At 44.2% G+C, this 115,343-nt stretch carries 96 protein-coding genes (2 of these 96 running past the window's edge); 55 read left to right on the top strand and 41 right to left on the bottom strand.

All coding sequences use genetic code 11. The features are described from left to right. The 9 genes from PQ469_RS20265 to PQ469_RS20225 form a co-directional block, all read left to right on the top strand. A protein-coding gene (locus PQ469_RS20265; RefSeq protein ID WP_274209308.1) for a winged helix-turn-helix transcriptional regulator crosses the window boundary here: on the top strand, positions 1-305 show its 3' portion. Its footprint begins 112 nt before the window's first position; the window shows 305 of its 417 coding nt (coding positions 113-417); its start codon lies beyond the left edge, outside the window; its stop codon occupies positions 303-305. A gap of 157 nt (positions 306-462) precedes the next feature. Then, positions 463-852 (top strand): transposase, encoded by a 390-nt coding sequence (locus PQ469_RS20260; RefSeq protein WP_274209199.1) that lies wholly within the window; start codon positions 463-465, stop codon positions 850-852. After that, positions 783-1,661 carry an IS3 family transposase gene (locus PQ469_RS20255; protein ID WP_337993766.1) on the top strand — a complete coding sequence of 293 codons (879 nt, stop codon included), beginning with the start codon at positions 783-785 and terminating at the stop codon, positions 1,659-1,661. Before PQ469_RS20260 ends, PQ469_RS20255 begins: the two co-directional genes overlap by 70 nt. A 186-nt stretch (positions 1,662-1,847) precedes the next feature. Next, complete coding sequence (locus PQ469_RS20250) at positions 1,848-3,182, top strand: dihydroorotase (protein ID WP_274209307.1); 1,335 nt, start codon at positions 1,848-1,850, stop codon at positions 3,180-3,182. A gap of 430 nt (positions 3,183-3,612) precedes the next feature. After that, on the top strand, positions 3,613-3,744 hold the full coding sequence (locus PQ469_RS20245) for a hypothetical protein (RefSeq protein ID WP_274209306.1): 132 nt from the start codon (positions 3,613-3,615) through the stop codon (positions 3,742-3,744). Positions 3,745-3,761: 17 nt separating this feature from the next. Continuing rightward, positions 3,762-4,016 (top strand): hypothetical protein, encoded by a 255-nt coding sequence (locus PQ469_RS20240; protein WP_274209305.1) that lies wholly within the window; start codon positions 3,762-3,764, stop codon positions 4,014-4,016. A 353-nt stretch (positions 4,017-4,369) separates the two neighbouring features. Next, complete coding sequence (gene hscA, locus PQ469_RS20235; protein WP_274209304.1) at positions 4,370-6,226, top strand: Fe-S protein assembly chaperone HscA; 1,857 nt, start codon at positions 4,370-4,372, stop codon at positions 6,224-6,226. A gap of 22 nt (positions 6,227-6,248) precedes the next feature. Beyond that, positions 6,249-7,262 carry a hypothetical protein gene (locus PQ469_RS20230; protein WP_274209303.1) on the top strand — a complete coding sequence of 338 codons (1,014 nt, stop codon included), beginning with the start codon at positions 6,249-6,251 and terminating at the stop codon, positions 7,260-7,262. A gap of 319 nt (positions 7,263-7,581) precedes the next feature. After that, positions 7,582-8,259, top strand: a complete 678-nt coding sequence (locus PQ469_RS20225) for a hypothetical protein (RefSeq protein WP_274209302.1) — start codon at positions 7,582-7,584, stop codon at positions 8,257-8,259. 84 nt (positions 8,260-8,343) lie between these two features. On the opposite strand, the gene PQ469_RS20220 is transcribed toward PQ469_RS20225, so the two are convergent. Next, positions 8,344-8,634, bottom strand: coding sequence for a hypothetical protein (locus PQ469_RS20220; protein ID WP_090653013.1), 291 nt, complete (start codon positions 8,632-8,634; stop codon positions 8,344-8,346). Between the two features lie 118 nt (positions 8,635-8,752). Here PQ469_RS20220 and PQ469_RS20215 point away from each other — a divergent pair, with 118 nt between their 5' ends. Beyond that, positions 8,753-9,898, top strand: coding sequence for a tetratricopeptide repeat protein (locus tag PQ469_RS20215; RefSeq protein WP_274209300.1), 1,146 nt, complete (start codon positions 8,753-8,755; stop codon positions 9,896-9,898). Between the two features lie 197 nt (positions 9,899-10,095). On the opposite strand, the gene PQ469_RS20210 is transcribed toward PQ469_RS20215, so the two are convergent. Then, positions 10,096-10,680: a riboflavin synthase gene (locus PQ469_RS20210; RefSeq protein ID WP_274209299.1), complete on the bottom strand. Its 585-nt coding sequence runs from the start codon at positions 10,678-10,680 to the stop codon at positions 10,096-10,098. A gap of 91 nt (positions 10,681-10,771) precedes the next feature. Further along, positions 10,772-11,269 carry an SRPBCC family protein gene (locus PQ469_RS20205; RefSeq protein WP_090653010.1) on the bottom strand — a complete coding sequence of 166 codons (498 nt, stop codon included), beginning with the start codon at positions 11,267-11,269 and terminating at the stop codon, positions 10,772-10,774. 117 nt (positions 11,270-11,386) lie between these two features. On the opposite strand from PQ469_RS20205, the gene PQ469_RS20200 reads away from it, so the two are divergent. From PQ469_RS20200 to PQ469_RS20175, 6 genes are all read left to right on the top strand, one after another. After that, entirely contained in the window at positions 11,387-11,848 is a 462-nt protein-coding gene (locus PQ469_RS20200; RefSeq protein ID WP_274209298.1) for an NUDIX hydrolase, read from the top strand. 282 nt (positions 11,849-12,130) lie between these two features. Further along, positions 12,131-13,105, top strand: coding sequence for an ABC transporter substrate-binding protein (locus PQ469_RS20195; protein ID WP_274209297.1), 975 nt, complete (start codon positions 12,131-12,133; stop codon positions 13,103-13,105). Positions 13,106-13,161: 56 nt separating this feature from the next. Further along, the gene (locus PQ469_RS20190; protein ID WP_274209296.1) at positions 13,162-14,031 is read left to right on the top strand and encodes an ABC transporter permease; all 870 of its coding nucleotides are present in this window, start codon (positions 13,162-13,164) and stop codon (positions 14,029-14,031) included. Continuing rightward, on the top strand, positions 14,028-14,777 hold the full coding sequence (locus PQ469_RS20185) for an ABC transporter ATP-binding protein (protein WP_274209295.1): 750 nt from the start codon (positions 14,028-14,030) through the stop codon (positions 14,775-14,777). The genes PQ469_RS20190 and PQ469_RS20185 overlap by 4 nt, the downstream gene beginning before the upstream one ends. 34 nt (positions 14,778-14,811) lie before the next feature. Continuing rightward, the gene (locus tag PQ469_RS20180) at positions 14,812-15,060 is read left to right on the top strand and encodes a hypothetical protein (RefSeq protein WP_274209294.1); all 249 of its coding nucleotides are present in this window, start codon (positions 14,812-14,814) and stop codon (positions 15,058-15,060) included. Positions 15,061-15,649: 589 nt separating this feature from the next. Then, positions 15,650-16,171, top strand: coding sequence for a tetratricopeptide repeat protein (locus PQ469_RS20175; protein WP_090653004.1), 522 nt, complete (start codon positions 15,650-15,652; stop codon positions 16,169-16,171). Between the two features lie 143 nt (positions 16,172-16,314). On the opposite strand, the gene PQ469_RS20170 is transcribed toward PQ469_RS20175, so the two are convergent. Both PQ469_RS20170 and PQ469_RS20165 read right to left on the bottom strand, forming a co-directional pair. After that, complete coding sequence (locus tag PQ469_RS20170; protein WP_274209293.1) at positions 16,315-16,773, bottom strand: c-type cytochrome; 459 nt, start codon at positions 16,771-16,773, stop codon at positions 16,315-16,317. A gap of 2 nt (positions 16,774-16,775) precedes the next feature. After that, positions 16,776-18,080 carry a PQQ-dependent sugar dehydrogenase gene (locus PQ469_RS20165; protein ID WP_274209292.1) on the bottom strand — a complete coding sequence of 435 codons (1,305 nt, stop codon included), beginning with the start codon at positions 18,078-18,080 and terminating at the stop codon, positions 16,776-16,778. A 265-nt stretch (positions 18,081-18,345) separates the two neighbouring features. Between PQ469_RS20165 and PQ469_RS20160 the strand changes: the two genes are divergently transcribed. The 3 genes from PQ469_RS20160 to PQ469_RS20150 all read left to right on the top strand — a co-directional run bounded on the left by PQ469_RS20160 (position 18,346) and on the right by PQ469_RS20150 (position 21,895). Further along, positions 18,346-19,128 (top strand): hypothetical protein, encoded by a 783-nt coding sequence (locus PQ469_RS20160; RefSeq protein WP_090653001.1) that lies wholly within the window; start codon positions 18,346-18,348, stop codon positions 19,126-19,128. A 215-nt stretch (positions 19,129-19,343) separates the two neighbouring features. Beyond that, positions 19,344-20,624 carry a serine hydrolase domain-containing protein gene (locus PQ469_RS20155; protein WP_274209291.1) on the top strand — a complete coding sequence of 427 codons (1,281 nt, stop codon included), beginning with the start codon at positions 19,344-19,346 and terminating at the stop codon, positions 20,622-20,624. Between the two features lie 173 nt (positions 20,625-20,797). Then, a complete protein-coding gene (locus PQ469_RS20150) occupies positions 20,798-21,895 on the top strand; it encodes a hypothetical protein (protein ID WP_274209290.1) in 1,098 nt (365 codons plus the stop codon). 55 nt (positions 21,896-21,950) lie between these two features. Here PQ469_RS20150 and PQ469_RS20145 read toward each other — a convergent pair whose 3' ends face one another. The 9 genes from PQ469_RS20145 to PQ469_RS20105 form a co-directional block, all read right to left on the bottom strand. After that, positions 21,951-22,655, bottom strand: coding sequence for an arylesterase (locus tag PQ469_RS20145; RefSeq protein WP_274209289.1), 705 nt, complete (start codon positions 22,653-22,655; stop codon positions 21,951-21,953). Positions 22,656-22,674: 19 nt separating this feature from the next. Beyond that, positions 22,675-25,230: an ABC transporter permease gene (locus PQ469_RS20140; protein WP_274209288.1), complete on the bottom strand. Its 2,556-nt coding sequence runs from the start codon at positions 25,228-25,230 to the stop codon at positions 22,675-22,677. Between the two features lie 6 nt (positions 25,231-25,236). Next, positions 25,237-25,926 (bottom strand): ABC transporter ATP-binding protein, encoded by a 690-nt coding sequence (locus PQ469_RS20135; protein WP_274209287.1) that lies wholly within the window; start codon positions 25,924-25,926, stop codon positions 25,237-25,239. Between the two features lie 326 nt (positions 25,927-26,252). Further along, positions 26,253-26,744 carry a 5-(carboxyamino)imidazole ribonucleotide mutase gene (gene purE, locus PQ469_RS20130; protein WP_274209286.1) on the bottom strand — a complete coding sequence of 164 codons (492 nt, stop codon included), beginning with the start codon at positions 26,742-26,744 and terminating at the stop codon, positions 26,253-26,255. 112 nt (positions 26,745-26,856) lie between these two features. After that, complete coding sequence (locus PQ469_RS20125) at positions 26,857-27,516, bottom strand: hypothetical protein (protein WP_274209285.1); 660 nt, start codon at positions 27,514-27,516, stop codon at positions 26,857-26,859. Between the two features lie 101 nt (positions 27,517-27,617). Next, positions 27,618-28,280: a hypothetical protein gene (locus PQ469_RS20120; protein WP_274209284.1), complete on the bottom strand. Its 663-nt coding sequence runs from the start codon at positions 28,278-28,280 to the stop codon at positions 27,618-27,620. A 327-nt stretch (positions 28,281-28,607) separates the two neighbouring features. Next, on the bottom strand, positions 28,608-29,747 hold the full coding sequence (locus tag PQ469_RS20115; protein ID WP_274209283.1) for a 5-(carboxyamino)imidazole ribonucleotide synthase: 1,140 nt from the start codon (positions 29,745-29,747) through the stop codon (positions 28,608-28,610). A 63-nt stretch (positions 29,748-29,810) separates the two neighbouring features. Continuing rightward, the gene (locus PQ469_RS20110; protein WP_274209282.1) at positions 29,811-30,191 is read right to left on the bottom strand and encodes a hypothetical protein; all 381 of its coding nucleotides are present in this window, start codon (positions 30,189-30,191) and stop codon (positions 29,811-29,813) included. Positions 30,192-30,308: 117 nt separating this feature from the next. Next, a complete protein-coding gene (locus PQ469_RS20105) occupies positions 30,309-30,704 on the bottom strand; it encodes a hypothetical protein (RefSeq protein WP_274209281.1) in 396 nt (131 codons plus the stop codon). 431 nt (positions 30,705-31,135) lie between these two features. On the opposite strand from PQ469_RS20105, the gene PQ469_RS20100 reads away from it, so the two are divergent. After that, positions 31,136-31,714 (top strand): fasciclin domain-containing protein, encoded by a 579-nt coding sequence (locus PQ469_RS20100; protein WP_274209280.1) that lies wholly within the window; start codon positions 31,136-31,138, stop codon positions 31,712-31,714. A gap of 115 nt (positions 31,715-31,829) precedes the next feature. Here the strand turns inward: PQ469_RS20100 and PQ469_RS20095 are convergent, their stop codons facing one another. Together PQ469_RS20095 and PQ469_RS20090 are read right to left on the bottom strand one after the other, a co-directional pair. Then, complete coding sequence (locus tag PQ469_RS20095; RefSeq protein ID WP_274209279.1) at positions 31,830-32,363, bottom strand: GNAT family N-acetyltransferase; 534 nt, start codon at positions 32,361-32,363, stop codon at positions 31,830-31,832. After that, positions 32,363-32,869: a hypothetical protein gene (locus tag PQ469_RS20090; RefSeq protein ID WP_274209278.1), complete on the bottom strand. Its 507-nt coding sequence runs from the start codon at positions 32,867-32,869 to the stop codon at positions 32,363-32,365. The genes PQ469_RS20095 and PQ469_RS20090 overlap by 1 nt, the downstream gene beginning before the upstream one ends. 93 nt (positions 32,870-32,962) lie before the next feature. Between PQ469_RS20090 and PQ469_RS20085 the strand changes: the two genes are divergently transcribed. Beyond that, on the top strand, positions 32,963-33,592 hold the full coding sequence (locus PQ469_RS20085; RefSeq protein WP_274209277.1) for a hypothetical protein: 630 nt from the start codon (positions 32,963-32,965) through the stop codon (positions 33,590-33,592). A 121-nt stretch (positions 33,593-33,713) separates the two neighbouring features. Here the strand turns inward: PQ469_RS20085 and PQ469_RS20080 are convergent, their stop codons facing one another. The 3 genes from PQ469_RS20080 to PQ469_RS20070 all read right to left on the bottom strand — a co-directional run bounded on the left by PQ469_RS20080 (position 33,714) and on the right by PQ469_RS20070 (position 36,052). Next, positions 33,714-34,607: an alpha/beta hydrolase gene (locus PQ469_RS20080; protein ID WP_274209276.1), complete on the bottom strand. Its 894-nt coding sequence runs from the start codon at positions 34,605-34,607 to the stop codon at positions 33,714-33,716. A 358-nt stretch (positions 34,608-34,965) separates the two neighbouring features. Next, positions 34,966-35,448, bottom strand: coding sequence for an NADH-quinone oxidoreductase subunit B (locus PQ469_RS20075; protein WP_090653327.1), 483 nt, complete (start codon positions 35,446-35,448; stop codon positions 34,966-34,968). After that, positions 35,441-36,052, bottom strand: a complete 612-nt coding sequence (locus tag PQ469_RS20070) for an NADH-quinone oxidoreductase subunit A (RefSeq protein WP_274209275.1) — start codon at positions 36,050-36,052, stop codon at positions 35,441-35,443. Before PQ469_RS20070 ends, PQ469_RS20075 begins: the two co-directional genes overlap by 8 nt. Here PQ469_RS20070 and PQ469_RS20065 point away from each other — a divergent pair. Then, positions 36,051-37,265, top strand: coding sequence for a BaiN/RdsA family NAD(P)/FAD-dependent oxidoreductase (locus PQ469_RS20065; RefSeq protein ID WP_274209274.1), 1,215 nt, complete (start codon positions 36,051-36,053; stop codon positions 37,263-37,265). The genes PQ469_RS20070 and PQ469_RS20065 overlap by 2 nt on opposite strands. 323 nt (positions 37,266-37,588) lie before the next feature. Here the strand turns inward: PQ469_RS20065 and PQ469_RS20060 are convergent, their stop codons facing one another. Together PQ469_RS20060 and PQ469_RS20055 are read right to left on the bottom strand one after the other, a co-directional pair. Continuing rightward, positions 37,589-38,470 carry a glycosyltransferase family protein gene (locus PQ469_RS20060; RefSeq protein ID WP_090653324.1) on the bottom strand — a complete coding sequence of 294 codons (882 nt, stop codon included), beginning with the start codon at positions 38,468-38,470 and terminating at the stop codon, positions 37,589-37,591. 202 nt (positions 38,471-38,672) lie between these two features. After that, on the bottom strand, positions 38,673-39,236 hold the full coding sequence (locus tag PQ469_RS20055; protein WP_090653323.1) for a YqgE/AlgH family protein: 564 nt from the start codon (positions 39,234-39,236) through the stop codon (positions 38,673-38,675). Positions 39,237-39,343: 107 nt separating this feature from the next. Here PQ469_RS20055 and pdxH point away from each other — a divergent pair, with 107 nt between their 5' ends. The 4 genes from pdxH (at position 39,344) to PQ469_RS20035 (ending at position 43,422) form a co-directional block, all read left to right on the top strand. Beyond that, positions 39,344-39,991 carry a pyridoxamine 5'-phosphate oxidase gene (gene pdxH / locus PQ469_RS20050; protein WP_090653322.1) on the top strand — a complete coding sequence of 216 codons (648 nt, stop codon included), beginning with the start codon at positions 39,344-39,346 and terminating at the stop codon, positions 39,989-39,991. Then, positions 39,988-40,485 carry an NADH-quinone oxidoreductase subunit C gene (locus PQ469_RS20045; RefSeq protein ID WP_274209273.1) on the top strand — a complete coding sequence of 166 codons (498 nt, stop codon included), beginning with the start codon at positions 39,988-39,990 and terminating at the stop codon, positions 40,483-40,485. The genes pdxH and PQ469_RS20045 overlap by 4 nt, the downstream gene beginning before the upstream one ends. Positions 40,486-40,687: 202 nt before the next feature. Further along, positions 40,688-41,044, top strand: coding sequence for a BlaI/MecI/CopY family transcriptional regulator (locus PQ469_RS20040; RefSeq protein WP_090653318.1), 357 nt, complete (start codon positions 40,688-40,690; stop codon positions 41,042-41,044). Between the two features lie 11 nt (positions 41,045-41,055). Next, positions 41,056-43,422: a M56 family metallopeptidase gene (locus tag PQ469_RS20035; protein ID WP_274209272.1), complete on the top strand. Its 2,367-nt coding sequence runs from the start codon at positions 41,056-41,058 to the stop codon at positions 43,420-43,422. Between the two features lie 312 nt (positions 43,423-43,734). Here the strand turns inward: PQ469_RS20035 and PQ469_RS20030 are convergent, their stop codons facing one another. Continuing rightward, positions 43,735-44,820, bottom strand: a complete 1,086-nt coding sequence (locus tag PQ469_RS20030; RefSeq protein ID WP_274209271.1) for a DNA topoisomerase IB — start codon at positions 44,818-44,820, stop codon at positions 43,735-43,737. Positions 44,821-44,984: 164 nt separating this feature from the next. On the opposite strand from PQ469_RS20030, the gene PQ469_RS20025 reads away from it, so the two are divergent. From PQ469_RS20025 to PQ469_RS20015, 3 genes are all read left to right on the top strand, one after another. After that, positions 44,985-46,220, top strand: a complete 1,236-nt coding sequence (locus PQ469_RS20025) for a PQQ-dependent sugar dehydrogenase (protein ID WP_274209270.1) — start codon at positions 44,985-44,987, stop codon at positions 46,218-46,220. 360 nt (positions 46,221-46,580) lie between these two features. Beyond that, on the top strand, positions 46,581-47,657 hold the full coding sequence (locus PQ469_RS20020; RefSeq protein ID WP_274209269.1) for an acyltransferase family protein: 1,077 nt from the start codon (positions 46,581-46,583) through the stop codon (positions 47,655-47,657). A 74-nt stretch (positions 47,658-47,731) separates the two neighbouring features. After that, positions 47,732-48,664 carry an RpnC/YadD family protein gene (locus tag PQ469_RS20015; RefSeq protein WP_274209268.1) on the top strand — a complete coding sequence of 311 codons (933 nt, stop codon included), beginning with the start codon at positions 47,732-47,734 and terminating at the stop codon, positions 48,662-48,664. Between the two features lie 166 nt (positions 48,665-48,830). Here the strand turns inward: PQ469_RS20015 and PQ469_RS20010 are convergent, their stop codons facing one another. Then, positions 48,831-49,844 carry a threonine aldolase family protein gene (locus PQ469_RS20010; RefSeq protein WP_443192797.1) on the bottom strand — a complete coding sequence of 338 codons (1,014 nt, stop codon included), beginning with the start codon at positions 49,842-49,844 and terminating at the stop codon, positions 48,831-48,833. 73 nt (positions 49,845-49,917) lie between these two features. Here PQ469_RS20010 and PQ469_RS20005 point away from each other — a divergent pair, with 73 nt between their 5' ends. The 7 genes from PQ469_RS20005 (at position 49,918) to accC (ending at position 58,926) form a co-directional block, all read left to right on the top strand. Further along, positions 49,918-50,592: a hypothetical protein gene (locus PQ469_RS20005; protein WP_274209267.1), complete on the top strand. Its 675-nt coding sequence runs from the start codon at positions 49,918-49,920 to the stop codon at positions 50,590-50,592. Positions 50,593-50,792: 200 nt separating this feature from the next. Further along, positions 50,793-52,376, top strand: coding sequence for a flavin monoamine oxidase family protein (locus PQ469_RS20000; RefSeq protein ID WP_274209266.1), 1,584 nt, complete (start codon positions 50,793-50,795; stop codon positions 52,374-52,376). 166 nt (positions 52,377-52,542) lie between these two features. Continuing rightward, a complete protein-coding gene (locus tag PQ469_RS19995) occupies positions 52,543-53,712 on the top strand; it encodes a pyridoxal phosphate-dependent aminotransferase (RefSeq protein WP_274209265.1) in 1,170 nt (389 codons plus the stop codon). Between the two features lie 196 nt (positions 53,713-53,908). Then, on the top strand, positions 53,909-54,910 hold the full coding sequence (locus PQ469_RS19990; RefSeq protein ID WP_274209264.1) for a Hint domain-containing protein: 1,002 nt from the start codon (positions 53,909-53,911) through the stop codon (positions 54,908-54,910). A gap of 215 nt (positions 54,911-55,125) precedes the next feature. After that, entirely contained in the window at positions 55,126-55,956 is an 831-nt protein-coding gene (locus PQ469_RS19985; RefSeq protein ID WP_274209263.1) for an SDR family oxidoreductase, read from the top strand. Between the two features lie 274 nt (positions 55,957-56,230). Then, the gene (locus tag PQ469_RS19980) at positions 56,231-56,767 is read left to right on the top strand and encodes a c-type cytochrome (RefSeq protein ID WP_274209262.1); all 537 of its coding nucleotides are present in this window, start codon (positions 56,231-56,233) and stop codon (positions 56,765-56,767) included. A 677-nt stretch (positions 56,768-57,444) separates the two neighbouring features. Continuing rightward, positions 57,445-58,926: an acetyl-CoA carboxylase biotin carboxylase subunit gene (accC, locus tag PQ469_RS19975; RefSeq protein ID WP_274209261.1), complete on the top strand. Its 1,482-nt coding sequence runs from the start codon at positions 57,445-57,447 to the stop codon at positions 58,924-58,926. On the opposite strand, the gene PQ469_RS19970 is transcribed toward accC, so the two are convergent. Next, positions 58,927-59,571, bottom strand: a complete 645-nt coding sequence (locus tag PQ469_RS19970) for an HAD family hydrolase (protein WP_274209260.1) — start codon at positions 59,569-59,571, stop codon at positions 58,927-58,929. Between the two features lie 77 nt (positions 59,572-59,648). Between PQ469_RS19970 and PQ469_RS19965 the strand changes: the two genes are divergently transcribed. The 3 genes from PQ469_RS19965 (at position 59,649) to PQ469_RS19955 (ending at position 62,847) form a co-directional block, all read left to right on the top strand. Further along, on the top strand, positions 59,649-60,122 hold the full coding sequence (locus PQ469_RS19965; protein WP_274209259.1) for a hypothetical protein: 474 nt from the start codon (positions 59,649-59,651) through the stop codon (positions 60,120-60,122). Positions 60,123-60,227: 105 nt separating this feature from the next. Further along, positions 60,228-62,066, top strand: a complete 1,839-nt coding sequence (locus tag PQ469_RS19960; protein ID WP_274209258.1) for an ABC transporter ATP-binding protein — start codon at positions 60,228-60,230, stop codon at positions 62,064-62,066. 451 nt (positions 62,067-62,517) lie between these two features. Further along, on the top strand, positions 62,518-62,847 hold the full coding sequence (locus tag PQ469_RS19955) for a hypothetical protein (RefSeq protein ID WP_090648089.1): 330 nt from the start codon (positions 62,518-62,520) through the stop codon (positions 62,845-62,847). A gap of 106 nt (positions 62,848-62,953) precedes the next feature. Here PQ469_RS19955 and PQ469_RS19950 read toward each other — a convergent pair whose 3' ends face one another. From PQ469_RS19950 to PQ469_RS19930, 5 genes are all read right to left on the bottom strand, one after another. Then, positions 62,954-63,103: a hypothetical protein gene (locus PQ469_RS19950; RefSeq protein WP_177183799.1), complete on the bottom strand. Its 150-nt coding sequence runs from the start codon at positions 63,101-63,103 to the stop codon at positions 62,954-62,956. Positions 63,104-63,171: 68 nt separating this feature from the next. After that, positions 63,172-63,585 carry a DUF983 domain-containing protein gene (locus PQ469_RS19945; protein ID WP_274209257.1) on the bottom strand — a complete coding sequence of 138 codons (414 nt, stop codon included), beginning with the start codon at positions 63,583-63,585 and terminating at the stop codon, positions 63,172-63,174. A gap of 13 nt (positions 63,586-63,598) precedes the next feature. Further along, positions 63,599-64,474 carry an AraC family transcriptional regulator gene (locus tag PQ469_RS19940; RefSeq protein WP_090648101.1) on the bottom strand — a complete coding sequence of 292 codons (876 nt, stop codon included), beginning with the start codon at positions 64,472-64,474 and terminating at the stop codon, positions 63,599-63,601. Between the two features lie 88 nt (positions 64,475-64,562). Beyond that, positions 64,563-66,326 (bottom strand): ATP-binding protein, encoded by a 1,764-nt coding sequence (locus PQ469_RS19935; protein ID WP_274209256.1) that lies wholly within the window; start codon positions 66,324-66,326, stop codon positions 64,563-64,565. A 364-nt stretch (positions 66,327-66,690) separates the two neighbouring features. Beyond that, the gene (locus PQ469_RS19930; RefSeq protein ID WP_274209254.1) at positions 66,691-68,835 is read right to left on the bottom strand and encodes an FUSC family membrane protein; all 2,145 of its coding nucleotides are present in this window, start codon (positions 68,833-68,835) and stop codon (positions 66,691-66,693) included. A gap of 283 nt (positions 68,836-69,118) precedes the next feature. Here PQ469_RS19930 and PQ469_RS19925 point away from each other — a divergent pair, with 283 nt between their 5' ends. Beyond that, complete coding sequence (locus PQ469_RS19925) at positions 69,119-71,692, top strand: phosphoenolpyruvate carboxylase (protein ID WP_274209253.1); 2,574 nt, start codon at positions 69,119-69,121, stop codon at positions 71,690-71,692. A gap of 133 nt (positions 71,693-71,825) precedes the next feature. Here PQ469_RS19925 and PQ469_RS19920 read toward each other — a convergent pair whose 3' ends face one another. The 4 genes from PQ469_RS19920 to PQ469_RS19905 form a co-directional block, all read right to left on the bottom strand. Beyond that, entirely contained in the window at positions 71,826-72,266 is a 441-nt protein-coding gene (locus PQ469_RS19920) for a carboxymuconolactone decarboxylase family protein (RefSeq protein WP_274209252.1), read from the bottom strand. An 85-nt stretch (positions 72,267-72,351) separates the two neighbouring features. Next, positions 72,352-72,924, bottom strand: a complete 573-nt coding sequence (locus PQ469_RS19915) for a Crp/Fnr family transcriptional regulator (protein WP_274209251.1) — start codon at positions 72,922-72,924, stop codon at positions 72,352-72,354. A 307-nt stretch (positions 72,925-73,231) separates the two neighbouring features. After that, entirely contained in the window at positions 73,232-73,654 is a 423-nt protein-coding gene (locus PQ469_RS19910) for an SRPBCC family protein (RefSeq protein WP_274209250.1), read from the bottom strand. Between the two features lie 18 nt (positions 73,655-73,672). Then, the gene (locus tag PQ469_RS19905) at positions 73,673-73,996 is read right to left on the bottom strand and encodes an ArsR/SmtB family transcription factor (protein WP_090648125.1); all 324 of its coding nucleotides are present in this window, start codon (positions 73,994-73,996) and stop codon (positions 73,673-73,675) included. A gap of 535 nt (positions 73,997-74,531) precedes the next feature. On the opposite strand from PQ469_RS19905, the gene PQ469_RS19900 reads away from it, so the two are divergent. The 4 genes from PQ469_RS19900 (at position 74,532) to PQ469_RS19885 (ending at position 90,768) form a co-directional block, all read left to right on the top strand. Continuing rightward, positions 74,532-81,467, top strand: coding sequence for a cellulose binding domain-containing protein (locus PQ469_RS19900; protein ID WP_274209249.1), 6,936 nt, complete (start codon positions 74,532-74,534; stop codon positions 81,465-81,467). A 247-nt stretch (positions 81,468-81,714) separates the two neighbouring features. Then, a complete protein-coding gene (locus PQ469_RS19895; RefSeq protein WP_274209248.1) occupies positions 81,715-85,842 on the top strand; it encodes a two-component regulator propeller domain-containing protein in 4,128 nt (1,375 codons plus the stop codon). Positions 85,843-86,152: 310 nt separating this feature from the next. Then, complete coding sequence (locus PQ469_RS19890; protein WP_274209247.1) at positions 86,153-89,197, top strand: SusC/RagA family TonB-linked outer membrane protein; 3,045 nt, start codon at positions 86,153-86,155, stop codon at positions 89,195-89,197. 20 nt (positions 89,198-89,217) lie between these two features. Then, on the top strand, positions 89,218-90,768 hold the full coding sequence (locus PQ469_RS19885) for a RagB/SusD family nutrient uptake outer membrane protein (protein WP_274209246.1): 1,551 nt from the start codon (positions 89,218-89,220) through the stop codon (positions 90,766-90,768). A gap of 354 nt (positions 90,769-91,122) precedes the next feature. Here PQ469_RS19885 and PQ469_RS19880 read toward each other — a convergent pair whose 3' ends face one another. After that, positions 91,123-91,548 (bottom strand): hypothetical protein, encoded by a 426-nt coding sequence (locus PQ469_RS19880; protein WP_090648145.1) that lies wholly within the window; start codon positions 91,546-91,548, stop codon positions 91,123-91,125. Between the two features lie 792 nt (positions 91,549-92,340). Here PQ469_RS19880 and PQ469_RS19875 point away from each other — a divergent pair. From PQ469_RS19875 to PQ469_RS19835, 9 genes are all read left to right on the top strand, one after another. After that, positions 92,341-95,661 carry a SusC/RagA family TonB-linked outer membrane protein gene (locus PQ469_RS19875; protein WP_274209245.1) on the top strand — a complete coding sequence of 1,107 codons (3,321 nt, stop codon included), beginning with the start codon at positions 92,341-92,343 and terminating at the stop codon, positions 95,659-95,661. A gap of 18 nt (positions 95,662-95,679) precedes the next feature. Beyond that, entirely contained in the window at positions 95,680-97,512 is a 1,833-nt protein-coding gene (locus tag PQ469_RS19870) for a RagB/SusD family nutrient uptake outer membrane protein (protein WP_274209244.1), read from the top strand. A 235-nt stretch (positions 97,513-97,747) separates the two neighbouring features. Continuing rightward, the gene (locus tag PQ469_RS19865) at positions 97,748-97,897 is read left to right on the top strand and encodes a hypothetical protein (RefSeq protein WP_274209243.1); all 150 of its coding nucleotides are present in this window, start codon (positions 97,748-97,750) and stop codon (positions 97,895-97,897) included. Positions 97,898-98,273: 376 nt separating this feature from the next. Beyond that, positions 98,274-98,855, top strand: a complete 582-nt coding sequence (locus PQ469_RS19860; RefSeq protein ID WP_090648160.1) for an RNA polymerase sigma factor — start codon at positions 98,274-98,276, stop codon at positions 98,853-98,855. Positions 98,856-99,355: 500 nt separating this feature from the next. Continuing rightward, positions 99,356-101,029 (top strand): RICIN domain-containing protein, encoded by a 1,674-nt coding sequence (locus PQ469_RS19855; protein WP_274209242.1) that lies wholly within the window; start codon positions 99,356-99,358, stop codon positions 101,027-101,029. A 242-nt stretch (positions 101,030-101,271) separates the two neighbouring features. Beyond that, positions 101,272-102,303 (top strand): LacI family DNA-binding transcriptional regulator, encoded by a 1,032-nt coding sequence (locus tag PQ469_RS19850; RefSeq protein ID WP_274209241.1) that lies wholly within the window; start codon positions 101,272-101,274, stop codon positions 102,301-102,303. Positions 102,304-102,399: 96 nt separating this feature from the next. After that, complete coding sequence (locus PQ469_RS19845; RefSeq protein WP_274209240.1) at positions 102,400-102,534, top strand: hypothetical protein; 135 nt, start codon at positions 102,400-102,402, stop codon at positions 102,532-102,534. 149 nt (positions 102,535-102,683) lie between these two features. Continuing rightward, positions 102,684-103,127, top strand: coding sequence for a hypothetical protein (locus PQ469_RS19840; protein WP_274209239.1), 444 nt, complete (start codon positions 102,684-102,686; stop codon positions 103,125-103,127). Between the two features lie 201 nt (positions 103,128-103,328). Beyond that, entirely contained in the window at positions 103,329-104,114 is a 786-nt protein-coding gene (locus tag PQ469_RS19835; protein WP_274209238.1) for a M15 family metallopeptidase, read from the top strand. 159 nt (positions 104,115-104,273) lie between these two features. On the opposite strand, the gene PQ469_RS19830 is transcribed toward PQ469_RS19835, so the two are convergent. The 6 genes from PQ469_RS19830 to PQ469_RS19805 all read right to left on the bottom strand — a co-directional run bounded on the left by PQ469_RS19830 (position 104,274) and on the right by PQ469_RS19805 (position 113,637). Next, positions 104,274-105,095: an alpha/beta fold hydrolase gene (locus PQ469_RS19830; RefSeq protein WP_274209237.1), complete on the bottom strand. Its 822-nt coding sequence runs from the start codon at positions 105,093-105,095 to the stop codon at positions 104,274-104,276. A gap of 295 nt (positions 105,096-105,390) precedes the next feature. After that, positions 105,391-106,920 carry a RagB/SusD family nutrient uptake outer membrane protein gene (locus PQ469_RS19825; protein WP_274209236.1) on the bottom strand — a complete coding sequence of 510 codons (1,530 nt, stop codon included), beginning with the start codon at positions 106,918-106,920 and terminating at the stop codon, positions 105,391-105,393. A gap of 23 nt (positions 106,921-106,943) precedes the next feature. After that, entirely contained in the window at positions 106,944-110,222 is a 3,279-nt protein-coding gene (locus PQ469_RS19820) for a SusC/RagA family TonB-linked outer membrane protein (RefSeq protein WP_274209235.1), read from the bottom strand. A gap of 378 nt (positions 110,223-110,600) precedes the next feature. Further along, positions 110,601-111,476 carry a hypothetical protein gene (locus PQ469_RS19815; RefSeq protein ID WP_274209234.1) on the bottom strand — a complete coding sequence of 292 codons (876 nt, stop codon included), beginning with the start codon at positions 111,474-111,476 and terminating at the stop codon, positions 110,601-110,603. A gap of 11 nt (positions 111,477-111,487) precedes the next feature. Further along, positions 111,488-112,735 (bottom strand): YdcF family protein, encoded by a 1,248-nt coding sequence (locus tag PQ469_RS19810; RefSeq protein ID WP_274209233.1) that lies wholly within the window; start codon positions 112,733-112,735, stop codon positions 111,488-111,490. A 167-nt stretch (positions 112,736-112,902) separates the two neighbouring features. Then, positions 112,903-113,637 (bottom strand): hypothetical protein, encoded by a 735-nt coding sequence (locus PQ469_RS19805; protein ID WP_274209232.1) that lies wholly within the window; start codon positions 113,635-113,637, stop codon positions 112,903-112,905. Between the two features lie 149 nt (positions 113,638-113,786). Between PQ469_RS19805 and PQ469_RS19800 the strand changes: the two genes are divergently transcribed. Together PQ469_RS19800 and PQ469_RS19795 are read left to right on the top strand one after the other, a co-directional pair. Further along, a complete protein-coding gene (locus tag PQ469_RS19800) occupies positions 113,787-114,575 on the top strand; it encodes a hypothetical protein (protein ID WP_274209231.1) in 789 nt (262 codons plus the stop codon). 162 nt (positions 114,576-114,737) lie between these two features. Then, on the top strand, positions 114,738-115,028 hold the full coding sequence (locus tag PQ469_RS19795; protein ID WP_274209230.1) for a helix-turn-helix domain-containing protein: 291 nt from the start codon (positions 114,738-114,740) through the stop codon (positions 115,026-115,028). Between the two features lie 178 nt (positions 115,029-115,206). Here PQ469_RS19795 and PQ469_RS19790 read toward each other — a convergent pair whose 3' ends face one another. Then, positions 115,207-115,343 carry the final stretch of a hypothetical protein gene (locus PQ469_RS19790; RefSeq protein ID WP_274209229.1) on the bottom strand. Its footprint extends 142 nt past the window's final position, so only the last 137 of its 279 coding nucleotides appear in the window; the start codon falls outside the window, past its right edge — the gene reads right to left on this strand; it ends in the stop codon at positions 115,207-115,209.

The following is a 115,343-nucleotide window of genomic DNA, read 5'->3' as shown; positions in this document are numbered from 1 at the left end:
TTTTATTTCACCTGCTAACCGGCGGCAAGCGCTACAGCGAGTTAAAAAAAGCAATACCTACCATAACCGAAAAGGTATTGATACAGCATTTGAAACAATTGGAAGCCGATAAAATCATCGTCAGGGAGGCCAGGCCGGTGGTGCCACCGTATGTAACCTACAGCCTTAGTCCGTCGGGTCAGGGCCTGAGACCGGTAATGTATGCCATGGCAACCTGGGCGGTTGAAGACAGCGAAGCTAACGGTACTGCTATTTATAAAAATATGGGCACTTTTCCGGGTATAGCAGAATTTGTTGAGGGGTAGATCATCTTTTGCGGTAAACAAGACACCCTGCATTTCCCAAATTTAATCCTTGATTTTGCTCTTGCCTTATTATGTCGTCATAAATTCTAAATTTGCCCATCAATTGTCTTGTCCTGAAATAGGTTGACAGTATAGTTAACTTAAATAATCAGGAAAAATGACAAAAAGTAAGCGAAAAGTAATTCGGTACAGTATTAGCTTTAAACAAAAAGTAGTCAATGAGATTGAACAGGAGGGTCTGCAGATCTCAGAAGCAAATCGTCGTTATGGCATAGGTGGGGCAGAGACGATAAACAAATGGCTTAAAGAATTAGGGAAACAACATTTATTAAATACGGTAATTAGAGTGGAAACGAAAGATGAGAAAGACCGGCTGTTGGAGTTAGAGAAAGAGGTCAAGAAGTTAAAATTAGCTTTGGCAGATGCCTATTTGTCAAGAGATTGCGCAGAGGAAGTGATCAGGCAGGCAGGTAAACTATACGGGACAGATTTAAAAAAAAAGTTTGGCACAGCAGCATCGGATTCCTCCGGAAGCGATACGCGCTAAGTGAGCTATGTAGCTATTTCGAAGTAAGCAGGAGTGGTTATTATAAAGCCGTAGAGTCAGCGGATAAGAAACTGTTAAATGAGCAGTTGGTATTGTCGCTTATACATGATGTACGTAGGCGTCACCCGCGTATAGGAGGCAAGAAGTTGTACTCCGTTTTAAAGGGTGATCTGAAGCAAGCGGGAATAAAGCTTGGCCGGGATAAGTTCTTTGAGTTGTTGGCGCGGAACGGTTTATTGGTAAAGAGGCGTCGTAAATATATCTCAACGACAGATTCTTACCATCGTTTTAGGGTATACAGGAACTTGTTGAAAGATAAACTGCTGCATAAGGCGCACCAGGGTTGGGTTTCGGATATTACCTATATCCGAACAAAGGATGACTTTGTGTATCTGTTCCTGATCACAGATGCCTACTCACGGAAGATCGTGGGCTGGCATTTATCGGATAGTTTAAAGATAAAAGGAGCTATTAATGCTTTGAAAATGGCCATCAGGCAATGCCCGGATACCAAAGACCTGATTCATCATTCAGATCGCGGAATTCAGTATTGCAGTAAGGATTATGTAAAGCTGCTGAAGAAGGCCAAAATAAAGATCAGCATGACTGAGGCGAACCATTGTTATGAAAATGCTACAGCCGAGCGGATAAACGGCATTCTAAAGCAGGAATATGGCTTAGATGAAGCTTTTACATCTGAGGGCAATGCGGTAAAGGCAGTAAAAGAAGCGATATGGTCGTATAATACGGACCGGCCACACTGGTCACTGAATTTAGCAACCCCGCAGCAGGTGCATATTGCTGCTTAAGTTATTAACAAGCAACAGGAAATTTTAAAAGAAAAAAAGAAGCAAAAAAAGAAAAGGGTGTTAATAAGTCGAAAACTCTACGAGTTTCCGACTTATTAACACCTCAAGTAACAAACAATAAAGTGTCTACTTTTTTCAGGACATGACAAATAAATCCGACATCGAACATCCGAATTCTCAAATCATATGAAAACTATCCTCATTAAAGCAGCAACAATAGTTAACGAAAACAGGCAATTTGTAGCCGACTTGTTGGTGAAAGATGGCTTGATTGACCGGATAGCCCCACAAATTGATGCCCATGCAGATGAAGTTATAAATGCCGAAGGCCTTTACCTTTTCCCCGGCTGCATTGACGACCAGGTACATTTTCGCGAACCTGGGCTTACCTACAAGGCCGATATTCATTCCGAATCCCGGGCAGCTGTAGCGGGCGGCATCACATCGTTTATGGAAATGCCCAATACGGTACCCAACACATTAACACAAGAGCTACTGCAAGATAAATACGATATAGCATCGCGTAACTCACTGGCTAACTACTCATTTTTCATGGGTGCATCTAACGACAACCTGGAACAGGTACTGCGCACCGATGTAGCCAACGTTTGCGGTGTTAAAGTTTTCATGGGCTCGTCAACGGGCAATATGCTGGTAGATAATCCGCAAACTTTGGATAACCTTTTTGCTAACTCGCCTATGCTGATAGCGGTGCATTGCGAGGATGAGGCTACTATTAAAAGCAACCTTAACCACTACAAACAGCTGCTGGGCGATAATATACCTGTTACACTTCATCCGAAGATCCGTAGCGCCGAGGCTTGTTACCTGTCGTCGTCGCTGGCGGTGGAGCTGGCTAAAAAGCATAACACACGCCTGCATATATTGCATATTTCAACCGGGCTTGAAACTCATCTTTTTGACAACACCATTCCGCTAAAAGATAAACGCATTACTGCCGAGGCCTGTGTGCATCACCTATGGTTCACCGATGCCGACTACGAAACAAAAGGCAACCTGATTAAGTGGAACCCGGCTGTAAAAAAAGAAAGCGACAGGGACGCTATTTTGCAGGCTGTTTTAGATGGCCGTATTGACGTAATTGCCACCGACCACGCCCCGCATACCATCGAAGAAAAAGCGCAGCCCTATTTGCAGGCCCCATCGGGTGGCCCCTTGGTGCAACACGCCTTGCCTGCTATGCTGGAACTTTACCATCACGGCAAAATTAAGCTTGAACAAATAGCCGAAAAAATGGCCCATAACGTTGCTGCCTGCTTCCAGATTGACAGGCGCGGCTTTATCCGCGAAGGCTACTGGGCCGACCTGGTTTTAGCCGACCTGAATAATCCCTGGAACGTGAACAAGGCCAATATCTTATATAAATGTGGCTGGAGCCCGTTTGAAGGCACTACTTTCCGCTCGCGGATAGCTTACACCTTGGTGTCTGGCAATGTTGTATATGCTAACGGGACCCTCGCGGAAGGTGAAACCGGTAAACGGCTGAATTTTAACAGGTAGTCTGAATCAGAATTTACAGAATTAGAGAATTAACAGGATAAAAGCTGCCATGGTAAATTCTGGACATTCTTAAATTCTAAAAATTTTGATTCAGATAGACAAAAAACGAATCACGCAGAATTTTTGTTGGGGGATAAAAAAGTATTCTTTGTAATGTAAAATCGGATCAGTGGGATTTCAGTATTTTTAGGGAGAGGGCTCTGAAAGCAAAAAATCGATAATTTTACTGATTTACAGGGTTTTGATACTGATTGATATCGCTTTAGTCGCTCTGCCTGTACAAATTTCGAACCTTTTTCTGCCTGATCTGAAGCTAATGGCAAAATTTGGTTCTATAATCCATCCTTCAATATTTTTGATTTAGTATGCAAAAAATGAAAGTCAATTAGAGTGTATTCACTGATATTGGATTTTTAATTAAATTTAACTAATGGATAAGCGATTGAAAAACCTGGAAATTAAGTTACCCGATAACTGGAATGATATATCTGAAGACAATCCTAACGGCCCTCCAACCTTTATCGATGATACAATTGATAATTCAGGGGTGTTGCAAATTTAATTGAGCTGTCAAAGAATATGGGAGTAAAAAATGATTTTGGAGAATTACAAAACGAAATATCCGGAAAATGTGGTTACGGTATCTTTGACTATGCACAATTTTCTAATCCCCAATTTCCTTACGCTTCAATCGGGCATATATCCGATGGGCAGAATTTCATCTTTGCTACATTTATTTGTTCAATAGCTCCAGATCGAAAGCATGTAGACAATGTAGTTAATATTTTGATTTCTATTAAAAAAAAATATTGGCTGGCATCCTTGTTTGGATGACAGTGGCTCAAATCCTGTTAATCCTATAAAATCCATAAATCGTGTTCAACAAATAAGCCCGATGAATTACTTCAACGGGCTTCCTCACTATAACTATTTCCCCCCCAGAAAATGATGTGATAAGGTCGTATATTTTCTAATTACTCAGCGTTTATAGTTTACAACAGGTTTTGTTGAACAAACATAACTTATATATAAGGTTTATGAAATACCCCGAAATAGGTATTTATGAGAAATAATACCCGGCTAATTGAGGTTCGGGAGGTCTGTTTGCCTGATTTTGATAATTAGAGATTGAAAAGACACAGCATCTGCCAAAACTGAGTACATTTGCGGTTTGTTAAGTAAAAGTAATGGCTAAAGTTTCTATCAACCTGGCAACAGGCTCGCTGCAAAAAGAGGATATCATAGTGGGTATCGATCTGGGTACTACCAATTCGCTGGTGGCTTTTATTAATCCCGATAAGCAACCGCATGTTATAAATGATACGGGTAAAGGCGTTTTGGTACCCTCAGTTGTCCATTTTGGCTCCACGGGAGATGTTTTGGTAGGTAATGAGGCTAAAGAATATTTGATAACCGACCCGCAAAATACCGTTTTTTCGGTAAAACGCTTATTGGGGCGCAGCTATCATGATATCGAAAATTATAAAGATTTTTTCTCGTACAAGGTTATTGATGATGATACCGAGAGCCTGGTTAAAATAAAGGTTGGCGATAAATTTTATACGCCTATTGAACTATCGGCCCTGATACTAAAAGAGTTGAAAGCCCGTGCCGAACATGCCCTTAAAACCCCGGTTAACCGTGCGGTAATAACAGTACCCGCTTATTTTAACGATTCGCAGCGCCAGGCCACCCGCGATGCAGGTAAACTGGCCGGGCTGGATGTTTTACGCATTGTAAACGAGCCAACGGCAGCAAGTTTAGCTTACGGGATTGGCCTTGACCCTGAAGAAGTAAAGACCATAGCCGTGTATGACCTGGGCGGCGGTACGTTTGATGTATCGATACTGCAAATCCAAAACGGGATTTTTGAGGTATTGGCTACCAACGGCGATACCTTTTTAGGCGGCGACGATTTTGACCGCATTATTGTTGATTACTGGATTGAAAAAAACAATCTGGATAAAGCCGAAATAATAGCCAATAATGAGCTTGCCCAGCAATTGCGCCTTAAAGCAGAGGAAGCCAAGAAAGCATTTGCTCATCAAAGCCTGTTTAACGAAAAAATAGGCGAAATATGGTGTACGCTGGATAGGAACACGTTTGAGGAACTGATTATGCCCAAAGTACAGCAAACCATTACCAGTTGCCAAAACGCGCTTAAAGATGCCAAACTGACCATAGCAGAAATTGATGAAGTGATCATGGTAGGCGGATCAACCCGTACGGCGTTGGTTAAAAAAATGGTGGCGGAGTTTTTTAACCGCCCTGTACATGATGATGTTAACCCCGATGAGGTGGTTGCATTAGGCGCGGCCATACAGGCCGATATACTGGCCGGTAACCGTAAAGATATTTTATTGCTTGATGTTACCCCATTATCCCTCGGTATCGAAACAATGGGCGGTTTGATGGATGTAATTATCCCCCGCAACAGCAAGGTGCCTACCAAAGGCGGCCGGCAATACACCACATCGATAGACGGGCAGGTGAATATGAAAATTGCCGTTTACCAGGGCGAGCGCGACCTGATCAAAGAAAATCGCAAGCTGGCCGAGTTTAACCTGAAAGGCATCCCAAGTATGCCCGCCGGTTTCCCAAAAGTAGATATCAACTTTCTGCTGAATGCCGATGGCATCCTGACGATACAGGCTATTGAATTGCGCAGCGGGGTTAAACAGGAAGTAGAGGTAAAACCCACCTACGGCATTACCGACGAACAGGTAGAGCAAATGCTGATGGATAGCATTACCCACGCCAAAGAAGATGTGGCCGAGCGTATGCTGATAGAAGCCCGTACCGAAGGCGAACAGATGGTTTACACCGTGGAGCGGTTTTTGCAAAAGAACGGCAGCTATGTATCGGCAGAGGAAACTGAACAAACAATCAGTTATATAACCGCTTTGAAAAATGCCATTGCTACCGGAGATAAAGACCTCATTTTGAAAAGTATAGACGAAGTAAATGAGTTTACCCGGCCATTTGCCGAACGTCTGATGGATCAGGCAATTAGCACTGCGATGCGTGGCAAGAGTATTGAATAATATACAGAACGACACTTTATAGATGAGAAGAATTACAGCAGTACTTACATTTTTGGCCCTGGCGGCTGTTTTTTTACAAGGTTCATTTAATAAAGTTTATGCCGCCGGTTTTATAATCCGGAACACAAAAGACACCATAAAAAATATTGCCGCACTTGATACCGCACGTTACGATTCATTGATGAAGCGGATGGCCAATGGCGACAAAACGGGGCGCTGGCCTGTAAAAAACGCACCATTGCCATTGCCTGGCGCTATTTTGCCTTTTAATAGGGTAGTAGCTTATTACGGCAATATGTACTCCAAAAATATGGGTGTTTTAGGCGAGTACGAGCCTAAAGTTATGATGGATAAACTAAAGGCCGAGTGCAAGGTTTGGGAAAAGGCCGATACCCTTACCCCCGTAATACCCGCCCTGCATTACATTTGCGTAACTGCCCAGGCCGATGCCGGCCGTAATGGCTTGCATAACCTGCGAATGCCTTTTAGCCAGATAGATAAAGTAATAGCCATGGCAAAAACCATGAACGCCCTTGTTTTTCTTGATCTGCAGGTTGGTTTCAGCACCGTACAAACCGAGATTCCCAAACTTGAAAAATATTTGCTGATGCCCAATGTACATTTAGGCATCGATCCGGAGTTTAGTATGAAAGAGGGGAGTGTGCCCGGCAAGCGCATTGGCACATTTGATGCCGACGATATTAACTATGTATCCAAATACCTTGCCGGGCTGGTAAATAAAAACAACCTGCCGCCTAAAATTTTTATCATACACCGCTTTACCAAACGCATGGTAACCAATTACAAAGACATCAAACTAAGCAGCGAAGTTCAGTTGGTGATGGATATGGACGGCTGGGGCGGTCCCGACCTTAAAAAAGGAACCTACAAATATTTTATTGCTGCCGAGCCTGTACAATTTACCGGCTTCAAGCTGTTTTATAAAAACGATATCAAAAACGGCCCTAAACGAATGCTAACACCTAAAGAGGTTTTGGCACTGAAACCGAGCCCTGTTTATATACAGTATCAGTAGTGAGTGGTGAGTAGTGAGTGGTGAGTGGTGAGTTAGCTGCCGCGAGGTTTTACCTCGTGGTGAACCATGGTTTCAGCTTTCAGCTGAAATTACCAGGCATTCTGCCCATTCTAAAATTCTGTAAATTCTGATTCTGATATTTGCGATAGGGATAAAAGCGGATACCGGCCTGTGAATAAGGCCTGTGCAGTATGAGCGGTTAGCCCGGGCCGAAGGCATCGCCCTTACTGTTAAAACATTACCATTTTCTTGATTTTTATATATAGGGTATGCTTTATATGCTTTTCAAATGATATATTAGCCTACCTAAATAATCATAATGAAGCCATTTTGTAAATATCTTCTGATCCTTTTAATTGTTTTGGCGGGGAAAATATCTTCGGCCCAGATTACTATGCAGTGGCAAATGGGGATGAGCATGCAGATGCAAATGAGTATGATGGCCAGGATGCATTCAGATGGCAACCTTAAATATAAGTTTTTTGTAACAATGGCGGATAGCAGCCGGAAAGAAGTAACCTCAACCATATTAATGGATAAAAGCACGCATAAAAATTATTTGTTATATGTAGATAAGAGTCTGCCAAAAGGTGATACAAACCGAAACCAACGGATATATCCCAATCAAACAATAAGTATCGAACGTAGTAGTCCCCTGATAGTTGATTTGAGGGCGCCTGTAAATACTCCGCGCGAAAAATTCTATAAAGGAATAGCTAAAGATAGTTGCTGGATGTTTAAGGTTTTATCGGGCAGTATTAATGTATACGCGTGTTTAAGTTTCGAAACTGATCGGTATTTTGACGAAGGAACGATAGTTGGAATCCAATTGCACGATGATGGCCCCATTGTAAAATGCACCGAGGAGAACTTAAAACAGATGGTGGGAAATGATATTGATGCATTGGAAAATATCCAGCGAAAAAATTATGTAAAGGCAATAAATAAATATAACCGTAACAGGAGGAAAGAAGCTGAAAAGGCAGCTGGGAAATAAATAGCGAGCGTCTGTTTGGATCAAAGAAATGATTACGGAAAAAGCGCCTCAGTTCAAGGCGCTTTTTTATGTAATAACAAATTTTTACAATTTGCCAATGGCTTCCTGCTCTCTTAGCGCGGTAATGTTATTTTTATCGCTGTAGCTTTCGGTTTGGCTGGCAAAGTCTTGCAGGATGCTGGCAATAGTGTCCAGGTTATCGGCAACACGCTGGTGCATGTCGGGCAAATCTTTTTCCAGGCGTTTATCGCCAAGGTCAATGTTATCTACTTCTATTTTAGCCAGTTTGGTGATGATTGCCTGCTGGCTGTTTTTTAAATCTTCCAGTTCATGGACAATTTTCTCCATCAGTCCGAATTTCTTTAGCTTATCCATAAGTTGTGTTTTTTAATTGTTATATCTACTCAACCTCAAATAACAAAAATTGTTTACCATTTGGATATTTGATATATAACTAATAATTTAGTTTAAAATAACTAATGTATTAGTTGATATGAAGAATATAATAATCTGCCTGTTTTTAGCGTGCTTAATTAAACCTGCAATTGCCCAGCAAAACACCGTCGCAAGTGATGCTTTGCTGTTAGATTACTACCAAAGCCAGCGGTTTGCCGAGGCTGCCGACCTGTTAAAGCAAACTTATCCGGAGCCTGTAACCGATATAAAAATACTGGGCAAACTGGCCTACACATCGCAAATGGCCGGCAAGCTGCCCGATGCCGAGGGGTATTACCAACGCATGTATGTGATAGATTCTACCAGTAAGGCGGTGCTTTATAGCCTGGGTTCTATCAATTTAAGGCGGGGCAATCATGTTAAGGCATTAATGTACTACCAGGTATTAGCTCAAAAAGATTCGACCAATTTTTATGTTTTTAAACAGCTGGCAAAAATTAGCCAGGATAAAAACGACCTGGATAAGATGACCATGTACCTGCAAAAAGCCAATAAGCTAAATCCGGCCGATGCGGATGTGACATCGGACTTAAGCGATATGTACGTGAACCTAAAGCTTAACACGCAGGCCGAAAAGGTACTGGACGGGGCCATAAGCCAGGACCCCGAAAACATTGTGCTGTTGCAAAGCCTGCTAAAACTTTCATACGCCGAAAAGAAATATGATGTAGTAAAAAACACCTGTCTGAAACTGATAGCGGCCGGGGCCGATAATGGTTTGGTATTAACTAAACTGGAATCGGCCTATTACAACCTGAAGCAATATGAATGCAGTATTGATGCTTTTAAACGGATCCCGGAAGTAAGCCAATCCGAAACCAGCTACTATATTGCCGCGCTGGCTTATAAAGAACTCAAAGATCAGCCTATGGCGATTGAAAACCTGGGCAAGGCTATTGAAGCAGGAATATCCCCCAATATTAGCGATTATTATACCGAAATGGCCGACAGCTATGACGTGCGAAAAAAATACAAAGCGGCTATAGCGGCCTATGAAAAAGCCCTTCAATTTGATGAGAAGCCGATAATTTATTACCTGATGGCTACGATGTACGATGGATCGCTCAAAAACAAAAAAATGGCCGTTAAGTACTACAAAAGATTCATGACCAGTAAACCAACCGTAAAACAGCAAAAGTATGTAAGCTATGCCATGGCGAGGGTTACAGAGCTATCGCGGTAGGGGTTTGCTTAATATCCTTCAGCAAAAAGAGCAGGGAAATTGTGCGATTCCTTCCTTGGGGAAGGGGAGGTAGGGGTTAAATCAGTCGTTCAAGCAACTTTGCAATTCGTCGCTCTGCAAAACCCCTCCCTGCCTTTGCGCTCATTGCCGGCCGCACCCCTCCCGTCGGGAGGGAATAAAAAAAAAGCGCGTATCTACTACCTATTCATCAACCGGGCTACGTACTTACCTATAATATCAAACTCCAGGTTCACTACCGATCCTTCGCGCACGTTGTGCAGGTTGGTGTGCTCAAAAGTGTAGGGTATAATGGCAACCGAAAAGCTGTTTGCACGTGAATTTACCACGGTAAGGCTGATGCCATTTATGCAGATAGAGCCTTTTTCGACAGTTACATTGCCGCTAGCGGCATCATATTCAAAGGTGTATTCCCAGCTGCCGTCAAGCGCCTTAAACGCGGTACAAACGGCGGTTTGGTCAACATGGCCTTGTACAATGTGGCCATCCAGGCGGGCGTTCATTTGCATGCAGCGTTCCAGGTTTACCGGTTCGCCAATTTTAAGGTGCGACAGGCTGGTTTTATTCAGCGTTTCTTCAATAGCGGTAACCACATGCAGGCCGTCGGCTACGGCCACTACAGTTAGGCAAACGCCGTTGTGCGCTACCGACTGATCGATTTTTAACTCGTGCGCAATGGCCGATTCAACCGTGATATGTAAATTACTCTGATCCTGTTTCAGATCGGTTATTTTTCCTAAAGTTTCTATAATGCCTGTAAACATAAAGCGAAGCCCCCTACCCCCCTGAAGGGGGAATTTTTTGATTGACAAAGCTATAATTATACGGCGGTTTGTTTGTCAGTTTAAAATGAATTTATTTGAAATTGCTGGCGACATCCAGCCGCTTATTGCGAAGGTCGTTGCCACCTTCGATAACCGATTTTAGGTTGGCGAGGTAAAATGTCCAGCCTATCTGGCATTGTACAAACAGGTTTTTTGACGGGTCGCTTTCCTCCGGGATGTTTTCCTGGGTTAATTCGAGAACGGTTAACCCATACTTGCTTTGGATATCAACGGTAACAATGCTACCACCCGAGAAAGTGAACTTCAGCAAATCGGAGCCATTGTTTTCAAGTACCTGTCCATTCTCTACGGCGGTATCATCAAAACCATGCCAGTACCAGGAATAGGTATCTTCTTTTTTGATAAACTCGTCGGGTTCGCGCAGGCGGCCGGCAATGGCATAAAAATCGGCCTTGCGTAAAAACCATTTTTCGAGGCCGGCCGAAGTGGCCCATGCCTCATAAATGCTGCGTACATCGGTGTCAAAATCCGCAGTAATTTTAAATTTACTCCATCTTTCGTCTGCCATGGGTTTAATTATTTTAGGTTGTAGTTGGATATAAAAATAACAATATTACTTTACGCTTGTATAATAAATGCTGAAAGCTTAAGGCAAAAAGCCGAAAGCTATAACCCTTAAAAAAATATGCCCAAACAAAGTGCTGGAATACTGCTTTACCGCAAGTTTAACGATGTATTACAGATTTTCCTGGTTCATCCGGGCGGTCCGTTCTGGAAAAATAAGGATGACGGTGCATGGTCAATCCCGAAAGGCGAATATGAGAGCGACGAAGACCCGCTTGCAGCTGCCAAACGCGAGTTTTACGAAGAAACCGGGCAATCTATCGATGGCGAATTTATTGCCCTGAAGCCCATCAAGCAAAAAAGCGGCAAAATAGTACAAGCATATTTGGTGGAAGGAGATATAGATGCCCACAATATTAAGAGCAATTTATTTGAAATAGAATGGCCACCAAAAACTAGCAAAATGCAGTCGTTTCCCGAAGTGGATAGGGCAGGGTGGTTTACTGTTGACGAAGCGAGGGTAAAGATTAATGTGGGGCATGTGGGGTTGGTGGAGCAGTTGATGCAAGTAGTGAATAAATAGTTTTGCAACTATTACAGTATGTTGGCATTTACATAAACATCCGCTTAAACGCTGGCTACTACTCACCCCGGCTCCGCTACGCTGGCCGACCCTCCGGCTTACGCCGCAAAGAGTGTGAAACTCATTTTTTATTTTTTGCTCCTCTATGCGACGCAGCCGGAGAGAGGGGTGACGGGCGTAGCCTCGTCGGGGTGAGTCTTCGCCGCCATGCCCTCCGTCAAACAATTTTCACGTTTTGCCCTTATCCTTTTACCTTTCGCCTCAAATATTTAACTTAGTACAATGAAGTTTTTCAAATACATTCCCGCCGTTTTATTATTGATTACCATAGCATCATGTAAGCCCAAACCAAAGGCAGTAAATACCCCGGTTGTTGGTTTTGTTGATGCTTTTGAAGATGCAACCATATCCCAGGCCCGTACCGGCTTTACCGATGCCTTAAAAAAAGAGGGCTTTAGCGAAGACAAGAAAACGGTACAGATAGAGTACCGCAACGCCCAGGGAAATATCCCCACCCTCACCCAGATTACCAATTACTTTGTATCCGAAAAGGTTGACCTGCTGGCTACCTGCACCACTTTGGCTACCGTAACCGCCTTGCAAAACACCAAAACCATTCCCGATTTTGCAATGGTATCGCCTGTACCCGAAAGAATGAAACTATTGAATGATAAAGGTGAGGCTCCTGCAAACCTGTTTGGTGCTTTGGAGGACCTTAATTATATCGATACGTCGTTCTCTATCATCCCCAAATTGCTGAAGCCTAAAGGGGCTAAATTGGTTATCGGGATGATTTATAATCAAGCTGAACCGCAGTCGGCAGATGCGCTTAACCGGATTAAATCATTAGCCGAAAAGCAAAACGTAACCATTGTTGCTTTGCCGGTAAACACATCGGCAGATGCCCAGCTGGTTACACAATCGTTGTTAAGTAAAAATATTGATGCCTTTTTTGCCAACCCAGATAATACCGTTTTTGCATCTTTTGAAACCATCCTGAAAAGCTGTAACGAAAAAAATGTCCCTATTTTTACCAGCGAAGCCGGTTTGGTACAACGCGGCGCTGTAGCCGCTTTTGGTGCCGATATTTACCAATGGGGATACCAGGCAGGCGTACAGGCAGCTCAATACTTAAAAACGCACAAAACCGACGGCCTGAAATGGGAAATGGTAAAAGTGAGGAAACGGGTATACAATCCCGCTGCGGCAAAAAAATATAACATTACTGTACCAGCAAACTTCGAGGCTGTTAAATAATCACTTTACCGTAAATTAGCTTTCAGCCTTATGCATTAAGCTTTCAGCTCCAAAATATGGATTTTTACCTTACCGCTTTATTGCAGGGATTGTGCTTTTCGGCCATTGCGCTGGGAATTTATATCTCGATGAAGATTTTTAATATTCCTGATATCACCACCGATGGCAGTTACACTTTGGGCGGTGCTGTTACGGCTGTAATGCTAAGTCACCATTTATCACCGTACCTTATTTTACCTACGGTGATCATAGCGGGCGGCCTGGCCGGAGCTTTAACGGGGCTTATTCATACCAAGCTAAAAATAAATGCTTTACTGGCCGGCATCCTGGTCATGACAGCCTTGTACTCAGTCAATCTTACTATCATGGGCCGCTCCAATGTGCCGCTTATAGGTACGGCTTCGTTGTTCTCGCTTTTAAACATCGTGGCCGATCCTAACCAGAACACATTTATCCTGCTCTCTGTCTTCGTGGCAATAATAACCTTACTTATTGGCTACCTGCTCAAAACAGATTTCGGCATAGCCATGCGTGCAACCGGCAACAGCGAATCGATGATCCGTGCATTGGGTGTTAATACCGATAGGATGAAAATTACAGGCCTGGCGCTGGCCAACGCACTTACGGCACTCAGCGGATACCTCATAGTGCAGTTCCAGGGTTTCGCGGATATCAGCATGGGCATCGGGATAGTGATTGTAGGTTTAGGTTCGGTGATCATTGCCGAAACGCTCATCAACTGGTTTCGTATTACCAAAGTATGGGTTAGTTTGGCCCTGGTTTTGGCAGGGGCCCTGATATTTCAGCTGGTATTGGCCTTTGTATTGGCCATTGGTGTTGATGCCAATTTGCTTAAGCTGGTTACCGCCGCGTTTGTATTGTTAATTGTTAGTCTTCCCCGTTTATCATTCAATAAAGCCTCATGATAGCTATAAACAATGTACATAAGGTTTTCAACAAGGGAAAGGCCAACCAGGTAAACGCGGTTAATGGTATCACGCTCCAAATTAAAAGCCAGGAGTTTTTGGTGATAGTAGGCTCCAACGGATCGGGTAAAACCACGCTGCTCAACCTTGTTGCAGGCAGCGTTATGCCGGATAACGGCACAATTACTATTGATGATAACGATGTAACCAAACTGACCGATTATAAACGCAGCCAGTGGATAGCCCGTGTTTTTCAAAACCCAATGAGTGGCACGGCATCAGAGCTCAGCATCCTGGATAACTTCCGCCTGGCGGCTATTCGTACCAGGCCTAAAGGTTTATCTATCGGCATCAATGATAATTTTAAGCGCGAAGTAAAAGAGAAAATTGCCAGCCTGGGCATGGGGCTCGAAAATAAAATTGAACAATCCATGGGCACGCTATCGGGCGGACAAAGGCAGGCCCTTACGCTATTAATGAGTGTAATGGATAGCTGTAAGGTTTTACTGCTTGATGAACCTACGGCAGCGCTCGACCCCCGATCGGCCGATGTTGTGATGCGTACGGCAGATAAGCTGATCAGCGATTTTAAACTAACCGCCATATTGATCACTCATAATTTAAAAGACGCCTACACCTATGGCACACGAATAATACAAATGGGGGAGGGTTTGGTAATCAATGATTTAAATAAAAAAGAAAAGGCCGCATTAAAACAAAATGATCTTTTTGGCTGGTTTGCTTAAAAACTGGCAGAGTAATTGTAATGGTTTTAGTACCATGAAAAACAATAATTTTGAAAATATCCTCGACGCCTACCAGTTGGTAGCGGGAGCAAAAATAAAAGGAAAACAACAGGACGAAATTTTCGAGCTTGGAACCTATGATGCCATTAAACGCGGCTATACCCTTTACCCGCTCGATCACGGTGTTAGATACGACGATTTTAGCGTACTGGTATCTGAAAGGGAATTGAAAAATAATTTTATGATTGAAAGCGGTAAGGTAAATACCGCTATCGCGGCGTAGTTACCTGTAGTATTTGTCATGCCGAGTAGTTAAATCTGGCGTTGAATGGTTCATTACAGCGACTTAAAAGGCTATCGTTTATCCATATTTTTAATAAAGAAAATTGTCATTTCGATAGCTTGTGGGGAAAAGAGGGGCGCGAAAGAGAAATCTTGAACGTCCTGCATCCAAACCAGGCTTATCGGAATGCAGAGCGTTCAAGGTTTCTCACTCGTACCTCGTTTCGAAAATGACAACGGGTTTATTAATTGATGAGATCCAAAAGATTTGTATACAGTTCGCCGTTCGACGGACGGTTGTAGTAGTTATTATTAGAGATTTAGCCTAAATTTTCCTCCCAATCCCCCATTTTGCAAATTCCCACTTTAATTGTAAATTTGTAAAAAAATAAATGATGCTGTTTAAAAATTCATTCTGTAAAACTATAATGTGGCCCATGGTGCCGCAGCAGAAGGGTTATGCATCAATCATACGCATCTCCACCCCGGTATAGTAACCATACTTTTTATACCGAAACATTTTTATTACACATCATTATTTATTACAACAAGTGCTGAGTTTTAGCACAATTTTATACAATACAAAATTTATGGACACTTATTATACTATCGAAGAAAAGTATTTGCAGGCCGTGGATAAACTCTCTTATGGTAAAACTACCAAAGGGCTTAAATTACTGAACGAAATTATCAGCAACGATCCTTTATACGCGCGTGCCCATCACCAATTGGGTATGTTATACTATTACGAAGTTAAAGATTACCAAACCGCGGGCTACCATTTTAAAACCTGTATGGAACTGGAACCTTCATTTCCGGATAACTATACACATTATCTTGATTTGCTTGTGTTTTTGAATATGGAAAAACTGGTAAACAACGTATCTGTTAAAGCCTTGAATACCCCGGGAGTTGATACCGCCGAAGTTTACAGCCTGCTTGGCTTATTCCACGAAAAAAGCAAAGACTGGACAAAAGCCTTAATTAACTATCAAAAAGCCTTTATGGAAGTAACCGACCATAACGACAAAATTGATATTGAGCAAAGCATCAAACGTATCCGCTCAAAAATGAAGCACACGCTGGCTTATACTTACCAGATAACGGAGTGAGGTTAAAGGCGAAAGGTCAAAGGTGAAAGAGCAAAGGTCCGACATAGAAGGACAAAAGCAAAAGGTATACTGTATAGCAGTATACCTTTTTTTTTTAACCCTTTTCAGTTTTAACCTTTCGCCTTTGACCTTTTCCCTTTAACCTATTTCTTATTCACTGCCCTTACTGCCTTAACCTGAGCCGGGCTTACTGCCGATGCTTTGTTGCCAAAGCTATTCCTTACATAAGTGAGTACATCGGCAATTTCTTTATCCTGCAAAAAATCGTGCGAGGCCATGGTGTTGGAGTAGCGTTCGCCGTTAATATCCACATCGTCGTTAAAACCGTTTAGCACAATCTTTATCAGCCGTGTTTTATCGCCGGTTACGTAGGTGGTTTTGGCCAGTGGTGGGTTCATATTGGGCACGCCCATACCATCGGCCTGGTGGCAGGTTACACAGTACTCCATAAATACTTTACTGCCGGCGTCCATGGCTGCTTTTAATGCTGCTGCATTAGCTGTTTTGTTAACCGGCTTATGTTTTTTGGTTTGTGCCTGTAATCCGGCAATGGTAAAAAGGGTAATTAATGGTATTAGTACGAGGGCTTTTTTTAAGTCCATTGTTATTTTTTATACGTGATTTTGTAAATGGTTCCCTGGTTATCGTCGGTTACATACAGTGAGCCATCGGGTCCCTGCGCCAATCCGCATGGGCGATGCTCGGCACTACCTTTGGCTGCCTTTTCGGCACTTCCCGCAAAATTATCGGCAAAAACTTCATATGCACCGCTTGGCTTGCCATCTTTAAAAGGTTGAAAAACTACAAAATATCCGGCCTGCGGCTCTGGTGCACGGTTCCACGAACCATGAAAAGCGATGAAAGCGCCGTTTTTATACTTTTCGGGGAATTGGCTCCCAGTGTAAAACAATAAGCCGTTAGGCGCCAGGTGGCCCGGAAATGCCGCCGCCGGATTTATGGCCGTTTCGCCGCCTTCCTTTTTACCATCACCCCCGTACTCGGGCATTAATATTTTTTTGTTTTGCTGCCAGTCGTAATACATATATGGCCAGCCCGCGTTATCACCTTTTTTAATAGCATACATACACTCGGCAGGTAAATCTGCAGATTGTTTGGTGGTGAAATATTCCGGGAACAGGTCATGAAGCTGGTCGCGGCCATGCTGCATTACAAAAAGCTGGTTATTTTGCTGGTTCCAGTCCATCCCAACCACATTGCGTAAACCGGTGGCATAACGGATGCCATCGCCATAGTGCTGGTTAAGCTTGTCAGCTTTAAACTGCCAGATGCCGCCGGCCGAATCTAAAATAGGGCAGCCCTTTTGGCCCGGCGAGCCTTTTTTCCTGTCTTCTACCTGGCAAGCGTTGGAATACGCGCCAATGTTAACATAAAGGTTGCCGTCGTTATCAAGTGTAATGGCTTTGGCCTCGTGCTCATTGCGGCTTAACAGGCCGGTCACAATTTTTTCAGGCTGACCGGGGTTTATTACTTCACTCTGGTCATTCAATTTATAACGGAAAACTTCTTCGTCAGACGATGCATACAGATAGCCGTTTTTTACATATGCTCCGGTACCCTTATAATCGCCAAAGCTTGTTTTCAATGTGGCTTTATCACCATCCTGTGTTAAATACAAAATGGTTTTGCCATCTTTTACGGTATTAAGCTTTACATAAATGTTATTTTGCGGCGTAATGGCTATTTCCCTTGCCCCGCCCAGTTTTTCGGCAATTGCGGCTGCGCTGAAACCTGCAGGAAGCTTAAGACCGGCATTTTCGGCAGTCGCAGTGCTTGTAGTGTCGATACCATTTTTATTATCGGTATTGCCGCTTTTGCAACTGTTAAACAGTATAGCACCGGCAATAGCTGCAACGGGCAGCATTGTCCATACGATGTTTCTTTTTTTCATGGCTTCTGATTGATTATCAAAATAAATAAATATACAGGGAATCCCGAAATCTGATTTGTAGTAATTGTATGACAATAAGGATTTTTCGGAAATCATTCCAGATAGCGGTTAATACGAGCTATAGGTAATACCGCCAAATTAAATTTCTCACAATCGATGCCGTTAACAAATTAAGTACTGATTTATAGCTGTTGTAACATATATAGCAACAATGGATTAAACCATTGCCTTTGCAAGTGGTCATAGCTATATAAAATTTAACAAAATGAAAAAGTTATTCATATTATCGGCAATAGCAATGAGTGGTTTAATAGCTAATAAAGCAAACGCTCAATTATCAATACATGTAGGTTTTAATGTTCCTGTGCACCGTGTTTATGTGCCAAGCCCTCCGCCTGTTGTGGTTGAAGAGCAACCGGTTTATAACGATGATTATGCCCAGGTAAACTACAACGATGATAGTGATGATTATTACTATTTACCCGAAGTAGAGGCTTACTATAGTGTTTCTAACCATTACTACTACTATAATAATGGCCGTGACTGGGTAACCTGTGCCTACTTGCCAGGCGCTTACCGCAACTATGACTGGCGTACCGCTACAAGATACGAGGTACGTGGAAACCGCCCTTATATGCACCACGATGTATACAGGCAAAGGTGGGGTGGTTATGCCGGCGACCGCGGCAACTGGGGTCACCGTTTTGAAAGACGATACGATGGAGGATATGCTTACCAAAACCGCGATAACAGGTTCAACAACCGTGGATGGGACAGGGGAAGAGATAATAACCGTGACCGCGGCAATTGGGGCGGCAGGCCGGATAACAGAGATAACCACGGTAACTGGGGCGGCAGGCCCAACAACAATGATAACCGTGGTGGCGGCAACCAAAACCATGGCAACTGGGGCGGCCAGGACCATGGCAACCAAAACCAGGGTGGCGGTCATGACCGCGGAAACAATGGCGGTGGTCAGGACCATGGTAACCGTGGCGGCGGACGCGAATTTGCCGCAAACCGTGGTGGTTTTGGTATGAGGCAATAAGCCGGAACACCGGTAATATGTAACACTAATTAATCCCTATATATAAATGAAAAGGCTGCCTTTTGTGGGCAGCTTTTTTTATGCCGTGTGCCCGCCAAAGTAAGGCCGCCGCCAAAATCAATAATGACAGCCTGCTTTACCCGGCGCCGTTTTACGTTTCTTTTTATTAACGAAAAAATCCTACTTTGTATCCAAATTGTAAACCTCTCCCCGGGATGAAAAAGAACGTTACTTTACTGCTATTTGTAGCGCTGGCTGCCAATGCCTTTGCGCAGGGTAATACTTTACAGGCAGGTACGCCGGCCGGTGAAAAATTTTCTGCCGAACGACTGCAACGCATCGATAACGTGATTGAACAAACCATCGATTCGGGCTATATCAATGGAGCAGTGGGGCTGATAGCCCGCAACGGCAAAATGGTTTATTATAAATCATTCGGTATGGCCGATGTTGAACAAAAAAAGTTAATGAATAATGATGCTATTTTTCGCATCGCGTCTCAAACTAAAGCTATTACCAGCGTAGCTGTAATGATGCTGTTTGAAGAAGGTAAGTTTTTGCTGGATGATCCCATCTCCAAATACCTCCCAGCGTTTGCTCATCCAAAGGTGGTGGATACCTTCAATCCTAAAGATACAACATATACCACTGTTCCTGCCAAAAGGGAGATAACCATCCGCGATTTACTTACCCATACTTCGGGGATTGCCTATGCCCAGATAGGCTCACCCACCATGAATGCCATTTATGCCAAAGCCCATATCCCGGCCGGCTTTGTGAGTGATAAAATACTGCTGGCCGATGCCATGAAAAAACTGGGCCCATTACCATTGGAGCACCAGCCCGGCGAACGCTGGACTTACGGCCTTAATGTAGATGTTTTAGGCTACCTGGTCGAAAAGATATCGGGCAAAAGCTTAGACCAGTTTATGAAGGAACGCATTTTTGACCCGTTGGGGATGAAGGACACCTACTTTTATATTCCGGCAGCAAAGCAAAACCGGCTGGTAACCGTGTACACCCCCGATAAGAAAGATCACCTTATTAAATGGAATGCATCTACTTTTGAGGGGCTTAGCGCCGATTACCCAACCGTTAATGGTACCTATTATGCGGGCGGAGCCGGTTTAAGCTCGACAATTAAAGATTATGCTACTTTTTTGCAAATGATGCTGAACGGTGGCGTTTATAATGGCCAGCGTTTATTATCACGGCATACCGTCGAATTGATGACCACCAACCAGATTGGCGACCTCTACATCAACCCCAATAAAGAAAAATTTGGGCTTGGCTTTGGCCTGACAACCGACATAAGTTCAAAAAAGCTGGGCATAAGCGAAGGTTCATTTGCCTGGGGCGGCTTTTTTGGCACCCTGTATTGGGTTGACCCTAAAGAACACCTGGTGTGCCTGTTGTTTGTACAGAACTGGCCGTTGCCGCACAACGCCTTCCAGGATAAATTCAGGGCGATGGTGTACCAGGCGCTTACGGATTAATAAAATAGTAAAATACCGTAAAAATACGCTTGGCGTATCCATAAGGGGTAGTTATCTTAGCTTTTGTAAGTGTTTGATTTTAAGTTATTAATAAATAATAAATTATTGTAACACATCGAACCTCCCACCATACCTTCCACCAAACCTTTTTTTAACCTGAACGCAAATAAATCATGAGCACAACAGCACCTAAATCAAACGATGACCCAACAGAAACCGGGTCTCAAAATCAAATTTCTACCTGGGGAAAAGTAGCAGCGGGAATTTTACTCGCGCTATTTACATTATTAGCTTTGAATACAATCATCAGTTATTGGCCCGATAAGTTACCTCCGGCGGGCGATGACGGAAGGTATTATCATAAATGTCATATTACTATGCTTCTTGATAAAGCCGCTATTAAACAACCTGGCAGCCAAAAAGATACTGCAGCTGCCGCACTATTCAAAAATAAACAGGATAGTGTGATTAAAAAGATCAAAACCGGCCAGGCTAAGGTAGCCAAAGCCGATTCTGGCACAATAGCTGCGCTGAAGGCTGATCAAACCAAACATGCTAAGGCGGTTGATGATTCTACGTTAAAAGCAAAAAAAGCATTGGCTAAGGTCGATTCTGTAAAATCGGTAAAATACAACGATACCGTACAGAAGGCGGCTATCTACGACATTGACGATACTATTCAATTTAACTCCATTTTGCTCATATTGGTTGCGGCCGCAGGCTTTTTGGGCAATATGATCCATGTGGCTGGGTCTTTCACCGCCTTTGTAGGTCTCGAAAAATTTAAAAAGAGCTGGCTACTTTGGTATTTTGTAAAACCGTTCACGGCTTCGGCGCTTGCTATCGTGGTTTATTTTACATTCAGGGCCGGCTTTTTGAGCACTAACGATGGTGGAAATAACTTAAACCTATTTGGAATTATGGCTATATCGGCCATGTCAGGCCTGTTTACCGAAGTTGTAACAAGGAAGCTAAGGGATGTACTTGATGTAGTATTTAAATCAAATAGCACTGTTGTTCCCGTAATTTCCGGTGCTACTCCAGTCACGCTAAAGCATTCTGTTGCCAACCCTATTACTATAACGGGTACAAATCTTGACAAAGTGCCGCTAAATATAACTATAGACGGGACGGCAATTGCACCCACAGGTAAGCCGACAGCTACGTCAATCGTTATTAATTTCACAGCTGGGGCTGCCGGTACCAGCCCGGTTTTATCTGTTACAGGCGCAGGTGTAAAAACTTACACGCAAACATTTACAGTAGCCTGATACCAGGTGCCGAACAAAAAAGCCAGGTATTTTAAATTTGCCTGGCTTTTTTGCTTTAATACACCGCCTTAGGATTATCCAACTGGCCCTTTAAAACACTCCAAACATTTCCCGCAACAATTTTAGCGCCTTTTTCTGTTGGATGGATGCCATCGCCCTGGTTAAGATCTGGGTGCCCGCCTACGCCCTGCAGCAGGAAGGGTACCAGCGCCATCTTATTTTTGGCTGCAACGGTGGGGAACACTGCTTTGAATTTATTTACATAATCGGCACCCATATTTGGCGGTACCTGCATACCCAGCATCACCAGTTTGGCTTTAGGGTATTTAGCTTTTACCTTATCGATGATTGACTGGAGGTTCCTGGTGGTTTCGGCAGGCGATATGCCCCGCAGGCCATCGTTTGCACCAAGTTCCAGTATAAATATATCTACCTTTTGTTTTAATGTCCAATCTATCCGGCCGTTGCCTCCTGCCGATGTTTCGCCGCTTACCCCGGCGTTAATTACTTTATAAGGCAACTTTAGCGAGTCTATTTTTTTTGCGATAACACCGGGAAAAGCATCTGCCGGGTCATCCAAGCCGTATCCCGCAGTTAAGCTATCGCCAAAAAATAAAATCGTTTGCACCTGTGCCGATGCAGCAGCCTTATCGGCAGTATCTGCCGGTGCCGATGCGTTGGCGTTTGATTTATCGCCACTGCCGCAACTTGCCAAAGCAAATGTGACTATGAGTATAAAAAAGATTTTTACTTTGTTCATAAAACTAAATACAACGCGGTTAGGCGTTTGTTCTTAATATCTCTAAAGGCGGTTTGTTCAATACGCCCCGGCTGTTTAATAAACCAATAATTACCGTTAGCAAAGCGATGATGAAAAATAAAATCAACGCGGGTACAAAGCTAACGGAATAAGGTATCTCGAAACTATATTTTGCTAAAAACCATGTACCTGCCACGGCAATCAAAATACCTGTCAACGCCGATAGACTGCCTAAAAACAGGTATTCCAACGCTGTTATGGCCAATATCTGTTTTCGGCTTGCCCCAAGTGTGCGTAATAAAACGCTTTCCTGTATGCGCTGGTATTTGCTTATACGTACCGAAGCTATGAGTACTACTATACCCGTAATAATACTAAACGCGCTCATAAAACGAATTACGTAACTGATTTTGCTTAATAACTCATCCAGGATGCTCAATACCAGTCCAAGGTCGATAATTGATATATTGGGGAATTGCCTTACCACAGCCTGCTGGAAAGCCGCCGATACTTTGTTTGATGGCACATGCGTCATCAACACCTGGAATTGCGGAGCATCTTCCAATACCCCGGTAGGGAACACCACCTGGAAATTGGTTTGTACTTTACCCCAGTTCACCTTGCGTACGCTGGCTACATAGGCAGGCATCGGTACCCCCTGCACGTTAAACACCAGCTTATCGCCAATTTTAAGGTGCGCGCGTTTTTGCAGGTTTTCTTCTACCGATACCGGGATGTCTTTCCCTGGCTCGGCTTTGCCTATCCATTTGCCGTCCAGCAGTTTCTCTGATGAGGATAATGTATCCCTAAACGTTACCCTGTATTCCCAGGCAAATACACCATGGGGAATTTTGATGGTAGTATCTTTAATTACGTCGGCGGCGGTTTTGCCGTTTATCTGCTCCAATCGTACGGTTACTATGGGCACCTGTTGCAAAACAGGCAACCCGTTTTTGCGCGTTACGTCGGCTACGGCATCCTTCTGGCTTTTTTGAATATCAAACAAAATCATATTTGATTGATTGCCGCTGCTTGATAAGTTTACCTGGCTGATGAGGATACTCTGGATAAAAAACAGCGTACAAATAAAGGCCGTACTTAGCCCGATTGAAACCATCAGGATTAAAGTTTGGGTATTTGGCCGGTATAAATTGGCAAAGCCCTGGCGCCATAAATAGCTCCAGCCGCTGTTGATAAGCAGTTTCATCACACGCATCAGCAACCAGGCTACAGCGGCCAGTATCATAAAGGCTACTAAAATACCGATAGTGAAAAAGATGCTGCCTATCCAGCTATCTAACTGTAAATAGGTAAAGCCTAAAACAAACACGATGATGAGTAAATAAACCAGCCAGCTTAAAGGGTCGCGTTTGCGGCCTGCCTCGTCAAATGACATGCGCAGCGTATTTAGTGGCGATATATTACGCACCGATATCAGCGGCAGCAAAGCAAACAATATTGATATAATTACCCCCAATAAAATACCCTGGCCAATAGCCAGCCACGATATCTCGACAGAAATAGTGAACGGCAAAAAATCTTTAAAAACTATTGGCAGCAAATGCTGTATGGCCGTACCCAAAGCCGCACCCGCTATAGATCCTATGAGCCCGATGCCAACAATCTGGATCAGGTAAATCAAAAATGCCTCGGATGCTTTTACGCCTAAACAGCGCATTATGGCTATCGAGGCTATCTTTTCGCGTACATAAATATGAATGGCGCTTGCCACACCCACGCAGCCCAATAACAGAGCAATAAAGCCCACCAGCGATAAAAACCTGCCCAGATCGCCAAATGCCCTGCCGGTATTTTCCTTACGGGTTTCAATGGTATCGTAGTTCATGCCATTTTTATCCAATATCGGGTCGAGCTTTTTGGTTAGCTTTTCTATATCAACTTTATGGTCGTACTTGTAGTAAAAGGTATAATTTACGCGGCTGCCTGTTTTCATGAGGCCGGTTTGTTCCAGGTATCGCATCGGGATGTACACCACCGGGGCAATACCTGCCATGGCTCCGCTTTGCCCTGGAGCTTTGTCCAATGCGCCGGCTATCAGGAAATGTTCGGTGCCTATGCGTACCAAATCGCCAACCTTGGCGCCAAATTGCAGCATCAGCGTTTTATCAACCAGGGCTGTTTGTCCTTGTTTAAAGGAGGTGCCGGCAATCTCGGGCGTGGTTTCTATAGCGCCGTAATAAGGATAATCGCCCTGCAAAGCCCTTATCTGTACAAGCCTGGTGCCTTTGCTTTTTGGAAAATAGGCCATCGATGCAAAACTCCGCTCGGTTGATCTGTTATCGCCCAATGAGTCAAGCATCTTCTTCAGCTTCGGGTCGACAGGTTTATTCCCAGATATCAGCAAATCGGCACCGATGAGCGTTGCTGCCTGGCCATTTACGTCGTTTTGCACATTGTACCTGAACGAGTAGATAGCCACCAGCGCAGCAATACCAAATATGATGGCAGATATGAACAGGAACAACCTCGACCGGTTTTTCCTGCTATCGCGCAAGGCCATGTTAAACAGCCAGGCAACGTTTGTTTTTCGTTTATAATTAACCGGATCGCTCATAATAACTTACCCGTTAATTGTTTTTTCGTCGGATACCAGCTTGCCGCCTTTTATCCTGATGATGCGTTGTGTTTTGGCCGCCAGGTCAAGGTCGTGGGTTACTACAACCAGGGTAGTACCGGCTTCCTTGTTCAAGTCGAAGATGAGTTTAATCACCTTTTCGCTGGTTTCGGCATCCAGGTTACCGGTTGGCTCATCGGCAAACAGAATTTTGGGTGCGTTTGAAAATGCCCGTGCCAGTGAAACCCTTTGCTGTTCGCCGCCGGACAATTGGGAAGGGTAGTGATGTCCGCGATCGGCGAGGCCAACTTTGTCCAGCAAATCCAATGCCCTTGCCTTGATGTTTTTTTCGTTCCGGAGTTCCAATGGCACCATCACATTCTCCAAAGCTGTAAGTGTTGGCAGCAATTGGAAATTCTGAAAAATGAAGCCTACATACTGGTTGCGCACCTGCGCGCGCTGGTCTTCGGTTAAGTTGCCCAGGCTGATGCCATTTAGTTCCACCGAGCCGGTGCTCGATCGGTCGAGCCCCGCACATAGCCCCAGCAGCGTAGTTTTGCCGCTGCCCGATGGGCCAACAATGGCATTGGTAGAGCCTTCAGTTATCGCGAAGTTAATGTTATCAAGCACGGTGAGCGTACGCCCGGCGCTTTGGTATGTTTTACTGAGATCTTGAATATTAAGGATAGTTTCCAACGGATAATTTTTATGCTTTGATGAATTGCCAACCAATTTGTTACCACATCGGTTTGCATAAATATCCGTGAAATAGCATGCTTATAGCTGCCAAACGCTACATTTTTTTATTTAATGACATAACCATGTTTTTTAATGGCTATAACGCCCCCAAGAAAGATTAGAACTGTTACCTGTTTCCGATCATTCAGAAAATTAACGAAGAATTGTTTAAGCTCCCTCGATAAACAGAGCTAAAGCCATTTTCAAATCCTCAAATCTTCAAATTCTCAAATAATCCCTCTCATCTGCACATCTGTAATTTGAAATCTGCACATTTGAAAAATCTACCCCTCCATTTCCCTTGCCGATTCTTCAACCTTTTTCTTTAGGTCTTCTTTAAAGTCGATGAGGTTTTTAACCAGGTATTCGTCGGTGGTGGATAGGATTTGCGCTGCAAGGATCCCCGCATTTTTGGCCGCATTCAAGGCTACAGTAGCAACCGGGATACCATTGGGCATTTGCAATATCGACAGTATCGAATCCCAGCCATCAATAGAGTTGCTTGATTTTACAGGTACCCCAATAACCGGCAAATGGGTTAACGATGCCACCATACCAGGCAAATGCGCAGCGCCACCGGCGCCGGCAATAATTACCTTAATACCCCTGTCGGCAGCTGCGCGGGCATAGCTAAACATCCTGTCGGGCGTGCGGTGTGCCGATACTACTGTAATTTCGTATTCAACACCTAATTCTTTTAATACATCGGCGGCATCCTGCATAATATGCAGATCGGATTTGCTGCCCATAATGATGGCTACTTTTGGTTGGCTCATGTTGTTGTTATTGTATATATATTTAGCACCGTCATTGCGAGGTACGAAGCAATCTCCTGATTTGCAGGGCAATTATGCAAGGTAAAAAGATTTCTCGCATTGCAACAGCGTGTTATTTATTCATTGTTTTTTCGTAAACTATTCTTCTTATCAAAAATACTATACCAAGGCCAATTAAAATCGGGATGCATAAAAACATCAGGTAATGCGTCACTTTCCCCCACTTGTACTCCAAAGAAGAGATGTCTTGCCGGGCATGCCATGTATTTAAAACTTTAAACCCGTCAAAAAACACCTTTAAGTTCTTATCCGTAACCGGCAATAAATTGGAACAAGATAATGAGCATATTGCCAGGGAATCATTTAAACATACCACACGTTGATATACATAGGTATCGTACCCGTTATAATGTGCTTTATAACCAAACTCAACTGCGTCAAGTCCGCTGATTTTTATTTTATTTTTATAAAACGTTTTGCTGTTAGTTCTTTTTAATGCACCCTTTATGTAGTTGTTGTAAACTGAGTCGACATTATCATTTTTAAACAGATCCAATAGTCCTCCTTCTGCGTCTGCTATCACCCCCGTATACGTCACCCCATTATGGTTAACCATGTAAACGTTTACACCACTTACCCTTTCTAATGCAGGGCTATCCGGCAACATTACTCTCGCTATCCCACCAAGCCTTTGCTTATAAGGGTATTGAGCAAAGGTAACCGTAGCAATACAGCCCACAACAACAGTTAGTACAATTATTTTAATGTTCATGATAAGGGGTTTTAGCACCATCATTGCGAAGCATGAAGCAATCTCCTGATTTGCAACGTAATTATGCAAGGTAAAAAGATTTCCTGCTTTGTGATAAGGCACTATCTATCTTTATTTTTCTTATAAATTATTCTTCTGATCAAAAACACTATCCCAACACCAATTAAAATCGGGATACACAAAAACATAAAAAAACCTATTACCTTCCCTGTTTTGTACGCCAGATTAGATGAAACATCCTGTCGGGCCCCGCTGGCATTCAGAACTCTAAATCCATCAAAAAAAGCTTTCAAATTCTTGTCTTTACTTGATAATGAATCTGATGCCAATATTCCGCATGATACCAACGAATCGTTTAAACAAACCACACGTTGATATAGGTATGTATTCCGGCCTTTTATTTTTATCCTATATCCAAACTCAAGTCCATTAAGACCGTCTATGTCTATTTTATTTTTATAAAACAATTTACCCTTTGAGTCTTTCACCAAGCCATCTAAATAACTATTATAAAGTGAGTCGGCATTGGTATTGTTTAGCAGATCTCTGAGTCCACCCTCCATATCTGCTAAATGGGTTAAAAATATTACACCTTTATACCTGGCAACATAAGTGTTAACACCATTTACCGATTGAAGTTTAGGGGTATCTGGCAACATTACAGTCGCTAAGTTTCCGAGCTTTTGTTTGTAAGTGTATTGGCCGAAACCAACCGTCGAAATACAGCCAACAAGGACGGTTAGTATAATTATTTTAATGTTCATGATAAGGGGTTTTAACAATTCAATAAGGCACAACTTTTTTCGCGCTATCGATAACAGCCGTATCTACCCACGGCAATAGATTATGTCATTGCGAGCGATAGCACGGCAATCTCGTCGCGTGCATGGCGGATTTGCAAAGTTCGCGATTGCTTCGTTCCTCGCAATGACATATCCAATTTTTCTGTCATCCTGAGGAACGAAGGATCTATCAGCTATGCATGCCAGATAGAAAAGTTCGCGAATAGATCCTTCGTTCCTCAGGATGACAATATTTTGTTTTGGACGTCATTTTTTGCTGACTAACCAAGTTTTAAAAACTTCGTAAGTCTAACTTACTACCTTCAGCATCTTCTGTACAAATCTTGCTTTCTCTATCGCCTTTTCTCTATCGGCATCTACTATCGTCACATGCCCCATTTTGCGGAACGGTTTAGTTAACGCTTTACCATATAGGTGAATATATACCCCCGGCACCTTCAGTATCTTCTCAATACCCTGGTAAACCGCCGGGCCTTCGTAACCTGCTTCGCCCAATACGTTCACCATAATGGCATTGTTAAGGCAGGCAGTATCGCCTAAAGGCTGGTTAAATATGGCTCTTAAATGTTGCTCAAATTGCGATACCACGTTGCCCTCAATAGTCTGGTGACCGCTGTTATGCGGCCGGGGGGCCAGTTCATTAACCAATATTTTGCCGTTTTTATCTAAAAACATCTCAACAGCCAATAGTCCTACAATTTTTAGGCTTTCGGCTATTTTTTTGGCTATCTGTTCTGCTTCCTGCTGCACTTCAAATGGCAGGGTGGAGGGTGAAATCAAAAACTCAACCAGGTTGGCCTCTGGGTTAAATTCCATCTCGACCAGCGGGAAGGTGCTTACCTCGCCATTTTCGTTGCGTGCTACTATTACGCCTATTTCTTTTTCAAAATCAACCCATTGCTCTATCAGGCTTGGTTCTTTAAAAGCCTTGGTAAGGTAACTTTCATCAACTACCTTGTAAACGCCTTTACCATCATAGCCATCCCTGCGGAGTTTTTGGATATAAGGAAAAGGAATGGTGCTTTGCAGTAATTCCCGGGGCGACGATATGATCTGGAAATCGGCGGTAGGGATATCGTTTTCTCTAAAAAATTGCTTTTGCAAACCTTTATCCTGTATCAGCCTGATGATGCGCGATTGGGGATAAACCAGCACTCCCTCTTTCTCCAGCTGTTCCAGCGCATCCACATTTACCTTCTCAATTTCGATGGTAAGCAAATCAACAGTTTTGCCAAAGTTGTATACGGTTTCGTAATCGCCTAACGATCCTACGGTAAATTCGTCGCAAAGTTTGCGGCAGGGGGCTTCCCTGTCGGGATCGAGGATTTTAACCGTAACATTATAATTTATAGCCTGTTGTATCAGCATGCGGCCTAACTGGCCGCCGCCTAAAATACCTAATTTCAAATCTCCGTAAAATGCTTTCATTTGATGCTGCAAGTTTACCTGAAATCTTTCAAAAACCCATAACCTGCTTTTATATCTGGGTTGTTATCCTTTTTTTATCCTCAGGTAGTAAAAAACGCTGTGCACTATTAAAAATATGAACCCGGTTACCAGGTAAATTACTTTATATTGCGGGGGCAGGGGCATGGTAAATATAGTTACTATAAACGCTACCGGCCCGCCAAAATACAACGGCAACCGTACCGGCAGGTTATTCCAGTAAGCCGGGTTTACGAGGAATAATGATGGCAACGACATTATAAAAACGATAATATTGAGCAACACTATCCCTTCACAAATTTTGGGCAAGGCGGTGGAGTAGTCGGCCCCTTTTTGGGTAACGGCATAGTAAATGCTGTTAACAGCTATTGATAAAATGACAGAAAAAATAACCGTTTTAAAAAGTTGCCTGGCGAGTACTTTCATAGTTGAATGTTTTTTGAGCACAGCCCGCAGGCCATGTTTTGTATGCAGGTGCAAAATAATGCAATAGCTTTCTTAATGCTTTAATATAAATGTCACAAATTAATTCGCTACACTATTTCAATCTTCTTCAACAATGTTATCAGGCGTTAGCCTCCTGAAAAACATAAAGCAAAGTACAATTATTTGTGCTACAAAATGGAGCGCATAAAATTGCTTATCGTCATTTTGCAGCTTTGTGCCTAACAGCACGTACAGCAAAATAGCCACCGGTGTAAGTAAACAGGAGATAAACGCCCTGCTTTTTGCATTTTTAAAGTTGATGGACATAAAAAGGCCCGGAATCTCAATAAGCGTTATAGGGATATTAAGCAATAAAGCTCCAATTAGGGTTGATGGTACCAGGTGATTATCCCACTGGCCCTTAACCGTGAACAGAATAAATACAAAACTGAGTACGATGGATAATAGCACCGAAAACAGGTACAGCAACAAAAGTAATTTCCAGATTTTCATAACTTATATAACAAGGCCCGGAAGGCCGAGCGGCAATTTTTTAAAACTACATTTTTATTGCCGAAATAGAAATACTGATTAAAGACCGCTGTGTCCACCCCGGAATAAATACGTTTTCGGGCAGCTTTTCCGTCCATCCGCCCCCTTATTCAACAATCAATTGTGCCCTCGGCTTAAATTTCTTTAAAAAAATAATCACAACATCTACACTGGTTTAACCCCCTCAAATTCAAGAAATTCACGCTCTTTTCCAATCCGTGAAATTCGCCTCAATTCGTGCAATTCGTGTCAATCTAAAACCTTTTATGTAATTATTAGTTATAACACCTGTGTTTATTTATTAATTATATAACTTAAAAGAAAAAACTATCAGGAAAACTACTACTCATTTACATTTCAATTTACGAACAAAATCAAAAAGAAAGATGAACATGAAAAAGTCAGTTTTAATTGCTGTGGCCGCGTTAGGCATCGGATTTTTATCGAGCAACGTAATGGCGCAAACCCAACAAACCGATACAACTAAAACAGCCCCTGCAACTACACCCGCCGCTCCTGCTGCCGCATCGGGCGATGTAGTTGGCGTTTTAAGCAGTACTACAGATTTTGCCCCATTGGCACTGGCCGTTAAAACTGCCGACCTGGAACCTGAATTAAAAGGCCCCGGCCCATTCACCGTATTTGCACCAAATGATGTAGCTTTCAGCAAAGTACCAAAGCCTACTATGGACGATTTGACCAAAGACCATGGCAAACTGGCTAAAGTACTAAACTACCACGTAGTTGCCGGTAAATACACCAAAGCCGATATCATTAAAGCTTTAACTGCCGGTAAAGGAAAAGCCGTATTAAAAACCGTGGACGGTGATAACCTTACCTTATCGGTAAATGATAAAAGCAATTTACAAATTGTAGATGCCAAAGGGAATGCAGCATTAGTTGTCTCGTTTGATACTATGGCTTCAAACGGCGTTATCCACGGCTTAAATGGCGTGCTGATGCCGCAATAATTTAGCCGGGCTGCACCTAAAGCAAGGCATCCCGGTATAATTACCAGGATTAATGATCAATTTTAAATCCAAAGGGTTTGGCAATAAAAAGCCAGGCCCTTTTTTATTGGTGTTATTAAACAACCAACCCGGTATGGTTCAATTTATAAACCAGTTGGCCGTCTATCGTTTCCGAATAAGTAAACCCGCTGCGTTCCAATAGTTTAACCGACGGCTCATTTTGCGGCATTGGCCAGGCGGTTATAGTTTTAAGCATCATATTGTTAAACCCAAACGCGATAACTTTTTTGATGGCCTCGCCCATCAGGCCTTTGCCCTGGTATGATGGCAGCAGTTCGTAGCCAATTTCGGCCGTTGCCGCGTCGTAATCAAAATTCCAGCAGCAAATGGTGCCAATAACGCCGGGAGTGTTTTTTAATTGGATAGCCCAATACACACCTTTCCCTTCGAGCCTATCCTGTTTGCGGGCCTCGATGAATTGATTAATGGCCTCCATAGTTTGCACGTTACTGCGGCCTATAAAACGGTTTATAGCTTCATTGCTGCGGATAGCTAAAAGCTGCCCGCTATCTGCAGGTACAAGTTCCCTTAAAACCAATCTGTCAGTTTTTAATTGCGGGAAAGCGGCTGATGGAAAAACAATACCCATTATTTTTTTGGAGAAAATTTAGCTTTCCAGTATTTATTATCGGCAATAAGCGCAACGGGTATACCAATACAAACGATAAGGATAACCAACCCGGTTAAAGCTACATGCACTTTAATGTGATGGTAACCAATTTTGCTTAATGGCACTACAACCAGGTTCATTACCAGCCAAACTATAATGCCATAAACAACGGCAATAATATATTTATTACGGATAAGCTTATCAAAAAACGGGTAAAGAAGGTAAAACGTAGCTGTAAACAAAAACGCTATAAGGTAATGAAAAAACACGCCCGCCACTACCATTTGAGTGCCGCTGGTAAAAGCCGCCTTGCCAAATACGGCGCTTGCAATAAATTCAAAAATAACATCGGCACCTGCCTTTGGGTTGGTAATAAAACTCCAGATAATGGCAGCCATGCCATCCAGCGTGCCGGTTAAAAAACCAAGCCAGAAAATAGTAGGCAAAGCATCTTTGAACTTTGATGATTGGTTTTGTGCTGCCATGGCGGTGTATTTTATAGTATAAAGTTATACTTTTTATAAAAACCAAACGTATCCGACCTTTTATTTTTTATCTGTAAAAAAATATTAAAACTGATGCTTATTTTTATGCGGATGAATGCTGCCAACACAATTGAAATACCGGGCCTTATTACGCAAAAAATAACCCAAAAGCTGGTATTTAACACAGATGGCATTACTATACAAAAAGCTTCGCCGTTTGCTTCTTCTGCTTTTTTGCCTGCCGCCAATATCGCAGCTTTCAGGTATGGGGTTAGCTGGATAAGGGGCTATCGGTTTGTTTTTGGCCGCCAGTATTTTGTGGAGGTGCAAGCCGACGACCGTAAAATTTCGCGTATTAAGCTGGGCAGTTATTACGGCATCCGTAAAGAAGTTTATGGCAAGCTTTGGAATGATATTATCCAGCAATTATGGCAAAACTACTTTGTAAACCTGTTTAACTATTACCACGACCTGTACAAAATTCACCAGACTTTTGAGCTTTGCGGCATCAGCTTCCATTTTGCAGGCATATGCTGGGACCAGCAGGATATTTTACCCTGGCACACCATAGCCATTAGCAGTTACAGTACCTATTTTATGATTTACAACTGCCAAAACAAAAAGCAGTGCAAAAGCAAAAACTTCGCCAATGACTGGAACGCGGTGATATTACAGGTATTGCTGAAAGAGATTGTTAAAGAGCGTAATGTGATGTTGTCATAAGCAAAAAGGTAGAGACGCATAATTGCGTCTCCCGTTTGCAAATCGAACAGGCAAATCGACATTGCAAATCCTGAATATCCCGTGGGAGATGCAATTCTGCGTCTCCTCTACGGAAACAAAACTACTTCAAATACTCGTCCAGCCAGGCAAACACTTTGTTCCTTACATCTCCCGCATCAAACATTACCCCGTAATGCGGGGCGTTGGGTACAATAATCAATTCGTTTTTTACGCCTGCAAGCTTGAGGTGCAAACTGAGGGAAATAGATTGGCCGGGATTTACAGATTCGTCTTTTTCGCCCTGTACAATCAGGAATGGCGGGTCGTTTTTATCAACATAAGTAACCGGACTGGCTATTTTTGCCAGGTCGGGCCGGTCGAACACCCTGGCGCCTAACAGCAGCGTTAGCGGGCTGTTGGGATCTGTTGATTCATTGCCTTTTATCGACAGAAAATCCGACGGGCCATAAAAATCAAGTACCAGCTTGATTTTAAACGAAGGCTTTTTGCCATCAGCATAAAATCCCTTAATATTGTCATTGTTGGATAAACCCATCAGCGAAGCCAGGTGCCCGCCTGCCGAAAACCCAATGAGGGCAATTTTATCCTTATCCAATTTGTATTTAGCTGCGTGCCGGTATAAAAACTCCACCGCCCGGTTACAATCCTGAATTTGCGCCGGGAAAGGCGCGGTTGTGCTATGGCGATAATCTATCGAGGCTATAGCATATCCCTTATCAATAAAACCTTTAAGGGTTTCGGTCATGTAGCCCATATCGGCATATTTATCATTCAGCATCCATGCGCCACCATGTACCCAAATAATAAGCGGGTAGCTGCTTTTTACCACCGGCGGCAGGTAAATATCCAGCAGGTGTTTTTTTAAGGTATCGCCGGCGTAGTTAATATCGCCATACAGCACTGTGCCCTTTGGGAAAAATGGTTGTTTGGGGGTGGATGTTTGAGCGATAGCATAATTGCTAAACAGCAGGAATAAAACGATAAGCTTTTTCATAATTTATTGGTTGTTTAAAGATAGGTTTTAGATAGCTGTTTTTTACCTAAAAAATCATGGTAACCTTTGGATTAAGAGAAACAACGACCAACGGCGGCCCTGATGTGATAAAAGGGGTATTTGCAAGGCTGAACCCAGAGGGGTAACCGACTCTTTTGTCATTTCGAAACGAGGTACGAGTGAGAAATCTTATACGCTCTGCAATCTGATAAGCTCATTGAATTACTGGGCGTGTAAGATTTTTCGCTACGCTCAAGACGTAGTTTCTCTTCGCCACCAGGCACCTCCCGCCTCGCTCACCGACATTTTATTATATAAATTGATTGACGTTCGCGTGAACAACGCTATCGTTTATCCGTTACGCCCCAATCAACCTTTCCCCTTCAATCTTCTTCTGCAATTCCAAAATTGCACCAATCAATGCTTCGGGGCGGGGTGGGCAGCCTTGTACGTATACATCAACCGGGATCACTCTGTCAACTCCCTTTACCACGTGGTAGCCGTGCTGCCAGTAGGGGCCGCCGCAGTTGGAGCATGAGCCCATGCTGATTACGTATTTGGGCTCGGGCATTTGCTCGTACAGGCGCTTGATGCGTTCGGCCATTTTAAAGGTAACGGTGCCGGCTATAATAATAACATCGGCCTGGCGGGCTGATGGGCGGGGGAATACGCCAAAACGGTCAAGATCATACGTAGATGCCATGGAACCCATCATTTCAATAGCGCAGCAGGCTATCCCAAAGCTTAGGGGCCACAGGGATGATAAACGCGCCCAGTTAAGCAGGTCGTTCATTTTGGTGATCACTACACCGCCGTCTTCACTGGTTATATCGCTACTCATTTGTGGGCTTTTTAAAGGTGGGTTTAAACATGGGCTTGCGTACCGGGGCCGCCTCGGCAGTTACTTCGGGAGCAACGGGTTCCGGTGCAGCCGCTTCGTTGGTCATGCTAAATGGTTTTACAACAAATTTGCCTTGCTCCAGGTTCAGCTGTTGGTAAAACGACAGCGGGATGTTTACATCGGTTGTTGGCACGGTTGGTTTGGCTTTTATCCATTCCAAATCGCCTTTGGCCCAAACGTACACCAGGCCTAATACCAGGATGCCTAAAAAGATAAACATTTCGGCTAACGAGAACCATCCCCAGCGGTTATCGGCAGCAATCAGCTCGTGGTTGCCAAAAACGGTAGCCCAGGGGAACACAAACACCATCTCGACATCGAACAATAAAAATATTAAAGCGATAACGTAAAAACGCGAATTGAAGGGCAGCCAGGCATTGCCGGTAGGTTCTTCGCCACATTCATAGGAAGTTAGCTTCTCGTAATTGGGGTTGCTGGGGGCCAGTAGCCGGTTGAAAAAAAATATCACGCACACCATTATTATCCCGGTGATAAGAAAGATGAGTATCTTTCCAAATTCTGATATTTGCGAAACCTCGGTCATGACAACAAAATTAACAAAACAAACAGATTTTGACGCAATAATTATTGGCGGTGGCGCCTGCGGCCTCATGTGCGCGGTGCAGGCCGGCTTTTTAGGCAAGCGTACCCTTGTGCTGGAAAAAGCCGACCGTGTAGGAGCCAAGATCCTGATAAGTGGTGGCGGCCGCTGTAATTACACCAACCTGTACGCTACCGACCAACAATTTATATCGCAAAATCCACACTTTTGTAAATCAGCATTTTCGCAATGGACGGTGGACGATACCATCAGTTTTTTTGAAACCTACGGCATAACAGGTAAAGAAAAAACTTTGGGCCAGCTATTTCCCGAAAGTGATAAAGCAAAAGATATAGTTGAAGTGTTCACCAATCTGTGTGCCGATATGGAACAGGATATCTGGTGCAATGCCGAGGTGAAGATGGTTGAAAAAACCGGTGATGGTTTTACCGTTAGGGTTGAGGTTAATGGCAGGCAGGAATTTGTAAGCGCGCCAAGCGTGGTTATAGCCGCCGGCGGTTTGCCGATCCCCAAAATGGGCGCTACCGATTTTGGATTGCGCACTGCCCGCCAGTTCGATTTAAAAATAGCCGATACCGCCCCCGCCCTGGTGCCGCTTACCATTACCGGCAAGGATCAGCCCTGGTTTGAGCAGCTAAGCGGCAACAGCATTTTTTGCCGCGTTTGGAACGACAGGATAAGTTTTGAAGAAAACATATTGTTTACCCACTGGGGATTAAGCGGCCCGGCCATATTGCAGATCTCCTCGTACTGGAAACCTGGCGAAACCATCTACATCGACCTGCTCCCCAATCAAAACATTGCCGACATGATTCAGCAGGAAAAAGAAACCAACGGCAAAAAAATGCTGCTGACCTACCTGGCCGGCCTGTATACCCGCAAATTTGCCGAGGCGCTGAGCGATAGGTTGCCTGTAGAGAAAAACCTGGCATCGCTCACCAAAACCGAGATTGAAGATATTAGTCAATTAATCCACGGTTTTAAAGTAAAACCCGCCGGCGATAAAGGCTACGACAAAGCCGAAGTAATGCGCGGCGGCGTATCAACCGATGAACTATCGTCTAAAACCCTTGAAGCAAAAAAAGTCCCCGGCCTGTTCTTCGGCGGCGAATGCGTAGATGTAACCGGCTGGCTTGGCGGCTACAATTTTCAATGGGCCTGGGCCAGCGGGTTTGTGATTGCGCAGAATATATAGTTCTTTTTTTAATTCCCTCCCCACGGGAGGGGTGCGGTTGAATCGTGTGCAAAGGCAGGGAGGGGTTTATGCGCTATGCCACGAATTATTCGGGTATAACAAGCATTGACGAAACCCCTACCTCCTCCTTCCCCAAGGAAGGAATCGCACAATCCCTCGCTTTTGGCTAACTTTACAAAGTTCCCCTCTCGAGAGGGGGCGCGCCGGAATTGTGCGGCTGCAGGGGTGTGTTGGCCAGCGTTCAACCGTCCGCTTATACAACACACCCCTCCACCCCTCTCAAGAGGGGAATCGCGCAGGCGGCCGCTTTTTAAAGGTTCCTTCTATCTTTCAACTATCTCATAATTCCTATACTCTCCAATCCGCCATCCGGTATATTTCTCTACAAACTGTAAAAATTTACGCCTAAAGGTCATCGCTTTGCGCAGTTCTTTTGTGCTAAAATCAATATTCCAGTTGGTAGCGGTAATGCGTTTTTGTATGGGGGCCGGGTGGGTGCCTGTAAAGCGCACCAGCTTATCGGCGTTGCTGTAATCAAACTCAAAAGTTTCGGGCAGGTTTTGCTCCATCCAGGCATCGTCGTGGTAAAACTTGTTGAAGTTGCGGATCTTGTTATTCAATCCCTGCGGTGGCTTGGCCCAGCCGTAGTGGTAAATGTACGCGTCAATCAGCTTTACTTTAATCTTCCGGTCGTTAAGGCGGAAACCCTGCGCGTCGCGGTAAGCATGTATGCCTTTGATGTTTTTTACCAGGCGGATCTCGCGGCGGTACCACCTGCGCGAATCGCCGTAGTAATCATAGGAGCCGTAAAAATGAAGATATTTAAACAACAGGCCTTCAATGTTGGGCTTATTCAGCGCATCTTCCATCTCCTTTTTGATAAGGGGGTGATATTTTTCGTGTACCGCCTCATCGCCCTGGATATAAAATGCCCAGTCGCTATCCGGCGATATGGCTGCAAAAGCCTTATCCGTTTCTACTGCAAACACACGGCCGCCATCTTTCAGCGAATCGTCCCAAATGGTATCGATGATTTTGATTTTTGGCGATCCGATGGCCTCGATCAGTTCACGCGTCCCGTCATCCGAGTTGCCGGCTGCTACTATAAACTCATCGCAAAGGGGCAAAATGGAGTTGATGGCCTCAACAATAGGATAATCGTTTTTAACCGCGTTTCTGATAAAGGTAAATCCGGATACTTTCATTAAGGCAAAGGTAATACAGTAGTCCAAATAATATCGAATAATGAATTTTGAATGTCCAACACCGAAGTCTTCTGTTCATTATTCGACATTAAATCATTTTAGATTCTTAACTTAATGACATTGGGATATCGGCGTATGAGCATATAGCCCTGCCTGCTTCTGCCAACTGGCCAACTGACAACTGCAAACCGCCCGCCGCAAACTAATTCAAAGCCGGGTTTTCGGGGAAGTTGGCTATATGTGCATAGCGATTACCCAGGCCCTTGATCACGTCTTTCCACAGGTTGTGCTCTTCGCCTTCAAAAAGGGTTTCGGGGGCAAACTTGTCGGTTACTATCCAGCTGTCGGCGGCAATTTCTTCGTCGAGTTGCTGGGGCGTCCAGCCGGAGTAGCCGGCAAAAAACTTTATTTCGGTTTCGTTAAGCTGGTAGTTGCTTACCAGCTTTTTTATTTGCTCAAAATCGCCGCCCCAATATACGCCGGAGGCAATTTCGATACCACCGTCAATTTTTTCGGGTACACGATGGATAAAGTGCAGTGTATTTTTGCCCACGGGGCCACCTTCATACACCGGCATTTCGGAGTACGATACATCGGGCAGTACGTCGCCAAGCATATATTCGCCATGATGGTTTAAAATAAAGCCCATGGCGCCATCGACAGAAAATTCTGTGAGGATAATGACCGATCTTTTAAAGTTCGGGTCCATCATAAAGGGTTCCGAAATAAGCAGACGCCCGGCGGCTGCCGATATAGTACTTAACATACAGGTTTAAATTTAAATAACACAACAAGCTTAGTAAAAATATGTTCAATTATGAAAATGAAAATATATCAATATATACGGATTAATTAATTAGTAAGTTTGCATAAATGAACGAGCAGGAACTACAAAATTTAAGGCAGGAGTATTCTGCCGCCACTTTATTGGAAAACAGCACCAAGGCCGACCCGATGAACCAGTTTGAACAATGGTTTAACGAAGCGCTGGCCGCAAAATTGCCCGAACCTAACGTCATGACGCTGGCTACGGCAACTACAAACGGAAAGCCATCGGCCCGGATTGTTTTGCTGAAAGGTGTTAATAAAGAGGGGTTTATGTTTTATACCAATTACCTGAGCCGCAAGGGTAAAGAAATTACCAAAAACCCGCATGGCGCCATTACCTTTTTTTGGGGCGAACTGGAACGCCAGGTGCGTATTGAGGGTACATTGGAGAAATTGGGCAAGGAAGAATCTGAACGATATTTTCACTCGCGCCCTGTAGATAGCCAGATAGGTGCATTGGTATCGCCGCAAAGCCAGGAAATTGAAGACAGGAAAGTGCTTGAAGATAAACAAACCCAGCTTACAGCCGAATACGAAGGCAAAGAAATTCCGAAGCCATCATACTGGGGAGGATACATTTTAAAGCCACAGCTTGTAGAGTTTTGGCAGGGCAGGCCAAGCAGGCTGCATGACCGTATCCTTTACAAGAAAACCGATAAAAAAACCTGGAAAAAAGTACGTTTGGCCCCATGATGTTTAACGACATTAAATTATTACTTATCCAAAAATTTGGCGAGGCTGTTATTGCCGGCGAAGAAACCGGCGGCCTGCAGCCTGCCTTGCTAATTAATCCCGACGATATTGACAGGGTATGCCTGGAGCTGCGTAATAACCCCAAAACGTATTTCGATTTTTTGTCGAGCATCAGCGGGCTGCATTATAACGATGAAACTAATCGCTACGGCGTGGTTTATCACCTTGCATCTATTCCGTATAAAACCCAGCTTACCCTGAAGATAAGCAAGCCCCATGACCGGGAAAGCGACCAGTTACCCGAATTTAAAAGCATCACCGCCATATACCGCACTGCCGACTGGCACGAACGCGAAGCTTATGACCTGTTAGGTATCTTTTTTACCAACCATCCCGACCTGCGCCGCATTTTATTACCTGATGACTGGGATGGTTTCCCGTTACGTAAGGATTATAAGACGGCCGAGTATTATAAGGGAATTAAGATAGATTAGGGAGCCTCACCTAAATCCTCTCCAAAGGAGAGGACTTTTGATTTGCATATTTATTAGCCTCATGGTGTTAAAACATCACGGGGCTAACTTTTTTCAGAACCCTCTCCTTTGGAGAGGGCAGGGTAAGGCTTTGTTAATTTTTGTTAAATAATTTTGTTATTTACGAACTATTCGTAGATTTACGAAATAATCGTAATTAACAATGGAGAAATTATCAAAACAAGAGGAAGAAGCCATGCAGGCGGTATGGCAATGCGAGGTGGGTTTTATAAAAGATTTTCTTGACCAGATGGAGGAACCCAAGCCGCCATATACCACGCTGGCGTCAACCATAAAAAACCTGGAGCGAAAAGGATTTTTGCAAAGCGAAAAAATGGGCAACTCCCTGCGCTACAGCGCGGCCATTAAAGAGGAAGAATACAAAAAACGTTTTATGAGTGGTTTTGTGAACGATTACTTCCAAAACTCCTACAAAGACCTGGTTACCTTTTTCGCTAAGGATAAAAAGCTAAGCGCCAAAGACCTGCAAGAGATCATTAAACTGATTGAAAAACAATAAACCCTAAAGCCATGCCAGCACTGTTTGTTTTTTTGCTTAAAGTAAATATTGCCCTGTTGTTGTTTTGCGCCGGTTATTACCTGGTATTAAGGCACCTTACGTTTTATACCCTTAACCGCGTTTACCTGCTTGCAGCTATATTGTTTGCCAGCATTTACCCCCAAATAAACCTGTCGGATTTTATACAGCGCCACCAGCAATTGGCCCGGCCTGTTCAGCAGGTAGTTATAAACTGGCAGGCGCCCGCGCAAGCCCTGGCAAAAACAGTTGATAAGCCCGGTTACTGGGCTTATGTTGAGCTTATATTTTGGGCAGGAGCAGCCTTGCTGGCCATCCGCTTGTTTGTGCAGCTGTTTTCGTTGTACCGTTTATATAAAAATTCCAAGCCTGCTACCATTGGCAACCACCAGGTTAGGCTGATGGATAAAGATGCTGCGCCATTCTCATTCTGGCAAAGCATCTTTGTTAACCCGGCCAACCATGAGCCTGCCGATTTAAAGGCAATTTTACTGCACGAGCAGGTGCACGTAAACCAATGGCACACGGCCGATATTTTGCTGGCCGAACTAAGCAGCATTTTTTATTGGTTTAACCCGGGAATTTGGCTCATGAAAAGGGCTATTCGCGAAAATATAGAATTTATAACCGATCAAAAGATCCTTAAAAAAGGCATCGACAGCAAAACTTACCAGTATAGCCTGGTATCGGTAAGTTTTAATAACACGCAACCTGGCATTGTAAACCATTTCAATTTATCAACCATTAAAAAACGTATCATCATGATGAACGCCAAACGATCTTCAAAAATAAACCTCACCCGGTACGTGTTCATGGTGCCTGTTGTAGTTGGGCTATTGTTGGTTTTTAGTATTTCAAAAGCCGATTTTGTAAAAAAGAGCGATGCTTTTAAATCGATAACCATATTATCAAATAATGTAGGTAATGCCGTGGGCATAAATAAGCTGGCTGCCACCATAAAATTGATTTTGCCTGGTAAGGACGAAAATAAAACCCCTGCAAACACAGCCAAAGGTAAAACTGATGATGATAATACCACCAGCACTGTATTTTATTTGGATGGTGTACAGGTATCAAATGCCAATAGCTTTGCCGATAATACTGAAAGTATAGATTACCTTACAGCAACTGACGCCAAAAAATATTTTAATGTGGGCGATAGCAACCATGCAGTGGCCTTTGCGACAAGGAAAAACTCAGCGGCAGGTAAAGCCCTGAGAGAAAAGATAGCACAACTGGTAGCCGCAGGCAAGATTAAGATAAACAGCGTTAATAAGGGGGCTATTGAGCATGTGAATGCCAAAGTGAATTTTATTTTAAAAGATATGGTAAACGCCGATACCACCAAACGGGCTTTTGCTATCCATATCAATGGAAACGACTCGGTTATGTATTACATTAACGGTAAAAAAGGAGATATCAAAAATGTAAATCCCGATGATATACTTAGTGTTAATGTATTTAAAAACAGCGATGCTGCACAGCTTGTTGATGATAAAGTGGCAGATAATGTAGGGCTGGTATTTATTACCACAAAAAACTCGGCCGAGGGCTTAAAATTTAAAGAAAAGCTGGATAAATATAAGGGCACAACAGGTGCCGGGTTTGCTACAGTTATGGATTTTAGCCCCGCTCATACAAAAGGCCGCGTTGATAAAGTTTTTATAAGGGATATGAAAATTGCCGGTGATACTTTAAAGGATGCAAACGGCAAAACAAAACGTATTTATTACGCTTATACGGTTAACTCTGCCGATCCCGTAGTAGTAGGTAAGGTTAAAGGCCTCAGCAAAGTAACCGTATCGGCCAAATCCACAAAGGCACTTAAATCTAACCTGAAGATAGATGATGTCACCTCGATTGCAGGCGCTGCGGATGATAACGACGATGCTGAACCCATTACGGTAACAGGCACAGGGTTAAGTGGTGTAAGGGCCACCAAAAGGGTGGCGGGTAGTGCTGCGGCTTCGGGCGCTACAATGGTTACCAGATGGGACAGCAAGCCAATTCGTAAAAACATAGTGGTAAAAGGTAATGCCATTACCTTAAATAGTACCACACCAATGGATACCATTGTGATGATGACAGCCGATGGTGATCCGGTAACTATGGTTGATAGCAAAAATGGAATAAATGCTACCGCAACTAAAATTTTGCGGATACGCCCCCGGAATGACGACAAGGCAAGCCCGCTGATTTTGGTAGATGGTAAAGAGGTTACCCAGGGCGAGTTCAAAAACCTAAATCAAAATGATATCAAAAATATAAGCGTGCTTAAAAACGATGCCGCCACAGACAAAAAATACGGCGAAAAAGCCAAACAAGGTGTGATTGTTATTGAGTTGAAGAAGAAAAAGTGAGTGGTTGATTAGGTGATTAAGTGAGTAGTTGATTGAGTTAGATTGGGTTGATTAAGTTGTTGCTGATCAAAATCTTCATTCAAAATAGCCAATCACTTAACACAATCAACTTAATAAACCATCCACTACAAAAAACAAGGTTGATTAAGTTAATAATAGGATCAGTTAAATGGTTAGTAGTTGATAAGTTTACTATCCCCGTTAGCTTAATCACCCCTGTTACTTGTTGAATGGTTGATCGTGTTGTAAAACACTTCTTAATTCTGTTGATTTTAAAATTCTGAGAGCAATTCCGATTCCGACAATCCCCCCTCAACTCGCTACCGCGAGTTTTTCTGTTTCCAGGAGTTGTAAAAGTGCTTTTTCGGCAATATTCAACTCAGCAGCTTTGGCATCTTCGTGGCTGTCAATTTTCTCAAGGTATTTAAATATAGTGCCTTCCTCGTAGCTTTTTATTACCGTTGGGTGTACGTAGTATTTTTTGCAAACGGTGCGGGTGTTGCCAAGGTTAATGGCTACCTCATCCAATACGCTTACAATTTTCTTTTTGCATTCGGTAATGTTTTGAAACTCGCCGGCCTCTTTAAAGGCGTAAAGGGCGCTTACACTACCACTCCAGGTGCGAAAATCTTTGGCGGTAAAATCTTCGCCGGTAATGCCTTTCAGGTAATCGTTAATATCACCCGAGCCGACACTACACCGTTCACCATCGGGTTTATAATACTGAAAAAGGTCCTTGCCAGGTATATCGCGGCATTGCTTTACCAGGTTGGCCAGGCGCCTGCTTTGCAGGGCTACTTTATGAAAAACACCTTTTTTACCTTTAAACTCAAACTTTATTTTTGATCCTTCAATGGCCACATGTTTGTTAAGCAGTGTGGTTAAGCCAAACGACCCGTAAAGCTTTTTGTACGATTCATTACCCACGCGAATGCTGGTCAGTTCCATCAGGCGTACTACCAGCGCCACAACTTTTTCATGATCAAGGTTGTGGCGGGCCAGGTCTTTATCTACCTGGGCGCGTATGGCAGGCAGGTGTTCGGCAAAGGTTTGCAGGCGGTGGTATTTGCTTTGATTTCGGATCTGGTTCCAGCCGGCATGGTAGCGGTATTGTTTACGTCCTGCAGCATCGGTACCTGTAAACTGCAGGTGGCTGTTTTCATAAGGCGAGATCCATACGTTGGTGTAAGCCGGGGGGATAACCAGTTTGGCAAAACGGGCAATCAATTTCTTATCCTTTACCAGCACGCCACCGGCATCATAATAACTCCAGCCCTTGCCCGCTTTTTTACGGGTATAGCCTGGGGTTGAATCTGAAACATAGCGTAAGCCAACTGCCTTTGCCGTAACTTTTGGGTCGCGACCAATTTTTTCGAGTTTTTGTACCAGGCGATTCATGCAAAGTACAACAAGGGGCAGGGGATTAAGTTTTAGGGGAAGGGCTAAGAATCAATAGCCCATAGGGGCATGTCATAATATTTTTACAGCATATACAGGCTATCCTCAAAACCAATTTGTAGTTTTAGCTATTAATGTATCATAAACATTTATTAACCAAATTCATGCTGCCTAAAAACTGTAAAACATTTATTTTAAGCCTGTCGTTAACAGCCGGGATAGCTGCCTGCCATGCGGCCCCGCAACAAACTGCGGTTGCCGATACCGGCAAAGGTGCACCTGTTGAAACCATTAAGCCCAACAGCGATTATAAATCAGCCTTCCCCGGTCAAACGCGTATCACAGGCGTTAAAACCAAAATGGCGGTAACCGCAACCGTTATTAACAGCGAGTTAAAGCAACCCTGGGCGCTTTGCGTATTGCCCGATGGCCGCTTTCTGATAACCCAAAAGGGTGGTACTATGCGGATCCTAAAAGCTGATGGACAGGCCGATAAAACGATAAGCAATTTGCCTGCAGTGTTGGCCCAGGGCCAGGGCGGCTTGCTGGATGTTAACATCGATCCTGATTTTAAAACCAACCGGATGATATTTTGGGATTATGCCGAAGTAACCCCCGAAGGTAACGTACTGGCCGTAGCTAAAGGTAAATTATCTGCAGATGAAACCCAGGTAGAGAATATTGAAGTGATATACCGTGCAAAGCCCGCTTATAGGGGTGCTTTACAGTACGGCAGCCGCATTTTGTTTGATAAGCAAGGCAACTTGTTTGTAAGCACCGGTGAACGTTCTGGCGGCGATATACGCATGAAAGCGCAGGATTTGAGCGCTGCTATTGGTAAAGTACTGCACTTAACCAAAGATGGTAAGGCGGTGCCGGGTGGCCCCTTTGCCAATACCCCAAATGCCCTGCCCGAAATTTATGCCTACGGTTTCCGCAACCCCGAAGGGATGGCCTGGAACCCCGCAACCGGCGAACTATGGGAAGATGAGTTTGGTCCGCGCGGCGGCGACGAGATCAATATCATCCGCCCGGGCAATAATTACGGCTGGCCTGTGGTTACCTATGGTATTGAATACAGTGGCGAAAAAGTTGGTGATGGTATTCAGCAAAAAGAGGGTGTAACCCAGCCCGTTTATTACTGGGACCCTGTTATATCGCCTTGCGGTATCACTTTTTACACCGGCGATATGATACCCGAATGGAAGGGCAACCTTTTTGTAGCCGCCCTCAGCGGATCGCACATAGCACGCCTGGTTATTAAAGATAATAAAGTTGTAGGCGAGGAGCGCCTGTTTAAAGATAAACGCGAACGCTGGCGCTCGCTTGCCACCGGTAAAGACGGTGCGTTGTACGGCGTAACTGATAATGGCAAAATGTACAGGATAGCTAAACAATAGTAAATAAAAAGCATTACAAAATCCCGAATGGGCAACCATCCGGGATTTTGTTTTTTATAAAGATAGTTAAAAACGCCGCAGGGCAAACGCATTTAAATAGTTAAAACAGGCACAAATATTTGGATGCGCCTAAATTGGCTATCAGTTTAGTGTTAACCATGATAAAATATAAAATATTGATTATTAACTATTTATGAATGTTTTATCTGAAATGTGTTAAGTTATGTTAACCCAATTAGATGCGTTTGCCCTGAAAAATGCCGCCAAATATTTGCCGGGTTTGATATTAATCGGTATTCTTGAAACATCACACATATCTTTAAAAAGCGCCGTGGCCAATGGCCGGCGTAATAACTATTCATGAGCACTATTCCTGCAACTTTAAAAACCAAACAACACTTCGAAATCCTGGACGGCATGCGCGGTGTTGCCGCTTTGGCGGTAGTGGTATTTCATTTTACCGAGTTCCTTTTTCCAAGTTACGATGTAAACTTTATTGGCCACGGCTTCCTCGCTGTCGACTTTTTTTTCTGCCTGTCGGGTTTCGTAATAGGTTATGCTTATGATGACCGGATTGGTAAAATGGGCGTGCTGGAGTTTTTTAAATCAAGAATAATCAGGCTGCATCCGTTGGTTATTTTAGGTTCGGTGTTGGGCCTTATTGGTTTTCTTGTTGATCCGTTTGGCGGTCATCCGGAGGCTTACAGCGTTGGCCGGCTGGCGCTGATATTTGTAAGCTCGATGCTGCTTATCCCGTTCCCGGCCATGCAGGAGCGGTATTTTAACTTGTTTAGTTTTAACGCGCCTGCATGGTCGTTATTTTGGGAGTATATAGCAAATATTGTTTATGCGTTGGTGCTTTACAAGCTTGCGCGCAAGTATTTGGTTGTATTGCTGGTTATAGCCGCGGCAGCGCTCGGTTTTGTGGCCTTCCATGCCAAAATATTATCGGGCGGCTGGGCCGGCGAAAACTTTTGGGAAGGCGGTGCCCGCATTTTTTATTCGTTTACAGCCGGGCTGCTTGTATACCGTTTTAACTTCATTATCAAAAACAAGCTTGGCTTTATTGGGCTTGCCCTATTACTGTTAGCGGCATTAATGATGCCCCATAGTAAATGGAACTGGCTTGCTCAATTGCTCGTGGTTCTTTTTTATTTTCCGCTGCTTATCGCTTTGGGGGCAGGTGCCACGCTTTCGGGAGGCCTTAAAAAACTCTGCAACTTTTCGGGTAATATTTCTTACCCATTGTATATGACCCATTATGTGGGTATCTGGTTTTTTGGCAATTATGTAATAAGCCACAAGCCGCCAACCAGCCAAATTGTTTATATAGTAATTGCAGGCGTAATATTGCTGGTTGGTATGGGCTACCTGGCCATGGTGGCTTATGATATTCCGGTAAGGAAGTATTTGAGTGGTAAGCGGCAGCAGGGCTGATGAGATGATAACAAATGATCGACTTTTATTACCAGTCAATTTTTTTGCCGGTGAGTATTTTATATTATTGTTTAATGAGAAGAAAAGACGACATCCTTTGGAAAGGGATTCTCGAAGATGTTTTTGACGATTTTTTATGCTTTCTTAATCCTGATGCTTCGGATATTTTCGACTTTGATAAAGGGTTTGAATTTTTGGATAAAGAGCTGGAGCAGGTTTTCCCGCCGGAGAAGGACGAGTATTCTCCGAAAGTAATTGATAAACTGGTTAAGGTATTTACCAAAAGCGGCAACGAGGAATGGATTTTGGTACATATCGAGGTGCAGGGTCAATATCAAAAGGATTTTGGTAGTCGTATGTTTACCTACTTTTACCGGATATTGGATAAGTATCAAAAACCTATAGTTGCATATGCCATCTTTACCGAGGCGAACACAAAAGAACGGTCGGATCATTTTACCTTAGACTTTATGGGTACAAGTTTGCGATATACTTTTAATACCTATAAAATAGCCAGCCAAAGTGATGAGGAATTAATGGCCAGTGATAACCCTTTTGCGTTGGTAGTATTGACTGTAAAAGCCGCGCTCGCTGGTAAAAATATTAAGGATACCGACGAAAAAGATGAGCTTTTGTTTGCTTTAAAGCTCAAGTTAGCTAAGTTGCTGTTAACAAGGCAAATTGCAAAAGAAAAGATCAGGGTATTAATGAATTTTTTGAAATATTATGTGCGCTTTGAAAACCCGGATATAAATACTAAATTTGAACAAGAGGTTAAAAACTTAACAGAAAGGAGTACCACTATGGGCATTGAAGAACTTTTATTAGATAGGGCCGAGAAGCAAGGTATTCAAAAAGGTATTGAAAAAGGCATTCAAAAAGGCAAGCAGGAAGGTAAACGGGAAGAAGCAATTACCATAGCCCGTGAACTTAAAAAAGAAGGCCTGACTTCTGAGTTCATTGCAAAAACCACTAAACTTTCTGTTGAGGAAATAGAAAAACTTTAATTGATAACGTCGATAAAGTATAGCAGCAGAGCCCTAAAAGGGCTTTTGTTGTTTTAAAGCCTTCAAAAAGTTGGGAAGAATAATGTGCCGACAAGGCATCAAAGTGAATAATGAGTGGCTTAGGCCCATCCCATTACATTCACTATTCACTATTTACCATTCAAAATTACATTCCCTTCAGCACCCCAACCAAATATTCCACCTGATCCGCATGTATATCTAAGTGTGTTACAAAACGGATGCGGTGTTTATCAGTATCGCTGGCTTTAATGCCTTTTTCGGCCAGTTTGGCCAGTACTGCTTTGGCGGGTTCTACAGTATCAAATAGTACAATATTGGTTTCCACCGGCATTACATGGCTTACCCAGCTTAAATTAGCCAGTTCTTCGCCCAAAATGCGAGCGTGGGCATGGTCTATTTTCAGGCGTTCTACATGGTGGTCCAATGCATATATAGCCGCCGCTGCAAGGAAGCCCGCCTGCCTCATACCGCCACCCATTACCTTACGAATGCGGCGCGCGTATTTAATAGTGGCCTTATCAGCCAGTAAAACCGAGCCAACCGGCGCGCCAAGCCCTTTAGATAAGCAAACAGAAATGCCATCAAAATAAGTTCCGTAATCAACAGCCTTATCGCCGGTATGGGCAAGGGCGTTAAAAATACGGGCGCCATCCAAATGGAGTTTTAGATCTCTGGCATGGCAAAGCTGATCTATTGGTTTAATGTCATTTAAAGTATAGCAGCTGCCACCGCCTTTGTTCACTGTATTTTCTAACACCACCAAACTGGTGTGGGGATAGTGAATATTTTCGGCATTAATTTCCGGCTCAATCATTTCGGCTGTGATAATGCCGCGGTAGCCGTTCAGTAAACGGGTAGATACGCCGGAGTTAAAGGCAATACCGCCACCTTCATAACGGTACACGTGAGCGGTTTGATCGGCAATAAGCTCATCAAGCGGTTGGGTAAAGCACTTAATGGCTATCTGGTTGGTCATGGTACCCGATGGACAAAAAATTCCCGCTTCCATCCCAAACATGGCGGCCGCTTTTTCTTCCAGGGCGTTTATGGTTTCATCTTCGCCAAAAACATCATCGCCAACTTTGGCGCTCCACATGGCTTCCAGCATGCCTGGAGTTGGTTTGGTAACGGTGTCACTGCGTAAATCAACAGTCATCATATTAAATATCTAAAAATTACGTTCTTTGTATTTTATACTTGTTATGCGCTCAATTTTAATCATTTTATTTTTTATGCTGTGTTTTGTATCAGCAAAATCGCAAAAATGGCAGTCGGGTGCTTTTACCGATGTAAAAGGTAACCGCAGTGCCGGTTTTATCCGCGTAAACCCCGGCGGCAAAGGCCCTATTAAAGATGAAGGCTTTATTGAGTTTAAAGACGACGAAAAAACAAACCCCTATAAACTCAGCGCCAGTGATATCCGCTCGTTTGTGGCAGGTAAGGATAGCTTTGTGGTTGCCCACGCCCCACGCAACGAAGACTGGAGCAAAGAGGAAACCGATTTTGTACAGGTAGTATTGGACGAGCCACTTAAACTATATGCGGCCAAAGGCGCAACAGGCGGTGGCGGCGGTGTACATTTTTCGCCGGGTGTAGCTATGGGCTATGGCAGTGGTGGTTACGGTGGCGGCCTTGGCGGCGGTGTAGGTGTTTCGCTCGGCGGCGGCGGTGGTAATGGAGGCGGTGGTAAAAGCTCAAAAACAACCTACTATTTTGGCGAAAGTACCGCCGATATGCAGCGCATAACCGATGCCAACTTTGAAGATATTATGGTAGAGATATTGGGCGACGAAGAGCAGGTGGTTGAAAGCATTAAACAGCACAAGTATAACCTCAAAAATATAGATAAGCTTCTTGACTACTACAACAAATCGGTAGCTGCACATAAAGGGCAGCCGGCGCAGTAAACCGGTTAATAAAACGTTTGAAATTACAGGTCGTTCCCAAAAGGAGCGACTTTTTTATTGAACCGTCTTGTTTTTCAAATAATCCATACTAAGCCCGTAGATATTATCATAATTAAAAAATTATGCCATATCTTTTATTAAATCATTTAAAAAACTATCTTTAAGCCTTACATAATTGTAAAACATAAAAGCTGATCTTATTGAAAACAATTACCCGCAGAGATTTTTTGGGTAAGGGTGCTATGCTGGCTGGTGGGGCTTATCCCGCTATGTTGGCATTGGGCATGCTAAAACCCGCTCCCGCGCACGCCTTTAATTTGGAGGGCGATGGCAAGGGCAAACACATTATTATATTAGGAGCGGGCCTTGCCGGCATGACCTGCGCTTATGAGCTTAATAAATTGGGCTATCAATGCACCATACTGGAGGCCCGCCAGCGTACCGGCGGCCGCTGCTGGAGTATCCGCAACGGCGCAACTAACCAGGAGATTGACAAACCGGCGGTTACCGCCAAATTTGATGATGACCTTTACTTTAACGCAGGCCCGTCGCGCATTCCGCATCATCACGAGTTAACGCTGCATTACTGTAAAGAGCTTGGTGTACCTATACAGGTGTACAACAACGTTAATGAGGGCGCTTATTATTTTGCCGAAGGCAAAGGCCCGCTCTCTAACAAAAAAGTCCGTGTACGCGAAATTCATAACGATATCCGCGGTTATATGACCGAAATGCTGGCCAAAAGCATCGATCATGGAGGCCTTGATAGCACCATGACCAGAGAGGATGGCGAAAAGATAATAGCCTATCTGCAAGCCGAAGGAGGTCTTGATGTAGATAAGCTGTACAAGGCATCAGCAAGGAGGGGGTATACCGAATCGCCGGGAGCGGGAGACAGGCCAGGCAAAATTGCCGATCCGCATAAGCTGGCCGATATACTGCATTCGGGCCTCATGGATCCTGATTTTTACAACGTGGCTGAATATACCTACGAATTGCAGATGACCATGTTCCAGGCCGTTGGGGGTATGGATCAGATTGCCAAAGCTCTTGAAAAAAAGGTAGCGCCATCTGTAAAAAAGGGTGCTGAAGTTACTTCGATCAATAACCTGGCCGAGGGGGTAAAAATTACTTATAAAGATGCCGCGGGCGTTCATGAGTTAACCGGCGATATGTGTATTTGCACTTTACCACTGCCTGTTTTAAGTAACGTAAACAACAATTTCTCGGGCGATGTTAGCCGGGCTATCGATTATATCAGCTATATACAAACAGGTAAAATAGGTTTGCAGTTTAAACGCAGGTTTTGGGAGGAGGATGAGCATATATACGGCGGTATTACCCACACCAACAACGATTTAACACAAATTTTTTACCCATCTTATGATTATTTAGGAAAAAAGGGTATCTTGATTGGATATTACAATTTTAACGAAAAAGCCCAGAAAATCGGCGCTTTAGGTTATGCCGAGCGTGAGAAGTTTGCGCTGGAAAAAGGCAGGCTAATCCACCCTCAATATGATAAGGAATTTGAAGCGTCTTTTTCAGTTAGCTGGCACAAAACAAAATACAATTTAGGCGGATGGGCTGTTTACAGCATCGAAACACGCAAAACACAATACCCGGTACTATTAAAGCCCGATAAGCAGGTATACTTTGCCGGCGAACACCTAACCTATCTGAACGCATGGATGGCCGGCGCATTTGAATCGGCCCGCAGTACAGTGGCTGCCCTGCATGCCAGGGTAACTGAAGGCCGCGCAAGCTACCCAGCGGTAAAATAGGTTTTGGAAATAGAATCAAGAGTCAAGACAGCTGTAGGGGAGTGGAAAATGTTTCTGGACTAAGATTGAATTGGTTAAAACTATAATACTACAAGATAAATAAATCTGTCATGTGTCAGGATCATCAGTCTTGATACTTGATACTAACTACTTGATACTTAAAAAAATGGCAAACTCACTTAACCGCAGAAACTGGATCAAGTCCAGCGCACTTATGGCCGGGGGACTGGCCTTCTTTTCGGGGACAATCAGTAAGCTGGCCGCTATGCCGGTTGCTAAGAAGCTGGCCCCGCTGGCTAAACGCTTTACCGATATGGATGCCATAGCAGATGCGCCACCGGTATTAAAAGCCCGCTTACTGGCTAATGAAAACCCATTTGGCCCATCACCCGCCGCAAAAAAAGCAATCCAGGAAGCTATCGACCTGGGTTACCAATACCCAATGCAATCAATGGGGGTGCTTTACGATAAAATTGCCAGCTATGAGGGAATTTCATCCGGTAACGTCCTAATGGAATCCGGCTCATCACCATTATTATTGGCCGCCGCCATGTATTACAGCAAGGGCGGAAAAAGCATTATCACCGGCGATCCATCTTATGACGACCTGCCATCGCATGCCGAAAGGCTGGAAGGCAAATGGGTTAAAGTACCATTGACCGCCGACTATAAACTTGATTTGGACGCCATGGAGGCCAAAATCGACGCTAACACGGGGTTGGTTTATATCTGTAACCCAAATAACCCAACCGCGACTATATTGGATACCGCCAAATTAAAAGCCTTTTGCGAGCGGGTATCAAAAAAAGTAACTGTTTTTGTTGATGAAGCCTACATCGATTACCTGCCCGATCCTAAAGGTTCCTCGATGATAAGCACCATGAAAGCCGGCAGCAATATTATAGTTGCCCGTACATTCTCTAAACTATACGGGTTTGCCGGCCTGCGCTGCGGGTACATCGTGGCTCAACCGGATACTATTAAGGCCTTATCTAATTACACCACCGGTTTCTCGCTGTCGGCAACAACAATTGCCGGTGCTATTGCCGGCTATCGCGAGGAGGCATTTTTGAAAGAAGCTTTAGAAAAAACGCTGGCATCAAAAGAGTATTTGTACTCGGTGCTGAAAAAGGAAGGCTACGAATACATTCCGTCATCGGCCAATTTTGTAATGTTCCCGCTAAAAATGGACAGCAGAAAATTTGTTAGCGAAATGATGAAACGTGGCGTGGGCGTACGCAGCTGGCAATTCAACAATAAAGAGTGGTGCCGCGTAAGCATCGGCCGCATGGACGAAATGGAAGCATTTGCCGAGGCGTTTAAACAACTAAGTTAGAATAGAATCAAGAGGTTAGAATCAAGAGTCAAGACAAAGAACTTTTGATTCTAACATTTTATCTACCCCACCTTCATATTTCAAAGCAAATAGGTACAGTAATATAATAACAAATATCAATTGCAGAATCAGCTTTAGATACCAACAAGTAAAGTCTTAACTCTTGATTCTTGACTCTTGATTCTCCCCGAAAAATATGCGTAAACTAACATTAACAATACTTTTAACCGGTTCTATTTATTTAAGCCGTGCACAAACAACTGCGGCGGTAAATCCTCGTCCGCTTACTATGGATGAGTATAGCAAAGCCCAAACCTTTACCATTGCCGATCTGGATAAGGATACATATGTAAAATTTGAGAACGCCTACGTACTGGACAGGTATGAAAACCGGAAACCGTATTTTATCACCGGATCTGACGGGCTTAAAAAACGCGTCGACCTTTATAAGCTGATAGCTAAGGAAGGCATGCAGGAAATTGGGCTGATGGTGTTTTATACCAACGAAAAAGGCAAATTATATAAAGCCCTGGTGCCCGATTTTACTGCCGATGGCAAAGTATGGGAAAAGTACTTTTTAGATATTGATAATATTAACAAGGTTGAAACCAATTTTATTCTGAAGCTATCGTATGTATTGTCAAAAGAGGTAAGTTTTCAGCAATATAAAGTGCTGAACGGCGGCAAGGATATGAAGGAAGAATCAGCTACATACGGTAACGATATTTGTTTCCCTGGCGATGAGATGGTAACCATGGCCAATGGTAGCAAAAAAATGCTGAGCACGATAAAAAGCGGCGATGAAGTAATTACCATTGACCCGGCCACCAATAAAAGTTCGGTAGTTAGGGTAAAGGAGTTAACCACCCACGAAGCAAAAAATTATGCCTTAACACGCCTGGTGCTTGTTGCTGCAGATGTTAAAAACACCAGGACAGGTAGGTTGGTAAACCTGAATACCAAAGTATTGCAGGCCACGCCAAACCACCCGATGCTTACCAAACAGGGCAGCCTAAAAATGGGCGAGATAGCTACCGGCCAGGAAGTGCTTTGCCTTAACGAGCAAACCGGCAAATACGAAGCCTTTACTGTACTTCAGAAAACAGAAAATGGCGGCGGTATCCAAAAAGTTTACAACATAGTAGCCGATGGCGGCAGCACCCTGCTGATGAACGGCGTTATGGTGATGCAGAAGTAAACTCTACCCAAATCCTCCCCCCAATGTCATTAAGTTAAGAAAAACAGAAGTGGAAAATAATATCGAACACTGAATTCCGAATATCCAACACCGAAGTTTTTCCTTCATTATTCGAAATTGGATATTCGGTGTTCGATATTAAGTCAACCTTAATTCCTTAACAAAAAACCTCTATCTTGCCAATCAAAAGCTCCCCCTTTAGGGGGCTGGGGGGAATGGCAATAAAAACAACCGTTATTACAGGTGCTACATCGGGCATTGGGAAAGAAACCGCGCTTTCATTGGCCCGGCAGGGGCATTCACTTTACCTGTTGGTGCGCAACATGCAAAAAGGCGATGAACTCAAAACCTATTTAATTAACGAAACCGGGAACAAGGAAGTGCATGTTATTAAATGCGACCTGGCCGATTTACAAACCGTGCGCGATGCCGCTGTCGAATTATCCGGCAAGTTATTTGCCATCAACACGCTTATCAACAACGCAGGCGGTATTTTTGCGGAACGTGAGCTAAGTAAAGATGGTTTTGAATTAACCTTCACCATTAACCACCTCGGGCATTTTTTATTGACTAACATGCTGATGCCGCTGCTGCAAAAAGGGCAGGCACGCATTATCAACGTTAGCTCAGAAGCACATAAACGTGGTACCCCACAGTTTGATGATCTGCAATGCGAGCGATCATACAATTCATGGAAAGTTTATGGGATGAATAAACTGTTCAATATCTATTTTACACAATCGTTAGCCTCAAAATTTGCCAATAAGGGTGTTCTCGCATTTTCGTTGCATCCGGGTGTGGTAAATACCCACTTTTGGGATGATTTTAAAGGGCTGGGCAAACTGATGACCACCCTGATTCGCCCGTTTATGATCAGCGCACAGCAAGGGGCGGCAACTACCGTATTCCTGGCAACCGCGCCGCGCCTTGATAAATATAACGGCGGCTATTTTAAAAAGAAAAAAATTGCCAAAACATCTGCCATCGCCACGGATACCGCTGCCCGCGACAAACTTTGGGCTATCAGCGAGAAATTGAGCCTTTGACGATGTGCAGATATGCAAATTTCAAATATGCAGATTTCAGATGGATGATTAAATTCTCATTTGAATATTTGAAATCCGGACATTCACTAATTCCTCATCTGCATATTTGCACATCTGAAATCTGTACATTGATAAATTCCTCATCTGCATATCTGCAAATTTGAAATCTACACATCTACTACTCTGTATCTAAAAAGTTACCAAATAAACGTCATTTTAAAAGTTGTAACATTCAAACTTAATATCTACATTAGATGACTTAAATATGACAATTATGCTGGTAAACAAAAAAATATTAGTTACCCTTGGCCTCATGTCGGTAGTGGTAATAGGTGCCATGACATCGATGACACCCAAAAAAGCCGATGAGCCGGGTTGGAAAAACCTGAAAGTATTACCCAAAAACATCACCAAAGATCAATTGCATGATGTAATGGAAGAGTGGGAACACTCGTTGGGTGTGCATTGCAACTTTTGCCACGTACGTGATGAAGCCGCAAAACAAATGGACTGGGCAAACGATGCCAAACCAGAAAAGAAAATGGCGCGCGATATGTTCAAGATGATGAACAAAATCAACGAGAAATATTTTGATGCTAAAAAAGACTCATTAGGCTTAACATTAAAATCGGGAGTTAACTGTTACAGCTGCCATCGTGGCACTGCCCATCCCGAAGTAACATTGCCTGCAGGTCGTGGCCCGGGCGGCCCTCCTCCGGGTGCCCCTGGTGTTGGCCCCGGTGGTCCGCCGCCAAACGGACAGCCTGGTTCTCCACCCGCAGGTACACCAGCACCTGATAAAAAGGAATAATATAAAAAGGCCTGTGATTGATATCACAGGCCTTTTTATTTGGCCAAAAACGAAAAATAGTTGTATAATAAGCTAAAAATACCCTTTTTACTATTGCCGGTAAATATTCATTATAAATTCACATTTTTTTGACTATTTTAGGGTTTGAAAGTACCCCTTAATTAACTCACATTATGACAGCCGAATTAGATACAAAAAACGGTATTGATAACATTGCAAAAATAAAACCCTTGGCCGCCCAAAAAGAGCTGCGTTGCCGTGGTTGTGGCAATGTTGGTATATCCCGCATAAAAAGAGGCCCATTGGTTAAAACTCTTTTTTTCTGGTTACCGCTTAAACATTATGTTTGTTATCGTTGTAGCCGTAAAAGCTACAGGCTTGATAGGTCTGGCCGGTAAAAACGGAGCTGAATTCTCTGGTTCGTTTCTCTAAAAATGCTTTTGGGATGAAAAATCAAGGCCGATTTAAATATCAGGCGCAGTACGTTTAGTCCCGTATAAGAAGACTAAAAGCCGTGGCGTTGGATATTAAAAGTATTGGGTATTAAGAATTCATTGCTATATATTATTATATCTGGGTTTTTATTTAAGCCGATGCCATTGTTCGTTTATCGAAAGCATTTACCAACATCCTAAATTTTCCCGGCGGTCAACCGTTAAATCAGTTACATTTGTTTTATGCAAAAAATACTGGTAGCCAACCGGGGCGAAATAGCTTTAAGGGTAATGAGATCGGCCCGCGAAATGGGCATTAAAACTGTTGCCGTTTATTCGGATGCAGATCGTGATGCATTACATGTGCGCTATGCTGATGAAGCTGTGCATATTGGCGCTGCACCATCCAATCAATCTTATCTTGTTGGCGAAAAAATTATAGCCGCCTGCATAAAAACTGGTGCCGAAGCTATTCACCCAGGTTACGGTTTTTTGAGCGAGAATGCTGCTTTTGCAAAACTGGTGCGCGAGGCAGGTCTTATCTTGATAGGGCCATCGCCCGAGGCCATGGAGATTATGGGCAATAAGCTATCGGCCAAAGCGGCAGCGCTTAAGTACAATATCCCCATGGTGCCCGGTACCGAAGAAGCTATAACCGATGTAGTCGAGGCAAAAAAACGTGCAGTTGAAGTTGGCTTTCCTATACTAATAAAAGCAGCTGCAGGCGGTGGCGGTAAAGGCATGCGTATAGTTGACGGTCCCGGTGATTTTGAAGAGCAAATGCAGTTAGCCGTATCCGAGGCAACTTCGGCCTTTGGCGATGGATCGGTATTTATTGAACGGTATGTTTCGTCGCCAAGGCATATCGAGATCCAGGTTCTGGGCGATACGCACGGTAATATTGTGCACCTGTTTGAGCGCGATTGCTCGGTACAGCGCCGCCATCAAAAGGTGATTGAAGAAGCACCTTCAAAAGTGCTTACCCCGGCCATAAGGGCGCAAATGGGCAAATGCGCGGTTGATGCGGCCAGGTCTGTAAACTACACGGGGGCCGGCACGGTGGAGTTTATTATGGATGATGCACTCAACTTTTATTTCCTGGAGATGAATACCCGGCTCCAGGTTGAGCACCCGGTTACAGAACTAATTACCGGGATTGACCTGGTAAAGGAACAAATTAATATAGCCCGTGGCTTGCCTATCAGTTTTAAACAGGACGATTTGCAGATACGCGGCCACGCGTTGGAATTAAGAGTTTATGCCGAAGACCCGGCCAATAATTTCCTGCCGGATATTGGCACCCTGCAAACTTATATTACGCCAAAAGGGGCGGGGGTAAGGGTTGATGATGGTTTTGAGCAAGGCATGGAAATTCCCATTTATTACGACCCGATGATAGCCAAGCTGATTACCTATGGTAAAGACCGTACCGAGGCCATAGAACGCATGATAAGGGCAATTGACGAATACCAGATAACCGGTATTACAACCACTTTGGGCTTTGGCAAATTTGTAATGCAGCACGAGGCTTTTATATCGGGTAATTTTGATACCCATTTTGTAAAAAAGTACTTCAACGCTGATGTATTGCAAACCGGGAATGAAGATGAAGCCAGGATTGCCGCGATATTGATGGAGCAATTGCTTGGCAACCGGAAAGCTACTGTGACGGCCCACGTTACTGCTGAAACCAGTAATTGGGTAAAAAACAGGAGCCGGTTGTAGCTATAAAAGTTCCGTCAGTTCAGCAAAGTTATCCACCGTAGCCACCATACCATCGGGTACAACCCCAAAGCCATAGCTTGCAAAAATGAATGGTACACCTGCCTTTGTTGCCGATGTATAATCGCCCATGGTATCGCCTACGTAAACAGGGGCCTGCAGGCCATGATCGTTCACAATATCCTTAATATTATCTGCCTTGGGGTTACCCTTGGTGCCAAAGCATTGGTGCGCCAAAAAGTAAGGGTGCATATTATTTAAATCCAGGAATACCTCAATATACCCATTTTGGCAATTGCTCACAATGTATAGTTTGTATTTTGCGCCCAGGTATTTCAGGGTTTCTTCCAGCTCCGGGTAAAGTTCACCGCCTTTTTTATGCAATATTTCCAGTTCGCTCACAGCGCATAGGGCTTGTACTTCTTTGCGCTGTTCATCACTCAGGGCAGGGAATAGCTTATCAAATATAGCATCATAGGTCATACCGGTAATTGATCTTACGCGTTCAACGGTCATATCTTCGTTCAAATAATCAACCTGGTTAAGCGCGTGTTGCCAGGCCAGCGCCACGTTTGCAGTGCTATCCCAAAGAGTTCCGTCCAAATCAAAAATTATGCTGTCGAATGTGTTTTTTAATGAATTATCCATATTGGCGGCAAAAGTAGCAGATTATTTTTCTGCGCGGCAGATGGCGTTGATTTATTTTATATTTAGATTATAAAAAGATGGTCTATTTTAAAAAAATTAGTTTTAACCCGGAAGACACTGCCATACTGGAAGCAGCTTTAAATGAGTTTTCTGAAGAACGGGTAAGTTTGGCCGAGTTTCAACCCAAAATTGGCAACCAATTTTTTGCGAGGCAAATAGATAAAAGCGGCATCAATTATACCCGTTTAATGTCGCGGTTTGACAGGTTTGTGCCCAAGCTGATTTTTTACATGGCGATTAAAAGAGGTAACTGCGTTTGCCGGCCTAGTATAAGTAACCGTTCATTTGGTGTTTTGGTATTAATTATTGGCGGTATTGCTGCTAATACGATGTCGACCGATAAAAACGACCCGCATTATGCCGGGCTGATAATCCTCAGTACGACTTTAGCCATTTTTATTTTGTTTACAGTAATGGAGTGCCTGCAAACACAAATGAAAATTAAACGGGCTTTATCAACCTATAAATTGATAAAGCGGATTGCTCTATGAAGTGTACTATTGTCATCCACCCCTCACAAATATCCCATCTGTACACTAATGCCTTACCAATTGAGTAAATTTGTTTAAATACATTAAACAAAGGAACATTTTATATTGAATACCAACCGCCCGCCCAAAAATACCATCGACAACAAAATAACCTTAAAAGAACGTTTCGACGCGTTGCGCAACCTGCCTGCCTTTTTTAGGTTGGTATGGCAAACCAACCGCTGGATGACTGTAGTTAACGCCCTGTTGCGTATTGCCCGCTCGGCCATGCCGCTTGGTCTGCTGTACGTGGGCAAGCTTATTATTGATAAGGTGGTTACCATAAGCCACAGCCAGGTAAAAGATATGGCCCAGCTTTGGGAGCTGGTAGGGCTTGAGTTTGCTTTGGCGATATTAACCGATGCGTTAAGTCGCGCAATTACCCTGATGGATAGCCTGCTTGGCGATTTATTTAGCAACCACACATCCGTAAAAATCATGGCGCACGCCGCCACGCTGGATCTTGATCAGTTTGAAGATTCGGTGTTTTACGATAAGCTGGAACGCGCACGGCAGCAAACCGTTGGGCGCACCATATTACTATCGCAGGTAATGAGCCAGGTGCAGGATTTAATAACCATGGGCTTTTTGGCGGTAGGGTTGATGGCCTTTAACCCATGGCTTATAATATTGCTCCTTATAGCCATTATCCCCGCTTTTTTAGGCGAATCGTACTTTAACGACCGGAGCTATGCCCTTACCCGCGGCCAAACGCCCGAAAGGCGTGAACTGGATTATATCCGCTACCTGGGCGCCAGCGACGAAACGGCCAAGGAGGTAAAAATATTCGATCTTTCGGGGTTTATCATCGACCGCTTTAAACAGCTTTCGAATAAATTTTATACTGATAATAAGCGGCTGGCCATCAACCGGTCCTTATGGGGTACGTTTTTTGCCATGCTGGGCAGCCTTGGCTATTACGGCGCTTATGTGGTGATTATTATCCGCGCGGTACAAGGCAGTGTAACCATTGGCGAACTGGCTTTCCTGGCAGGTTCCTTCAGGCAGTTGCGGGCTTTGCTCGAGGGAATACTCACCCGCTTTACAGCCGTATCGCAGGGGGCTATTTACCTGCGCGATTTTTTTGAATTTTTTGAGATCGAGCCTAAAATTAAACTTTCGGTAAGTGGCCTGCCATTCCCTGAAACTATTCGGCGGGGCTTTACTTTTGAGGATGTTGGGTTCAGGTACCTCAACTCCGATAAATGGGCCAACAGGCACCTTAGTTTTACCCTTTATCCCGGCGAAAAGCTGGCGCTGGTAGGGGAGAACGGGGCCGGCAAAACCACCCTGGTTAAATTATTAGCCCGGTTATATGACCCTACTGAGGGCCGCATTTTATTAGATGGCATCGACCTGCGCGAATATGACCTGGCCGATTTGCGGCTTAACGTAGGCATTATCTTCCAGGATTATTTGCGATACCAAATGAGTTTTGCACAAAACATTGCCGTGGGTAAAATAAGCGAACAGGATAACCGGCCGCTGATAGAACACTCGGCCCGCCAAAGCCTGGCCGATGTACTGGCTGCCAAACTACCCGGCGCTTATGACCAGCAACTGGGTAAACGCTTTGCCGACGGTGTTGAGCTGTCTGGCGGCGAATGGCAAAAGGTTGCCCTTGCCCGCGCTTATATGCGCGATGCCCAGTTACTAATATTAGACGAGCCAACCTCGGCCCTCGACGCCCGCGCCGAATTCAATGTTTTTGAACGCTTTGCCGAACTCACCAAAGGCCGGTCGGCAGTACTGATCTCGCACAGGTTTAGCACCGTGCGTATGGCCGACAGAATATTGGTACTCGAAAAAGGCGAGCTTGCTGAAATTGGCAGCCACGAAGAACTGCTCCTGAAAGGCGGCCGCTATGCCGAACTGTTTGATTTGCAGGCGGCGGGATATAGATAGTGAGTTGTGAGTTGTGAGTAGTGAGTTGTGAGTAGTGAGTAGTGAGTAGTGAGTTGTGTGTAGTGAGTTGTGAGTTGTGAGTAGTGAGTAGTGAGTTGTGAGTAGTGAGTTGTGAGTTGTGAGTTGGATTATGTTAAATAGTTAAAACAATCTTCGTCAAAGCAGCTTTCCATAATGACTAATGACTAATGACTAATGACTAATGACTAATGACTAATGACTAATGACTAATGACTAATGACTAATGATTGTAATAGGTATGTTACAAAGAATACAAAATTTGCTGGGTTTAGCTATAAAAAATATTGATAAATTCCATTTATCTTGAAAATTGCGTAAAACTACGTATGCATTTTCAGTGAAAACACCGTGTGTTTTTTAAATGTCAAGCCGTATCTTTGATGTAACATTTATTTAATACCTAAGTCCCGAATTTAATCTGCCTATCGCTATGAAACTTTTTTACCATTTTTTATTCTTCGTGATAGCATCACTCGTACTATTGGCATGTGCCAGTGTTTTTGCATCCGATCCTCAGGTTCAATCGCAAACAGATGAATTTACATCGCCGGAGCCCGACGATGACAGCCCTGTGCATGATTCAACAATAGCTGCCGACCAAACCGGCCTGTTTGTGCTTACAGGCTTAAAGGATAACACACAGTCATATCTTTTTTACGCGGTTAATGGCAAACAAAAACAGGTCTATAAAAAGTACTCATACCTGGACAATTTTCAAGTAGTATTCAATCAATTTAGCCTGCCCCAAAAATTCAAATAGTTCGATTCAGTTAATTTTTTAGTTTAATTTAGTTAGGGAAACAGTTGCAAGCAGCCGGTATAGCAATGTACCGGCTGTCTTGTTTTTGCAAGTTGCCCGGCAGCTCTTAGTATTTAAAATGCCCAAATGTAAAAAATATGCTTAACACGGGAATGGCGAGTAAAAAGTAGGCTTTGGCTAATTGCACATTATCGGCATTGCCAGTTATAAATACTTTGTACATGTCGGTTTTTATGGTTTCTATTCTTGCTTTCATAACTCAAAAAATTAAAGTCGCGGTAAATGTGGACTGTTGTAATTTTGACAGAAAGCGCTACGCAGGGTTTAATGATGTACAAAATTATCCTTGCTCATTTCGGGATGGTAATGTAACCCAGGAGTAAGCCAGTGGAGCAGTATCACCCTTGAATACCTGAAATTAAACGGCGATAATACTACAGCCACACTTAATATAATGGCACAATACAGCCAGGGGTTACTGCTGCCGGTTAAAACACTAATGGCCACGGCAAGGGTAACCATTTCGGCAACGTTTAGGGCATAGCTCACAAACATAGCCACATAAAAATACCCGGGTTCCCGTTCATAAACAAGGCCGCAGTGCGTGCAGGTTTTGTTCATCACCTGACCCTTAAAGCCATACATACTGTTGGCAAACAAGTCGCCACGGCGGCAACGGGGGCATTTTGCATGTACTATGGCGGGCCAGGCTGCTAATTTATATTGGGTAGTTTCCATAATGTTATCCAGTTTAAGATGTTAATATTTGTTTGCGAAATTCTTCGGGGGTAACGCCTTCTGTTTTTTTGAAAAATTTAGTAAAGTAGGAGTTGTCGCTAAAATTCAACCTGAATGAAATGTCGCTTATGCTCAACTGCGGATTGGTAAGCAAGCGCTTAGCCTCCAGCAAAGTGCGGTTGCGGATCAGTTCGCCGGCCGATAAACCCAATAAGTCCTTACAAACGGCATTAAGGTGGTTTGGGGTGATGTACAGCAGTTCGGCATAATCTTTTGGCAGCTTAATATCGGCGTAATGCTGTTCAATTAATTTTTGATAATTTTTAAGCAATGTTTGGTTGTAGGTTAGTTTACCGGCAGTAACCGGGTTATTATTAAGCCTGTTTACAAGGATAAAAATTTGTAACATCAGCAAACGCACCATATCGCTGCCAGATGGTGCAGGGCTGCTTATTTCATTGATGATGCGCTCAAACAGTTCTTTTACAGTGGCAAAGCTATTGGCGGGTAAATTAACAACGGCATCGTTTAAATTGCCGTTAAAAAACGAAAAACCATCCAGGTATCCCGGTTGTAATAAAAACGACTGGATAAAAGCTTCCGAAAAATTAATGATGTAGCCATCTGTAAACCCCTCAAAATGCCAGGAGTGCACCTGCCCCGGAACCATGAAATATATTTGGCCTGGCTTTACGTCAAAGCGTTCAAAATCGATGCTGTGCGTACCTGCACCATGGGTAAATAGTACCAGGTGATAAAACGAGTGCCTATGCGGAAAAAACAGACTTTTATGACTATCAAGATACGGCGCAAACCGGCTTACCAGCAGATCGTCCTGCCGAACGTCGGACAGGGAACAAATATCATAAATAGGAATGCTTTGTATCATAATTCAAAGCTACACACAATACCACCGCTTTAATGGTACTGTACATAGTTTGAATGGTACTATTTACTGATTTTTTTATTTTGATCTATTAAGCTTTAGTCCATTTCTGAATCACATTCTCCAACCGCTCAAAGGTAAAAGGCTTGCTTACAAAATCTTTCATGCCAGCCATGGTACATTCATTTTCATCCTCGCTTAAAACATTGGCCGTCATGGCAATGATAGGCGGCGCATGTTTGCCCTGCTTTTTTATAATGGTACGTGTAGCCTGTAACCCGTCCATTTCAGGCATCTGTACATCCATAAATATGAGATCGTAATGCTGCTTGTCGCTCATCAGGATTGCTTCCCGGCCATTTTCGGCAATATCTATACTATAACCAACCTTTTTGAAAATTTTGCTTGCAATCAGCTGGTTCATTTTATTGTCTTCGGCCAGGAGAATTTTTAGCGGGCGGTATTGGAATACTTCTTTGTTATCTGTTTTTACGTCGGCCGGTAATTCGCCATTGGCAACCCTTAAAGGCAAATTAAAAATAAATAACGACCCTTCGGCCTCCTTGCTGATGGCCCATATTTTGCCACCCATCAGTTCGACCAGTTTTTTACAGATGGACAGACCAAGGCCGGTGCCGCCATATTTGCGCAACGCCGTTGTATTTACCTGGGTAAATGGCTTAAATAATTGCGTTAATGATTCCTGGCTGATGCCAATGCCATCATCCTTTACGCGGAAGCTGAGGTCTTGTACCCCATCTTTTATTTGGGATCCTTTTACGGTTACCGTAACGGCGCCTTCATCGGTAAATTTAATGGCGTTGCCTATCAGGTTTACCAAAATTTGTTGCAGGCGGCCTTCGTCAACCTTAACAAATTGCGATACATTATCATCTACATGGTAGCTCAGGTTGATGGGTTTGCGCAGGTTGGTAATGCCGGGCTGGCTGATATCGATAATAGTTTTAACGCAATGCCTGATGTTGGTAGTAACCGGGGTAATGGTTAGCTTATCGGCCTCTATTTTGGAGATATCTAAAATATCGCTGATGATATTGATGAGGATGTGACCGCTTGATTGCAGGGTTTGCAATAGCTCATGCTGCTCTGGTGTAAGCGCAGATCGTGATAGTAATTGCGAAGCACCGATTATGCCGTTTAATGGCGTCCGTATTTCATGGCTCATATTGGCCAAAAAGTTTGATTTGGCAAAGGTGGCGGCTTCGGCTTCTTCTTTTGACAACCTGAGTTCAATTTGCGATTGTTGCAGTTGCTCGCTTTTTTTAATTAAATCCCGTTTATCGCTTTCGTGGCTTTTTTTAATAAAGCCTATTAATAGACCAACTACTATTATATTAATAACGGCAGATGCTATCAAGTCAAATTCGGCAGATGCTTTGTTGGCGGCACCTGTTACCCATTCGGGATGTATTTTTTCTAACTGATAACAGGTAACAAATACAACACACAACAAAGCGATGAAGATATAGTGGTAACGCTGTTTTATTAATAACGTTATCAATACAATTAAAAAGATGCCTATCTGGGTGGTTGATCCGCTGATACCCCCGTTGTAAAACCAACCGGGGAATATAGCGACAATACCAAAGCCAATAAAAATGTAAACTTTTTTTTCACTATAGCGTACAAAACGGCTTTGGTAATAGGCAAATGCAGAAAAGATTAGTAAAAAAAGATTAGCCAATATCAGCCCCCAGCTAAATCCCAAAAAAACATTAATAATAATGGATATGACGTTATCAAGACAAATGAATAAGGCTATGGCATTAAAAAGTTTATTCTCGAGCGATAAAGCTGGATCGCCATAACCAATAATCCGTTTCAGCTTTTCCATTTAAAATAAATAATTAATTATAAGGAATTTATACGTGATAAAGTGTTAAAAAGATAGGTTAAATAAGCGATTTTTTTTTGAATAAAAAATAATTAGTAGTGAGGTAAATTTGACCAACAAGGTGGGCAATTCTGGAAATTCTTTAATTCGGTTAATTCAGATTCAGACAAATTTGCGTTAGGATCGGCGCGGATACCGGCCAATGGCGTAACGTAGGATTAGTATCAAGTAGTTAGTATCAAGTATCAAGACTGGAGTTGTGAGTTTGCGCTGTTAAATTGGACATTACGGGTAGCTGCTTGTGAGGACACAAGCAGCGGAAAAAAGCAAAAAAATCTTGATACCTGATACTAACTACTTGATACTATTTTAAAATGCTATCCGTCACCTTCGCAATATCGTAGCTTATTTTATTGATAAAACCCAGTTGCTCTTTTAGTAGGTTTTCGTCGGCAGTAAGTTCGGGTTTGTCAATTTCGGTGGTCGGCGCGGTTTTACCTATGTTAAAATCGATGCTTTGGCCATGCAGTTTTTTGTTGCTTTCGTTAAGTACTGATATGTTTTTTTTGAGCAACCGCAGTGCCTCGGGGTGCGGTCGTTGCGCATTTTTTACCAGGCCCGCTTGTATAACGGCTATGTACGATGATAAAATATGGTTAAGTACCACAAATTTGTGCACCTCTTTTACGTTACGCTGCTTGCTTTTGGGCTCGGATGTCATGCGCTCAAAAGTAGCCGATAAGTTGGCCGATTTTACATAGATATCCTTACGGGCCAGCTTGAAAGCGGTAGTTCCTATGGTTTTGCCCGATAAACTTTCGGCAATGGTAATCAGGTATTTAATATTGGCCGCTACCACATCCCGCAGGGTTTCTTCAATTACCTCAAATTCCCAGGTTGGAAAAATGAGGTAACTGGCAATAAATGCGATAGATGAGCCTATCACGGTATCCAGGATTCGTTCCTGGGCAACATTTAAAAGGCCTACGCCTAAAAACTTAAACAAAATAAGCACATAAGGCGTCATGAAAATAACGCTGACTACATAGTTTAGCCGCTGAAAGCTGTATGCGCCTATCATGAATATGGTAAGCAATATAAACTGAACGGTGCTATCGGGTATAAAGTTCAAGATGAGTATGCCAATTGCGCCGCCGCCGATGGTGCCTATCAGCCTTTGGTAATTGCGCTGTTTGGATAGGCTGAAACCCGGTTTTAATATTACAATGATAGTTAGTAATACCCAATAACTATGGTGGCCCTGTGCTATGGTTTTGGCTGTTATAAAGCCAACCAAACAAACCAGCGATACCCGCAACGCGTGTTTAAAAACGCCCGACCCGAATGTGAAATTATCAAAGAAAATATGTGGTGCATAATCCTGGTGGGTTACAAACTGGGAGTACTCTACTTCACCCTTTATTTCTGTGGATTTTAATAAGGTTTTTGAATTATAGTAGTTGTAAATGTTGTTAATACTTTCGGTAAGGTTACGCAGGTTGATGAGCACCTTTTTTAACACCAATGTGCTTGTTTCCTGCTGATCTTTACCTATTGCGTCTATTTTTAATTTTAGCTTTTCAAGCTCCAGGTTAAAATCCATCACATGGCGGTGGCGGGTGTTTGATAATACAATATAGGCCACATCGTCAAGTTCATCGGCCATGTGGTGAATAATGCGTGCTATCTCGTTCAATACGCCGGTATCCTTAAACTTTTCGCGCATCTGGTAATAGTCATAGTGCGTGGCCATAATCTGCTCAAACATATCTACCAGGTCAACAAATGTTAAAACCAGGATTCGGCTTGATGGGGTCGATTCCCTTACCACCAGGCGGCTTTTAAATAACAATTCGCGCACGGCATCCTGGTGCTGGCTTACCTGTATCTGTTGGCTTACCAACTTGCGGTAATTTTCGTCAATATCGCTTTCAGGATTGTAAAATTCGGCTTTAATGCGCAGGAATTTGGCAATGTCAGCCACATTTTCGCCAAGGGTTTGCTGTGCAGCCCGGTAAGGCCGGATGCCGAAGAAGATGAGGCTAAATAACATGTACCATACCCCCCCTGCCAGTATTTGCAGGCTGTACAGCAATACATCTGACGGGGCCAGGGCCTTATCCATCATAAATATCATGATGAGCAAGCTGCATGTACCAACAGACGCAGCCCTGTTGCCATAAACCGTAAACATGCTGAACAGGAAAGAGAATAAAGTAATTTCGAGCCCCAGGGTGTAAATATTAAGGCGTGCGAAACCCGTGGTAACTGCTACAATGAGCAGGCACAAATTGCCAATTGCCATAGCATTGCGCTTATGGGTTGCCGGGCCGGGGGTATCAATAACACAAATGCATAACGCCCCTAATGATAGGGTAAGCCCAAGATCAAATTTGTCAAACTCCAATAACAAAAGCGAGGGCAGCAGGATGCCAGCCGAGATCCGTAAACCATCAGAAAAATACTGACTGTAAAAGAAACTGTTGATTTCGCGGGTGTTAAATTTCATTATTTTTTGTCCGTTTTTACCGGCAATAAAGCTACGATGAATACTTTTATGATTGGTTTTTTGTTGAAACTGATATTATGTTTTCATTTACGCTTTTTTTGCACTCAAAATGCACTGTAAATTTACAATAATTAAATATTTTGACATGGTTTTAGTAAATATGGCATTAATATTAGTTTTTTGTTAGTAATTATCTATTTTTTGCCAAAAATGAATTAAATTCACCGCCGGTATTGTGGCTCGCCCTTTACCCATCAATTTTAACCTTCAATTTATTTGTGCTATGTCGTTAAATTCAAAACTCAGTCAAAGGGAAACAACTTTTAACAGCGAAGTTGTAACCCGTTTTGAGTTGTATAACAGTTTGTTCCAAACCCTGCCGTTTTACCAGGTAAAGGATACCGGAATTTTGCTGCCCTTTTTTAGCTCGCATTGCGAAAAGGGTGCCGCCATGAACGCATCGCCTACAGAAATTATCGAAAGTTTTTTTAAAAAATACGTGCCGGATATTGACCATCGCGAGCAAATTAACCGCATGTTCCGTTTTATACAATATATCGAACGGCAGGTGGTTTTGTTTGATGCCATTGAAGATTCGTCATTTAATAAAATAGGCAAATTTGATGATACCGGTACATTGCAAAGCCTGTTGCAACAAGCGGCCATAAGCGATGAAACGCGCAAAAGCATAAGCGAAAAACTTAAAGATTTTTCGTTAAGGTTGGTACTTACCGCCCACCCAACCCAATTTTATCCGGGTACTGTACTGGGTATTATGACAGACCTTATTGAGGCCGTAAAAGTTAACGATATCCCTACTATTGATGTGTTGCTGCAGCAGTTGGGCAAAACACCATTCTTTAATAAAACATCGCCAACGCCGGTTGATGAAGCCATAAGCCTTACCTGGTTTTTAGAAAACATATTTTATTATGCCGTATCGGGCATCCAATCAAAACTGGAAGAAGAATTTGAGATTGACCCAACCAACCAATTGCTGGAGATGGGCTTTTGGCCGGGCGGCGACAGGGATGGCAACCCCAACGTAACTACCGAAAGCACAAAAGAAGTAGCCAGGTATTTAAGGCAGCGCCTGTTCAGGTGTTACTACCGCGATTACCGGGTGCTTAAACGCCGCATAACTTTCCGTGGGGTTGAAAAACCGATGGCCAAGCTGGAAAAACTGATTTACAGGAATGCCAATGAACACCAGGCCGACCCAAAAGACCTGCAGGGCGAGCTGTTAGATTTGCTGCAAACCATTAAGCACACCCTGGTAACCGACCACGGCGGGCTGTTTTTAGATGTTGTAGAAAACCTGATTCAAAAGATACGCTTGTTTGGCTGCTATTTTGCTACCATCGATATCAGGCAGGATAGCCGTGTGCTGCGCAATGTATTTGATTTTGTAACCTCGCAAGCCGATACCGGCGTTGTTGAAGGCTACACCGATTTGGACGAACAAGAAAAGCTGAAAAAGCTGCCCTTTAACGAGGTTGACTATCACCGTGCCGAAGATGCCGATGCCATGACCTGCGATACGCTGGACACCATCAGGCTCATAAAACAAATTCAGCATAGCAACGGGGAGAAGGCCTGCCAGCGTTTTATTATCAGTAACTGCCAGCGTGCATCTGATATTTTGCAGCTGATTGATTTGTTTTTATGGAGTGGATGGAAAAAAGATAGCCTGAAAGTTGACTTTATGCCGCTGTTTGAAACCGTGAACGACCTTGCTAATGCAGGCGAGATCATGGAGCAACTGTACACCCACCCATATTACGCCGAACATTTAAAATTACGGGGCAACAGGCAAACCATTATGCTCGGCTTCTCTGACGGCACCAAGGATGGCGGTTATTTAATGGCCAACTGGAGTATATATAAAGCTAAGGTTGAAATGACGGCTATTGCCCGTAAATACGGCATCAGCCTGGCATTTTTTGACGGCAGGGGAGGCCCGCCTGCACGTGGCGGCGGTAAAACACACCGTTTTTATGCCTCAATGGGCAACGACATTGCAAATGAGCACATTCAGCTTACCATACAGGGCCAAACAGTAAGCTCGCAATACGGCTCTGTTGAAACGGCAAGGTTTAATATGGAGCAACTGCTTAACGCCGGTATTATTTCTGCCTTGCATCCCGATCGTAAAGATTTGTTGGGTACCAGGCACAAAACATTGATATCGGAAATGGCCGACGAAAGCTACTCGCTTTTTATGGCGCTGCGCGCACACCCGTTATTTTTAGAGTACCTTGAAAAATTCAGTCCGCTTAAATTACTGTCAAAAATCAATATCAGCAGCAGGCCAACCAAACGCGGCGGCGGCGGGCCTATGAAACTGGAAGATTTACGCGCCATTAGCTTTGTAACCTCCTGGAGCCAGCTTAAACAAAGTATCCCCGGTTTTTATGGGGTAGGTACTTCATTAAAAAAGATGAAAGATGATGGCAACTGGCACGAGGTGCAGGAGTTGTACAAAACATCGGGTTTCTTTAAAACCATGCTTGATAACTGTATGATGTCGATGTCGAAATCCGATTTCAGGGTTACGGCTTACCTGGAAAAAGACAAAAAATTTGGCGAATTCTGGAAAATGCTGAAGGAAGAGTTTGTGCTTACCCGCACCATGTTACTGGAGCTAACCGGCAGCACCGTACTAATGGAAGAATACCCGGTTGAACGTAAATCAATTGCCATCCGCGAAAAAATTGTATTGCCGTTGGTTATTATGCAGCATTACGCCTTGCAGTGCTTAAACAACTGCAAGGATGAAGAGCTGATAGAAATTTATCGCAAGCTGGTGATTAGGACGGTTTACGGTATAGTGAACGCGGGGAGGAATTTGGCGTAAGCCCCGGCCCCCTCTAAATCTCCCCCGGTAGGGGAGGCTTGAAAACAAAACGGCGAGACTTCTTAAGGAAGTCCCGCCGTTTTGTTTTGTCTTAAGCCGCCTGCTAATAAAAGTCTCCCCTACCGGGGGAGATTTAGAGGGGGCTCGGCTCCATCCCTGTTGAAATAGCAAACCTGTTCCATGCGTTAATGGCGATGATAGCCAGGATTACCTGTGCTATATACGCTTCATCCAAAACCTTTGCGGCAGCTTCATAAGTGGCATCAGATACGTGGTGTTGTATCAGGGTTACCTCTTCGGTTAAAGCAAGGATGGCCCGCTCTTCTTCGGTAAAAAATGGCGTTTCGCGCCAGGCGTTCAGGGCGTAAATACGTTGCTCGGTTTCGCCGGCTTTGCGCGCGTCTTTAGTGTGCATATCTATACAAAAGGCACAGCCATTGATTTGCGACGAGCGGATCTTAATCAGTTCGCGGTGGGTTTTGCTTACGACGCCTTTGGCAATATATTGATCGAGGTTTAATAATATCTTGTAGGCTTCCGGGTCGGTTTTACCGATACTTACTCTTGTTTTCATTTTGTGTTGTATTGTTTTAATACCCCAAAGGTGGCGACAAATCAGGCCTCAAAAAATGAATCAAGGTTAAGAAAATGAGGGATAGCTAAACTTTTTTCGCCCTTATTTTACTCATAAACTGTGGGGTAAAGCCCAGGTACGATGCCAGCATATATTGAGGCACGCGCTGCATAAATGCCGGGAAAAGGCTGCTGAAATGGCGGTAGCGTTCTTCGTCGCTCATGCCATAAATATATTTAATGCGGGTTTGGGTTGCGCTAAAGGCGCGTTGGTATACTATCCTGAAATAGCGTTCCAGTTTGGGCACTGCCTCAAAAAGCTCCTCCTGTTTATTTTTGCTGATGCTGATGACTTCGGTATGCTCAACCGCCTGGATGTAGCAGGAAGATGCACGGCCGCTTTCCAGGCTGTCAAAATCAGTCATCCACCAGTTTTCAATGGCAAACAGTGTGGTTTGCTCATTTAGTTTTTTGTTGATGAAATACAGGCGAAGACAACCCTTACTTACAAAAAAAAGTTCTTTGCAAACAAGCTCCGGTTGCAGCAGGAATGTTTTTTTCTTAACCGTTTTTACAGTTACTGCCGCATTGATCAACTGTTCCTCGTCCGCGGTAAGTTGAACGAACTTTTTAATATGGCTTGTAAGAGTAGATTGCACATACAATAATACAAGTATTGAGTGGGCTATGCAAAAAAGGGTTATTCCCCTTGGACGTGTCACGTTGTAAAATTCCGTAGGCCGCAAAGGGGGGGATGTCATTCGAAAAAAGACTGTCATCCTGAGGCACGAAGGATCTGCTTACAAACTTTTCTATCGGTCATGCACGGCTGACAGATCCTTCGTTCCTCAGGATGGCAGTGGAGCGAGGCAGTACCTTTCCAAATATCCCTTTAGCGCCTTATCAAACATGTTACCCCAATCCTACAAAAGTCTTTCTTTTCAAGATTCTTCAATCCGGTTTTAATTATTTTTCCAGGTACTCTTTCAACGATGTGCCAGTAATATGTGTCCATCCGGCCACAAAGTTTTCGCGTTTGAATGACGGCAAACCCGGGAAAGTTTCCAGGCCTCCATGCGTAAGTTTAAGGCGGGTTCCGTCGCCATCGGGGAACAACTCCCATGTTACTTCCGAATAGCCCTCATAGCCGTCGTACGTCCAGCTATGGGTAAGCTTGCTGCCGTCAACCACCTCGGTAACTTTGCACTTGTGTAAAAACTCTGTGGTGCCGTCGCTGCCGGTAAATTCAAATTCAAAGCCTACTACGGGTTTAAAATCGGCCAGCTTAAAATACCATTCCGCCATTTTATTAACATCGGTAATAGCCGCCCAAACTTTGCTGATGGGAGCTTTGTAAATGCGCTCAATTACAAAAGGTTCTGTGTTCATAGCTTTTCAATTTTTTGTTTATATAGATGGTGTGTTTTGTTCGTTGGTTAAAAACGCGTCAAGGGCATCCAGTTTATTGGTCCAAAAACGGCGGTACTGTTCGGCCCAGTCGGTAACTTCTTTCAATTGCTTCAGGTCGGCCCTGCAATAGCGTTCGCGGCCTTGCTGCTTAATCACCAGTAAGCCGCATTCGGTCAATATTTTAATGTGTTTGGATACCGCGGGGCGGCTCATGTCAAAGTTATCGGCCACGGCGTTCAGGTTCATGCTTTGGTGGGCAATCAGGTTGATGATCTCGCGGCGGGTAGGATCGGCAATGGCTTTAAAAACGTCTCGGTGCATATGTTTAAAAATGACTATATGAAACCATTTGGTTACAAATATATATGAAACCAAATGGTTACGCAAAATTTGTTTTCATTTTTTATGCCGAAATAAAAAGCACCTGTATTCACTCAGTTTGCAAATTATTTGAATCCTGGTGAGTATATATTTCCTTTAAGGGTGTCTTTATCGCAACAGGGTGTAAGGAAACAAAATATTCAGGGTGAATAACATTTTATTGCAATTGCTTTAAATACATTTTGCCACCTGTATCTGGCCATTATGCAGCTGTTAAAAGATTTGTAAAACACTGACATTTGCTTTGTTGATGCCTGTTGATTTGATGTAGGGCAGCCAATGTCTGTACGATATAATAACCAATTAATTAATTTTTTAAGCGGGTTTTAATTTCCGGTATGCTTATCTGAACCATAGGCCCCTGTTTTATTTCAGCGGTAACCTATCTGGCAGACGGGCGATTATACTGCTAATTGAAGTTTGCTACCCATACCTGTTATGCTTTTTTTACTGAAGCCTATTTAAAACCTATATTATGAAAGTACAACTACCAAAACTGTTTAAGCTAATTTTTTTGTGGGTGCTGCCGGTTATCATTGCCGCACCAAAGCAGGCATGCGGGCAAACCTTTGTCCATCCCGGCATCCCCTTTACCAATTACGATTTGGCACAACTAAAAGCAAATATTGCTGTGGAGCCCTGGAAAACTGCTTATACTGCGTTTGCCGCGGATGCCAAATCGCAGTTGACATACGGCATGCAAGGCCCCTTCGCTATTGTGGGCAGGGCGCCTGATATTAATAATACACCGTTCAAGAACGACATGCAGGCTGTTTTTAACCTGACATTTATGTATGTATTTACCAGCAACACGGCCTACGCGCAAAAAGCCACCGATATACTGAATGCCTGGGCGGTAACAAACACCAAGTGGACGGGCGACGAAACTTTCCTTGACCTGGGTGATTACGCCGAACGGTATGTTACTGCCGCGGATATCCTTAAATCTACCTACCCTGGATGGACGGCTGCAAACACCACAAATGTTAATAATTACTTTAACAACGTGCTTTGGCCGCAGGTGGATGTACCAAACCCGGTGAGGGGCGCAAACCAGGGCGCTATTCAGCTTAAGGCGGCGCTGGCCATAGCTGTTTTTTTGGACGATGCCACAAAATGGAACCAGGCTATAGCCGACCTGCGTAAAGATGCAGCCGGGGGATTATCCAACAGCCTGAGTAATGGCGAGGTGGGAGACAGCGGAAGGGACGAAGGGCACTGGGCAGGCCAGCTACAAGCCCTTGCGTGGAATGCGGAAGTAGCCTGGAAGCAGGGGATAGATTTATTTGGCGAATTGGATAACCGTTTGCTTACCGCAAGCGAACTGTATTCGCAATACCAGGCCGAAACTACCGACATTCCTTACATTAAGTTTGGGGGCGCATACGCGTTTTGGGGAGGTGGCTTTGGTGGCCCCAGGGGTGCCAGGCGCAAAATGAATTTTTATAATATTATCCGGGGTGCCTATACTTTACGCAAAGGCCTGCCGGCACCCTATACCCTGAAACTCGATAGCCTGATAGGAGAAGGGGTTGAATCATTTTTGTTTCTTAAAACGGCCGATAATTCTACAGCAACAATACCCGCTCCAATTACCCACCCTACTTTTGCGGGCGTTGCAGGCCTTGCTGATATTGATGTAGGCAATGTGGGGTTGGCCGGAAGCGCAGGCAATAGCAACGGCACATGGACCATAAAAGGCGCCGGGGCCGATATACCGGTGCCACCGCTTACGGCTCCGGATGCTTTCCATTTTGCATTTAAACAAATAACCGGCGATGCAGCTATCATTACGCGGGTAACTGCCATAGATAATACCAGCCCCGATGCAAAGGCTGGGGTCATGTTCCGCGAGTCGCTTGCCGAAAATGCCAAATATGTGGGGTTGTTCATCAAAAAATCGGGCGAGGCGGATGCCTCCTGGCGTGGTGCCACGGCCTGGAATAAAACCAATGTATCATGGAATAATCCGCCGGCCGGCTACCAGAACCATGGCATTGCAGGTGCGCCTTACTGGCTGAAATTGGAACGGTTGGGCACCAGAATTTATGCATACCATGCAGAAGACGGTATAAACTGGACCTGTATCTCCACTGTAGAAACACCAATATCGGCCACAGCCTACGTTGGGTTATGTGTTACTTCGCACAACGCGTCAGCGTTAAACTCGTCCACCTTTACGGATGTTGGCATTACCAATACCATTCCTGCCGGGGCGCCGGTGATAACCAGTGCAAACGCAGATACAGCTACTGTAAATTTGCCCTATTCATTTACCATACTTACATCGCCTTCATCAACCTCATTCCAGGCCGATGGATTGCCGCCCGGGCTGTCAGTCAATCCGACAACAGGGGTTATTTCCGGTTCGCCAACTACGCCTGGTAAATATGTGGTAACGATGAAAGCAGCTAACGCTAACGGCACCGGATCCGATTTGCTGATAATTACCGTCAGGAACAACGTTGCACCCGCGGCGCCGGCATCGCTTGCACTTATTAAACAAAATGACAACAGCGTTAGCCTTTCATGGGTTGCATCGCCAAATACTACCAGCTATACCGTTAAGCGTTCGCTAACTTCGGGCGGGCCGTATTCTGTAATCGTATCAAATGTAGTATCAACTGCTTATACAGATGCCAATCCCTACCCGGGGCCTAACTATTATGTGGTTACTGCCAGCGCAGGTGCGTTGGAAAGTTCAAATTCTAACGAGGCGGGTATCCTGTTGCCTCCTTCCCTGGTTACGTCGTTAAGTGCCGCCAATCTTGATTCAAAAGTCAGCCTTAGCTGGCATACGGCCACCGGCGCGGCTACTTACACCATAAAACGTGCGGCAATCAGTGGCGGGCCGTATACAATAATAGCAAGCGGAGTGACAGATACTACTTATACAGATCAAAATTTAAGCAACGGCGGATACTATTATTATGTGGTTGCCTCGAAGGGATCGAGCCTCGAAAGTGGCAACTCGGCCGAGGTGCTTGGTGTGCCGGGAGCATCATCAAACAACTGGAGCGCAACAGCAGCCGACGCCAACTGGACAAACCCTGCCAACTGGGAAAGCACTACGGCGCCTGTTTCTCCAGCGCTTTTAACTTTTAATAATTCTTCAGTAACTGCGTTAAACAACGATATTAACGGCCTGGAAATACCCAGGCTGATATTTAACAGCAATGCGGCGGCATATACCTTTGCCGGTAACGGTGTAACTGTGGGGAACGATATTTATAACTATTCGGCCAATGGGCAGGTTATTAATTTACCGGTGGTTATAACAAGGCCGGTTTCTGTTACCACTAATGCAGGAGCTTTAACCCTGGGCGGGGTGATAAGCGGCAGCGGCGGAATTGTAAAAAGCGGATCGGGCACGGTTGTGCTCAAGGGGCTAAACACCTATTCGGGAAATACCATTGTAAATGGCGGGGGATCCGGCGGGTGGCCGCCAAACTTTGCATTGCAGCTTGGAGGTACAGGAACTGGTACAATAGGAGCTCCGCTATCGGGAGCCGCCGGAACAGGTAAGATTATCCTGAACGGTGGGGCACTGATGAATAATGGCTTCGGCACTATCTTCAACGATGTAATTGTTAAAGATTCGGTAAAAAGTTATATGTATATTGATGGGGGAGGCCTTGCGCTTGCGGGCAGGCTGCTGGGTAAGGGAACCCTTGAACACGATGGCAATAACACTCAGGGTTTGCAATTAAACGGAGATAACACCGGTTTTGAAGGAACTTTCATTTCGATAAACAGAAGCTCCAACTCACGCATCCGTTTCAATACGCCTACATCCGGCAGCGCGAAAGCCAGCTGGGTGTTAAACAGCGGTTTTACCGATGCCCATGGGTTTACCTTTACCGGTGTACTGCAGTTTGGTGCATTATCAGGAAACGGGCAAATGAGGAGGGACAACGGCAGCCCTGTTATCAGTATTGGCGCATTAAACAAAAACACAACCTTCGGCGGCATTATATCCGGCGCAATTGCCATTATTAAAGAGGGAACGGGCACTTTGCGCTTTACCGGCACTAATAATTATACCGGTGGTACAACTGTAAATGCGGGCGCCTTTCTTATTGATAGCGTTGGGCAGGTAACCAGCCCGGTATTGGTAAATGCCGGTACCGTTGGTGGTATAGGCACTTGCGCCGCGGCGCTCACCCTTGGTTCGGGCAGCGGTGCAGGATCGTTTTTGTCGCCGGGTAGTAACGCCATTGGCACAATGACGGTGACAGGACTATTAACCATGAATGTTGATGCTACCCTAAAAGCCGAAATTAAAGTGGCAAAAGATAGTGCCGACCAGGTAAAAGCGGGCTCCGTTACGCTGAACGCTCCTTTATTATCCATTCAAAGCCTGTCGGCTGATTCAGTTCCCAGGGGGACTATTTTTACTATTATAAACAATACCGGTACTGCTGCGGTATCCGGAACTTTTAAAAATCTGCCTGAATTGTCGATGGTCAACATTAATGGTACCAATTTTCGCATCAGTTACAAGGGCGGTACCGGCAATGATGTAATTTTAAGGGATAACCGAACAACACCACCGCTACTAACCAGCGCCGATTCGGCTAAGGCCATTGTAGGGTCTGCCTTCAGTTACCAGGTTACAGCAATAAATTCGCCCAAAAGCTTTAATGCAACCGGCTTGCCTCCCGGTTTAGCTATAAATACCGCTACAGGAATTATTTCAGGAACGCCGGTACAGGTTGGCACTTTCCCGGTATCGGTAAGTGCCTCTAATGATACTTTAACCGCTACCGCTATTATCACTTTTGTTATTAAAAGCAATGTTGTCGACGGGCTTAATGTGGCAAGCGGCGATAAAAAAACAATCCTTGAATGGGATGCACTGAATGGTGCGGCTTATAATGTAAAACGTTCGGCCAGCCAGGCAGGACCATTTACGATATTAGCTAATGTAGCAACAAACAGGTTTGCAGATACTACTGTGGTTAACGGTACCACTTATTATTACGTAGTTTCGGCCGTTATCAATAATGCCGATAACCCTAACAGCGCCGTAGCCGTTGCTACCCCAAATATTGGCCAGGTACATTATTACAGGTTTAATGAAGCCGGCGGAACCCAAATACTCGATTCCTGGAGCGCTGTGCATGGCAGTATGGCAACTGCGGCAGTAAGACAGGCCGGTTATATTGATCAGTCGCTTTATTTAAATGGCACGTCAACCGCCTACGCTACGCTGCCTGCAGGGTTTGTAAGTACCCTGAACAACTTTACTATAGCGGCATGGGTAAAAATGGATGCCCTTTCAAACTGGATGCGGGTATTTGACTTTGGCTCAAGCACCACTAATTATATGTTTTTAACCGTGCAAACAGGTGTTACCGGTGGTAAATCAATTGTAGGGTACGGTATAAAAAACGGCACGCCGGCCGAATTGAACCTGAGGTATAACTATACTTTCCCGTTAAATACCTGGACACACCTTGCCATTACGCAATCCGGCAACACGCTTAGTATGTTCATTAACGGCGCGCTTGTGGCAACAAGTACCACAATCACCATCAAACCCGCCGACCTGGGCAATACTACCCAGAACTATCTGGGCAAATCGCAGTTTAACGACCCGATGTTTAAAGGTGCTATTGACGATTTCAGGATTTACGGCCGCGCTTTAAGTACAGCCGAAATAGCCGGTTTAACCGGAAAAGACCAGGCTATTACCTTTGCTGCCATGCCGGCCAAATTTGTTGGCGATGCGGATTTTGACCCTGCCGCCACGGCTTCTTCCGGCCTGCCGGTTTTGTATACCAGTTCTGATACTTCGGTAGTTTCGGTTGTTAACGGAAAGTTACATATCATCAAGGCCGATACTGTCAGCATAACGGCTTCCCAGGCTGGTTTTGATCTTTTCCGTCCGGCTATACCGGTTTCTCAAACGTTAATCGTTAGTAAAAAAACACAGCAAATCACTTTTAATCCAATCAGCGTTAAGCGCCTTGGCGATGCTGATTTTACCATAACAGCATCATCCACCTCTTCGCTTCCGGTTACTTTTATCAGCTCAAATCCTGGGGTGGCTGCTGTTAACAATGGGCTTGTACACCTTGTGGGGCCTGGTACTGTTACTATTACCGCCATGCAGCAGGGCAATTTTCAGTATGATTCGGCCGCGGTAAGTCAGCAGTTTAGGGTATTGCCTGTTCAATTAAAAGTATTGTATAAAGATGGCGACAATGGGCAACTAACAAATAACACTATCAAGCCTTATTTGATGATAGCCAGCACAGATAGCATTGGGGTAGCTTACAGCGAGCTGACCGCCCGCTACTGGATAACCGCCGAAAATTACGCGGGAATAAATTTCTACGTGGATTACGCGCAAATGGGCAATAGCAAAATTAAGGGCAGGTACGTTTCGCTTTCCCAGCCAAGGAATAACGCTTTTGGGTATATTGAATATTCGTTCGATAACGGTACGGCTATGCTTGCACCGCAAACCAATACCGGGGAAATCCAAACGCGGGTGGCCAATTCAGATTGGTCGTTATTTGATGAAAGTAATGATTATTCATATCAGCCGGGCACAGCTTATGCCGAGAATAGCAAGTTTACCCTGTACCGAAATAATGTTTTAATTTGGGGTACCGAACCTTCGCTTATTCAGCCTTCAACAGCCGTTACCGCTTTTACACAAAGCATAGCAGCAGGCAGCAGCACCATAAGTACTTACCTGAGGATTGATAATACCGGCAATACGGCCTTAAGCTACAAGGATATAAAGGTCCGCTATTTTTTCACAAAAGATTCTAACGCCGGCCTTAACTATTTTATAGATTATGCTAAACTGGGCGCCACAAAGATCAGCGGACAGTTTTATGGCCTCAGCCCGTCCTATAGCACCGCCGATTCGGAATTGGAGCTGAAGATAGACTCGACGGCAGGGCAGTTGTACCCGCTCACCAGTTCGGGAAATATCCAGTACCGGATAGCAAAGGCAGATTGGTCGGCGCTTAACCAGGCTAATGATTACTCGTACCAAACAGGCGCAATGAGCGCCAATAACCACGTTTGCGTTTACTATAAAGGCAGCCTGATATACGGAACCGAGCCGGGCAGTTACCAGCCGACATCATTTGCCCTGAGTTTGGCCGGGAATAATGCTATGGAATTCCAAAAGCCGGCTTTGGAGAATCCCGGTTTTGTGACGTATCCAAATCCGGTAGTAAACGGACATTTCACCGTACGTACAACGCCAATTATTCCGGATGGTGATGTGCAGCTTACCATCACCGATTTTTATGGTAAAGTGGTATACCGAAAATCTGCAACAAAATCCGGGAACCTATTGCCGGTACAATTGAATACAAACATACCTTCAGGTAATTATATCTTGCAACTAAATAACCAGTATGCCGTAAAAATTATTATCAACTGATTTTGATAATGACTACTGTCGATTTATGCGGCGTTACATGAAAATAAGGTATTAACCCGGATGGGGTGCAGGTTTGCGCCCCATTTTTACTTTAAGCAGATAGCGGGCAGGTAAATAAGTGTTAAAAAAACAATCATTTATTAGAGATAAAAAATTTAATAATTGCTAAATTAGTACACCAATTGATAAATCGCCTTAAACAGGTAAATTCTGTCGCTAAAAATAGCACTATAGCCCGCAGCATTTTATGAAGAAATTGCTTTTTATAACCGCGTTTTTACTGTTAAAGTATAATGCAGATTCGTCCCCGCTTCCCATGTCGTACCTGGGGATTGAGCAGGGCCTGTCAAACAATACCGTAACCACCATTTTTAAAGATAAATTTGGGTTTATGTGGTTTGGTACCCTCGACGGTCTTAACAGGTTTGACGGCTATACCTTTAAAAAATTCAGGAATAAAATAAATGACCCGGCAAGTTTGCCCGAAAATACCATCACAGCCCTGGAGCAGGACCAGCTGGACCAGATTTGGGTTGGCACCCGCCTGGGAATCGGTATCCTGGATAGTAAAACGCTTCGTTTTTCGCGGATAACTTACCAATCCGGCTCAGCGGGCGCCTTGGCCCCGGTACCGGTTGATAAAGTGATTAACGTGTTGAAAAAGGATTTGTCGGGCAATATGATGATCGGGGCAACAGATGCCGGTTTAATGATCTATTATAAAAATGCGGCGTTTGCTGTTGAGGTACCCTTGTTAAATGCCGAAAAAAAACAGCAATGGAAATACACTGTAACCGCGCTTGCAATCCTTAACGACCGTAGTATTTGGCTCGTTGTTGATAATATTGGTTTATGCAGGTTTTTACCCGGCAAAAATATAGTGGAGCCGGTTAGTGGCCCGCTTCCGCTGGCTAACCGCATGAAGCAAGGGCCCGATGGTAACCTTTGGATAAGCACAAACGGCGGCATGTTTTCATTTAATACCATAACCAGCCAGCTTAAGCACCAGGCCTTTGATAATAAGGCGCTTGATAATATCAAAGTATTTGATTTTTACTTTGATAAAACTAAAACCCTATGGCTGGCAACCGATGGTTTGGGTGTGGGCACTGTAAATATCTTTGGCGGGGGCCAGTGCACCCTTATCCAGCAGCAGGATGCCGGCACGCTTTCAAGTAACTCGGTTTATTCCCTTTACGAGGATAACCAAAGCCGTAAATGGATTGGCACGTTAAGGGGAGGGATTAGTGTTATCGACCCGAAGAAAAACCAGTTCATAACCGTTGTTCATCAGCCTTATAATAAAAACAGCCTGGTATCTAATTTTACATTTTCGTTTGGTGAGGATGCAGGCCATAACATCTGGATTGGCACAGATGGTTCGGGTATTAGTGTATGGAACAGGGGCAAAAATACATTCACTACCTTCCAGCACGATGATAATAATCCGCGGTCGTTAAGCAGTAACCGGGTTTCATCAATTATTAAAGATAAACAAAACCAGGTATGGGTAGCCACATTTGGGGGCGGGGTTGATATTTATGATCCGGGCGCTCATTTGTTTAAAAACGTGCCGTTTCAAAAAAGTGCGAACAGCAGAAAATCCGTTTGGAAAATTTACCAGGATGCCGGCGACAAAATTTGGGCTACGCTTTTAAGGGGCGAAAAAGCAGGGGTTGAGCGCGAAAGGCTTTTTTATTTTGATAGGGCCGCGGGAGAATTTGTTTCGGCAGGTTTTGATGTTAAAGACGACGTGCTGTCGATGACCGATGACGGTGAGGGCAATTTGTGGCTGGGCAGTTTTAAAAACCTGGTGCGGGTTAATAAACAAACAGGGCAGTCAGCGGTAATACAGTCAAATATTGCAGTACGCAGTTTGCTTGTTGCCCATGGCACCTTATTTATTGGTACCCACGGGAAAGGTTTAATGACATATGAACTGGCTACCGGGAAAATAGCCTTTTATAATGAAAACAACGGGCTGCCCAACAACACGATATTAAACATCGAAAACGATGCAAAGGGAAATATATGGATGAGCACCTTCAACGGCTTATCAAAATTAAAGCTCGCGACAAAAAAATTCGAAAATTACTATGGGTCAGACGGGCTGCAATCCAGCCAGTTTTATTTTAATGCATCCGGAAAATTGGCGTCGGGCGAGTTGCTTTTTGGCGGGATAAAAGGGTTTAATATTTTTCACCCGGATAGCATCAGGCGTTTTTACAACTTTCCGGATTTGCTGATAACGCAGGTTAATATTGAAAATGAAAACGTTAACGCCAATAATGCCTATATAAAAAACGCGGTTAATATTTACGATATCGATAAAATACAGTTACCGTATGATAAAGCCGTACTTTCTATGGAGTATGTGGCCCTGGAGTATTCGCTCCCCGAAAAAATACAGTATGCCTATTACCTGCAAGGCTGGGATAAAAGTTGGAACTACGTTAATAACGCGCGGGTTTTAAATTATTCAAGATTAAGCGAAGGCAATTACACCCTGCATATTAAAGCCACCAACGGCTATGGGGTATGGAATACAAAAGAAAAAATAGTATCCATTACCGTACTGCCGCCATGGTTCAGGAGCTGGTGGGCTTATTTGCTTTATATGGGTATGATATCCGCATCGGTTTACGGGTACATTTATTACCACAAAAAGGAAAATCAGCTGCACTATGAAGTTAAACTGGCCAACCTGAAGGTAGAAAAGGAAAAGGAGCTTAATGAAAAGAAGATAGCTTTTTTCACCAATATTTCGCACGAATTCCGCACCCCGCTCACACTTATTGCCAACCCGATAAAGGAATTACTACAAAATAACGGCAAAAACATCGACTTGATAGACCTGAGTTCGGTATACCGGAATGCCAGGAGGCTGCTGGGCCTTGTGGACAGGTTGCTGCTTTTCCGGTCGACAGATAATGAACTAACCGAATTGAAAAAAGAATGGGTAAGCCTGTCGGACATTGCCCGCGAGGTATTCTCCTGCTTTAACAACCAGGCTAAGGCAAAGCATCTTGATTATCAATTGCATATAGACCAGGAGATACTGGCCTGCATCGACAGGGAAAAAATTGAGATTGTGTTATTTAACTTACTTTCCAACGCCCTGAAATTCACGCCCGATCATGGCAAAGTAGCCATGTATATCCGGGAGGTAAATGATAAGGTTGAAATAGAAGTGCATGACAGCGGGCACGGAATTTCTGCAGAAGCGGGCGAACGCCTTTTTGAAAAGTTTTACCGCGAAGAAGCAACCGATAGGGCCAACCAAAGCGGATTTGGTATCGGTTTATTCCTTGCCAAAAAATATGTTGATATTCATAACGGCCATTTATCATACACCAGCACGCCGGGGGATGGAACAGTTTTCAAAATTGAGTTGCCAGGGGCAGATGCGATAACAAAACCCCTCGAGGTGACTAAACCGGTTTTTCATTCATCGGCGTTTGAGATCCTGAACGAAGCCATCATAGATCATGAACCCGGACTGCTAAAAGAGCCGGAAAAACCCGATCATGTAAGCGAATTGATGGAAAGCATTGTAAAGGACAAACCATCGGTACTGATTATTGATGATGACGGCGATATCCGCCAGTACCTTCGCAAGCTGCTTAAAGATTCCTACAACGTTTATGAAGCAAAAGATACTGTTGAGGGACTTGAGATTGTGATGCAGGCAGATCCTGACATCATTGTTTGCGATGTGGTAATCAAGGAATTCAGCGGGATTGAGTTTTGTTCAAAATTAAAAGATTCCCCCTCGTTTAGCCATATCCCGGTAATCCTTTTAACCGGCAGCTCTTCGCCCGAAATAAAGTTAAAGGGTGTTGAATGCGGTGCTGATGATTATATCACCAAACCCTTTGAAAACGACCTGCTGGTAGCCCGTATTAAAAGTATTTTAAAAGGCAGGAATACACTTAAGCAGTTTTTCCTGAACGAAGTGACGCTGAAGAGTAACAACTTAAAAATTCCGGAGGAATACAGCTATTTTTTAACAAAGTGTATTTCTTTGATCGAAAAACATTTGGATGATGAAAACTTTTCGGTATCCGTGTTCACCAGGGAAATGGGGATGAGCAGGTCTAATTTGTTCCGGAAGGTAAAGGCGATATCTGGTTTAAATATTTCCGAATTTATCAGGCATATTAAGCTCAGGAAAGCTGCCGAACTGATGATCCAAAGCGATTTGCAGATTAAAGAGGTGGCCTACAAAATCGGTTTCCAGGATGTAAGGTATTTCAGGGAACAATTTTGCAAGCTTTTTGAAATGAACCCGTCAGATTTTATCCGTAAATACCGGAAAACCTTTGTTAAAAGTTACAACCTGGGCGCCGGAATGGCGCCCGAAAATACCAGGTAGGGGTGCAGGCTGGCCGATGTATAAAGCGCCTGTAGATGAATCTAACCCGGTTTAGGAGTCGCGTCCTGGCCGGGTTTTTATTTGAAATGTTTTTTTGTACAGCCCGTAAAACGGCGGTAATCCGGCTAATTGCTTTAATTGGCGTTTTATGACCCTTTTTGGGCTTAAATATGCAAATCTACCACCGTTGTTTGGCCGTTTAGCCGCCTCCAAAAGAGCGGTTTTCAATCGAGATTAGCACTCGAAATCCTGTCAGCACCCAATTTGGCCGGACCGAAATCCAATTATTTAAACTTTTAAATCCAAAATTATGAGAGATTTTACTTTCCGTATCCGATGGCTGCTAACCATCATTTTTTTGTGTTTTTTTACCGCGCTTGCCAGCGCCCAGGACAAGCTGGTTTCTGGTAAAGTTGTCGACGCCGGGAACGGAACCCCACTGGTTGGCGTATCGGTAATGGTTACGGGCACAGCAAACGGTGTTGCTACCGATGCCGATGGCAAGTTTACTATCAGCGTGCCCCAAAAGGCAATTTTAAGGTTCCAGAGCATGGGTTATGCCGCCGTTAATATGGCGGCTGATTTTAGCGGCCCTATGTTAGTTAAAATGGCGTCGGCCGGTAAAACCCTTGATGAAGTGGTTGTGGTAGGGTACGGCGTTCAGCGTAAATCAGACCTTACAGGTTCGGTAACCAGCATTAAGGCCGCCGATATTACCAAAATTGGCGGTAGCAATGCTGCCGAAGCTTTACAAGGCAAGGCGCCGGGCGTACAAATACTAAACCAGGGCGGCCCGGGCACTGCCCCATCTGTATTTATCAGGGGCTTAGGTACTAATGGCGACGCAAGCCCGCTTTATGTTGTTGATGGTATGATGGTGGCCAATATTACTTTCCTGGCGCCGGGAGATATAGAATCAATGGAAATATTAAAGGATGCTTCATCTACGGCCATCTATGGCTCACGCGGCGCAAACGGTGTTATCCTGGTTACTACCAAAAAAGGCAAAACAGGTAAACCGGTCATTAACTTTACTACCTCTCACGGCTTCCAGTTTCTGACACGTAAATACGATGTTGCCAACGGTAAAGAATACGCGCAGCTGGTAAACCTGTTTAAAACCAATGCCGGCGCATCCCCGGTTTATAATAACCTGGATACCATTGGTGCCGGTACCGATTGGATTAAAGAGGTAACCCAAAAAGGAATGGTGAGCGATTATGGCCTTTCGGTAGGCGGGGGCAACGAAAATGTAAATTATAATATCAGCGCCAGCTACCACAAAGAAGAAGGTGTTTTAAAATACACCGATTATAACCGCCTTACCCTGCGGGCCGATAACGGGTATAAATTGAGCACCAGGTTGTCTATAGGGCACAACCTTTCACTGGCCAGCAGCAACTATAATGGCGATGGTGTTTCAAACACCGGCCGCGGAATAAACTCTATTTCCCGCATCTCGCCATTGTTACCGGTTTATAACCCCGATGGGTCTTTTTCAAAAGGCCAGGATATTGATATTGTAAACCCCTTTGCCGAGTTGTATTATCATAAAGATAACAAAGTACATCCCCTGCAATTTGTAGGCAACGGTTACCTGAACTACAATTTGCTTGATGGCCTGGTATTTCGCAGCAGTTACGGGGTAGATTATACACAAAACAAGATAAACAAGTATACTCCATCTTACAATTTGGGGGCAAATCAAGCAAACCAAACCACTATCGAAAACGGGTATACAACCGTGTCATCGTGGTTATGGGAAAATACCCTTACTTACAACAAGCAAATTGGCAAACACCATATTAATTTGTTGGGTGGCTACACAGCGCAAAATACCAATTACGGCGGGGTTGATGTAACCGCAAGCGGACCGCTAACCACAACCGACCCCAATTACCGCTACATCCAGGTGTATCCAACCACCAGCATCAATTCATTAGGCGCATTGCCGTCAAGCGAATCAATCCTGTCCTATCTTTTCAGGGCAAATTATAGCTACATGGACCGTTACCTGCTAACGGCTTCATTCAGGAGTGATGGTTCTTCAAAATTTGCTGATGGCAACAGGTGGGGATATTTCCCTTCGGTAGCATTGGGCTGGCGGGTATCCCAGGAAAAATTCATGGAAAATGTAACCTGGATCAGTAATCTTAAACTCCGCGGCAGCTGGGGACAAACAGGAAGCAATAAAATTGCCAACTATCAAACCTATAGCACACTTAACCAGGAAACAACTTACGATGGCGTTTTTAACGGGGTATTTTATCCAATGGCAACCATAATTGCGGCCGCCAACCGCGATATTACCTGGGAAGTTTCACAACAATCCGATCTTGGTTTGGAGTTTACCACGCTTAACGACCACCTGCGGATTGAAGCCGATTACTACAGGCGCGATACCAAAAACCTGCTCCTGGTGTTACCCATCCCCGGCGGATCTACAGGAACAAGCGCTGCTTACTCAAACGCCGGAACAGTACGCAACAGCGGCTTTGAGTTCCAGGCAAGCTGGAACGACAGGGTTGGCCAGTTTAAATATGGTGTAACAGTTACCGGAAGCGCCAACAAAAATAAAATTCTTGATTTTAAAGGGTTAACATCCTACGCTTCAGATTTTATGGTGCCATCTACCCACATATCTAAACAGGGTTTTCCAATTGGCGATTTTTACGGATATAAATCGGCAGGGATAGTTCAAAGCCAGGCGCAAATTGATCAGTTAAATGCCGATGCGGCTACCAAAAGTGGTGTCGCCGGTAAACAATACTGGTCGGGCCTTAAACCGGGCGACCTGCTGTTTAAAGATATCAATGGCGATGGCTTTATTGATGGCAACGACAAAACAGATATCGGCTCGCCCTATGCAAAATTTGTTGGCGGTATTTCAATAACAGCTGCCTACAAAGGGTTTGATATCGCCATAGATATGATGGGTAGCTTTGGCGGGAAGATTTATAACGATTCGCGTAACCAGTTTGTAAGCTCGGGCCTTTCTAACCTTAACGTAGAGTGGCTTGACTCCTGGACCCCAACCCATACCAATACCAGCATTCCCCGCTATGCCGTAAATACTTCAACAACACAATCGTCTGATTTCAACATTTTCGATGGTACTTACATTAAAGCACGGTACATGGAATTAGGGTATACGTTTGGCAAAGCGGTAGTAAGCAAGCTGGGCATTTCAAGCCTGCGAATATACGTTAATGCAACCAATCCTTTTTATATCACAAAATACAAAGGGTTTTCGCCCGAGGTATCCAACGCTTACGGAGTATCAACCATCGGCGACGACTTCCGCACGTATCCTGTTTCGGGAACTGCAAGGCTGGGTATAAACTTAAATTTTTAAAAGCTTTCAGAATTTGAATTATGAAAAATATAGTAAAGATATTAATGCTGCTCAACCTGCTGGCTTTATGGTCGTGCAAAAAAAGCTTTCTTGATAAGCAGCCTTTAGGAGTGCTTTCCAGTGCTACCTTCTCTTCAGATACAACTACGCTTGGGTTGGCTGTTAACCGGCTGTACGGCTCAATTGCCTGGCGCGAATTCAGGATAGGCCAGCACCAGTATTCAACCAAAGAGATGTGCGGTGATGATTTTATAGTAGGCACCAACGCCGATTTTAGCGTATTCCAAAATTATAGTTTTTTAGCCGATAACTATATGATTGAAAGGTATTGGGGCAGGGCGTATGAAAATATTCACTATTGCAATGTGGTTATTGACCGTACGCCTACATTTGCCGCCCGCTATTCGGCCGAGTTGTATGAGGCGCAGGCTAAATATTTCCGCGCGTATTACAATTTTGATTTAACCAATGTTTTTGGCGATGCCCCTTTACGTGATCATGACCCGGTAACCCCTGCGGAGTACAACATCCCAAAAAGCTCGCATGCCGATATTATTAAACTGGTGATATCCGATTTAAAATATGCCATAGCTCATTTACCTACCCGCTCACAATGGGGAACTGCCAACCTGGGCCGTGTTACCAAAGGTACGGCGCAAGGTTTATTGGCCAAAGTATACCTGTATGATCAGGACTACGCCAATGCCAAAGCTTATGCTGAGATGGTTATAAACGGTGGCGAATACAGCCTGTATAACGATTACCGGAATTTATTCAGCCCCGACCACTTGTACTCATCTGAAAACATGATGCCGGGCGGCCTGATTTATAACGCGTCGTTGCCTGCGGGCCGTCAGTATGCACCTTACCTGCAATACCAGGGTTTGCCTTCGTTGGGTGCAAATGGTGCTATATATCCATCGCCAAACCTGGCCAGCAATTACGAAAGCGGCGATCCGCGTTTTGCTGCCACCTTTTTTACCCGGACGGATATTATCCCCGGCTACAATAACAACCAGCCTGTGGTTTTTCCGTCAAATACCGATTACGCTAATAAAAAAGTAATATGGCCTTTTGCCTATTGGAATGCCGGCAACTTTAATTTTCAAAGTGTTAATCCGATGTACCTGCGCTATGCCGATATTATTTTAATAGCTGCAGAAGCAAACAACGAATTGGGCAACACTGCCGATGCGCTGAAATATTTGGAGATGATAAGGTACCGGGCCCGCGGTAATAAAACCTTTGCCGCATCGGTGCTTGCCGGCGAAAACGGTGGCGCCGGGATACTGCCTCAAATTATAACAACCGATAAAACAGCCTTGCGTTTAGCAATCTGGCACGAACGGCGTATTGAGCTGGCGTTGGAATTTAACAGGTGGTATGATTTGGTACGTTACAATAAAGTAGCCGCCGCAAACGGAAGCAGCGGAACGGGTTACACCGAAAACCTGCTGAAGAACGTTTATGGAAGAACAAACTTTAACTACACCAAGTTTAGCCATTTCCCAATACCGCAAACGTTTATAACCTCCTCAAACGGTGTGCTTACCCAAAATAGCGCATGGTAAAAGTTAGGATGTAAAACAGTAATATCCAATAAAAAGCGGGGCCGCCAATAAAGGTAGCCTCGCTTTTTTATTATGGCGTGTATTAACTCAGCATGACGTGTTTCGGTTTTATCCAAACATTGGCTTTGAACGCTGACTAAGACTCACCCGGCCGACGCTGCGCTGGGCCACCCTCTCTCCGGCTGAAGCCGCAAAGAGGGTTGATGGTCTATTTTTTTGCCCCTCTATGCGACGCAGTCGGAGAGAGGGGCGACGGGCGAAGCCTCGTTGGGGTGAGTCGTCTCCGCCACGTTATATGCGCCATTTTACCGGACAATTACTTCTAAAGAATTGCTTTAAAACAATTCCCTGGTATTAACTATGGCCGGTAATAATGCACTGGCCAGATCCGCTGCTGGGCAAATGAAAATAATAATTTACCCCGCCGATATTCATCGTGTAGGTTTGATTAGGTAGCAATGTATACGCGCTGCCAATCCATAAAATATATGAACTTGTATGAGGGTCGACACTTTGTGTGTTGCCTTTAAATGTAAACGGTACAGGCCCAAGAAATGGGTTGTCAACCAGCGACCAGTTGAGTGAAACCCAGGGATTGCTGGAATCATAACCGATAGTCCAGGTATAGCCTGTCGGAAAAGTTGCGTAGGGTTTTTTAAAAGCAACTTTCGCTTTGTGCGGTTTATGCGCTTTAGGCACAACGGTACTGGCATGCAACGATGTTGCAAGCGATAAACAAAATACTGCTGCAACAGCAGTGAGGCTGAAGAATTTTTTCATATGGTTATTTTTTTAAATTTTAGCTAAAATAAATGATGCCGCAGTTGTTGCACCCCTTAACCAAAAATGGCGCAAACGATTGTTTTATAGAAAGTTATTAACAATTAGTCTGTCAGTGGTAATCTACCGCCGACGCGCCGGATTTTAATTGTGCGCATGTCGGTCTGAGCCTGTAGAAGACCCGCGCGGAGAGGCCTTTGCCCGCTATGGTTCCGCTACCCATTACATGTTGTGTTTTCGAAGTGCGCGGCCTGTCACCCTGAGTTGGGAAATTTTGCGGATTCTGAAGGTGGGAATGATATTCAAAAATAAAAGACTGTCATGCTGAGGTACGAAGCATCTATTCGCGAACTTTTCCATCGGTCATGCATAGCTGATAGATCCTTCGTGCCTCAGGATGACAGGGGAATTGAACATGTGATGGGTAGCCTGTTGAAGACCCGCGGGTGAGGCCTCTGCCTGCTATGTTCAACAAGCTCACGATGACAGCCCTTTTATGTCGTCAATCCCCGTTTCCGAACTTCCCCAATTTTCCTTTGCCCACGTGATGTGCCCGGATCTAAATGATACTGTTAGCTTTTTTACTCGTGGTCACCCCATCCTTAACACTCCCCGGCATTGCGATAAAATTTATGCTATAATCAAAAAAAATGGCGGCAAAATGAGTATCCAACCGGTATTTCAATGTCTTTACTATACTAATTAATAGCCGGGCAATAAAAATAAACCAATGGATTAAATGGCCTAAAGCCAGCATTAAATCAAAATTATGAACAATAAAACCAACACTTTATGAATGTTTTTTACCAAACAAAACACCATGTACTACGGCTGTTTGCTGTACTCGTGTTAATTGCCTGCTGGGCGACAGCATCGGCCCAAAACAAGGCCGTTACCGGTAAAATTATCGACGCCGGCACCGGCGAAGCCGTCATAGGCGCTACCGTACTGGCCGTAGGTACATCAAACGGGGTAGCTGCCGATTTGAACGGAACTTTTAAAATTGTAGTGCCCGCTAATGCATCGCTGCAGTTCAAGAGCATTGGCTATACATCAGTTACCCTGGCAGCCGATTTTGATAAGCCAATGGTGATCAAACTGGAGCCATCAAACAAAGGCCTGGAAGAGGTGGTTGTGGTAGGGTACGGCCAGCAAAAACGTGCTACCGTTTCCGGAGCCGTTGCAACCGTATCCTCAAAGGTTTTCCAGGACAGGGGGCCTATAAACAACCCGCTTGAATCATTGCAGGGCCAGGTTCCGGGTGTTGTGGTTACCCGCACGTCTGCCCAGCCGGGCCGCGAAAACTGGAACTTCCAGATCCGCGGGGCCACATCAACCAACACGCAGGATCCTCTTATTGTGCTGGATGGTGTAGCGCTGGTTAACAATGCCGAACTGAACTCCATCAACCCGAATGATATTGATAATATATCTTTCCTGAAAGATGCCGCCGCATCTATTTACGGTGCACGCGCGGCTTTTGGCGTAGTGCTTATCACCACCAAAAAAGCCAAGTCAGGTAAAATGGATGTACAGTACCTTTCTACTATATCGCAAAAGCGGCTTGGCCTTCAGCCTATTTTGATCAATAACCGGCAATGGGGCCAAAGTTTAAAAGAGGCCTTAACCAACGATAACTATGGCGTGGCCCCTACCAACTATCTTTGGTACCAACTGGCCGACCTGGCCACCCATCCACCTGATTCTCTTTATATCGATATTACCAAATTGCCAGGTTATGCCGGATCAGCCAATGGTGTTTTATATAACGGCACGCCGCTGCCATCGTTTGGCGATGTTAAGGACTTTACCTTTTTTGATACCAACATGCAAAAAATGTTATGGGGAAATGCTACATCAACCCAGCAGGACCTAAGCTTTTCGGGATCGGGCGATCGTGGCGGCTACCGCGTATCTTTGGGCTACCTTAACGATGGAAGCCAGTTAAAATGGGGATTAAACGGAAACCAGCGTTATAACCTGCGTTTAAACCATAGCTATAAGTTTAGCGACAGGGTAAACCTGGAAACCAACATATCCCTTGAAAGGAATAATATACAGCAGCCTACACTATACAGCTACGGGGGCTACAGTGCACTAAGTAATTACGGCCAGCCTGGCTTGCCCGCGTTTACCTCAAAAGGGCAGCCCTACGCCTGGGGAACCGTTTACAGCGCCCCGGCATTGCTTAAATATGGTGGCGATAACAAAGAGTCGAACAGCAGGGCCCTGTTAAATTCAACTTTTACTTACAATTTTGCAAAACACCTTACATTTACCGCGGTAACCGGCTATCATGTATGGTACCAGGACAGCAGGATACAGCAAAAGCAGGTACAGTTTTACAACTATGCCGGTAACCTGTTGATACAAACCAACCCTATAGCAGGCGGCAGCGGCGGCAACAGTACATTTTATAACCGCAGCAATATCACCGAGCCTTATTATAACCTTGCAGGCAGGGTATCGTACGATAACGTGTTTAACAAGGTTCACGCGGTAGGGGTAATGCTCGGAAGCTCCTATGAGCGCGATGAGTATAATTATTTTACCACGCGTACTTACAACCTGGGCAGCGATGATATCCCGTCGTTAGGTACCGGTGTTACCAGCGGTACTGCCGGCTTTGTAACCAATGGCGAAACCCAGAATCATTATGCCCTGGGATCGTATTTTGGTCGTGCAACATATACCTACAACAGCAAATATAACCTGGAGGTACAGGGCCGTTATGACGGTTCATCAAAATTTATTGCCGATAAAAGGTGGAAGATATTTGGTTCGGTACTGGGTTCATGGCTTATATCCGAAGAGTCGTTTGTTAAAAACCTTAACCTCTTCTCTACCCTTAAATTGCGGGCAAGTTACGGAACCACCGGCAGCCAGAGCGGCATTGGTTTGTATGATTACTTACAGTCGCTTAATGTAAACAGTGGCGGCGCATTACTTGGCAATAACCTGGCTACCTCTGTAACCACTACAGGAAACCTGGTTTCCCTTAACAGGACCTGGGAAACTGTTGTTAAAAAGAACCTGGCATTGGATTTCGGCATTTTAAACGACCACCTTTCGGGCTCTTTTGACATCTACAGAAATGAAAACAATAATATGCTGCTTGGCCAGCTATACCCGGGTGTACTTGGAGCCGGCGCACCGGCACAAAACATAGGAACCTTACATACCTGGGGTTATGAGAGCAGCCTTACCTGGCGGTCAAACATTGGTAAATTAACCTACTCGGTTAGCGGTACAATTACCGATAACCAAAATAAACTGGTCCATTATGGCGGGGCAAATGTTATTGGCCCGGGTTATAATTACACTGTAGAAGGGTATCCCCTGGGGTCGTATTTTGGCTTAAAATATGGAGGCAAGCTTCAAACCCAGGCCGAAGTTGATGCTTATAACGCCCAATACGCGCCTGCCGGAAGCACTAATAACGTTGGCCTTCCCATACCATCGGCGCTTGCCAATCCGGCCGGCCAGATGAGCGGCCTGCGCCCCGGCGATAATAAGTTTGTGGATGTTAACGGTGACGGTAAATTGAGTATAGGCGGCACTACAGCCGATAAGGGCGACCTTGTTTACCTGGGATCGGATAACCCGAGGTACAGTTACGGGCTTAACCTTGGCTTGCAGTGGAATGGTTTTGATTTTTACTCCATTTTCCAGGGAGTTGGCAAACGGGCTGTATTGCGTACCGGGTCAACAGCAAATTTCAGCGTGCCTTTCCTGTCTATTTTCCAGGGTCAAACAACGTCATATTTGGGCAATGTATGGTCTCCCGAAAATCCGGACGCTTATTATCCAAACCTGCATTCGGCACAAAACAATGGTATCAACAACTATAATTATCAGCCATCAACCTGGCGTGTGCAAAACGGCGCTTATGTACGGCTTAAAAACGTGGTGCTTGGCTACACCATACCTAAAAGCCTGCTTGCACACACACATGCCATAAAAGGGCTCCGGATTTATTTTTCGGGCAGCGACCTGTGGGAAAAAACCTATATACATGACGGCTGGGACCCTGAAGTTACCCGGACAGTGGCCGGTAACGAAAGGTACCCCTTTTACCGTTACATCACCCTTGGCGTAAACGTGACTTTTTAATTTAAAAAACGATATCAAATGAAGACGAAATATATCAAGTTCATGTCGGTTATAGGGGTTGCCTTTGGCTTTACTATAATGTCATGTAATAAAACGCTCAACTTAAAGCCGCTTGACCAATTATCAGATGCGGCCTACTTTAAATCACCAACAGATTATAAAACTTTTGCCAACCAGTATTACGGTTATCTTAAAAACTTTACCACCATTAATGGCTTGTCTGACAATCCACATTCCGACGGACGATCGGACCTGTTTGGCGGCGGTGGCGTGTACGGCTCGGGAACCAACATTGTACCGGTTACCGAAGCAAATTTTGGAAATGCCGGAAACTGGAACGTAGACTATGGCCGGATAAGGGCTACCAATTACCTGCTGGATAAGGCCGCATCATACCCAAGGCCAGCCGAAATAGCCCAATATGTGGCTGAAGCAAAATTCTTCCGCGCCTATATCTATTTTGATCTTTTGCAGCAATATGGTGGTGTGCCACTGATTACCAAACCGCTTGACCTTACCTCGCCGGAGTTGTTCGGCGCCAGGGCCACCCGCGATCAGATAGCCGATTTGATTATAGCCGACCTGCAGGCCGCCATACCAGACCTACCGGTTTCGCTACCGGCCAACTCGGCAAATTTTGGCCGTGTAACCCAGATGGCAGCCCAGGCATTTTTAAGTCGCGTTGCACTTTATGAAGGTACGTGGCAAAAATTCAGGTCGGGCGATGCGGCACGGTATAATGCCTTGCTTGATAAATCTATAGCAGCAAGCACCGCCGTTATGGCCAGTAACCAGTATGCATTGTTTGGCACTGCAGCTTCAAACGCGCTTGGCGGCAACAGCACCATACTGGGCGACTCCTGCCTGAAATATTTATTTATACTTGAAAACATCAAATCAAACCCGGCCGGTATAACCAAAACCGCTAACCATGAATACATACTTTCGACCAGGTACGATGACGTGCTGAAGCCGATTAACGTATTTGTGAGCCGTAGCAGTACGGCAACCGGTGTGGGGCAAAAATTTGTAAATATGTTTTTGTGTAACGATGGCCTGCCGGTTGAAAAATCGCCGCAATTTGGCGGCTTTCAAACCTATTTATCAGAATTCCAGAACCGCGATAACCGTTTAAAATACACCATTAAAATTACTTACCAGTATTACTGGTACAGCATAAATGGCCGCGTTAACTGGACCAGTGATGCGGCCGACAGGGCAAATTCGCTGGGGCCGGCAAAACCTTACGGCTATGGCAATCAAAAATGGATATCAGAAAGACAATTGGTAGATGGTCAGGAATCGGAAGATTACCCGGTAATCCGCTACGCCGAAGTATTGCTTAACTATGCCGAAGCGGTATATGAGCGAAACGGAATGATTTCTGATGCTGACCTCAACAAATCTGTAAACCTTGTCCGCCTGCGCTGCAACTCCACCAACGGCATGCCGGGGCTTAGCAACGCCCTGGTAAATGCCAATAACCTGGATATGCGTACCGAAATAAGAAGAGAGCGTACGATAGAACTTTATGACGAAGATTTTAGGTTTGACGATATTAAGCGCTGGCACAGCGGCACAACGGACCTGGTAACCAACATAGGCGGTACCGCTTATGACAATGCTGCCGGTTTTGTAAGCCCATGGCCGGTATCGTATAAATACACAGGCACCCAGGCACAATTAGGCCCTGATGCTGTAAAACCAGTACCCACAAACGCCAAAGACGCCAATGGCAACCTGATCATCGATCAAACGGCCAGGTTATTTGCCGAAAAAAATTATTTATACCCCCTTCCATCCCAACAAATTACGTTAAACCCCCAACTAACCCAAAATCCGGGTTGGTAACTGAGTTGCGGGGGCCCTGCCCCCGCAATTTTTTTTTAATGACAGGTGATGCAGGTTTACTGTGATTATATAAAACCGGTTAATTAATTTAATGGATGATGCTATTTATTAAACAGAATATCAGGATATTAGCGTAAGTTTTGTACAGGCCGATATTAAAAACAAACACCATAGAATAATAAAGGTTAAACCCGGTTTCCGGGTAAGCTATTTAGGGGCCTAAAAATATTTTAAGATGGAGAAAAAGAAACCTGACGAATTTGAACCGGCTTTCCATATCAGGAAACCCGAGGTTAGCCAGCTCCGGATTAAGCGGCACTGGGAGTCAATTTTACCCTTGCTTAAACAAAAAAAAGATCCGCCTGCACCAAAAGGGAAGCCTTGAGCTGCTCCTGATTTCATATGCCATCCGCTGCCCCATAGTCTGCGCCTCTCCATGCCCTTCCCCAATAGTTTGATGCTTTGCCAATTATCATAACAAGGCCGCTGATTGCCTTGTGCGCTAAGTTAAGGCTGAATTGTACCCCTGATATCAAAAAAATGCTTCTAAACCGGTTTTTTAGGCTTTTTTGGCTGGTTTACGTATGTCGATTGGTTATTTTATAGCCTTTCTATCGCCCAAAATCCACTCATATTAGCTACTGTAAACCAATTATCCGACAATCGAAAAATGCCCGGGCCTATTTTTTTTTCAGCCTGATTTTATGTGGCCGTTTTCCGGGAGTTGCAGGAACTAATATCAATTATAACCAAGCATTTTTATGAACAAGAATGACCAGTTAGCAATACGTTGGGAAAAAACCCGGCAGGGTGATGTCAGTGAATTCGGGGCTATTCACCATGAGTTGTACCCGCTGCTTTATCATTACCTGCTGAAAATTACCCGCGACGAAATTGTATCAGAAGACCTGCTGCAGGAACTGTTTATAAAAATGTGGGAACGTAAAGAAAGGCTTGGCCCCATACATAATGTGAAGGTGTACTTTTTTAAGGCGGCGCGGTCCCTTGCGCTCAATTATTTTAAGCGCCAAAAGAACCATTTACCAATAACCGACGATCAGCGCGAAATTGATCTTGCTTTTTCCCAGGAAGAAATTTGGGTGAACAGCGAAAATGACCTTGAATTTAACAGGCTGCTCGCCCTTGCCCTGAATGCTTTGCCCAAAAGGCAAAAAGAAATGGTGTTTTTAAAATATTTTGACGGCTGGACCTACGAACAGATAGCCGAAGTAACCGGTATAAATTACCAATCGGTAGTAAACCACATACACCGGGCTATGCAGCAGCTGCGCAATAACCTGGTGTATGATAAACGGGTACAATCCTGTCGTGTAGCAGTTTAAACGCTGCCGTTAGGTGCGATAACTGCAAGTTCCTGTCCCCGCGGGGTCTCTTTGAAAAAGGCCCCAGCGGTTGTACAAAGCCGGTCATAATCCTGAAGCCACGTTGATGTAAGATGATCGGGTACCTCAGGGTCCTCTACCGAGAGACCCTGAGGGGACGGTGAAGGCGAGGGGAACGCTTATTCTTTTGCTTTTTCGTTTCAGCAGGATACCATACATGTACCCGGAACTCATTTATCCGCAGCGCTGCGATTTTCATTTTATCCCCCTTTAAACTTAACTATTGATTAATCTGTAACCTCTTTTTGGTTAATCATCCCCCTTCCGCAGAAGTTTATATAACAGAGATTTGTAATCAGTTACTAACCATCTGCCATTATAAACCGAAGCCTGCCCTGTTTGCAGGAAGTATTTAATTGTGCAACAACACAGTTAAGCTGTGCTATGGCAGCTGGTGCTTACATGCAATTAATTAAACCAATAATACTTAACCATTTATTATGAAATCAAAATTGCTATTACTGTTTTGTTTTTTTTGCCTGCTTCCTTTCTGGAGCTGCAGGAAATCAGCAAACCCTGCCGCAACTATTGCAGACAGTGTTAAAACCGGGAAATCGTCAAAATTAAAGGTAGCTGCCATCAGCCCTTTTGTTCATCCGGGCCTGCTGCACACCGAGGCCGATTTTATCCGCATGCAAACCATGGTATCGGCGGGTACCGAACCCTGGCTTTCGGGCTGGAACAAGCTTACCGCAAACTCCCACTCCTCATCAACTTATGTGATGAAAGGGCCGGTAGATACCGTATACAGGGGTTCCGGCTCGCCCGAAAATTATTCTAAACTATACAATGATGTGGCGGCAGCGTATCAAAACGCCCTGCGTTGGAAAATTAACGGCGATGTGGCCTGTGGCAATAATGCCGTGGCTATTATGAATGCCTGGTCATCCACGCTCAAGGCCATATCGGGCAGTGCCGATAGGTGGCTTGCCGCCGGTATTTATGGCTATGAGTTTGCCAACGCCGCCGAAATTATGCGCTCGTACAGCGGGTGGGCGGCGGCCGACTTTGCCAGGTTTCAAACCATGATGCTCACTGTATTTTACCCCATGAACCACGATTTCCTGGTGAACCATAACGGTGCCTGCATTACCAATTACTGGGCAAACTGGGACCTTTGCAGCATGGCCTCCATCTTGTCTATCGGCATCCTGTGCGATGATGCCGCCAAGTACAATGAGGCCGTTACTTATTTTAAAACCGGTGCAGGCAATGGTGCTATTGATCATGCAGTACCTTTCTTATACACAGGCGGCCTTGGCCAGGGCCAGGAAAGTGGCCGCGACCAGGGCCACCAGTGCCTTGATATTGCCCTGCTTGGCCCGTTTTGCCAAATGGCCTTTAACCAGGGCGATGACCTGTTTGGTTACGAAAGCAACAAGACACTGGCGGTAAGCGAATATACAGCCAGCTATAACCTGGGCAATACCGTGCCGTTTACAACCTACAACTGGGGCAGTGGCACTACCTGCGCGGCAAATTCGCAAACGGTAATTTCCGAGTCGGGGAGGGGCAATATCCGGCCGTCGTGGGAGTTGATTTATAACCATTTTGCCAATGTAGCCGGGGTTACGGCCACCTATAGTGCCCAGTATGCCACCAACATGAGGCCCGAAGGCGGGGGCGGCGATTATGGCAGCACAAGCGGCGGCTACGATCAGCTGGGGTTTGGCACCCTTACTTTTACAACAACCACACAGCCCATCGCCAATGGTACCTATCACCTCCTGAACCGGGCAAGCGGCAAATACCTGGATAACCTGGGCGCCACCACCAATGCTGCAAATGTAGGGCAGTGGGCCAGCAGCACTTCCGGTAATCAAAAATGGGTGCTATCCTATAGCGGCGGATATTACAAGCTTACCTGCGTATCCAGCAGTAAATGTTTGGATAGCAATGCCAATACTGCCGATGGCTCCAATGTTACCCAATGGTCAAGCGGTACATCGCCAAACCAGCAATGGGTAATTGTACCAGTTGGGTCATACTACAAAGTTGTAAACCGTACCAACGGCAAATGCCTTGATACCGGCGGCGGTACCGCCAATGGCTCCATTATGCAGTTTTGGGGTAGCAACAGCAGCCTTAACCAGCAGTGGTCTATTGTGCCGTGAGTGGTGAGAAGTGAGTGGTGAGTGGATGAGTGGTGAGTGGTGGGTGAATGAGTGTCTGAAGTTCTGAGTCTCAAGTTCTAAGTCTGAAGCAGGGTTTGCCCTTTTTTTAACTTAGGGCTTCTGGCTTAGGACTTCAGACTTTAAGCATTATTTATTGAGTATTAAAACCGTGGTTGGTTGTCATTGCATCAGGTAGTTTAACTTTTAAACCGGTTAACCATTGTAACCTGCTATTAAACCTGATGAAAAAATTAGTTATAAAAGATATTGCCGAACAATTGCAGGTGTCAAAATCAACCATTTCATTTGTTTTGAACGGTAAAGCCCGGCAGCATGGCATTAGTATTAAGCTGGAAAATAAAATATTAAAGTATGTTGAAAAGGTAGGCTACCAGCCAAGCCGGATTGCCGTGGGGCTTAGTACCGGCAAAAGCAAAACAATTGGGATGCTTGTTGAAGATATTTCGGACCCATTTTTCTCTTCAATCGCCCGCGTTGTTGAGCGGTCGGCCCTCTCATCGGGTTACAGGGTTATTTATGGCAGTACCGAAAACGATACCGTACAGGCTATCGACCTGTTGCAGGCTTTTCGTAACCATAACGTAGATGGCTATATTATTGCGCCGCCGCCCGGGATAGAAAATTATATCCAGGAACTGATAACCGATGGTTTTCCCGTTGTTGTATTTGACCGCGACCTGCCCGGCCTTAACTGCGATAAGGTGCTGATTGATAATTTCGACGGTGCTTTGCAGGCTGTAGAACACCTGGTGGCCCGGCAGTTTAAAAATATTGCCATGGTTACCCTGTTATCGAGGCAAAACCAGATGGAAGAGCGCACCAACGGCTATTTAAAGGCGATAGATGATGCGGGACTGGCTAAAAAGATTAAACAAATTCCCTACGACCTGGAAAAGCCAAAATGTGTCGAGGTTATCAGGAAGTTTTTAGCGGGCCAAAAAACTATCGATGCGGTTTTTTTTTCCACCAACTACCTTGCCCTGAGTGGCATAGAAGCCATCAGGCAGCTTGGGCTGCGGGTTGCCGAAGATATAGGCATTATTGTTTTTGATGATAACACCAATTTCGAATTATTCAGCCCCTCCATTTCGGCTGTTGCCCAGCCTGTAAAACAAATAGGGGAGCAGGTAACCCAAATAATGCTTAACCGCCTGCAAGCAAACACCCAGGCCGGTTTTGAGCGTGTAGTTTTAAAAACCAGGCTAATAACCAGGGAATCGACAGTAAACCAGGTACCGGCGCTCGTTAAATAGTACAGGTAAGGAAGAATGCCCATCGCTACCAAATCCTCTACCCCCGCGTTAACAGGCATTTTTTTGACTTTTGACTTTTGACTTTTGACTTAAACCATGGCGTACGCCGCCGATAGAGGCGGCGCCAGGCTTTTTGTTCATACTGCACAGGCCTTATTCACATTGGCCGGTATCCACGCCAATCCTTTACGCGAACTGCCGGGTATACAAAAAACTCCCGGATGCAATTAAACATCCGGGAGTTTTGTCCTCCCGATAGGCAGCGGCAAAAAGTAGTTATAAACTGCAGGCATAGCCGCCGGGGATTTGCTTTTTTTCCTGATTTCTGTTAGCTTTAGCATAAGCTTAAAACTACTGCCTGAATTATCATAAAAAGTATCATGAAAAAAATTTTAATGAGCGCGGTTGCCTTAACCGTTTTCTCGCTGTCGATCATCTTATTTCAAATAAGTTGTAAAAAAGATGTCCTTGCCGATGTAACGTCAGGTTCGTCGTCTATCAAGGGACTGTGGATTGGCACTTATACCACTGATACACATCCCGACCTTGGCGAGCAATATTTCAGCTTGATTATTAAGCCTGACGGCACCATGATTGCCGATACCAAGGGCGAGGCACAGCAGCATTTAGCCCCCGGTACCTGGACATTAAAAGGCGACACCCTTACCTGTACCTTTACATGTGTTTATGGAATTGCCTCCAATATCGGGATAACCGAAACTGCCGTTGCCGTTTGGGATAAAACCACCAAATTACACGGCATATGGAAAAATTCTCCTACCCCTATCGGATCAGGAATTATTACCTTGACTAAGGTTGACTAAGGGTAGATGCGAGATTCTTTGATCCTGGTTAAAAATGGCGTAGGCCCGCAACGAAGTTAATTCTTTATCAGGTAGTCCGTCTTAAACTACGTAAAACTACCTACGTAAATACCGTATTTTAACGGGCATAACCGGTAAAAATATTATTGATATTTATTAAAACATTTAATACGTATCGTCATAACCTTAAACCAGATTAACATGCCCGCATTACCTCTTATCAAACTGAACAGCAAAGGCCAGGCTGTAGAAAACTGGCAGGATTTTTTAATTGGCCAGGATTTATTAGACGAACCTTCTGACGGGGATTTCGGCCCTTTAACCTTAGCTGCTACCATCGCGTTTCAAAAAATGGCAGGCCTGCAGCCTGATGGCGTGGTTGGTAATAAAACCTACGGCGCAGCCATGCAAATGGGCTTTAATGGCGTACAGGACGATAGGACAGGCAAGGAAGGCGCCAACTGGCCGCCAAAACCCGATTTTAAGCCATTAGTAAGCAATGCCGAGCGCCAGGCTGTTTTTGGTGAGTTTAAATTTGTGGCCGATCCGCAACCGGGCGACAAAGAACATATCAGGGTAACGGATAACTGGGCAAAGGATAATATTATTATGGTGCCGGTGCCGCAATTAAAAAACATTAGCGGCGGTTCGCATATTCAGTTTCATCAACTGGGGGCCAAACAACTCATTAAACTCTGGGCAGATTGGGATCGGGCAGGTTTGCTCCACCTGATCCTTATTTGGGACGGATCATATAACCCAAGGTTCGTTAGGGGTAGCACCAAAACTTTAAGTAACCATGCATTTGGGTCGGCGTTTGATATCAATGCAAAATGGAACGCCTTCGGTTCGCAACCTGCATTGGTAGGCCAAAAAGGATGCGTGAGGGAGTTGGTAACCATAGCCAATGACAACGGTTTTTATTGGGGAGGACATTTTACCAGACCAGACGGAATGCATTTTGAAGTGGCCCGTATTCTGCCGTAATTGCTCTTTAGCCTTTTTAAGGCAGTATTTAACCTAAACCACTGCCTTTAGTACATGCCTTGTGCCGGCTCATTTTTGCTGCACAAACCCTGGCTCAAGGGAAGGCATAAAAAAGCTGTCGCTTACCGGCGACAGCTTTTTTGCTTGGCAAAAATGTGCTTAAGCTTCAATAAAAGCCAAAAGGTCTTTATTAATGGTGTCGGCTTCTGTGGCCGGCATACCGTGAGGGAAACCCGGATATGAAATCAACGTGCCGTTTTTTAATAGTTTAGCTGCCTTTGCACCCGAAATAGGGAAGGGGACAATCTGGTCGTCTTCGCCATGCAACACCAAAACAGGGATGTCTACGCTTTTAAGGTCTTCGGTAAAATCTGTTTCTGAGAAAGCTTTGATGCCGTCGTGCTGTGCTTTTACGCCGCCCATCATGCCCTGGCGCCACCAGTTGTCTTGTATGCCCGGTTTTATATTGGCGCCTTCGCGGTTATAGCCATAAAATGGTACGGTAAAATCTTTAAAGTATTGGGCGCGGTTAAAAGCTGTGCCCTGGCGTATCTCATCAAATATTGCCATCGGAACACCGTCGGGGTTGCTGTCAGTTTGAACCATCAGTGGCGTAACCGCGCTGATGAGTACTACTTTGGACACACGGCCTTTGCCCAGGTTGGCTGCATAATGGATAGCTTCGCCGCCACCTGTTGAATGGCCTATGTGTACGGCATCTTTTAAATCAAGGGCCTCGGTAAGTGCGGCCACATCGGCTGCATAGGTGTCCATATCGTGTCCGCCGGCAACCTGGGTAGATCTGCCGTGACCGCGGCGGTCGTGGGCAATCACGCGGTAGCCTTTTTTAAGGAAAAACATCATCTGCGCATCCCAGTCATCGCCAGATAATGGCCAGCCATGATGGAATACCAGTGGTTTTCCTGTACCCCAGTCTTTGTAATAAATTTCGGTTCCGTCTTTTGTGGTGATAGTGCTCATGTTTTCAATTTTTAAGTGATGTATTTGTTTTGTGATACAAATGTGCAGCTTTTTGGGTTTAGCTGCACTTGATATAGATTAAGAAATGAAAATTTGTGTACGAAAGTTATTCTGTATTTAGCGAAAGTATTGTGTGCCGGAAATGTACGATGGCGGACTTGTGATTATAAAAATCTATCCGCCTGTCGTCTTATTCATTTCCATTTTGCTACACGCTAAAGAGCCATGGTATTAAATTAAGAAGAACAGAAAAACAAAAAAGGAGAGGCTTACCTACCCCTCCTTTTCATTTTTATTAATAACCCGGATTTTGGTACATCTTAACGGGGTTAAGTTTGTACTCATCAAACGGAATAGGATAATAACGGTCTTTTGTACTAAAGTTGGCTACCTGGGCCAAACCGAAGTCGGTTTGTTTTTTGGCTTTAAAGTAAGCTACCAACTCATCGGTAGTAAATGTACGCAGCAAATCAAACCAGCGGTGGTGCTCAAAGGCCAGCTCAACACGGCGCTCATGTAAAATAGCCAGCTTAAGTGTTGGGTATCTTGAAGCATAATCGCTATTGGTCATTGATACAGCATAGGTTGGCATGCCTGCACGGGTACGCACCTGGTCTAAGAAACCTGTAGCAGTTGCTGCATCGCCCAGGTAATTATTAACCTCGGCAAGCGACAGGATTACATCGGCATAGCGCATCAAAATCCAGTCGTTACCGCCATAGCCATTAACACCGGCAGCGTTACTAACATCCCTGAATTTGGTAACAAACCAATCTTTAACAATAGGGTCGTTAGCGTATTTAACAGAAAAGGTCATTCGCGGATCGTTAGTTTCGTACTCATTGATCAAATCGTGGGTAACGTTATATCCCGCGCCAGATGATGGTTTTTGCGAGTTGATGGTTTCGCCTTTTGCCTGGAAATTGGCAGCTATTGCTGAACTGTAGTTAAGATCACCCTGGATGTTCACAATCTGGAAAATCAGCTCCGGGCAGCTTGTTTTCTTGCTTACGTCAAAAACATCGGTATAAGGTATGCTGTTTAAATCGCCAAAATTACGCATGTTGTAAGCAGCCATTAAGGCAGCTTTGGCGTTGTTTAAATTAGTGGTTCGGTTAGCCTGATCTAAAGTTGTAGCCATGGTAAGGTATGCCTGGCCCAACAGGAAATTAGCGGCCGCTTTTGATACCCTGCCGGTTGGCGCTTGCAGGTTTGGAAGCGGGCTGTTAACAACGTCTGTTAAATCGGCTATTATTTGCTGGTAAACCGCATCCTGCTTTACCCTGAAAGTTGAGGCGGCCACATCGGCGGCAGATGATAGTTGTTTGGTTACCAAAGGTACATCACCCCAAAGGCGCACCAGTTCAAAATAAGTAAATGCACGCAAGAATTTGGCCTCGGCAGCATACTTCAACTTTAAGTTATTATCTGGAAAGCTAACCTGGTCAATGTGCGATAACACCACATTGGCGCGGCTAACAGTGGTATACAATGATACCCAGTGGGCTTTTAAATAAGTATTGCTTGGCAATATAGAAAAGTTGTTGAACTGGAAAGGCTCGCCCGCGTTTGACTGGTTATCGTTAGTGCCGGTATCATCCGAACGCTGATCTGTCCACAAATCGCTGCCCTCGCCAACATTGTTACCGCTGCGCATTGATTGATAAATGCCGTTTACAGCCAGCAACACGTCGTTGGGTGTTTTGTAGCTTGCGTCAACGGTTACGGCGTTGGGGTCGCTTTCATTTAAAAAGTCTTTTTTACAAGACGGGCTTATGGCCATAACCGCAGCAAGGCAGGCGATGGCTAAAAATTTCTTATTCATTTTTATATCTCTTAAAAAAATTATCAAAAAGTAACGTTTACACCTAAGTTGTATGACCTAACCAGCGGATAGGTACCATAATCGATACCAGGTGCAAGGTTGGCTGGTTGCGTGTTGTTTGATGCGGCACCAGAGTAGTTATAATCTACATCGGGGTTATAGCCTTTATATTTGGTTATAGTAAACGCGTTAACTACGCTTGCAAAAACACGTGCCTTGGTAAGGCCCAAAGTGTTTTGCAAAAAGCCCGGCAGGGTGTAACCTAATGTTAAGTTGGTACAACGCAGGTACGAGCCGCTTTGCAGGTAAAAGGTTGATAAACGGGTACTGTTACTTTGCGTACCGGCACGTGAAGCGCGGTAAAACGAGCCATCGCCCGGGTTTTCTGCATTCCTGTACCTGTTGGCTACGTTGGCGTATTGATTGCCCGAGCCTTCACCATTATACAGGTAATAGTCCTGTCCGTCCAGAATCTGGTTGCCGTATGATCCGTTGAAGGCAGCGCTTAAATCAAAATGTTTATAAGTACTGTTCAATGCAAAGCCGTAAGTAAATTTGGCATATGGCGAACCGATAATGCCTTTATCGGCATCGTTTACAATACCATCGTGATTGGTATCAACAAACCAGAGGTCGCCTATTTTAGCAGGGTTGGTTTGTGAGGCAGACGGTGCGGTTTTACCTAAATTATCGGCAGTAATTATACCACCAACTTTAAAGCCATAAAACATCCCAATTGGCTGCCCTTGTGTAGTGATGCTGGTAAGGTATGATCGCTCCGCACCGTTAATAATCAGGGTGTTGTTTGATGGCAGCTTAACAACTTTATTGCGGTTTAATGAAATATTACCGCTTGCACCAAAGGTGAAATCCTTATTGTTAATGATCTTTCCGTCTACCTGGAAATCAAAACCGCCGTTACGGATTTTCGAGTCGCGCAGGTTGGTCAGGATAGTAGTACTGCCCGAAATTGCCGAAATTGGCTGGTTATACAACAGGTTGTATGAATAACTCAGGTAATAGTTGGCAATAATTGAAAGGCGGCCTTTGAACAGGGAGATATCGGTACCAAAGTTATACTGCGAGGTAGTTTCCCAGCTTAAGGTATTATCTTTTATCCCACCCGGATAGGTTGCTGTTACAGCGCTGTTACCATCAAGCACAGTGCCTGTAGGTGTTGCCAAAGTTTGTTGTATGGCGTAGTTAGGGATATTGAAGTTACCGCTTTTGCCCCAGCTTGCGCGGATTTTAACAGTTGATTGATCGCCAAGGAAGTTATGGTAAAAGTCCTCGTCGGACAAATTCCAGCCGGCAGCAACCGATGGGAAGTAGCCATACTTATTTGCCGGCCCAAAACGTGATGAACCATCGGCACGGAACGATGCGGTTAAAAAGTATTTACCTGCGTAGTTATAGTTAGCACGGCCAAGGTATGATAACAGCGTATATTCACTTTTATAGGCGTTGTTTAAAGAAAAGTTAGCCGCCAGTGCACCCTTGTTTGATATTTCGGGAATTGCATCATTTTGGAAGCCGTTTGCTTTTACGCTGATATAATCGGCAGAGGTAATTTGCGCGGTGTAACCGGCCAGGGCGTCAAAATGGTGCTTGCCAATTTGCTTGTTGTAATTTAAGGTAAACTCGGCAAGCCTGTCAACAGTTACCAGGTTTGAAGCCTGCGCATTAGCGGCCAAAATTGATTGTTGTGATCCCGGAGGGAAAGCACCACTGCTTAACGTTGTTGGATAATAATAATCATACTTCTCGGTATAGGTTTCGGTACCCATGTTTGTTTTAAAATCAAGGCCATTCAATATATGGTACGTAGCGGCCGCGTTATAATGGCCACGGTAGCCTTTCCTGTTAATTTTAATACGCTCGGCAAGTGCCACCGGGTTTTCAATACCCTGGTAACCATATTGGGTTGAACCGGCAGCTTCGGCATTGGTTGCTAATGAACCATCGGCATTATAAGCAGGCAGGTAAGGCATATAAATAAGCGCGCCAAGAATTGGGCTGTGGTCAAAACGACCTTCCTGTGTTTCCTGGTTGGTGTTTTGGGTGTAAGCTACATTGGCCGCAATGTGGATGCGTTTGCTTACATCGCCATCAATATTTGCGCGGAAGTTATAGCGCTGCTGGCCGGTACTTTGAATAATACCCGGCTGGTTTTGGTAAGAGCCACTCACATAGTAACGGATATCACTTGACGCCCCCGAAAACGACAAGGTATGCTTTTGCATAAATGTGTTACGGTACAGCTCGTCCTGCCAATCGGTATTTACGGTTTGCTTAATGGGCGTTTGCGTTGCGAAATTATACAAGCCATCGGGGATACTTACGCTCCCGGTGTTACCAACATTGGCTACACGGGTTGCATTCGGGTCAGAATACATGGCATCATTCCAGGTATGGCCGGTGTTTACCCAAAGGTCATGATAGGCGTTGTTGCGACCATCTATTACCAGAAGTGCAGCCTGATCGGCATTCAATAGTTTTACTTTGTGGGCCAGCTGGTCAATACCGGTTTGCACATCGTATTCAAAACGGCCTTTGCCCTGTTTACCTTTTTTGGTAGTGATTAATACCACGCCGCCGGATGCGCGCGAACCGTAAATAGCGGCCGATGCAGCATCTTTTAATACGTCGATACTTTCCACATCTTCCGGATTAATGTAGATGTCATTTGATGGGTAACCGTCGATAACGTACAAAGGATCAGAACTGGCATTGAAGGAGCCGATGCCCCTAACCCTGATTTTGGGGCTGGTATATGGCGCACCGCCTGTTTGCGATACCTGTACACCCGATACCTTGCCAACAAGCGCCTGCCCCAATGAAGGAGAAGAAAGATTTAAATCGCTTGATTTTACGCTGGCAACCGAACCGGTAACATCGCTTTTACGGATGGTTTGGTAACCAATGGCTACAACCTCGTTAAGCATGTTGGCCTGTGGCACCAGTTTAACATTTATATTGGCCTGGTCGCCAACGGTTATTTCCTTTGGCAGGTAACCAATAAATTTAAAAACCAGCACGGCTCCCGGCTCTGCAGCAATGCTATATTTTCCGCTCACATCTGTTGATGTACCTTTATTGGTGTTTTTGATCATTATTGATACACCAGGCAGGGGTTGGTTGGTTTCGTCGGTTACGGTACCGGATACTTGAGTTGCCTGGTTAACCGCAATTTTAATAAGGGTTGCAGCGTTTGAGTTAAACGCGGTTGCCATGATCATGAGGCAGGTAAAAGGTTTTAGCAAAAACCTTCCAAAAAGATCACGGATAATCTTTTTATTCATATTTTTAAAAGTTGATTGTTAGGAAATGACAGTAAAGCTTTCGACCGCTTTTTTAGTTTTTTGACAATTATTCCGGGAGCCGTGTGAATGTTAGCGCATTCACCGGTTTCTATGTTTTATCGCCGGCTATCGATGTTAAGTTTAAATTAATGTTACATAGGCATTTAAATTAAAATACATGGCAGATTTTAATATTATCATAATAATCATTGCCTTGTGATAATATAATATTAATTATAGATTATTAATATTGTAGTAATGGCAACAAAATTAAACCAGCTATCTTAACACCGGGCTACTTAAACGTTAAGTTTGTATTAATAAAAAAGGCAACCGGGTGTACGCCGGCGCCTGTAAGCTGGTACATTTCGCCGGTTTTTACCAGGTTGTTTTAGTGAAATTTACATTGCTTTTTCGTGATGATGTTACCGCAATTCCCCTTTCATCGTTGCCAATAAATGAAAATCCTTCCAGCTCATCGGCCCGGTTAATATCATCAACCTGGCTAATTACTACCTGCTTACCAGCTTCTATCGATTTTTTGAGGTCAACGTAGGTAAAACGCCATTGCCGTCCCTCAATTTTATTTTGGATAAGCACCAGCACGCCTTTATCGGCTATCCAGTGCAGGTTTTGCACCCAGGGCGTGCACGTAAATTTTTTGTAAAGCACACCCGCCTCTTTTGTGTTTGCTGCTTTTGCCAGCTTCTGCGGATCATATAATCTTACCTCGTTTCCATGGTCGCCATAATCGACGGTGGCCACATACCACTTATTATTATATTTAACATACTCGGGGCGGGTGCCTTGTATACAGGCGTCATCATCAATGGTATTGAGCAGGCTGGCATCAAGCGTACCGGTGCTCAACAGTGCTTTCCAATCAACACAATAAATAACAGCTTTCCATTTGGTACCCTCGGCGTTAAGGCGGATGGAGTTACCTATAAAAGTTGGGCCAATGCCGTTATAGGCTATCCCGGTAGGGTGGTTAATCACATCCTGCCCGTTTTTGGTAAGCTTTACTTCTTTATGCTGATAAACCAGGCTATCGCCCTCCATTTTAAACTCACGGATTATGCCTGCTTCGCGGTCCCCGTATAAAAATATGCGGCCGTTTTGGTACGATATCCCCTGACAAGCGCCCAAAGAATCGATAGTGATTGAGCGTTGGAGCTGATGATCAATATTGCCGGTTGTCAGGCTTCCGATACCTAATATTACAGCGACTATGGTTAAAGTAATTTTTTGCATATGTTGAATGTTTATCGTGGGTCAAGTGGCTCGTCGGGATCAATTTGTTTGGCATCTTCAACCGGGTAGTATTCAACCTCGGTTTCCGAGTTCCGTTTGGCCAGTTTGTAAGGCACATAGTTCAGTTCCTTTTGGCAGCGGGCATCCATCGTCATAATAAAATCGGTTTGCGATTTATCTGTTACCACAATACCGGGCTTATTGGCCGGAATGCCGTATTTATAAATAAGCCGGGCGCTGTTACGCATATTGGTAGTAGTATGGCGGGCGTGTGGTTCAATGATGATGGCATTTTCGGGGATATGCAGGGTTTTCACCAGGTAAACCTTCATCTCTTCGGCTTCGTTATATTTTGTTTTGTATGGATGTACTTTGCCGCCGGATACGATGATGAACGGAGCTTTACCCAATTTATATTGCTGAACAGCCAACCTGCACCGCAGCATGCCTTCGCCGCTTAAAGGCGATGTCAAATTGTCGGGCCCGGCGCCGGGCACCAGGATGTTTGAGTACGGATAACCGGCCCATTTAATGCTTTTTATCCTGTTGACTGCAGCCTTATTCGCCCCAAATTCCATAGGCTCGTAGTTGGCAGGATTCTGCCGCTCATTTATCTGCAGATAAAGCAATGCAGCCTGCATCGATGGCTCAAAAAACAAACGCGTGTTTTTAACGTCGCCAATTAAGGTAGCAGTAACATCGTACATTAAAGTACGATAAGCCTTTGCATGAACATTGTAACTGATAGAATCTATTTGCGGATAATTAGGTTTTTTCCCTTCGGCGTATACCGCAATGGTATAATTAACACTGCCGGCATCCTGCTCCCAGGCCTTCTGCAGGAGCTCGACATTGGGCAGTTTTTTATATAAGCTATACGCGCCGGATGGAATCAGCTTTGTTTTTACCAACTTGTCCAAAGCGTTGCCTGGTTTATAAAGCGCGGTAAGGCGCTCAGTTACTAACCGAATCTCATCGTCTGTAAGTTTCACAGCAGCGGTTAAGCACGATGCATCGCCGCAATCGGTAAGAGATGTATTAAGCCTGCTCAGTTTTTGTTGCGCCAGCTGCGCCAGTTGGGCATCGTTTTTAAGTAATAAACTTACCTGGTTATCCTGCTCAAAAAGGGAAAGCAAGTAGTAGTTTTTAACCTCCACGTAGTCGGTTGATGCTCTTTTAATACCGGCAGCCAGGGGCACCTGGGCATAATTGCTTAACCAGCTAAGGCACAACAGCGATAATACTATAAATTTTTTCATAGGCGTTTTTTACAAAGCGTAAAGAAACCCCTCTTAATTAAACTTAAGATTAACTCCAGGTAACAATCTTATAGATGGTTTGGGTACTGGGAGCAAGTAAAGTATTACGAATGTAAATAGTTGGCCAGGTTTGGAGTGGTCGCGTTGTGATTTGCTTTCATTGTCTGCTACACCCTCACAAACCACTTCCCATTAAATTTATAAACAACCCGCTTGCTGCCAACCTTTCCATCATCCGATACTACCGGCATCGAAATGGTGCCCGAGGCTTTATCATAATCTATGCTGAATTTCTGCTCGCCGTTCAACTCGTCGACCTTACCGCATATCAACACGTTTTCAAGCGTTTTGCCTGTTTGTACCAGTTTGATGTTATCGTTAACCCTGCCGTTCTCTATTGTCATAAACCGGAGGCTGTACTCGGTGAGCAGGCCGCCAAATGCTATGCGTTGGGCTATGTAGTAGGTTTTGCCGCCTGCAGCCAGGGTGTTAATTTTGTAAATGGTATAATCGGGCACCAAATCATACGGAGGCTTCACATGCCTGGCCAGTACCTTGCCGTTAACCCTGTACTGGTACACATTATTAAACCAGGGCATCGACCGCCTCCTGTTCCTGTCGTACGAGTAAATGCGCAAGTTGCCATCGTCCGAGGTCGAAATATATACCGCGCTCGTTTCGCTCAAATTTTTAAACGGGTAACCGATAGTTTTGGGCAGCTGCCGGGTATATTTCATCAACAGCCTTTCAAAAAGTTCCATCCTGGCTTCCTTTTGATCATCGGTGTACCGCTCCGGCACATTTTCGTAGACATCGGCCAGCTTCTTGTCCACAGCGCTCAGCGTCTGGCCAAAACAACGTGTTAATGTAAGCAGGAACAGTAAGGTTAGGGATAGTCTCATGGGTTTAATGGTGATGTTAATAAACGTAGTTGTTGGGGAAATATTTTGGGGGTAGGGCAAAGAAGTCATAATAAAATTGAATTCATAGTTATTAATTAAAAAAAAATATTTTGATGATTTTATGCAATTATTATTAACTTTGTGTAATAATGAGAGCGAGAAAAAAAAACAGGCTGGAAAAAACGCTAAAAAAACTTGGCGGAGGTAAATATGAAGTCGCATTTCAAGAAGAAAGGCTATTGGAGTTTCGGTCTATACAGAACGATTTTCAAGATTACATAACCCAAACCTTTGCTTCATATACTCAACATTCTGAAGCGCGTAACAGCATATGGGAGCCTGAATTTTTGATTGAAGGGCAGGGTTTACGATCTAAGTTATTGTATAATAGAAAGGTTTCTGATCGCCTTGATGATTTATTTAAAGTTATTCTATATGAGGATCCAATATATGGATTTCATGATGCGGCTGTAGCGCAGATAGCCGGATTTGAAAAATTTGTTGTTCGTCGTACCGAAAAATCAGTTAGTAGTTTGGGCGAAAAGGAACAAAAGCTGATTCAAAAGATTCAACTTTCCATTGATTTTTACCGAGCGAATAATACCCTCTATTTATACAATGCATTTAAAAAAGCACTTGCTGAATACTTTGTATGGCTGGAACATAAAATCCATAAAAGCACTTTATTCATCATCTATTTACATGGGATTTTAGAGGGTGCTGGCAACTTGGTAGATTTCCGGGAATTACTTCGGACTATTATGCACTTTCTATGCAGACGGTTGGACGAAGAAAACGATGTTAACCAAAAAAACAGTAACCCATTAAGTAACTTTTTTTATTGGTCAACACGTGTAAATCATGAATATAGAAAATATAGCAGTAATTATCAAGGACTTAGAAGAGGTTCTTGTATCTACAGAATCGAATCTCAGTGAAAGCAATTTAAATAAAATACGCCGAGCAAAAGAAAGGCTAGAAGAAACAATAAAGCATCAATCCCTTGTTGAAATTAGCGAGGAGGATAAAATAAACTACATCCAGATTATCGTGATGGTTATCGAAATCATCAGAGATATCTCAGACCATTGGAAATAATTATGAATATAGGAAAAGCAATCAAAGAACTGCGATTGGAGAAAAATCTAAATCAAACGGAGCTAGCTAAGCAATGCGATTTGACACAAACTTCGCTGTCACAGATTGAGAGTGGAATAAAACGTCCCAATCCTTCAACCTTAAAAAAGCTCTGTGATTTTTTTGAAGTACCGGAAGCCGTGGTTTATTTGATTGCTACCGATATAAGTGATGTCCCTGAACATAAACGCGAATTATTTGAAAAACTATTTCCAAATCTTAAAAAGGCATTGATCGATATGTTGATCAAGTAAAAAAGTTCCAATAAAGAATTATAATCGATGATATTCCCGTCCCCGCGAGGTCTTTCGGTAGAGGCCCCCGCGGGTGTACAAAGCTGGTCGTAATCCCAAAGCCGTGTTGATGCGAGGGGGGCGGGAACCTCAGGGTCCTCTACCGAGAGATGCGAGGGGACGGAATGCATGGCCGATGCTATCTTTTGATGATCCTCCTTGCAATTAACAATCCCCCTGCGATAATTATCAACCCTCCAACAAATACTCCAAGCGCCAGCCTTTGGCGTTCCGTAAAAGTGAAAATAAAGATAAATACAAGTGCCAAAAATGGAA

It is taken from the genome of Mucilaginibacter sp. KACC 22773, assembly GCF_028736215.1.
Taxonomy (GTDB): Bacteria; Bacteroidota; Bacteroidia; order Sphingobacteriales; family Sphingobacteriaceae; genus Mucilaginibacter.
This window is presented reverse-complemented; position numbering and strand designations above follow the sequence as displayed.

Coding starts and splice junctions, on each gene's coding strand:
- PQ469_RS20260 (WP_274209199.1), top strand. CDS start 463: ATGACAAAAAGTAAGCGAAAAGTAATTCGGTACAGTATTAGCTTTAAA.
- PQ469_RS20250 (WP_274209307.1), top strand. CDS start 1,848: ATGAAAACTATCCTCATTAAAGCAGCAACAATAGTTAACGAAAACAGG.
- PQ469_RS20245 (WP_274209306.1), top strand. CDS start 3,613: ATGGATAAGCGATTGAAAAACCTGGAAATTAAGTTACCCGATAACTGG.
- PQ469_RS20240 (WP_274209305.1), top strand. CDS start 3,762: ATGGGAGTAAAAAATGATTTTGGAGAATTACAAAACGAAATATCCGGA.
- hscA (WP_274209304.1), top strand. CDS start 4,370: ATGGCTAAAGTTTCTATCAACCTGGCAACAGGCTCGCTGCAAAAAGAG.
- PQ469_RS20230 (WP_274209303.1), top strand. CDS start 6,249: ATGAGAAGAATTACAGCAGTACTTACATTTTTGGCCCTGGCGGCTGTT.
- PQ469_RS20225 (WP_274209302.1), top strand. CDS start 7,582: ATGAAGCCATTTTGTAAATATCTTCTGATCCTTTTAATTGTTTTGGCG.
- PQ469_RS20220 (WP_090653013.1), bottom strand. CDS start 8,634: ATGGATAAGCTAAAGAAATTCGGACTGATGGAGAAAATTGTCCATGAA.
- PQ469_RS20215 (WP_274209300.1), top strand. CDS start 8,753: ATGAAGAATATAATAATCTGCCTGTTTTTAGCGTGCTTAATTAAACCT.
- PQ469_RS20210 (WP_274209299.1), bottom strand. CDS start 10,680: ATGTTTACAGGCATTATAGAAACTTTAGGAAAAATAACCGATCTGAAA.
- PQ469_RS20205 (WP_090653010.1), bottom strand. CDS start 11,269: ATGGCAGACGAAAGATGGAGTAAATTTAAAATTACTGCGGATTTTGAC.
- PQ469_RS20200 (WP_274209298.1), top strand. CDS start 11,387: ATGCCCAAACAAAGTGCTGGAATACTGCTTTACCGCAAGTTTAACGAT.
- PQ469_RS20195 (WP_274209297.1), top strand. CDS start 12,131: ATGAAGTTTTTCAAATACATTCCCGCCGTTTTATTATTGATTACCATA.
- PQ469_RS20190 (WP_274209296.1), top strand. CDS start 13,162: ATGGATTTTTACCTTACCGCTTTATTGCAGGGATTGTGCTTTTCGGCC.
- PQ469_RS20185 (WP_274209295.1), top strand. CDS start 14,028: ATGATAGCTATAAACAATGTACATAAGGTTTTCAACAAGGGAAAGGCC.
- PQ469_RS20180 (WP_274209294.1), top strand. CDS start 14,812: ATGAAAAACAATAATTTTGAAAATATCCTCGACGCCTACCAGTTGGTA.
- PQ469_RS20175 (WP_090653004.1), top strand. CDS start 15,650: ATGGACACTTATTATACTATCGAAGAAAAGTATTTGCAGGCCGTGGAT.
- PQ469_RS20170 (WP_274209293.1), bottom strand. CDS start 16,773: ATGGACTTAAAAAAAGCCCTCGTACTAATACCATTAATTACCCTTTTT.
- PQ469_RS20165 (WP_274209292.1), bottom strand. CDS start 18,080: ATGAAAAAAAGAAACATCGTATGGACAATGCTGCCCGTTGCAGCTATT.
- PQ469_RS20160 (WP_090653001.1), top strand. CDS start 18,346: ATGAAAAAGTTATTCATATTATCGGCAATAGCAATGAGTGGTTTAATA.
- PQ469_RS20155 (WP_274209291.1), top strand. CDS start 19,344: ATGAAAAAGAACGTTACTTTACTGCTATTTGTAGCGCTGGCTGCCAAT.
- PQ469_RS20150 (WP_274209290.1), top strand. CDS start 20,798: ATGAGCACAACAGCACCTAAATCAAACGATGACCCAACAGAAACCGGG.
- PQ469_RS20145 (WP_274209289.1), bottom strand. CDS start 22,655: ATGAACAAAGTAAAAATCTTTTTTATACTCATAGTCACATTTGCTTTG.
- PQ469_RS20140 (WP_274209288.1), bottom strand. CDS start 25,230: ATGAGCGATCCGGTTAATTATAAACGAAAAACAAACGTTGCCTGGCTG.
- purE (WP_274209286.1), bottom strand. CDS start 26,744: ATGAGCCAACCAAAAGTAGCCATCATTATGGGCAGCAAATCCGATCTG.
- PQ469_RS20125 (WP_274209285.1), bottom strand. CDS start 27,516: ATGAACATTAAAATAATTGTACTAACTGTTGTTGTGGGCTGTATTGCT.
- PQ469_RS20120 (WP_274209284.1), bottom strand. CDS start 28,280: ATGAACATTAAAATAATTATACTAACCGTCCTTGTTGGCTGTATTTCG.
- PQ469_RS20115 (WP_274209283.1), bottom strand. CDS start 29,747: ATGAAAGCATTTTACGGAGATTTGAAATTAGGTATTTTAGGCGGCGGC.
- PQ469_RS20110 (WP_274209282.1), bottom strand. CDS start 30,191: ATGAAAGTACTCGCCAGGCAACTTTTTAAAACGGTTATTTTTTCTGTC.
- PQ469_RS20105 (WP_274209281.1), bottom strand. CDS start 30,704: ATGAAAATCTGGAAATTACTTTTGTTGCTGTACCTGTTTTCGGTGCTA.
- PQ469_RS20100 (WP_274209280.1), top strand. CDS start 31,136: ATGAAAAAGTCAGTTTTAATTGCTGTGGCCGCGTTAGGCATCGGATTT.
- PQ469_RS20095 (WP_274209279.1), bottom strand. CDS start 32,363: ATGGGTATTGTTTTTCCATCAGCCGCTTTCCCGCAATTAAAAACTGAC.
- PQ469_RS20090 (WP_274209278.1), bottom strand. CDS start 32,869: ATGGCAGCACAAAACCAATCATCAAAGTTCAAAGATGCTTTGCCTACT.
- PQ469_RS20085 (WP_274209277.1), top strand. CDS start 32,963: ATGCTTATTTTTATGCGGATGAATGCTGCCAACACAATTGAAATACCG.
- PQ469_RS20080 (WP_274209276.1), bottom strand. CDS start 34,607: ATGAAAAAGCTTATCGTTTTATTCCTGCTGTTTAGCAATTATGCTATC.
- PQ469_RS20075 (WP_090653327.1), bottom strand. CDS start 35,448: ATGAGTAGCGATATAACCAGTGAAGACGGCGGTGTAGTGATCACCAAA.
- PQ469_RS20065 (WP_274209274.1), top strand. CDS start 36,051: ATGACAACAAAATTAACAAAACAAACAGATTTTGACGCAATAATTATT.
- PQ469_RS20070 (WP_274209275.1), bottom strand. CDS start 36,052: ATGACCGAGGTTTCGCAAATATCAGAATTTGGAAAGATACTCATCTTT.
- PQ469_RS20060 (WP_090653324.1), bottom strand. CDS start 38,470: ATGAAAGTATCCGGATTTACCTTTATCAGAAACGCGGTTAAAAACGAT.
- PQ469_RS20055 (WP_090653323.1), bottom strand. CDS start 39,236: ATGTTAAGTACTATATCGGCAGCCGCCGGGCGTCTGCTTATTTCGGAA.
- pdxH (WP_090653322.1), top strand. CDS start 39,344: ATGAACGAGCAGGAACTACAAAATTTAAGGCAGGAGTATTCTGCCGCC.
- PQ469_RS20045 (WP_274209273.1), top strand. CDS start 39,988: ATGATGTTTAACGACATTAAATTATTACTTATCCAAAAATTTGGCGAG.
- PQ469_RS20040 (WP_090653318.1), top strand. CDS start 40,688: ATGGAGAAATTATCAAAACAAGAGGAAGAAGCCATGCAGGCGGTATGG.
- PQ469_RS20035 (WP_274209272.1), top strand. CDS start 41,056: ATGCCAGCACTGTTTGTTTTTTTGCTTAAAGTAAATATTGCCCTGTTG.
- PQ469_RS20030 (WP_274209271.1), bottom strand. CDS start 44,820: ATGAATCGCCTGGTACAAAAACTCGAAAAAATTGGTCGCGACCCAAAA.
- PQ469_RS20025 (WP_274209270.1), top strand. CDS start 44,985: ATGCTGCCTAAAAACTGTAAAACATTTATTTTAAGCCTGTCGTTAACA.
- PQ469_RS20020 (WP_274209269.1), top strand. CDS start 46,581: ATGAGCACTATTCCTGCAACTTTAAAAACCAAACAACACTTCGAAATC.
- PQ469_RS20015 (WP_274209268.1), top strand. CDS start 47,732: ATGAGAAGAAAAGACGACATCCTTTGGAAAGGGATTCTCGAAGATGTT.
- PQ469_RS20010 (WP_443192797.1), bottom strand. CDS start 49,844: ATGATGACTGTTGATTTACGCAGTGACACCGTTACCAAACCAACTCCA.
- PQ469_RS20005 (WP_274209267.1), top strand. CDS start 49,918: ATGCTGTGTTTTGTATCAGCAAAATCGCAAAAATGGCAGTCGGGTGCT.
- PQ469_RS19995 (WP_274209265.1), top strand. CDS start 52,543: ATGGCAAACTCACTTAACCGCAGAAACTGGATCAAGTCCAGCGCACTT.
- PQ469_RS19990 (WP_274209264.1), top strand. CDS start 53,909: ATGCGTAAACTAACATTAACAATACTTTTAACCGGTTCTATTTATTTA.
- PQ469_RS19985 (WP_274209263.1), top strand. CDS start 55,126: ATGGCAATAAAAACAACCGTTATTACAGGTGCTACATCGGGCATTGGG.
- PQ469_RS19980 (WP_274209262.1), top strand. CDS start 56,231: ATGCTGGTAAACAAAAAAATATTAGTTACCCTTGGCCTCATGTCGGTA.
- accC (WP_274209261.1), top strand. CDS start 57,445: ATGCAAAAAATACTGGTAGCCAACCGGGGCGAAATAGCTTTAAGGGTA.
- PQ469_RS19970 (WP_274209260.1), bottom strand. CDS start 59,571: ATGGATAATTCATTAAAAAACACATTCGACAGCATAATTTTTGATTTG.
- PQ469_RS19965 (WP_274209259.1), top strand. CDS start 59,649: ATGGTCTATTTTAAAAAAATTAGTTTTAACCCGGAAGACACTGCCATA.
- PQ469_RS19955 (WP_090648089.1), top strand. CDS start 62,518: ATGAAACTTTTTTACCATTTTTTATTCTTCGTGATAGCATCACTCGTA.
- PQ469_RS19950 (WP_177183799.1), bottom strand. CDS start 63,103: ATGAAAGCAAGAATAGAAACCATAAAAACCGACATGTACAAAGTATTT.
- PQ469_RS19945 (WP_274209257.1), bottom strand. CDS start 63,585: ATGGAAACTACCCAATATAAATTAGCAGCCTGGCCCGCCATAGTACAT.
- PQ469_RS19940 (WP_090648101.1), bottom strand. CDS start 64,474: ATGATACAAAGCATTCCTATTTATGATATTTGTTCCCTGTCCGACGTT.
- PQ469_RS19935 (WP_274209256.1), bottom strand. CDS start 66,326: ATGGAAAAGCTGAAACGGATTATTGGTTATGGCGATCCAGCTTTATCG.
- PQ469_RS19930 (WP_274209254.1), bottom strand. CDS start 68,835: ATGAAATTTAACACCCGCGAAATCAACAGTTTCTTTTACAGTCAGTAT.
- PQ469_RS19925 (WP_274209253.1), top strand. CDS start 69,119: ATGTCGTTAAATTCAAAACTCAGTCAAAGGGAAACAACTTTTAACAGC.
- PQ469_RS19920 (WP_274209252.1), bottom strand. CDS start 72,266: ATGAAAACAAGAGTAAGTATCGGTAAAACCGACCCGGAAGCCTACAAG.
- PQ469_RS19910 (WP_274209250.1), bottom strand. CDS start 73,654: ATGAACACAGAACCTTTTGTAATTGAGCGCATTTACAAAGCTCCCATC.
- PQ469_RS19905 (WP_090648125.1), bottom strand. CDS start 73,996: ATGCACCGAGACGTTTTTAAAGCCATTGCCGATCCTACCCGCCGCGAG.
- PQ469_RS19900 (WP_274209249.1), top strand. CDS start 74,532: ATGAAAGTACAACTACCAAAACTGTTTAAGCTAATTTTTTTGTGGGTG.
- PQ469_RS19895 (WP_274209248.1), top strand. CDS start 81,715: ATGAAGAAATTGCTTTTTATAACCGCGTTTTTACTGTTAAAGTATAAT.
- PQ469_RS19890 (WP_274209247.1), top strand. CDS start 86,153: ATGAGAGATTTTACTTTCCGTATCCGATGGCTGCTAACCATCATTTTT.
- PQ469_RS19885 (WP_274209246.1), top strand. CDS start 89,218: ATGAAAAATATAGTAAAGATATTAATGCTGCTCAACCTGCTGGCTTTA.
- PQ469_RS19880 (WP_090648145.1), bottom strand. CDS start 91,548: ATGAAAAAATTCTTCAGCCTCACTGCTGTTGCAGCAGTATTTTGTTTA.
- PQ469_RS19875 (WP_274209245.1), top strand. CDS start 92,341: ATGAATGTTTTTTACCAAACAAAACACCATGTACTACGGCTGTTTGCT.
- PQ469_RS19870 (WP_274209244.1), top strand. CDS start 95,680: ATGAAGACGAAATATATCAAGTTCATGTCGGTTATAGGGGTTGCCTTT.
- PQ469_RS19865 (WP_274209243.1), top strand. CDS start 97,748: ATGGAGAAAAAGAAACCTGACGAATTTGAACCGGCTTTCCATATCAGG.
- PQ469_RS19860 (WP_090648160.1), top strand. CDS start 98,274: ATGAACAAGAATGACCAGTTAGCAATACGTTGGGAAAAAACCCGGCAG.
- PQ469_RS19855 (WP_274209242.1), top strand. CDS start 99,356: ATGAAATCAAAATTGCTATTACTGTTTTGTTTTTTTTGCCTGCTTCCT.
- PQ469_RS19850 (WP_274209241.1), top strand. CDS start 101,272: ATGAAAAAATTAGTTATAAAAGATATTGCCGAACAATTGCAGGTGTCA.
- PQ469_RS19845 (WP_274209240.1), top strand. CDS start 102,400: ATGGCGTACGCCGCCGATAGAGGCGGCGCCAGGCTTTTTGTTCATACT.
- PQ469_RS19840 (WP_274209239.1), top strand. CDS start 102,684: ATGAAAAAAATTTTAATGAGCGCGGTTGCCTTAACCGTTTTCTCGCTG.
- PQ469_RS19835 (WP_274209238.1), top strand. CDS start 103,329: ATGCCCGCATTACCTCTTATCAAACTGAACAGCAAAGGCCAGGCTGTA.
- PQ469_RS19830 (WP_274209237.1), bottom strand. CDS start 105,095: ATGAGCACTATCACCACAAAAGACGGAACCGAAATTTATTACAAAGAC.
- PQ469_RS19825 (WP_274209236.1), bottom strand. CDS start 106,920: ATGAATAAGAAATTTTTAGCCATCGCCTGCCTTGCTGCGGTTATGGCC.
- PQ469_RS19820 (WP_274209235.1), bottom strand. CDS start 110,222: ATGAATAAAAAGATTATCCGTGATCTTTTTGGAAGGTTTTTGCTAAAA.
- PQ469_RS19815 (WP_274209234.1), bottom strand. CDS start 111,476: ATGCAAAAAATTACTTTAACCATAGTCGCTGTAATATTAGGTATCGGA.
- PQ469_RS19810 (WP_274209233.1), bottom strand. CDS start 112,735: ATGAAAAAATTTATAGTATTATCGCTGTTGTGCCTTAGCTGGTTAAGC.
- PQ469_RS19805 (WP_274209232.1), bottom strand. CDS start 113,637: ATGAGACTATCCCTAACCTTACTGTTCCTGCTTACATTAACACGTTGT.
- PQ469_RS19800 (WP_274209231.1), top strand. CDS start 113,787: ATGAGAGCGAGAAAAAAAAACAGGCTGGAAAAAACGCTAAAAAAACTT.
- PQ469_RS19795 (WP_274209230.1), top strand. CDS start 114,738: ATGAATATAGGAAAAGCAATCAAAGAACTGCGATTGGAGAAAAATCTA.